Source organism: Lacipirellulaceae bacterium, from assembly GCA_040218535.1.
Taxonomy (GTDB): domain Bacteria; phylum Planctomycetota; class Planctomycetia; order Pirellulales; family Lacipirellulaceae; genus Adhaeretor.
This window is the reverse complement of sequence record JAVJRG010000010.1, coordinates 402470-484631: the sequence shown is the minus strand read 5'-3', so window position 1 is coordinate 484631 and position 82162 is coordinate 402470. Positions and strand designations below refer to the sequence as shown.

The window sequence follows — 82162 nt, the reverse complement described above, 5'->3', positions numbered from 1 at the left end:
AGCTCCACATCCGCTCGACGGAGCATCGGAATAATCTGCTCCTGCTGATAACGCTTCTTAGCCATCTGAAAATCCTTTCCGGGATTCGCCCGAAATAGATTCTCTCACAGATGACTGGCACTGTTTATGGGGGGAAGGTCAGTCTCTCCCACTCCAGTCCTTTTCGTTTCAATGACGCCGCATCGCAACGAGACCAGTATCTGAACTTGCTACGACGTAACTACGAACAACAGTTGCCCAGTTCCGAAATACCAACGCGCAAAATTCGCAAAAACACAAACTATTTTTTCTTTCTTGAAACTCGAAGAAATCAGGTTATTTTCGCAGTCAGAGATGATCTCGGTGACTGCGGGCGGTTCGAATTCCGTGAGTAGTTGCCCCCTCATTATAACCAATCGCTCGACCGGTTTGCGGAGACTTCAGATGGGGATTGTCAGGCGTGAATGGCTACTCTTCGTGTGGGTCGTATGCCTTGCCGGATCGGTCAGTGTCGTCAGTGGTGCTGAACGACGAGCGAGTAAGAAGAAGGGATTCTGCGTTACCACGAAGAAGGGAAGCGATTGGCAGAAGAAGATCAGTGCACTTGATGCCAAGTGGTTCTATTCTTGGGGTGCGCAGAAACCCAAACAGGTTCCTAGGAATGTCGAATTCACTCCAATGATCTGGGGCCGCTACGCCCTCAACAGCCCGAAGACTCTTGCCAATCTAAAAGCCCAAGGCAATCGCAAGGAGGTTCGTTTCTTACTGGGCTTCAACGAACCGGATCAGCCAAAGCAGAGCAATCTGTCCGTCGAAGAGGTTATCGCGTTGTGGCCTCAGCTTGAAGCCATCGGGTTGCCACTCGGCAGTCCCGGCTGCGTCCATCCAGATCGTGACTGGATGAACCGTTTCATGGCCGAAGTCGAAGCGAAGAATCTACGAGTTGACTTCATCTGCGTTCACTCCTACGGGGGGCCGAGCGCCAAAGCCTTCGTGAAGCGCTTGCGAGATATTCACGAGAATTTTCAACGCCCGATCTGGATCACCGAGTTTGCCGTCGGCGACTGGACCGCGAAAACGGCCAACGAGAACAAGCACTCCCCGAAGCGCGTCGCTCAATTCATGCGAGAACTCTTGCCCATGCTTGAGAACCTCGACTTTGTTCATCGGTACGCCTGGTTCTCTGCCTCGACTGAAAGTGCAGCACTTGGCACTTCAGCACTCTTTCATAAAGACGGTTCATTAACCGAACTTGGCAGAATCTACCGCGACTTCTAGAACAAGAGGATTTCACGCGTGGCTTTGGATCGAATCATGAAGTACTTGTTCCTTATCGGTGTTGGGCTCTTCACTGGCCTTTCTCGTTCTGCTGCAAGAGACGACCGCCCGAATCTGATCGTGATTCTCACGGACGACCAAGGTTATGCTGACGTTGGTTTCAACGGCTGCCAAGACATTCCGACACCCAACCTCGATCGCATCGCCAACGAGGGGGTTCGTTGCACCAACGGCTACGTCACACATTCCGTCTGCGGACCAAGTCGAGCCGGTTTGATGACGGGGCGCTATCAGGGGCGCTTTGGAGCTGCACGAAACCCGACGGTCAATCCATCCGTCGAAAATAACGGAATCCCCCAAACTGAACGCAATATCGCCGAGCTGCTCAAGCCCTTCGGCTACATGAACATGGCGGTCGGAAAATGGCACCTAGGAACGCACCCTAATCTGCGACCTCGTGTGCGCGGTTTTGATGAGTTCTTCGGATTCCTTTCCGGCGGGCATAACTATTTCCCCGAACAACTGAGGCTCGAAGACCTTTCCGAGGTCAAGCGGTCTTGGGACTGGTATCGCACGAAGCTGCTGCGCAATGAAACACCTGTTGAGATCGACCAGTATCTCACTGATGAACTAAGCCATGCAGCCGTCGAGTTCATCAATTGCAATCATCAAAAGCCCTTCTTTCTCTACGTAGCATACAACGCCCCACATATGCCGCTCCAAGCAACGCCCAAGTATCTTGATCGCTTCGCACATATCAAAAACAAAAAGAGAAGAACCTACGCCGCAATGGTGTCAGCCGTGGACGATGGGGTAGGAAAGATACTGGACGCGGTCGCGAAGTACGATTTGGACGAGCAGACGATCGTCTTTTTCCTCTCGGATAACGGTGGTCCACCTCACAACGGTTCCAGTAACGAACCTCTGAGAGGATTTAAAGGGAGTCCGTTCGAGGGAGGTGTCCGTGTTCCGTTTGCCGTGCGGTGGACCGACACCCTGCCCGCTGGAACCGACTATGAACTACCTGTAAGTGCCCTGGACATTGCGGCTACGATTGTCGCTCACTCAGGTGCGAAAGTCCCCAAAGAAAAGCCCTTGGATGGCGTCGACTTGGTCCCCTACCTGACAGGCGCGAAAACGAGTGCACCGCACGAAACGCTATATTGGCGTTGGTACGACAAGGGCCGATACGCGGTTCGCGATGGCAACAGTAAGCTCATCTTGGCCAACCGAGAGAAAGGCAAGGAAGCGATCGAGTCACCGCTACTTTTTGATCTCCAGGCCGATATTGGCGAGCAGAAGAACCTCCATGAGCTTGAACCGGAAGTAATGTCAGACGCAAAACAAAAGCTAGAAGTCTGGAAGCAGCACCTCGTTCCTCCGATTGCCCCTGGTCTGGGGAGTTGGAAGAAATGACTGGTGTTTCAAGCTGGCTGTTATCGATACGAATCCTTCCATGTTCTCTCTTCATGTTTTCGAGCAGCTTGCTGGGACATGTGACCAGCCTCTATTCACAGGAATCGCAAGCGGCAGCAGTCATTCTGACTCAAGAAGATGTCGAACGGTACCAGCTCGTCTGGTCTGATGAATTCAACCGGGATGGCCCGCCGAATCCAAAGCATTGGACGTTCGAGCGGGGTTTCGTCCGCAATCAAGAATTGCAATGGTACAAACTAGATAATGCGAGGTGCGAAGCCGGATTGCTAGTCATCGAAGCGAAACGCGAACGTGTAGAAAACCCGCATTACGATCAGCACGCCAAAGGCTGGAAGGAGAAGCGTCGCTATGCGGAATACTGCTCTGCCAGCGTTACCACTCGAGGCCTGCATAGTTGGAAGTTTGCGCGAATCGAAGTACGTGCACGGATCGATGCCCGCTCCGGCCTTTGGCCAGCCATTTGGACCGTAGGAGACAAAGGCAGATGGCCGGACTGCGGCGAGATTGACATCATGGAGTATTACCAGGGAGACATCCTTGCAAACGCGTGCTGGTCAAGCGGCAAGAAGTGGAAGCCCATTTGGGATGCTGTCAAGAAACCCGTGCGTGAATTCGCAGATCCCGAGTGGGCATCGAAATTCCACGTGTGGCGAATGGACTGGGATGAAAACCAGATCAGTTTGTACGTCGACGATACCCTACTCAATGAAATTGATCTAGACCAGGTTGCCAAGAGCACCACGACCCAGCGACACCCGTTTCATCAGCCACACCACTTGCTACTTAATCTTGCTGTGGGAGGAAACCACGGCGGTGATCCCAGCAAGACCAAATTCCCAGGAAAGTTCGAGGTGGATTACGTGAGAGTTTACCAAGACAGAGCAGGTGAAGACCGTCGCTGAGTTGATTTATCGACTCGACCGAAACGCTTTGTTGGCTCATCGATTCGAGGAGACTTGTGGGCTAAACAACAATGAGAACCATTTCGCTTCGCCCATCTTTTCGAGCGACTTCCAAACCTCGGCTGAGGCGAGTGCTCTTCTCAGTAGGCCTCTAGCCGGGCACGGCATGCTCCGTAGCCTAGGCCGGGTGTCGGACGACACCCAGACGACACCCGAACTATGTCGCGCCTTCGTAGCTACCGAAGGGTTGCAAATAATGCAGTGACAAGGGTTTAAAATCAGTGGAGCCGAGGGGGATCGAACCCCTAACCTCCGGCTTGCAAAGCCGGCGCTCTCCCAGTTGAGCTACGGCCCCGGGAGAATCTGTGAGGAGTGAGTAGAAAAGAGAAAGTCGAGCAATTGATTGCTCTCCTCACTACTTTCAACTTTCTCCCCGCTTCTAGTGGGTGTGCCAGGATTCGAACCTGGGACCTCAGCCTTATCAGGGCTGCGCTCTAACCAACTGAGCTACACACCCGTGATGGCGGCCCATACATACTCGTCCGGGCTCCTTCACGAAGCCCCACATTGTAAACACAGGTCTGCCTCTGTCCAAGGCCTCTTCGGACGCGGATGTCCCCCGTTAGAGCCCTTCATTCCTCGTCCCAAGATCAGACACCGCCAAGGCGAGTCAGGATCGCCCAAATTCGGGGAATGGCAATCGGGCTAGCTTTGGTCGGCGATTGCTCGTTATAAGTGCATTGTGGGCTCCGAGGAGTCTTCTCCGCATTTATTGAACTCGATCGGTCTCGAAGGATACAGAGATTATGAAGATCAAAGGCCTTGCCCCTGTTTTCGCTGGGTATGTGCGGCTGAGTGGGCTCATTGCCCTGAGCGTGCTGACTGTTTCAATCGGTCAAAAATCTCACGCAGCGAAGCCCTCGGTTGCTGATGCCTTGAAGCTCAAGCCCGTTCAGCGGCAAGTTGAGTTCGATACGCCGGAAGCTGACGGCTGCGAGATCAAGGCCGAAAAAATTAACGGGATGACCGCTTGGGTTGTCCGCAGCCCTGGTGGGTCCGTGTTACGTCAGTTCTCCGATACTAACGGAGACAACGTGGTTGATACTTGGAGCTATTTTCACAATGGCTTGGAGGTCTATCGCGACATCGACGGTGACTACAATGGCAAGGCGGATCAGTATCGCTGGTTCCAAACCGCCGGCTCACGGTGGGGCAAAGATAAGAATGAAGATGGGCGGATTGATTCCTGGCAGCTCATTGCTCCTGAAGAAGTCGCTGAAGAGGCAATCGAGGCGGTTCGTACTTCTGACTCAGCCCGCATGGCACGTCTGCTCGTCACTGAGGAAGACATGAAGCAGCTAGGTTTGTCGAAGGAAGTGGCAGGGCGAATTCGTGAACGTGCTAGCAAGGCCCCCACAGCGTTTAAATCGTTGGCAAAAAGCAAGAAGATCCCCTCGAACAGCGAGTTCAGTGATTTCGGGGGTCTGCGTCCAGGCATGGTTCCTGCGGGTTCTTCAGGGTTAGAAAAGGACCTGCTCGTTTATGAGAACGTGTGGGCGATGGTCTACGACGGCAAGGCTCACAAACAGGTACAACTTGGCACCATGCTGAAAGTCGGCGATGCGTGGAAGCTGATCGATGCTCCTTCGATTGGAGAAGCAGGCGAGATGGCAGTCGGATTCTTCTACGATGCCGCAGGCGCAGCTCCGGTGACGATGGCTGACGCAGGCGTGAGTCCGCCCAGTGATGCCATGCAGGAAACCCTGTCTGCAATCGAAAAACTTGATGAGCAACTCGTCAGTGCTTCTCGCAAGGATCTCCCGAGACTGAACGCTCGACGAGCGGATCTCCTGGAAAAACTGGCCAGCCAAGCTCCTGCCGGTGAAGAACGCGAGCAGTGGTTGCGACAGTTGGCTGACATGATCAGCGCCGCGGTCCAAGATGGTGCCTATCCCAAAGGGGCCGAAAGACTGGAAGCACTTGCTGGTAAGTTGGCCAAGGCGAAAGCCTCCAAAGACCTGCAAATGCACATTGTCTTTAGACGGATGCAGGCCGATTACGGCCTTAAAATCGCTGATCCCAAGGCAGATTACAACAAAGTTCACAATGATTGGCTGAAGCAGCTTGAAGCGTTTGTGAGTAAGTACAGCAGTAGTGAGCACGCTGCTGAAGCCATGCTTCAGCTTGCTAACGCGAGTGAGTATGCAGGAGAACCCAAAGAGGCACTCAAGTGGTACGGGCAATTGGCGAAGAGTTTCCCCAGGAGCCCCCAGGCCGCGAAGGCGAAGGGAGCGATCACGCGTCTTACTAGTGAGGGACGGAAGATTTCGCTCGCAGGAAAAACCATCGAAGGCAAATCGGTTGACCTATCACGCTATCGTGGCAAGCCGGTTGTGATTCAATACTGGATCAGTTCCTACAAGTCGTGCAAGGCGGAGCACGCCGTGTTGAAGGATCTCTACTCCAAGTACGGTGGAAAGAAGTTCGAAGTCATCGGCGTCAACCTCGACTACACGCGTCAGGAAGCAGCCGAGTACCTCAAGAGCAATCCACTCCGCTGGCCACAGATCTACGAGCCGGGCGGGTTCGACAGTCGGCTCGCAAACGAGATGGGCGTCAACATCTTGCCGCTGATGGTTGTTGTTGATGCCGACGGCAAAGTATCCAACCGCAGCGTGCAAGCGGCGGAGTTGGAAGAAGAACTTAAGAAGGTGATGTAGAGATTCTACTCGCGGGCTACTGGTTCGACTGCTCTATGCTGCCGCGCGGTTTTTGCGTAAGCTCCGCGCCCCCGCTCTCATCCCGCATCGAACCGCAGAAGACCCGCTATGGATTCCTGTATCTACCTGCAGTCCTTATGGATTGCGATCCACTTCCTAGGATTGGTTGCCGCTTGGGGAGTGCGTGCTTGCAGTGGCTCCAGGTTCGAAGCGATTGTGCAAGCATTCTTTCTCTTTCAGCTTGCTGTCATTTCGCTGGCGGCACTCGCGGGGCACATTTTCTGCTGGCCCCTATGGACGCTTTCCGCTGGCACGCTGGGGATTATGGTTGTGACCGTGCTTGTTGAGTTCAGCAAGGCGGACAGCCAAACGGAAAGCTCCTAGCGGCCCCGCTTAAGCCTGTTCACACTGCAAAGCTGTTTCTTCTTGTGCCTAGCTTACCTAGCTTCTGGCTGCGCTCAGAATGATCGGCAAAATCGGAAAAAAGCTCCCTGTCCGAGCCGTCCCGTGCCGAAACAGTTCTTCAGAGTAGCTTCCACTTTGGATGGGTTGCTCCATTGTGCGTTGAATAACAGCGTTAGACATTCGAGACAGGCTTCTGGGAATTGATTCACCAGCGACGCCTAGGTTTCGACTTTTCTCAGGAGGGGATGATGCGAAAACTAATTACATGCTTTGCACTTGTTGCAACGCTCAGTTGCGTTGCTTCGCCAGTGTTAGCGGACGCAGAAACGGACCGCAATGCGGCCCAGAAAATTGCAGAAACCATCAAAGGCAGCGGCCAATTGCAGGACTTCCGCGTTGGTGTGAAGTATCAAGATGGGGTCGCCTGGTTGCTAGGTTCAGTGACCAGCCCAGAACAGAGTCGCAAGGCTGAGCAGCTCGCCAAGCAATGCTCTGGCGTTGAAAAAGTCGTCAATCGACTTGAAATCGCTGGCGGCAACCGTGTTGCAGCCCAAACGCAAGCGGACACCTCGGTTCAGCCTGCCGCTTTGCAACAGGCTCGTCAGATGCCAGTTCGCACCGCAGCAACCAATCAAATGCCTCGCCCTTTTGCTAGCCGTGCTGGCAATGGCGTGCAGCCTGCTCAGTACAGCCCTGCCGGACCGGGGATGGTTCCTCAACCCGCAGGTCCGATGCCTGGTGGAGCTGGTCAGGTGAACTACGAGAATCCACAGATGCCTGGCTACGCTTGGCCAAGCTACGCTGCGAACCCGAACTACGCAGCCCTGACTTACCCCAAGCAGTATTCGGCAGCCGCTTGGCCTTACATCGGCCCGTTCTACCCTTACCCACAAGTTCCTCTGGGATGGCGTAAGGTCACTTTGGAATGGGACGACGGCTGGTGGTTCCTTGACTTCAAAGACTGCAAGGACTGCCACTAGGCAATCGCCAGTCCCAGGAATTCGCATCACCATCCCTCGCAAGCATTTCGCTTGCGAGGGATTTTTGTGTTGATGGCAGCGAGGTTCAACCGCGTTGCTTGCACCGTGATCAGCACTGCGTTCTGAGCGATGCTAGCAACTGCTTGGCGGAATATTCGGAATAATCCGAATATCCCGCAAGTTTTGCCCAGACTATCTCGATAACTAATCACAGTGGCAGGGCTCAGTTTAGAGTTCGGCCCTTGTAAAGAGTAGTCAGAGACTACAAAGCCAAGACTCACAAGAATCGTAGGTTGTTTGATGGACAGCACCAACCGCTCTACTCTCGTTGCTCGTAAGTTCGCTCAAAGGGGCCTGGCCGCCGCGATGGTCTTCGTCTGCTTGAGCAATACGGGATGCTTTTGGGGACTCACTTCGGCCGGGCCAAGCTTGGGCATCTTTGCGATCCCAACGCCGGTAAGTGTCTACAAGCAGAAGCAGCGGGAAGACGCCTTCTGGGAGCATGAACGCTACGAACGTGCTCCGATCCTCGGGCCTCTGACCTCGGGCGACATTGTTGCCTTGGACCCACCGTCCGATGACGAGGTCATCCGAGCACTCGAAAAGGCTCAGCCAGTTGAGGGTGGCATCCCCTTCCTTTGGGAGCGTCAGCGAAATGATGTTCGCATCGTGAAAGAAAAAATCGCCGACTACATTGATCCGCCACGCGTCTACCCAATGATTGGTCCTGCACAACAGCACCACGCTCATTACAAGTGCACGATCTACTACGAAGACGTTCGCCGAATTGGCTGGCCAGTCCCTCATACGTTGCGAGACGAAGACGCGCGAGAGGTGATCTATGTGGATCATAACCACCTCCACATGGTCGGGAACGTGGACACGGGCAACCCCGTCTACTAAAGATCGCGTCAGCGAGCGAGCTTGATAACCGATACGAAAGAAACTCACAGCGGCTTGCTGAATCTTCCCAGTTAGGAAGGTTCAGCAAGTCTGTTTGCATAAGCAACCTGCCGATCAACAGCAGCGGCTAGGACGAAGCGTAATGAGAACTCAGTCCCAAAAACGATGCTTGCTGTTTTTGCTGCATGTTTCGTGCGCGGTGAATGGGGTACTTGCCGATTCGTTTACGCCGAACTCTAACTCTTTTGCCGCGGCAACCTCTCACTACGCCGCTCGCGAATGGACTGAGGCTTTGGCGGCTTTTGAATTCTGCTTGACGAAGCCCTTGGGTCCGAGCGAAAGAGCAGCCGCGCAATTCTATGCCGGGGAGTGTGAAGTCCAGCTTGGGAAGCCCGATGCGGCGTCCATTCGCTACAGTAAGTTGGTGAGTGAGGACTCCTCGGAGCCGTATAGGAGCTATGCGCACTTTCGAATTGGAGAGGCCGCTTCGCGGGCCGGTGATACTGAAGTCGCCGAGCGAGAACTTGCTGCGTTCTTGCAGTGGCAAGAAGAGTCCGTTTACAGGCCCTACGCCTACTTGATTGTCGGAGAGTCCGCCGCAGCTCGCGGGGACTGGAGCAAGGCTCGTCTCGCTCTTAGTAAGCTCCTCGAAGAGTATCCCGAACACGAAATCGCGTCACAGACAAGGCTTGCCTTAGCGCAGTCGCTTCTTGAGCTAGGCCAAGGTGAAGGAGCAATCGCAGTGGTTGCGCCGCTGGCTAAAATGAGGGAGCACCCTCTGGCAAGTGCCGCTCTGGTAACCATCGCGCGAGCGCAGTTCGCCAGGCAAGACTTCTCGTTGGCGATCGCGACGGTCGATCAACTAAAGAGCCAATTCCCTGACGCAATGGAGTGTCAGCAGGCGAAGGTGATCGCTGGATGGTCTCATTGGAAGCTCGCTGAATACAAGCCGATCCTGGCGCTCACTGCCGATCTCGATTCGGGCGAACCCTATTACGCCGAATTGCTGACCCTCCGCGGGCTGACGGACTACGCGCTAGAAAACTGGGCAGCGGCAGCCGAGGAGTTGTCCGAAGCTACCAAGCTCCTGCCAGGTCGAATCCATCTCAGCTACTATGCCGGCGAATCGTATCGCAGAGCTGGGCAGAAGGATGAAGCACAGCGCCTCTTCGAGAGCATCCTCGCGAGTCCTGCCACCGAACTCGCTGATACCCGAACCGATTCATGGCACGATGATGCTCTCTGGGCGCTAGCACAGATGGCGGCCTCCGAGGGCGATCTGATTGGCTCAGGCAAAATGATCGAGCGCATTCGAAAGGAATACCCCGGCAGTCCATACGCTGATTCTAAGGTGGCGGACCAGGCTTCGACTCAAGCGCGACTCCTCGTCGAGGCGATCAACCATCAACGTGATGCGCGTTATGACGCGGCACTGGCATCCTACTGGCAACTCATTGAGTATTGCCAAGAGATTGATCAACCCGTCGGTGAAGCACTTTTTCAACAAGCGAAGCTATTCACCTTGCTCGACCAAGTTGAAGCGGCACGCAAGTGCTTTGGGCAATGCGTCGCCCAAGGTCCTGCCAACCCGCAGTATCTGCCGGCGAGTCTCGCCCTCGGGCAGCTTGATCAAAGCACGGGACGTCACAGGCAGGCGAGTGAGCATTACCAGAACATCATTACCGAGTCACCACAGACTCTGCCTGCTCAAGAGGCTCGCTTTCGTCTAGCGAAGATGCATACTTCACAACAAGATTCCACGCTCGCGCTGAAGCTTTTGAGAGAGATCCTCGAAACAGAGGTCACCGAAGCGAACCTGCTCGACCGTCAACGCACTCGCCTGACTGAGTTGCGGCAGCATGCGCGTGAAGGCTTGATCCACGGCCACGCAAAACGAAAGGAATGGGCCGCTGTTCGAGATCATGCAGCAGGCCAGATCGCAAGTGTCGCTGAGGGCCCTCTACGGCTCTCCGCTGAGTTCTGGCTGGCGGAATCGGAGTATCGCTTGGGAAATGATGCCGAGGCCAAAGAGGCGTTCTCGAAAGTAGACCGACGCTCTCACAGTTCTCAGGCTGTGTGGACTGCGATGGCTCCTTTGAGGCTCGCACAAATCGCAGCTCGGCAGTCGAACTGGCAAGAAGTGCTGAGTATGCTCGCAGGATTCCGAGCGGAGCACCCGCAGTTTCCTTTACTGCACGAGGCAGATTATTTGGTCGGCCGCGCGCTAGCTGGGCGAGGTCGAATGAGTGAGGCACGGTCGTCCTATCAAGCGGTGCTTGATAACGCTCTGGCCGACGATACGGAGACCGCCGCGAGATCACAATGGATGATTGGCGAAACGTTCTTTCACCAAGAGAAGTATGATCTGGCTCGTGACGCTTACCAAAAAGTGATCGCTCAGTACGACTTTCCCGAGTGGCGAGTTCGGGCCGCGTTGCAGGCCGGCAAGTGTTCAGAATTGCTCGGAGAGTGGAATCAGGCCCAAAGGTTCTACAAGACGACGCTAGAGCAGGATTCCGAGATCGAAGCAAGCAGTGAATTAGCAGCGAGGCTTCGCTGGACTCAGCAGCAGATGGCTTCAAGAAAACAGAGAATCGAATAACAAAGGCGGAGGCACGCACCATGCGTTTGCCAACTACAAAAACATTCAGCCGTTACGCTTTCGGTTTCGCCGCAATCGTACTCCTCAACTCAAATCGCGCCGTCGCCCAAGAAGCGGCGACCGAAGCGGCAGAAGCGATTCCAACGACAAGCCTTTGGGAGATGCTTCTCGCCGGAGGTCCGTTGCTTGCGCCAATTGCCGCCTGTTCGTTCGTGCTGATGCTGGCCGTCTTCGAACGGACACTCAGCTTACGGCGCAGTCGGGTTTCCCCCCGATTGTTTGTTGAGCGTTTCCTGCTGCAAATCGAAGAGGACGCACTCGGTCGTGAGGAAGCCCTTCGTCGCTGTCGCGAGAACCACAGCCTTACCGCCGAAGTTTTCGAAGCCGCGGTACGCAAGTGGGGCAAGCCCGCCGTCGAGGTGGAGCAGGCCGTGATCGACGAAGGGGAACGTGCCACGAATCAGATGCGAAAGTTCCTCCGTGTGATCAACGGCGTGGCGACTGTCTGTCCCCTAATGGGACTGTTGGGTACCGTTTGGGGAATGATGGAAGCTTTCAACGCTATCGCAGGCAGTTCTGCTATGGGTCGGCCCGAGCTGTTGGCCGGCGGAATCAGTGGTGCCCTCCTCTCGACAGCCGCGGGACTGTTCGTTGCCATCCCAGCTTTGATTCTCTATTTGTTCTTCGTCGGTCGGGTGGACATGTTGACGATGGAGATCGATCGTAACGGTCAGCAGTTGGTGAATCTTATTTCTGCGGAAGGTCTGGAGGACCGCAAGAGCAGGCCATCGCGCGGGAAGGCCACGAAGAAGAGAGCTGCTTAGCAGGTAAGCCACCTAGCAGCTAAGCCGCAAGCGGGGAGTTGAGTTTCAATCAAATTGCAGAATACCGATGCCCTTAAAGACACAACACGACGAGCAGCCTCAGCTAAACCTCACGCCGATGATCGACGTGGTGTTCTTGCTGATTGTGTTCTTTATGGTGGCGACGAAATTCACCGAGCTGGAACGCGACATCGAGCTGCAACTCCCCGAGGTGAGTCAAGCGAAGACCTTGACTGCGAAGCCGGAAGCTCGGCAGGTGGTTGTGCTCGCTAGCGGCCAAATCCTCCTTGATGGCGAAGAGGTCGATGCCGGCCAACTGACTAGACAATTGGCCGCAGCGAGAGAAGAGTACCCGGCTTTGAGTGTTGTCATACGTGGTGCCGGAGACGGTCTCTATCAGAATGTTGCCGAGGCACTTGCCGCTTGCAAAGAAGCGCGGATTACGAATGTGAATCTCAGCGTCAAGCTGGCCTCCAATGCCAGTGCTCCTAGGTGATCGTTTGAAGCCACCACGATGAGTTTGCCTTCATGCTCTCACACTTTACAGCTTGGATCGCGCTTTGGAGCGTGCTTGCGGCAATCACGGTCGCTTTAGTCGTGCTGTTTCGTACGCGCTGGCGCGAGGTTCGCGCGTGGAAAAAATGTGCCGTGCTGTCGCTCTGGGTGCATGTTCTTCTCGCTTGTTTTGCGATGACGGTGCGGATTGTCTCGGGCTCGGCCGGATCGGGACCCGAAGAACCAATTCGGGTTGCGATCGCCATCGAGTGCCCGAATCGTCCGACCGAAAGCCACGAGGAGACGCTCGACCCGCCGCTCGCCTGCGAAGAGTCCGCCGACCCGCCTCTTGTGGCTCCTCCGGAAACGCCCCTCCCCGAGCCGGTTGAAGAGCCGGAAGAGTCGCCGATGGACGAACTCATCGAGCAAATGGTGGAAGAAGTCTTCAATTCGCCTGAAGTGTCTCCGCCCTCACCCACAGCAACTGCGGCGGAACCACTTGAGCCACCTCCGCTGCTCGCTCCTCCCGAGCCGTTGCCGCAAGAAATCCTACTCGCGCAAGAACCAGCGCCAGTCGAAGAACCAGTCGGACCAGTCGAATCTGTCGAGCCAATGAGGGAAAGTGCGGAGCCCAAAGTTCAGCAAAGGGAGACGAAGCAAGCGAGCGTTGTTCGTCGCTCTTTGCCCTCAGAGTATCGTCATCGGAGCGAAGAGAATCGTCAGCAGGCGCTCGCCCGCGGTGGCGGGAACGAGGCCAGCGAGCGGGCTGTCAGGTCAGCGCTCGCTTGGCTAGCGGGTGCGCAAGCTCAACATGGCGGCTGGGACGCCTCACGGCATGGCGGCGGCGTCGAGCGTGTTGTTTTAGGGCACAACCGTCAGGGAGCAGGTAGCCGCGGCGATACCGGGGTCACCGGATTGGCGTTATTGGCGTTCTTGGGCTCAGGGCATACCCACCAACAGGGGCCGTATGCTGATCGCATCGGGAAGGGCCTCGTTTACCTCCGCCGTGAACAGTCACCTGATGGCGCGCTCTACGGCGATGCCAAGATATTTGCTCGCACTTATTGCCACGCGATGGCCACCTTTGCATTGAGCGAAGCACTCGTAATGACCGACGATCCCGATCTGTTGCCAGCAACGAGCAATGCCGTGAGCTACACGCTGGCTGCCCAACATCCGGTGGATGGGGGTTGGCGTTATCGCCCTGGCGATGCGGGAGACACCAGCCAACTGGGCTGGCAATTGATGGCACTCAAGAGCGCTGAACTTGCGGGGATCGACATTCCCGAAACCACCTGGACACGGATTGAACGTTTTCTACGACGTGTTCGTAGGGGGCCTGCCGGCGGGCTTGCCGCTTATACACCGTTCAGTCGGCCTTCACGGACAATGACCGCGGAGGCCTATTTCTGCCGTCAGTCGATCGCAGCTCGCTACCGCGGACAAGTTGCCAGCCAAGCTGCTACCGAAGCGACGGAGTCGTTAATGAGAAGCGTGCCGGGACGAGGCAAACAGAACTTGTATTTTTGGTACTACGCAACGCTCGCTCTGCATCATGCCCAGGCCGCTGTCGAACTGCCAGACGATCACCCGCAGCGTCAAGCTTGGATCGAGTGGAACAACGCCTTGGTGGCCGAATTGCTCACCTCACAAAACGACGATGGCAGTTGGTCTGCCGATACCGTCTGGGGCGGCTACGGCGGCCGAGTGTACACGACCGCAATGGCGGCCCTTTGCCTTGAAGTCTACTACAGGTACGCACCGGTAGAGCCAGCGGCAGTAGCTCGTGGTTGGAGGGTCGGCGGTCGACGGTGACGATCCCTGGTAGCCACCGTCGCCAGACGGTGGATGCACTGATTGCCGGATCAATCCACGTTCTGGTGAACATCGCTACGGAATATTCGTGTTATTTGCCCAATTCGTGGTTCAAAACGCTTTTCCGTAAGACGTTGTCAGCATGAGGCCCGTTTGACTTGCCCCTTGGCCACAGTAAAATTGAAGCTGATCGAGAGAAATTCTCGAAACCATTACCACCGCGGGATTTATGACTGTTTCGCACCTGCCTGTTTGTCAGGGCTGCCCGCTCGCCGCAAGGTCTAGCTGCGTCATCGCTAGGCGAATGAGAGGTTGCTATGTTTGGAGTTAGCCCTGCACAGATGTTGATCGTTGGTCTCGTGGTTCTCCTGCTCTTCGGCAACCGCCTTCCCTCGGTGATGCGTTCGCTTGGCGAAGGGATTACTGAATTCAAGAAGGGTGTCAGCGGGGGTGACGAAAGCAAGAAGATCGAAGACAAGGATGAAGATCCCCCCGCTTCGTAGTGCACCTCTTGCTCCAACACCCCTGACCCTCTGTAGCTCTGAATGATTCTTGTTGAACCAGCCCTGCCACTTTTGGCGTTCTGGAGTCCCAGTCCAGGCGAGATGCTTCTCGTTTGCGTCATTGCCTTGCTTCTTTACGGTGGCCGACTGCCTGAAGTTGCCAAAGAATGGGGAAAGACATTCAGCGAGTTGCGACGCAATCTCACGGGCGTTCAGAACGAATTCAAAGATGCGTTCAATGCCGAGCCCGATTCACCACGGCTTGAATATCATCCCGATTTTCGCGAAGAGCCGTTCGACGAAAACTCTCTTTACGAGGATGCCGCTGCGGACGAGCCAGAAGTCGATGCTGTCGATTCGGCTGAAGTGGTGAAGGAAGACTCCGAAGTCCGCGATGCGAATGTCTAGCGATAGTGTTCTAGGAAAGTTCTGGATCTAGAAAAGCCCCGCTGACTGTGTGTGGAATCTCCTTATCCGAGGCTTTCTGCAAGCCCCGGCATTGTCTAAGCTAAAACACCTCCTCTCTCTTTCTTTTTTGCTTTGGGATAAAGGACCTCGAGCGTGAGCAATACGTTTGTAGAAGACTTGTCTGAGCGACACGAGCTGGTCAGTGATCTGTTCCGTATCCCTCAAGAGCCCAAGGAATGGGAAGAGTTCCGCCTCTCCGACGAGCAGGTCGAATTCTTTCACGAGAACGGGTACGTGCAAGGAATTCGGCTTTTAGATGACACGCAGGTCGAAGCACTTCGAGAAGAACTCGAAGAGTTTTTCACGCCCGGTCATGCGGGCCACGAGCTTTGGTATGAGTACCACACGAACGAGTCGTCTGACCCCGATCAGGTGCTCTTTCATGCGTTGGGTTCTTGGCGGATTCGTCCAGGTTTTCACGATGTGCTCTGGAATCCCCGCTTCACGATGGCCGCGAGCCAACTACTCGAGGGAGCGGTTCGGTTCTGGCACGATCAATTGTTTTGCAAGCCAGCAAAGCACGGGGGCGTTGTCGCCTGGCATCAAGACTACTCGTACTGGACGCGCACCGCGCCGATGGCACATCTGACCTGTTGGATTGGGCTTGATGATAGCAATGCGGAGAACGGCAGCGTGCATTACATTCCAGGGAGTCACCGCTGGGAGCTGCTACCCACAACCGACTTGGCGGGCGATATGGATGGTCTAAAAAATGTGCTGAGTGCCGAGCAATGGGAGCAGTTCCAGAACCCGATCGCCACCAACTTAAAGGCAGGCGAGTGCTGCTTCCACCACCCGTTGATGGTTCACGGTTCATTCGCCAACAAGACCGATCGCCCGCGTCGTGCCGTCGTCATGAACGTTGTGCGCGATGGCGTGGAGTGTCAAGTTGAGGAGCCACTACTCAACGGTACGCCTGCCCTTGGAAAGGGGACGCCGTTGGGCGGGCAGTTCTTTCCGCTGCTGTTCGATCCTGCGACCGTTCAGGTGGGTGCTTAGGAACGAAGGAAAAATAACTTCCGTATTTTCTTACCCCCTCACCCTGCCCTCTCCCCAAAGGGGCGAGGGGACTATGGAGAAGTTATTTTTCCTTCGTTCCTTAAAGCACATTCGAAGAACGACTACTTGGCTTTCTCGCCCTTGGCGACATGGTTTCTGACGGCACGTGAGGAGAAGCGTCGGATGTGCTGGTAATCCCACGAACGGTACTGATGGGTCAGCCCCCAGCCCAGAATTGCCGTCGGGTCATCATTCTTGGCCAACTGGCGATTTAGGCCGATGGCGTGAGGGGCGCTCTTGATGTGAGCTTGGATCTCGAAGTTGATCCCCTCGGGGGACCATTGCAGGGTGTTCCGCTCAGGACCATCAGTTGTGATGAGCGATGCGATGCCACCCTTGTACGGCCAGACGACGACTTCGTGTCCACTGTTACTGATCGGATTGTAGGGCGACTTCACGTAGGGACCTTCAGGTTTGTCCGCTATCGCGACGCCGTGACGGATCTGGCGACCACCGAAGGTGATCTTCTCGCCCATCTGCTCGCCTTTGTAGTACAGGTAGAATTTGCCATTGTAGGGCAGGATGCAAGGGTCGTGCACTTTGTGGCTGTCGAAGTCGCCCTTCTTGACGACGTTGAATCGGTTCTGCTCCTCGCCTTTCCAGATGCCGTTGTCGGCAGGGCTAAGGATCGGCTCCTCGCTCTTGGTCCATGGGCCGTGAATCGAATCTGCCCAGGAGAGCCCGACTTGGTTTTTTACGCGGACGCTGTAGGGAGACTTCACCGTTTGGTAACACAGATAGTACTTGCCTCCGTGCTTCATTACTTCGACGGTGAAAACCGACCGATCATCGTAGCTCCCTTTCTCGCCGCGTAGGACCGCCGGTCCTTCTTCTTTCCAGGTCCAACCATCTTCTGAGCTGGCGTACCAGATATCGCAGCGATCCCAAGGGAAGACCTTGTCGACTTCGATGTTGCCCCCGAAACCTTGGCTTGGGCCAGTGCTTCGCGAGTACCAAACGTAATACTTTCCATCTTCGAAAAGGACAGCACTGGGGTCGCGTCGCACGACGCCTTCTTCATACGCCAGATCTCCCTTGAGGTCGTGTACCTGTCCAAATTCGATGTACCAATCATTTCCCAGCTTCGGCCATTTGATTGCCCGCTTCGAGGCAGCGCTCAGTTTCTCTGGGTTGGAGATCCCAAGGTCGTCAATCACCTCGTCGGTGAGCTCCATTGAGGTTTCGTGGCTACTATCCACTTGCGCAAAACCTTGATCAGAGAAGGTTAGGAGAAAAGAGAGCGAGATGCCTAAAGGGATAACAATACGACACAAGAGCGAGTCTTTCACTGCTTGTTTCTCCTAGAGGGGGAGTTGATGACTGGCCTGCCGACGGGATGAAGAGCCCTCCAAGGCATTGGGCAATCACGAAGGCTGACTAGGTCGACATAATCTTGGGGAGGCTATGAATATCCACGCGGTGGATGTCGAGCTTTTCCCAATCAAAATCAACGCCGTGCCCTGGACGATCTGGGGCGGTTGCCCAGCCATCTTCGATCTTTACCGGCTCATGCAAGAAACCTTCGAGCCCAAACCCGTGGGCCTCAAGCAAAGAAGCATTAGGGACGGCAGCCAGAAGGTGAACGTGCAATTCGTGGACGCCGTGGGTTGTTACTGGAAGATTGTGAGCCTCAGCCAGCTTGGCAACCTTCAGCCAAGGGGTGATACCACCGATGTTCGAGACGTCAGGTTCAGGGAAGGAGACTCCCCCGCCGGCGATCATCTTCTCAAACTCGTAGATGGTGTGCAGGTTCTCACCTGTGGCCACTGGTAGCGAGCCTTCGGTAAGTACGCGGCGATGCCCGGCGATATCATCCGGGATCACAGGCTCCTCCAGCCAATAGACGTTGTGCTCGGCAAATGCGTGCGAAGCCCTGATCGCTTCTTCAGCGGTCCACTTCATGTTGGCATCCACCATGAGCGGCAGGTCTGGGCCCAATAACTTCCGCATGGCAGCGACACGCTCGACATCTTCGGAGAGCCGTTCGCGGCCGACCTTCATCTTGATGGCACGGAATCCACGGTCCAGATTCTCGTCCGTTTGACGAGCAAGCTGGTCCATGGTGAGTAGAAGGTCGATGCCCCCAGCATAGACCCGTGCCTTGTTGTCGTGTCCACCAAGCAGTCGCCAGAGCGGCTCTCCAGAGAGCTTGCCTTTAAGGTCCCACAGGGCGATATCGACAGCCGACATCGCAAACGAAGCAATGCCGCCGCGACCGACGTAGTGGAGATGCCACTGCATCTTTTCCCAGAGCAACTCATTCCGCCGAGGGTCGTGTCCCTCGAGCAGCGGTGCCAAGTCATCCCGGATCATCGCTAGCACAGCAGTGCCGCCCTGCTTGCCGACAGTATAGGTGTAGCCAACGCCTACTTCACCAGAATCTGTCTTGATCCGTACAGCAATCAGGGAGAAGTATTTCATCTCACCATGCATGGCATCGGTGAGTACTTCTGGCAGAGGAATATAATAGAGCTCAGTTTGTACTAACGAAATCTTCATGAATTTTCGGACCGTCGTGTCTCATAGATCGAGGGTGAAGAGCATCGGTGTCACGGTAGGAGTCGTTCAAGTGCACGAGGGCGGGTTTTCCGGGAGGGAGCGGCTGACCTCGGTATTGAATTCATCACCCCCAGATGGGCTAGAAAACAATATCGGTCACCTGAACCAGGAGAACTCGAATAATGCTGGGTTTAATCCTTCAAGACTCCAACGCGATTCCAAGTGGGTGCAGTAGTAATCTAACTCGCCGCTGCCCATCTGTATATTGTAGCCAATATGGGCTCTACGTCAATTTTCTATTTTTCAGGGTGAAATAGAGCTAATAATGCTCCGTTCACCAACCTCGCCCACCAACCAATCCTGCGTTGCCAATCGAAATGTCGTCTTTTTCTTCTGCCATGAAGCAATTCATTCCTGCGGGAATAGTAGCTGCCTTGAGTATAGCTCTCTCTGCCGGAGCATCCGCTGACCCAATAAATGAGTCTCAACGACTCGCAAGGCCGTCGGCAAAGCAGATCGCCTTCGCCGATTGGGAGGTCGGGGCGTTCTTTCACTACGGTCTCAACCCGTTCACTGGCCAAGAACATGGGGATGGGCAAGAGCCGCCTTCGAAGTTTAATCCCACTGAACTGAATATCGAACAATGGATCCTGACCGCCAAAGCGATGGGGGCCAGGTATGCCGTTCTAACCGCCCGCCATGAAGGGGGGTTCTGCCTTTGGCCTTCAAAGACAACCGATTACACGATCGCCAACAGCCCTTATCAGCATGGCCAGGGCGACCTTGTCCGTGAGTTCACGGAGGAGTGTCGGAAGCATGGCCTGAAGGTCGGACTCTACCACACTGCCGGTTTCAACGCGCATGAGGCATTGAAAGACTATCAGGGAGAGATCAACTCGCCACTCGATTGGACGACCACTTGGGGAGCAACGATCGGGAAAGCGTTTCGGGCAGATCCAACTCTGCGGAAGCGCTTCAACAAGATTCAAGTCGAGCAATTTCGCGAGCTACTGACTAACTACGGACAGATCGACTTCATGTGGTCTGATCACTGGAACGCACAGGATCCCGATGGCGTCTGGCGAGCGGTGACGGACCTCGCAGAAGAGCTCCAACCAAACATGGTCATGATGGGGCCTGATACCTGGGTCCCGGGAAACGAAACGGGGCATGTAGTTTACCCGATGTGGAACGCCGTGAAGACCATCGACGGGACGAAATATACAAGGCCGGCAGCGGCGCAGACCGATGTTTCTGTGAAGAACAATTACGGACTCTTGGAAACCGATGTCCTCGCCGGTCATCCCTTCGGCACCCACTGGCGAGTGAGGGAGTGCACGACACATTCAGCATTCCATTACGGAGGCTGGTTCTGGCATCCTGATGACGTGAAGAAAACCTACCCACGCAAAACCTGGGAACATGTCGATCTTTATTATCGCACGGTAGGTTTGGGAGCGAATACGATTATCAACTTGCCACCCGACACACGCGGTCTAATTCCCAATGACATTGAAGCGGCTGCGAAGGCGCTGGGCGATGAGATTCGAAATCGTTTCTCCTCTCCCATCGCAGAATTGGAGGCACCACCGCAGAGCGAGATCGTCGAGTTGCGTTGGGAAAAGCCAACGAAGATCAACACGATCGTAACGATGGAAAACATTGCCAACGGGCAAAAGATCGTGAAGTACTCGCTTGAAGCTTACGTCGACGATCAGTGGCATCCGCTAGAGCCGCGTAACAAAGTCGTCGCTTGGCCTCCGTACAATGGCAATCCTAGCTATCAAACGATTGGCCATAAAAAAATCGATCGCGTGAAGACCATCGTGACCAACCGCCTCCGATTTCGCTGCCTGGAGTCTGTCGCAGATCCGGTGGAGTTGCGAAGCTTTCAGGTATTTCATTGTCCACCAATCAAGCGTGAGTATTCCGCTGCTTACCCCTACTTGAGTGGTGTCGACACGATTGCCGAGACGGCGCACAACGGCGTGTTTCGCGATACGAATTATCGAGGGCGAGAGATCTCGATTCGCGAGAAGAAATTCGATCGGGGGCTCATGATTTGCCCGGTGAAGTCGACGAAGCAAGCCTTTGCGGATTTCGATCTGACAGAGTTCCCTAATGCTAAGGGCCTGACAGCGATCATAGGAATCGACGATCTCACTGCGGGCAAGGGTTCCGCTGAGTTCAAAGTGCAGGGTTTCGTTGGAGGAGAGTGGCAACCGCTCTACGAAAGCCCGCGTCTGACGGGAAGATCAGCCGGGCTTCCTATCAAGGTCGACTTTCTTCCTGGTCTCGAGAAAATCCGACTGCTTACCACCGACGGTGGCGACGGTGTGAACTCTGACCACGCGGTTTGGGCGGACGTTCAGTTCGTTGAGTAAGCTCAGCCCAGCACGGTTCACGACTCGGCAGGCCTTGTCTGGAGCTCTACCATTTCACGATAGCGGCCCCCGGACTGCACCAGCGAGGCGTGATTTCCTATTTCGACGATGCGGCCACCTTCCAAAACGACAATTCGGTCCGCGTGAGCGACCGTGCTTAGCCGGTGAGCAATGATAAAACAGGTGCGGTCACGGGTGACTGTTTGCAAGCTTCTTTGGATCATTCGTTCGCTCTCCGTATCCAAATTGCTTGTCGCCTCGTCCATGATGAGAATGCAAGGGTCAGCAAGCACTGCGCGGGCGATGGCCAGCCGTTGCCGTTGTCCTCCACTTAGCTTGACGCCGCGTTCGCCGATAATTGAAGCGAATCCTTCTGGTAAATCTTCGATATACTCAAGGGCGTTCGCAATCTCCGCTGCCCGGCGAATCTCTGACTCCCCAGCATTGCGATTTGCGTAACCGATATTCGCCGCGATCGTGCCATCGAAGAGAAAAACATCCTGCTCGACGATGCCGATCAGCGAGCGATAACTTTCGACGTCGAGTTCGCGCAAGTCGCGTCCATCGAGCCTCAAGAGACCTGCTGTCGGGTCGTAGAAGCGAGCGACCAAGTTGCATAACGTGGTCTTTCCGGCACCGCTCGGTCCGACCAAGGCAATTGTCTCGCCTGGGGTTACCTCCAATGAGACGTCTTGCACAGCAAAAGACTCCGAGTTGGGGTATCGGAAGCTCACATTCTCAAGGGCTAGGTACCCTACAAACTCCTTGCGTCGGATCTTTCTCCCTTCTGCCAAATTTTCTGTAGCCACTGGCTGCATTTCTCGTGGTTCGTCGAGCAGGTCGAGCACTCGGTCAAAACCTGAGAGACTATTCTGGAAAGCGGCCGCACTTTGCGCTAGCACGGCAAGTGGGCCAAGCAGCATCAGCAGGTAAACCAGAAACATCATCAGATCGCCAAGGCTGAGTTCGCCTTGAAGCACCCGATACCCGCCATAGAGCAACAGGGCTCCGGAAGCGATGGGCACGAGTGCTTCCCAAACGATTTCTACGGCACGCATCCACCACCAAGCGAACAGTTCCTGCCTACCCAGTAAGTGATTGCCTCGCATGATGCGATTTGTTTCAGCCCGCTGACGACTGAACGCCCGCACCACGCGCATACCGCCGAAGGACTCCGTCGCGAGCGCATCGACTTCCTCGCGCTGAGCACGCACGCCGCGGAATTGGGGACGAATTCGGCTGATCCAGGTGCGATGCGAGTAGTAAACCAGCGGCACAAGAACCAGCGCTCCCAGCAACAATCGCCAATCGACAAAGGCAAGAATCAACATGCTCCCCAAGAGCTGGATGATCGCCCGCCAGGGGTTGTAGATCATCCCGAAGATCAGCTCACCGACACTCCCAGCGTCTTGGCGAAGCACGCTGGCTGCTCCGCCGGACTTCAATTCTTGAACCCTGTGGAGCGGAAGCCTTAACGCCTGATCGAAAACTTGCTTACGGACGGTCAGCTGGGTGAGCTTCGTGATCCGCGTCGCATGCCAACGCCCCCAAATGTGGAGGACGATCTTGAGCAGGGAAATCACAATCACGCTCACGATTATCGTCACCAGCAGCGGCCAAGGGTCGCGTGGCACCCAAGTCGGAAAATACTCAGGCAGCGGCTTCTCTCCGAGCACATTATCCACAACAAACTTGGTGGCAGCCGGGGGAATTAAAGCCAGGATGGTGGCGGCTGTTAGCGTCGCTAAGGCGAATGCCAAACTGCCCCAATGATCGCGGATGATTAAGAGAAATCGACGGAGTAACTCGAAGGCAGAACGCTCGCGTTTCTTCTTCTTGCTGTGATGACCGTTGGAATGGCCGTGCTCACTAGTCTGTTGAGGATCGTTGGCGGAGAAACTTGCTCGATAGTCTTCGAACCGCTGGCGGCTAGAGAGAGGCTGGCCACTCGCCTGTGAGGTGCTTCCGTTTTCTGCGTGCATATCCTCAGAGTAGTACTCCGCGGATGCACAATCTAGCCTCAGCGACGATAACTGCTCTGTACCAGCAGTTCAGGCGAGCAAGCCGAAGGGTCACTTTCTGATCAGGCCAGCAATGTGGCGATGATCGAATCAAGCGATTCGCCTTCGTCTTCCTCGGCCAACTCTTCCACAGCAGCGGCCAACTCGGCAAAGGCTTCGTCAACCGGTGAGCTGACAGCCGCGGCGAGAGTTGGAGCGGCTGCAGCGAAGCTACTCTCCATATTCACCGTGGCGAAGGCGGCCTCGGTGATTTCGCTGGCATCGCCGGAGAAGTTCACTCCAGTGACCGAAAGCCCGGTGACACCCGTCAGGTCGAGTGTCGAACTACCTGCCGTGGCTGCGCTCACGGTTGAAGTGGAAGGAGTCGCATCACGCTGCCATGTGAGGAAGAAATCGCCCTCCTGGTTGCCTTGCTGGAACTCGCCGTCCCATTGGCTCAGGTCCCCGCCATCGACGGTGCCATCGCCATTCAAGTCAGAACCCGACGTTACGAGAGTTGCGGGCGCGCCTTGGCCAAACTCTTGCTGCCACATGGAGGTGTCTTCGCTATTGGCAATGCCATCGCCGTTTGCGTCACCTTGTGAGGCAGAAGCTTCCGATTGTCCCATACCACGTTGGAGGGCAAGGAAATCGAAGCCGTCAGTCATTCCATCGCCGTTGAAGTCGGCGGACTCGTTTGAGCCTTGCGTTCCAGGGTTACCGCCAGTGTTGTCGTCGGCCGTGACTGGTGGGTCGAAGTTGCCGACGATTGGGAGAGCCAACTCATCACCGAACTCCGCGTAGAGATCGCTTCCGAAAGGTACGGGCTCGAAGGGATGGTTCAGCGTATTGATCGTTCCAGCTATACGATTGAACGCAAGCGGATCATTCGAGATCAGAAAGTACCACTCAGCAATCGGACGGTTGTCCTGTGCCGTATTACCTGGAACCCACAAGCCGATATCGTCGATGCCGTCTTGATCCATGTCGGCGGCGACGGGGCGATCAAGTACGCCGGGGTACCCCCAGTTGAGCGTCTGGTCGGCATTGGCGTTTCCATTGAAGTTGGCGAATCCGTTGGATGCCATGTCGAAGAAGAATTGGTTGTTGTTGAAAACCCCAGCATCGTCGAGGCCATCACCGTCAAAATCACCAATGATCGGCTGCCCAAGTAAGCCGTTATTGACGAGAACTTCACCCGCTGAAATGACAAAGTCGCGATTTACATCAAACGCCCATTGTCCAGCGTTGTAGAGCCCAATCTCATCGCCATTGGCTGCGTTACCATCGAAGTTGCCTGCCACGGGAATTGCTGTTGCAATGTTGAAGCCGGGAATGACTGGCTGCGTGCTGATGACATCACCTGCAGCGCCAAGAACATTGATGCCGTCAGGATCGGTCACGACACCGTCGCTGTCGGTGTCGATTAGCCAACGCTTCCCGTCTAGCTCCTCCGACCAGCCGAATACTGCGAGTTGGTCGAACGAATCGCCTGACGCCTGGGCGTTACCATTAGTGAATTGGCCAGCAAAGACCAGATCGTGCAATCCGTAGCCTCCCGGTGCAACCGCACCGGTAACGGGATCGGCGACGTTCATCACGAACTTGAGATCGGTATTTGTTGCATCACCACCCAGCGGACTTGCCGGGTCCCAGATGAAGTTGCCGTTGGTGTCGATGTTGATGTTCTGAGCGACGAATGAGCCGATCTCTGGGCGGCTATCTACGGTAAACCGGCCCACGAAATTCCCTCCAGGAATGTCATTGCCACTGCGGACCGCATCGCCGACAACACCCACATCAGGGTTATCGGTTGGTTCAATCGCATTAGATTCTCCATCGAGCCGATTGCCGGCTAGATCAACGATTTGATCCAGTATGCTGAATGTATAGCGATCGTCAGGAAGCGGGGCTGCAAAAGATACCGTGACGATTGCCGAAGCAGGTAATCCGTTGGCGGGAGCAATATTGTTGACAAAGACCCGATCAATCACGACCGGACCGACGTGATCTCCCACAACTTGGAAGATGCCGTTTTGTTCTGCCGAGTTTGAGTCGATCGCGTTATAGAGGAAGTCGGCAGCAAAGCGATTTGGCAAATCATCAATGTAGACGTTCAACGAGTTTATCAATGGGCTATGGCCGTTAACCGACGGCTTCGGGTCAAACAAGTCATAACCGGGGAAACCTGCTACGGTGACCGCATCAATCTGTGGGCCTTGCGTGTCGAGGAAAATCGTTAGCGCGTCAGAATTCGTCGCTGTTGGGGGCAGCGTGTTTCCAGCAACATCGACTCCCACAGCCAACAGGTTCACTCGACCGTCGCCGCCGTTGAGGAGTTTCAGGTCGAGAGCTGATTCGATCTGCCAGTATCCCGCGGGTAAGGCAAGATTACCGTCCAAAGGATTGGCCACGGTTTGGCCAAGGAAAGTATCGTCCGCAGAGAAACCATTTCCGGTCGTGTCGTGATAGAGCATGACCGTTGAATTTGCCTCAGCGATGCCCCACAACGTGGGTGTTGTATCGCTAGTAATGCGGTCACCAAAAGTCGCTGGGTTGCTAACGACGCCCGTATCACTGCCGTCGAATAGGCCATCACCTATCACTGCCGGCTGCCCAAAGTCGACCGGAGGCCTCGTCGTGTCGACGGTAATTTCTAAGAGGAAGTCTTGAGAAATGTTTCCTGCACGATCTTCGACCTCTAGTTTGAAGTCATGGACGCCATCTGGAAACGGCGTGCCAGCGGGGTTGTTCAGATTGAGAGAAACCGTGTGCGTGAAGAAACCGCCCGAGGTAAACGCTCCCAGATTGAGGAACGAATCGACAATCAAGATTTCCGGCTGACCGATGTTGCCATCAGGACGAACATAGAGCCGATACTTGAGGTCATTCGGGAATGGATTTGACGGGAAGCTGTTTCCTGGCGTGTCGTCGGCTGTGATCGTGAATGTCGGCAGAGTCACGTTGGTGACTTCGTCGGCGTCGCTCCGTCCCGAGTCAGTCGTCAGATCGAGAAACGGCGTGTTCGGCTGAGCCGTGTCAATCCACACATCGGTCACGCTGCCCACATTCAGTTGTGGGTCCACGGTGGTGACATTGCCGGCAGTGTCTTCGACCTCGACGGTGATGTCATACGCTCCATCAGCAAGCGGCTCGCTTGTGATCTCCCAGCGCCCTCGCCCATCGGTTGCGGTGCTACCCGGCAGGGCCAGATCGGAACTGTCGCTTCCTGCAACTGTGCTGCCAACCAATATGCCGTTCGCGAGAAGTCGGACCGTGCTCCCTGCAGTAGCAACGCCCTCGAACGCAGGCTGATTGATCTTAGTTACGTTGTCGTTGGTGAGCATGCCCGTATCGCTCGAAGGCAATAGATCTGCCGTAACGATAGGAGCCGTGTTTGCGTTAATGGTGACGAAGATGGGCACCGAAAGCTGCGAGAAGCCAACAGGATTACCTACTGGATCAATGACTTGCGTGCGAGCGGAAACGAGGTATTCACCATCAGCCAAAGGCGCTACGGCTTGGGCTGACCATGTGGCACTTAAGCCCAACCTCGTCGCCGGAATAGCAGTCGTGGTCCCCGTGGCCAAGTTCGTTGCAAGCAACTCCGTGTCGTAGCCTGTTGCACTGTTACTATCAATGGCTCCGATAATTGTACCACCGGAAGTGCTTAAGAACGTTTCTAAGTCATTCTGAATAAAGAAGCGTGGTGTGTTATCGCTGGTCACATTATCAGAATTCGAAACGCCGGTGTCAGAAGACGGGTCGAGCGAGACGCTAGCTGGAGTGGGAGCGTCAGTGGCAATCAACTCCACATTGTAGAACCCACCGGTACCGTTAGCGATCGTGTCGGTAGCGACTACCCAGTACTGTGATCCCTCTTCGATGGGAAGGATAACTCGATTGTTTGCAAGGGCTGCACCACCTAGCAGAGAAGCGCCCGTACTATCCTGAACATCGATCGCGAATTCGTTGGCGACGAAGTTGCTGGCAACAGCGTTAATCAGCAGTTTACCTGTGACTGGAGCAGTATAGCGAAAAGTGTCTCGCGTATCCCCCGCCCCGTCATTCAAGGCAAAGTCCTGTATGGTAATGGCAGGTTCACCTGCGAGGACTTGCCCACCCGGAGGTGCTTGATCGTTTCTCGCTTCGAAATCATCACCAGGCCCAATCAGCACCGCCAGCATCCGGCGGTCTTCCAACTGCTCAACCCCCAACTTGGTCGTGTCGGGCTGACGAACAGCGCGACCGGCCTTGCGGCGAGGTCCTTTTGCTAGCTCACGAGAATTTGAACGACCCAACCAACCACGACCAAAAGCGGACATGCCAACATACCCCGAGCAAAGTAGGTGAACTCACAGAATGAACCCTCCCCGTGAGCGACCCCAGTGGCGACGCGCGCGGGTGGCTCTCCTCGTGCTGGCAGACCCAAGAATCAGGTCTACGGCTGCCCGCAGAGAACCGGCGATGAGTTTACCTTAGGTAAGATAGGCAATACAAGTGTTTTGTCGTGATTGTCCTAATAAATCTAGTTGTATGGGGAGGCGAACGAGCCAGCGCAAACGAAAAGAGGGGCCGCACTTAGGTAGTGCGGACCCTCTGGGAAATCATGGACTGGCTGGGATTTCAACCGGCGGCCTCACAGCTTGCGGCTCGGGAAGCCCCTTGCCGGCTTCGCCGCTTAGAAGCGGTACTCGACCCGCGTGCTTAGGCCGCTGAAGCTCAAGGGGCCGTCGATATCAACGTAGTTGTTCCCCTGAACCCCGTTGATGAACGAGTCGGTCGTTACGGCATTGAACCAGTGAGCCGAGTTCCAGCCGGCGGAGACACGGAAGTGCTCTTTGGCACTAGTCCAAGCGATACCCGCTTCATAGTCGAGTGTGGTGATGAAGCGATCGTCCTTCCACACAGCTAGAGCAAGCAGTTGGTCGGTCGTGACATTTCGCATCGTGTAGTCAGCTTGGACGGTACCGATCATTGGCGAAACGTTGACGTTGCCGTAAAGTGAGAAGCCATGGCACCCAAAGCGATACTCGCCATCGAGGCCCGCACGGACGCCACCGCCATCGAAGTCGACATTGCTAATGGTGTCGACCTGTCCTGTCACACCAGCGGCATAAATTCCAGACTGATAGAAACCCTGTTCTAGGTGACCATAGCGACCGCCAAGGCTCCAGTTGATGGCGAAGTCACAACCACACTTCCAAAGGCGTCGCACACCAAAGTCAGCCAGTTGGAAATCGATGTCGTATGTAGCAACCAAAGGACCGGCCGAAGCAGTCGTCAGGGCACCTGGATGATGGATCAGCGAGAGCGTGCCATTGCCTGGAACTGGGGATAGGCTGCCCAAAGCGGCACTCTCGTACTGCGTATACGAGACGAAAACGCTTGAACGATCGGAGTACTTGAAGTCAGCACCAACGCGAAATCCTGGTTCGAAGTCCGGGTCGACGCGGCCGATCGTTCCGAAAGGTACGGTACCAGCACCGCCAAGTCCATTCTGCTGTTGAGCATGGCTCACATCAGCATCGCCAGGTTGGAGGTAGAGAAACTCGCCCCAAACGCGGGTACGGTGTTTCCAAGCCTTGGCGCCTGGAGGACAGCACTCCGGAATGCATCCACAGCAAGCGCTATCGCAGCATCCCGTATCGCAGCAGGCGTCATCGCAGCACGGTTCACAGCAACCGGTGTCGCAGCCACAGCTACTGTTCATGTCGCAATAGCCGCTGCTGCAGCTACCGCCGTTGCAGTCACTCACGTTGCAGTCTGAAGGCGAGTAGTATTGCGAGAGAGCTAGGTTATCAGAGTAAATCGTCTGTTCGGCTTCGAACTCCGACGACGGTGAATTTACCGCCTCGGAACCCGAGTCGGTAGCAAAGACGACATCCGAGGCTTCGCCATAGCTATCTTGGTTGCTTGTCTGCTGTTTCTCTTCTAGCCGCTTGGCTGGGCTAGCCTTCGTGCGGTTGGTTGATAGCAGTCCGCTGTGATAGCCGCGGTTCTGGGCTTCTGCTGTGATGCCGCTAGCGAACACGGCAAGCAATGCGACTGACGTCACCGCCAGCCTTCTGAGTCGAGTCCTCATGATTTCCCCTTCGTAGGTTCACAGACGCAGGCTGCCGCACGTGTTGCGGGGCGAGGCACAGGCCTCTCGACAGCCCGCTAGAAAAGTTGCGGGTATGTGAACCTATTCGGGTTATCCGGCTGGCAAGGATCAATCCGGTTATGCTGGGGTGTCAGAGGCGACTCAAATTCACCATTTTACCACCGCCTCTTGTGGCTTAGCTGCGTGCCATTTACTTGCTCTTTGATCTCAAATGCCAGCGAGTCGCCAACTTTCGATAAGTAAACATCAGATAGAGGTTGGGCTTGGCAAACAGTATGCGTGTGACAAGTCCCCAAAAACCGCCGTCATGTTCGTACTCAACATGCTCGCTAATTCGAGTGGTCTGTTCGGAAATGGGCTCGAAAGTGTGCGTGTGCTCCCACCGTTTTGCCGGCCCTTCGGCCTGCACGTCGGTAAAACCATGCGGGCCCACATCGCGGTGAACGGCCTTCCATCGTAGTGGCAACGGCCCGACCCACAGCGTAAACCGCGAGACAGACCCTTCGCCAAGTGGCTCGATTTCGCCCAGCTGGACGATCGTGGGCGGCGGGGTGAGCTTCTTGAGGGTGCTCGTGTCACGATGGAAATCGTGCACGGCTGCCACGGGAGCATTCACCGTGAATTGATAGTCAAAAGTGGGCATGATGCTTCTCTTGTTGGGCTCGCGGTTCAAGATCGGTCAGCTTTTCTTGCTTGCTATTCATCGTTTATAGTTGCATGTTCTTCGTAGCTGACGCTCGCTACTGAGTTCGCACCAGGATAAGAATGTCGCAACTGCCAATACAAGACGGAGAGTATCGTACCCAGCCGAGGCGCGTCTCATTCCTCTCACGTTGGTTTCCCTCGACGGTGTTCTTTCTCAAACTGGCATGGATTATCTGGAAGGCGGGCAGAAAAGCCAAAGCTGGTAAATACGACGGTGGAGAATGGGCCAAGAGCAGCTTGGCCGTGATGCGTGCCCTGGAAAGCGTTGGCGTGAAGTTCGAGATTACAGGTTTTGAGCATTTCGATTCGATTGAGGGACCCTGCTTGGTGGTTGGCAACCACATGAGCACGCTTGAAACAACCGTTCTGCCGGGGCTGATTCAACCGATTAAGGAGTCAACATTCGTCATCAAGCAATCTTTGCTTGAGTATCCCGTCTTTAAGCATGTGATGCGATCCCGGGACCCGATCGCGGTAAGTCAAAGTGATGTGCGGGCTGATTTCAAGACGATGCTTACCGGAGCTGCAGAGCGGCTAGCACGCGGCGTCAGCGTCATTGTGTTTCCCGAAGGTGAACGGGCGGCAGAGTTTGTGCCCGCCAAGTTCAACACGATTGGCGTGAAAATCGCCCAACGCAACGAAGTGCCGATCGTCCCTTTGGCCCTCGACAGTTGGGCTTGGCCGTTAGGTGCGGTTGTTTCCGATGTGGCTCGACTGGATACTGATCGAAAAGTTCGTTTCGCCTTCGGACCGCCCCTGGAAGTTTCAGGCCGCGGTGCTGAAGAGCAACAAGCGATCATCGATTTTATCCAAGCGAAACGAAGTGAGTGGGGACTGTAGCCCTGTCGCTCCGCGACAGGAACCGCGGAAGCTGTGGTAAGCCATGAATGCTAGGTTGAATGATGTGTGACTTTTGAATGTTTCTGCTTTCCTACCGCGGAGCGGTAGGGCTACTATGTGAACCCTCCGGCTCATTGCCCCTTGAACAGAGAAGTTGCCAGTTAGGAATGACGATGCCCTTGCTCCCCACGGGACCTGCCTACTGCCGCCCCGAGGCCTACGCGCACTTCGAGAAAGTACTGGAAGGTCGCGAGTTAGACGAACCGGCAGTGGCTGACAAGCTTCAATGGCTTTTCGAAGCGGCTTGGGCTCTGGCGAGGCACGACATGCCTCAAGCGGACTTTGCGGCTGGCGAAACGGCTGTCGAGAATCTGGCCGAAGCCGTCCGCAAGCGAATTCGGTCGACGGGCTTCGAAGCGCGGATAGCCCATTTGCATGACCTGCTCTTCGAGGTCATCGGACTAAGTGGCAACACCGACGACTATTACAATCCGTCCAACAGCTATCTACCTGCCGTACTCCAGAGTCGCCAGGGAATCCCCATCACGCTTGCCTTGGTCTACGGTCGGGTTGCGGCCGAACTGGAACTGGAAGTCTACGGGGTTAACGCTCCCGGCCATTTCCTCGTTGAAGTTGTTTCGCCTGACGAGGGCAGCATGTATGTCGATCCTTTCTACGGCGGAGGCATTGTGACCTCGGCCGAAGCGCTTGCCCGAATTGCCCAAGCCACTGGGAGGAGCGAAGTCGCCGTACCCGGTTGCCTCGTGCGGGCGAGCGCCCGGCAATGGCTTTCGCGGATGCTGTTCAATCTGCAAGCAGTTTTCGCTGCCACGGGTCGCGAGCGTGATGTCTACGCTATGCAAGAGCTGCAGGACTGCCTCGGGCGGTTCTAGCCCAGCATTTCTCCGCAGTTCGGGAACTCTGTCCTCGTCGTTGCTGGATTCAGCACCTATGATAGGGGTATGCGGCTTGCTCAATTGTTGGTTCTCCTCTTGGCTCATGCTGTTCACGCCTCCACCGCGTGCGCAGACGTGGCCGTTCTATCGAATCGAACGAAGGATCCGATCCGCCTAACAACGATTCCTGCGGGGGGAGACCTTCGCATGGTGACGATCGAGCCGCAAGAATCGAGACCGATCTATTTCGACGTTGCGACGAAGGTCCGAGTCCGAGAAGGACGCGAAGTTTACGATTTCGAGATTGAGCACGGGGCCGCCTACTACTTCGCTCGCGATTTGGAGAACGACCAGCTCGCGCTGCAAGAGCTTGGACTAGGTCGCCGTGGTATCCGACGACAGACGCAGGGCGATGCTCTCCCCCTGCTGCCCAACGCGGGAGTCATCCCCGTGAAGCTGCTTGTCGACGACGACGAACGAACGCACCGTACCGTATGGGAGCCGCTCTTGAAGGCTCGCCTGGCAGAAGCTTCGAAGGTACTTTCGGCTCACTGTGGTATCCGATTCAAAGTCGTTGCGATTGAAACGTGGGACTCTTCTCCTGAACAAAAAGACTTTAATCGCACACTCAAGGAGTTTGAGCGTGAAGTCGATCCGGCTCCAGGGCGAGTGGCCATCGGATTCACGAGCCAATACCGCATTGAAAAGGGGCGGTATCACCTGGGCGGCACACGTGGACCTTTACATCCCCACATTCTGCTCAAAGAGCGTGCGGCAAACGTCCTAGAGTCAGAGCGTCTCGAATTACTCGTGCACGAACTGGGCCATCACTTGGGTGCCGCCCACAGTCCTGAACCGAACAGTGTCATGCGACCTGTTCTTACTGGGGGTAAGTCGCGAGCGGCAGAGGCGACCATCAAGTTCGATCCCGTTAACGCATTGGGGATGTCTTTGTTGGGCGAAGAGATTCGCCGGAAACGAGTCACGAAGATTTCGGATGTCTCGATGGAGACCCGTCGCCGACTGGATGCGATTTATGCGGCACTTGAGCCTGCTCTTCCGAACGACTCCGCTGCCACGGGACTGCGTCGTATCGTCCGCTCGGCTGGTACAACGCCGTTGGTGAACGACGTACGCAAGGTACTCGATCACTTGGTTAGGGTCGGCGAGCTTAATCAACGGCTTGCTCGCGAGCAAGCAGCGGGAACTCTAAAAGGAAAACGTGAACCGGTCTCTGGTGACCAGTTACTAGAACTCTATGTGCGTCAAGCAGCTCTAGCGGCTAAGCGAGTCCGCCGCGAACGCTCGCAACAGGCTTTCCTACTTGCCCTGGGTATTGCACTTGATGAGACGGATACCTTGTCGATCCTGCCCGTGTCAGGCCAGTTGCTTAGCCGCGTTGAGGATACGCAGCAGAAACGCCGACGCCGTGCCGCCATTGGCCAGCCCACGATGCACGAGAGGGCCGATCTTACCAAGCACTTTTTCGTCTCTGCCCATCTCGTTACCGTTGTGGGATCTCAGGCTGCTAGGAGTGCCGGTTTGGCGAAGGAACTGCTTGATGCCCAGGGCGGGACGGGGTTTAGTTTTGCCGACATGGCTGCAAATCGTGCTGGGATTGTGTTTGCTGCCGCGATTCTTAGTAAACGCATCTCCCTGGATGAGGTTGCACGCTCATTTTCAGTGGAGCGGTTTCTGCCCGAGATCGACGACTTAAGTGAAGGTCTCGCAGAGAAAGACTTTACGGAGAAGTTCGGCGGCGTGAACGACCCACGTTTCGCCGCGGAAATGAATCGGATTGAACGGCGAATAACCTCATTAGTCGCCAACTGGTCGAAAGAGCCCACAAACAATTAGCCCATAGAACTTGATTACTATGCCTCTGGAAAACTACAAACCGCAGAAGCCCTTTCTCGTCGGAATCGATTCGGACGGGTGCGTGTTCGACACGATGGAGTTGAAGCACAAGGAATGCTTCATCCCCGCGTTCATCCGACACTTTAGCCTGCAAAGCGTTGGCAAATATGCTCGCGAAGTGTCAGAGTTTGTAAACCTCTATTCCAAGAGTCGAGGATCGAATCGGTTTCTTGCACTGTTGGAACAGCTCGACTGGCTGCGCGGTCGTCCCGAAGTCATTGAACGTGGTACTTCCGTGCCGAAGCTCGAGGGACTACGGAACTGGGTCGAGCAAGCCAAGACACTTGGCAATCCCTCTCTGGCCGAAATCGCGGACGCTACTGGTGATCCTGATCTGAAGAGAGTTCTCGCTTGGTCTGAAGACGTAAACGACGCGATCACCGCAATGATTCGCAACATCGCGCCGTTTCCGTCCGTGAAAAAATGCCTGCACCGTTTCGACGAGGCAGCCGACATGCTGGTCGTTTCCGGAACACCGATAAAAGCTCTTGAGTACGAGTGGGAAGAGAACGGGGTCGCCCGTTATGTGCGGGCTCTTTACGGCCAAGAGACGGGACCGAAGCGAGAAACGCTTTCCCTCGCAAGTCATTACGATGCAAACCACGCCCTGATGATCGGCGACTCCCCCGGCGACTACAAAGCGGCCATTGCCAACAAGTGCCTATTCTTCCCGATCAACCCCGGCAATGAAGACGCAAGCTGGCAACGCCTGCACGACGAGGGAATCGACCGCTTCCTATTCGGCACGTTCAGCGGGGATTATCAGAAGCAGTTGCTAGAGGAGTTCGAGACGTTTCTGCCGGCGGAGCCGGAGTGGAACGTGGTGGAGGGCTGATGTAACTCGCCTTACCGCTGCACCCGCGCCGACCCGCCCTCGGCCAATGCTTCCACTTCGCTGAGTGTCGCCTGCGAGACATCCCCCGGATAGGTCGTCAGCAGCGCCCCGTGGGCCCAGCCGAGTCGCAGGCACTGCTCGGGCTTCTCTCCGGCGAGCATCCCGTAAATCATGCCGCTGCAGAAACCGTCGCCGCCACCGATGCGGTCGATCACGTCGAGCTTCATCGTGGGGCAAGTGAACTTCTCGCCGTCGACCCACAGCACGGCACTCCAGTTGTGACGGCTCGTACTTTCAACTTCGCGAAGCGTGGTGGCCACGACTTTGATGTTCGGGAACTCGGCCTTCACCTTTTCGATCATGCTGAAGAACGCTTCGGGGTCGAGCTTCGATTTCTTTTCGACATCTTGCCCGGTGAATCCGAGACCCTTCTGCAAGTCTTCCTCGTTGCCGATCAGACAGTCGAGGTGGCTGGCGATCTGGCGATTCATGTCGATCCCTTTCGTCTCGCCCCCTTCGAGCGTTGCCCATAGCTTAGCCCGGTAGTTGAGATCGAAAGAAGTGATCGCACCGCTTGCCTTGGCGGCTTGCATCCCCTCGGCAATCAAGTCGGAAGTCTTCTCGCCTAGCGCCGCGTAGATGCCACCCGAGTGAAACCAGCGGACGCCCTGATCGAAGATGCAATTCCAATCAATGTCGCCCGGCTTGAGCATCGCGGCCGCTTCGTTAGCCCGGTTGTAGAACACCACGGGTGCCCGCGCACCATGGCCGCGGTCGCTGTAAACGGTGGCGATGTTCGGTCCACGGACGCCATCATGCTCGAAGTGTTTGAAGAAAGGCCGCACGCCTAGCTCGCGGATGCGGGTTTGGACGAGTTCGCCGATGCCGTTATTGACCATCGCCGTGACGATTCCAGTCCGCTGGCCGAAGCAACTGGCGAGGTTCGCCGCACAGTTGTATTCACCTCCAGAGACATGCACCGCGAACTCCCTCGCCCGGCGGAACGGCGTAATCCCCGGATCGAGCCGGTGGACCATCGCCCCCAGTGAGAGAAAGTCAACTTGGCAGTCATCGGCAGATTTCAGCGGCAGTGCAGCCATCGCGGCAGGTCCTCTGTGGGCAATGTGTTAGGTGGGGGCAATTTGCAGTGGGCGAATCCCACACCCTATCCAAGGGTCAGTTCACTGTCAAAGCCCCCGCGAATCATCAAGCGAAAAGCGTTCAAGCTTGCAGGAAATACGGAATATCAAGTGAAGAAATCAGGCATCAATACGTCGCAGACAACATAACCGCTTTGCGTCGCCTCACACTTGACCAAAGTTACTTCGCAGCCGATCATCATACGCTTACCTCGAACCGAATGACGCCGACCTACGCTCGCCATCCCTTCGACGAGTTCCGCTGTCGACAACACCTGCCATTAGCCCACCCCGGAAAGGTTGCCTGCTGTGAGTGATTGTGATTTTGGCCTGATTGGCCTCGCCGTGATGGGCGAAAACTTGGCCCTCAACGTCGAAAGCCGTGGCTACAAGGTGGCCGTGAACAACCGCACGACCAGCGTCGTGGACGACTTCATCAATGGTCGTGCCGCGGGCAAGCAGTTCGTCGGCTGTCACACGATCGAAGACTTGGTCAAGAATCTCAAGCGGCCGCGCAAGGTGATGATGCTCATCAAAGCGGGGCCGGCGGTTGATGCGGTCATTGAGACGCTCATTCCGCTGCTCGAGTCCGGCGACATCATCATTGACGGCGGTAATACCTACTACGCGGACACCGAACGCCGCACGAAGTATGTCGAAGAGAAGGGCCTTTTGTTCTGCGGCACGGGCGTTTCCGGTGGTGAAGAGGGCGCTCTCAAAGGCCCCAGCATGATGCCCGGTGGCAGTCCTGACTCGTGGGAACACGTGAAGCCGATCTTCCAGGCGATCGCTGCAAAGGTTGGGCCGAATAACGACATCCCCTGTTGCGAGTGGGTCGGCCCCCGGGGTGCCGGTCACTACGTGAAGATGGTCCACAACGGCATCGAGTACGGCGACATGCAGCTCATCTGCGAAGCCTACTCGATGATGAAGGAGGGCCTCGGCCTCTCCAACGACGAGCTGTACGACGTGTTCGCCGAATGGAACAAAGGCGAACTCGACAGCTACCTCATCGAAATCACCCGCGACATCTTCAGCGTGAAGGACGACGATGGCAGCCACTTGGTCGACAAGGTTCTCGACCGTGCTGGTGCCAAGGGAACCGGCAAGTGGATGAGCCAGTTGGCCCTCGACCTCGGCGTGCCCAGCACCCTTGTCACCGAAGCCGTTTACGCCCGCGGGCTTTCCTCGTTCAAGGACGAACGTGTCCGAGCGAGCAAAGTTCTCACCGGTCCCTCGCCAACGTACTCGGGCGACAAGCAAGAGTTCATCGACCAAATTCGACAGGCACTCTACGCCTCGAAGATCGTCAGCTACGCCCAAGGCTTCGTCCAACTTCAGGCCGCCGCCAAGGAACACGATTGGCCGCTGAACTACGGCGATTGTGCCCTACTCTGGCGTGGCGGCTGCATCATCCGTGCGGTCTTCCTCGATACGATCAAGGAAGCCTTCGACAAGGAGCCCAACCTGGAGAATCTGCTCCTCGCCCCGTACTTCCAGGAAGCGATCGAGGGGGCCCAAGCCGCCTGGCGGCATGTTGTCTCGCAAGCCGCGCTGCTAGGCATCCCGGTGCCCGCCTTCGCGACCGCGCTGGCGTATTATGACGGCTACCGCCGAGCCGACCTGCCGGCGAACTTGCTGCAAGCCCAACGCGACTACTTCGGCGCTCATACTTTTGAGCGTGTTGATAAGCCACGCGGTGAAATGTTCCACGCGGAGTGGCTGCAAGAGCGGCGTGAGCCTAGCTGAGTTGGCGGCTCCGGTTTTTTGAACCACGGAGGGCACGGAGGTTCACAGAGAAAGATATGCGAGAATCATCTCTATTGGAGAGTCTTTGCACATGTCCTCCTCTAGGTTTTCGTTTGGAAGAAGAATTGTTCAATTTGGACTAGCAGTTCTGTGCATCTTTCTGGTTTCGTTCATCGTCATCTATGTCCGTTTTACTTGGGAAACTCTGACCTTTTCTCAATTACAAGAAAGGCAATTACACGTCCTGGAATCAATATTTGAGAACAGCCAAACCAGTTACCTTCAAGAGCACTGGCAGGATGACTTAGCTATTCGCAACGTTTGGGGTAACGTCACCTATTTTCATACCAAGACTTCAAACGATGAGATGAGAGTTTTACTTGCTGAACTTGAGTCACGTTTGGAAAGTAATAAGGTGATGTCTGACTCACAACGTATCAATGACATCTATGATTTGATGCTAACGACAAATTCTACCCCTGAGTTTATCAATAAATATAGGAAGGCAGACTTGGAGAGATTTTTACACTTTACCCAAATTGATAAAAACGATTTGGATGCCGAGTGACTACTGTTCTAGTAACCCTCCGTGTTCTCCGTGCCCTCTGTGGTTCAAAAAACTAACGACTAACCAACCCAACAACCCATGTCCTACCTAGAAAAACTTTTCAGCTTTCAAGATCAAGTCGCCGTGGTGATCGGCGGTACCGGTGTCCTTTGCGGAGAGATGGCCGAGGGGCTGGGCCAGGCGGGGGCGCACGTGGTTGTCGCGGGTCGCAGTGAGGAACGCGGGAGCCAACGCGTCGAGTCGATCAAAGCGAAGGGGGGCTCCGCTTCGTTTGCTGCGGTCGATGCGATGAGCAAGGCGTCGATTCAGGAGCTCTGTGATAAGACGATCGCCGAGTATGGCCGCGTGGATGCGGTGATCAACGGTGCCGGGGTGAACTCAGCAACGCCCTACTTCGAAATCGAAGAGGACGAATTCAACAAAATCATCCAGTCGAATCTCAACGGCACGCACTACGCCTGTCAGGTGTTCGGCAAGGCAATGATTGACGCGGGTGGCGGGTCAATCCTGAACATCGGGAGCGTCACCAGCTTCTTGCCGCTGTCAAAAGTCTATACCTATGCCGCTAGCAAAGCGGCGATCCTCAACCTCACCAAGAATGTCGCCCGCGAGTTCGCCACCAAGGGCGTCCGCGTGAATTGCCTCTGCCCCGGGTTCTTCCCCGCGGAGCAGAATCGCAAGATCCTCAGCGAAGAACGCGTCGCCGACATCATGCGGCACACTCCGATGGACCGCTTCGGAGAAGCAGAGGAACTAATCGGAGCAACATTGTTGCTCCTCTCAAAAACAGCCGGCAGCTTCATCACCGGCGAGGCAATTTACGTCGACGGCGGGTTTACGTCGATGACTATTTAGGCGCTCGTTATCGGGCGCTAGGCGCTAGTTGTTCGTGTGAATCCCGTTAAACTTTGGGTTGAGGCGGTTTTCTGCGTTTGCCAACAGTTTCGATCTTAATCTAGCGCTCAGCGCCCAACAACTCGCGCCCCACCATGCCTCCCACCTTCGTCATCTTCGGCGCTTCCGGCGACCTCACCAGCCGCAAGCTCATTCCGGCACTCTACAAGCTGTTCGTGAAGAAGCGACTCCCCAGCGGTGTGCGGGTGGTCGGTTTCTCGCGTAGCAAGTTCTCGCACGAACAGTGGCGGGAAAGCCTCACGGAAACGACCCAGAAATTTGTCGGCGAGGAATTCAATCAAGAGAAGTGGGCGGAGTTTGCCCAGCACATTTTCTATCACCCCGGCGACATCGGCAAAGCGGAAGATTTCGAAACCCTCAAGGCGTTCCTCAGCGAAGTCGAAAAAGGCGAGCCCTGCCCGCGGGTCTACTACCTTTCGACAGCCCCACGCTTCTACGAGCCGGCCATCCAGCAACTCGGCGCCAGTGGCTTAGCCGACGATTGCGTTTGCCCCCGCCGCGTGGTGATCGAAAAGCCCTTCGGCACGGATCTGGCAACGGCTCAACAGCTCAATGAATCCGTGCATGAAGTGTTCAAGGAAAATCAGGTTTACCGTATCGATCATTACTTGGGCAAGGAAACCGTTCAGAACTTGATGGTCCTGCGGTTCGCCAATACGATCTTCGAGCCGATCTGGAACCGCAACTACGTCGACCACGTGCAAATCACCGTGGCCGAAGAAGTGGAAGTCGGCAGCCGTGCGGGCTACTACGATTCGGCCGGCGTGATGCGCGACATGGTGCAGAACCACTTGCTGCAACTGCTGATGATCTCCGCGATGGAGGCTCCCGTTCGCTATGATGCGGACGCGATTCGTAATGAAAAAGTAAAGGTGTTGCACGCTATTCGCCCTGTCGATGAGAAAGCGATCAAGCAAGATACTTTCCGTGCCCAGTACCGCGGTTACACGGCTTGCGAGGGAGTCGAGAACACAAGCCGCACGGCGACGTTTTCAGCGATCAAACTGTGGGTCGACAACTGGCGTTGGCAGGGCGTGCCGTTTTACTTACGAAGCGGCAAGGCGATGTCGTGTCGCACGACACAGATTGTCATTCAATTTCGAGAGCCGCCCCACAAGCTGTTTGCCGACAGCCCGAAGAGCCTCGGCGAGTCGAACCGTTTGGTTGTGCAGGTCCAACCAGACGAAGGGATCCAGATGCACTTTCAAACCAAAGTGCCTGACGCTGGAATGAAAATGCGACAGACGGACCTCGACTTCAACTATCAGCAAGAGTTTAGGAGCAAGATGCCGGAAGCGTACGAGCGATTGTTGCTCGATGCACTCGAAGGCGACGCCAGCCTCTTTGCACGCGCCGATGAGGTCGAAGCCGCCTGGAAGGTGATCGACCCGATCCTCGAAGGCTGGGCTGCAAGCGACAAACCGACGCTCTACATGTACGACCCGGGCTTCTGGGGCCCCGAGGAATGCACCGAATGGATGCAAGGGCAGAACCGTGAGTGGTTTGATACGTGTCCGGTTTTGTAACTCTTGTGATTCGCGCAGAGTCGCGGAGACGCAGAGAATAAGTTTTGTAACGTCAAGAGAATTCTTAGTATCTCCTCTCTATTCAAGCACAACTGTGGAAACAAGAATTGAAGAGAACAAGTTTAGAAACTGTTGAGTGTTCGACATTCCTCCTCTGCGTCTCCGCGTCTCTGCGCGAGACAAGAAAAGTGCTTTAAGTGAACCAGCTCCCCGAAAACATCAACAGCGTGCAGCCCGGTGGCGGCAAATGCTACTCGCTGGAATTGCTCTGGGGACGCTGGCGGCGCTGGTGGCTGAAGACCTTTCGCAAAGGCTACGTCGCGCGGATGGCGGAACTGCGGCACGGTGACACCGATGGTGCGCCACACGAAATTCTCGATCCCCGCGACTTGAAGTACTGCTCGAACCTCTGCACTGCCCACTGGAAGCCACAGGACGATCCGTTCCGCTGGCGGGAGTCGATTCCCTTCGCTCGGTGGGGCTTGGCCGAACTGCAGTTGATGGGTTACCCCTTGCTGGCGGCAGGGATTCTTCTGCTGACGTGCTGTGGGTTCTGGAAATGGTTAGCGATCATTCCCATCGTTGTACTTGGACTGGTCGTTTACTTCTTTCGCGACCCGCGCCGAGTGATCCCGGACGATCCCGAGGTCATCGTCTCACCCGCGGATGGGACGATTGCCGAAGTGACCGAGCTGGACCATTACGAATTCTTCGATGGCCCGGCGTTGAGAATTGGCATTTTTCTCTCGATCTTCAATATCCACATCAATCGTTCGCCCCGCAACGGTACAGTCGTCGACATGCACTACAAGCCGGGCGAATTCCTCAATGCCATGAACCCGGAGAGCGCCATTCGCAACGAATACATGTGGATTGGCTTCCAAGATGAACGCCGTCCTGAAGTGAAGTTCGCCGTTCGCCAGATTTCCGGACTCATCGCCCGGCGAATTGTCTGTGCGCTCAAGCCAGGCCAGGCGGTCCAGCGGGGCGAGAAATTTGGTATGATTAAGCTTGGTTCCCGTACCGAACTAATACTCCCCCGGGATGCTGTTCAATCTGAAGTCGAAGTGGGACAGAAAATCAAAGCGGGCTCAACTATCTTAGCGAGGTTTACTGCTTAGTTTTTGAACCACAGAGGGCACGGAGAACACGGAGGCTTGTTGGTGGAAGCGATCGTGTTCCAGTTATACCCCAGGTAACTGTTTTTATTTGAGTAGAATAATTGATCGCTACGCGCAAAGCTGCCTGTTCCATTTGAAAATACACTTACCATTGAGTGATGCCCAGAGTGTAGAGGAAGAGCATTCGAGCGAGTCTCCACCAAACCTCCGTGTTCTCCGTGCCCTCTGTGGTAAAACCCTAATTGTCTCCAAATGCGTAGAATCCGCGCTGTTGCTGTCCTGCCCACCCTGTTCACGTTGGGAAACCTCGTGTGCGGTTTCTTTGCGATCGTGGTGGCGTCGCGGATCGACAAAGCGGGCTCGGTGATCGCTGAGCCGGCACCGACGATAGGTGTTATTCGAGAGTTTCCCGCGCTCTTGGGCAGCCAAGATCCGACCCACAATCTGATGCTGTGCGGCATGCTGATCTTCCTGGCGATGTTGTTCGATATGTTCGATGGCCAAGTCGCCCGCATGACGCGGACCACTAGCGATTTCGGCGGGCAGCTAGACAGCCTCTGCGATCTAGTTTCTTTCGGAGTCGCCCCGGCAATCTTGCTTGTGAAGATGTGCCCGCAATTCACTGAACTCCATAGGCAAACGATTTGGTGCATAGCCGCGCTATTTGCCTGCTGTGCCGCGTTGCGGCTCGCGCGGTTCAATGTGGAAACCGACGAGGACGACGACCACACGGCATTCGAGGGTCTTCCTACGCCCGCCGCCGCTGCCGTGATTGCCAGTTGTGCAATGTTTTCCTACACGCTTCGGAACGAACTGAATTTCGAGAACTTTAACGACTACGACGCTTGGCTCCAGTGGTTGCTTCCACCCTATGCGATGGTAATCGCCCTGCTGATGGTCAGCCGCGTGCCCTATCCGCACATCGTGACGATAGCTCTAAGGGGACAGAAGAGCTTTTCACAACTCGTCGTGATCGTGTTTGCGATACTCGCACTTGTCGCTGTACGTTGGTATGCCGTTCCGCTGCTTTGCGGCGTTTATGCGGTTGCCCCAGCATTACTCCATATTTGGAAAAACAAGCTGCGAGGCAGTGGGCAGAAGGAATTTGAAACAGACGCGGAAGAAAGCGAGCCGAATGTTCACCGGATTGGTTGAAGAACTTGGCGAGGTGGTCGAGTTTCGCCGTGAGGGACCAGGGGCTCGCCTTGTGATCGAGTCACCGACGTTGTCCCCCGAGGCGGAAATCGGTGCGAGTATTGCCGTGAACGGTTGTTGCTTAACGGTCGTCGAACGGGACGGTGCCAAACTTGCCTTCGAAGCGGGTGAGGAAACGCTCAGTCGCACGAATTTGGGAGAATTAGCCGCTGGATCGAGGGTAAATCTTGAGGGTTCCTTGAAGGTCGGGGACCAACTTGGTGGGCATTATGTGACTGGACACATTGATGGGCTCGGCTCGGTGAAATCGCGCGACGATGATGGACAGTGGTGCACGATGTGGTTTAACGCCCCCGCCTCGCTCACGAAGCAAATGGCTAGCAAGGGCTCGATTGCGGTCGATGGCATCAGCCTGACGCTGGTCGATGTGACCGATGAGGCATTTAGCGTTGCTTTGATTCCCCATACGTTAAGCGTGACGACCCTTGGCAAGCGAAGAGTTGGCGATTCGGTGAACCTCGAAACCGATGTCCTCGCCAAGTACGTCGAACGTCAACTCAGCGGCTTCCAAGTCGCTACTAAAAACTGAACACTGAACACTGCCAACTGATAACTTCCTGTGCCCAATCAACCCTCGCCAACCCGATCCTCAGCGACTCGTCAGACGAAGTCGTTCCTGATGCAGCGCTTCCGCGAAATGGGTATCCAACCCGCCACGCGGCACGGACAGAACTTTCTGATTGATCTCAATTTGCAGCAGATGATCGTCGATACGGCCGAACTCGACGAGCGGGATGTGGTGCTCGAGGTTGGCACGGGTACGGGGGCGCTGACGGAACTTATGGCCCAAAAAGCGGCCTCGGTGATCACCGTCGAAATCGACGGCCACTTGTTTGAGTTGGCTAGTGAGTTGCTTTTGCCGTACGACAACGTCGTGATGCTCAAACAGGACGCCTTGCGGAATAAGAACTCCTTTGCCCCGGAAGTCCTCGCGCATATCGAAAAACAACTAAGCGTTTCTCCCGAGCGACGTTTAAAGCTGGTGGCCAACTTGCCCTACAACGTAGCGACGCCGGTGATCAGCAACTTATTGTCGTGTAACTTTGTTCCTCACAGCATGTCGGTCACGATCCAGAAGGAACTGGGTGAGCGAATCATCGCCCAGCCCTGGACGAAGGATTACAGCGCGTTAAGCGTCTGGATTCAATGCCAAGCCGCTGCGGAGATTGTCCGCGTCATGCCGCCAGGTGTTTTCTGGCCCCCGCCGAAAGTTCAGTCCGCCATCGTCAAGATCGTCGTCGATTCGGAACGTCGAGCATTCGTGCCCGACCTCAAGTACTTTCATCAGTTTACGAAGGCCATCTTTATCCACCGCCGGAAGTTCTTGCGGGCGAATGTCGTGGCGGCGATGAAGAAGCATCTGAGCAAGACTGAAGTGGATGAAATTCTCGCTGAGATGGAGTTCTCCGACGATGTTCGCACGGAGCAACTCGACGTGCCGACCTTACTAAGGCTCACCGAGTTGATTCGTGCCAAGGCGCCTGACTGGTCACTCTAGCCAGAGTTAAGAGGCTGAGAGCCAATTCTTTTCGTGCGTGGCTATCGCTTCGCAAGGGATGCGAATCTTGCCGGCGATTTGGACGAAGGGGAGTTCTCCCTCCGACAGCAACTGCCGAGCTTCGTGGTGGGTAAGGTGCCACCGTTTGGCGAGGGTGGCTATCGAGATCGTATCTTCTCGATCTTCCAGATAGGGCTTGGTTGCGGGGCGTTTCATCGGGGCCATCGGAGGTGCTCCTCAAGCATAGGTGAACGAGCTGAATTCGACGACAAAAGGGCTGCCTACCGTCGGATTATAGCGATCTGGCCGATTGAAGCTCTATCAATCCCTGAAACTCCCTCACTGAGGTACGGTGAACACGTCGCCCCGATTCCGTGTCCGTGATACGATTAATTGCCGGATTTCCTCAAACCCCTGTAAATCAAGCATCTCAATGGCCCGTACTGGTAAGATCGATCGTAAGACGAACGAAACGAAGATCTCGGTCGAGATCAATCTCGACGGGTCGGGGGTTGCCGATATTCAGACCGGCGTAGGCTTCTTCGACCATATGCTGGAGTTGTTCACCAAGCACGGGGCGTTCGATTTAACAGTAAAAGCTGAGGGTGATCTCCACGTCGATCAGCATCATACGGTCGAGGACACGGGCATCGCCCTAGGCCAAGCCGTCAAGCAAGCCCTTGGCGATAAGGCGGGGATTCGCCGCTACGGGCACTTCACACTTCCGATGGAAGAGACGCTGGTCACGACGGCGCTCGACCTCAGTGGCCGGTATGCCTTGGCCTATAACGCTCCGACTCCATCAGAAAAAATTGGTGAGTTCGATAGCGAACTACTTGAGGATTTCTGGCAGGCGTTTGCTGCGAACGCGCTTTGCAACTTCCACGTGATGCTTCACTACGGACGGAACAGTCATCACATTGCCGAGGCGGTATTCAAGTGCTCGGCTCGTGCTTTGCGAATGGCGGTGGAAAGCGATCCGCGGATGCCGGGTGTGCCGAGTACGAAGGGGACGCTGGACGGTTGAGTTGGCGGTTGGGCCGACAGGCGGCTCACTCCCCAAATTGATCTTCGTAATCAGCCACTGCGGCTTGGATGACCTTGGCGGCTTGCTCTCGGCCGTAAGGTGCGCCGATGGGCACTTTCTCTTGGTCGGGTGAGACCATCTTGTAGGTGCTGAAGTAGTGCCGCAGCCGATCGACGAGTACCGTCGGTAACTGATCGATATCGTTGATCCCTTCCCACATGTAGTCGTTTTCAAGGACGGCGATGATTTTGTGGTCCGCTTCGCCATCGTCGAGCATCGGCAAGCCGCCGACGACACGTGCCTTGAGGATGATCTCGGACTTGGTAATCGGGCGTTCGCTCAGGACGCAGATGTCCAAAGGGTCAGCGTCACCGCGGTCGGCTTCGTCCATGAGTGCCGTGACTTTCTCACCACAGTAGGTCCGTGGGATAAAGCCGTAGAGCGTTGGGCAGAACGAGGATGTCCTGTTAGGCCGATCAACGATCAGGTAGCCCGTTTTCTTCGACAGTTCGTACTTAATACGATCAAACGGTGTCAATTCGATATACGCATGGACGATAATCGGCGCCTCGGGGCCGAGCTTTTCGGGATCAGGCCCGACGTTTAGTCCATGCCAAGGGTGAGGCCGCCAGCGGTAGAACGGAGTAGGAAATGCCATTTTCTCTTTATCAGTTCCGTGTTTGAGATAGCTTTAACAGAAGAACGAACTCTTAGACGATGTCTCCCTCGTTGACGTAGGTCTCCAGGAATCGGGTCAGCTTCTGGAAGTCGCTGTCCTGCTCAATGTAGCGGACGACGGTTACGAGCGTTTCCGGATCGACCAAGTCTTCAAACGGCACGTACTCCAATTGCAACTGGCCAGACACGGAAACCATCACGCCATTGAGCCTTTGTTCGACAAGTGCTCGGTAAGCACCCACGCCGAGCTGGCTACCTAGCATCACGTCGAAGGCGTGCGGCTTGGCACAACGGGCCTCGTACCCGAGTTGTACGGCGTTCACTTTCCTGCTCTTGCCGGTTTGCCGTTTGTATTCCTTGGCAATGAGATCAGAGAATAAGTCGTGCAGGTTGATTGCCGAGATGTTGATGTGACCGTGGTCATCACGGCCAACACCTTCGAGGTAGCTATTGGGTAGAAACTCTGCGAGTCCTTCGGCAACGACGATCACGCCGTACTCTTTGCCTTCGCGCTCGCGAGTGGTCATCGTGGCGACGATGCGGGGAATGACCTCGTCGAGGTTCATGATCGTGCGAGTTGTCTTTTCGCCGGTCTTCGGGTTGATTGACTCCTCTTGAGCGCGGTACTTGCCGATGATGTCCTCAACGCTCACCACGAGGCTGGCTTCGCCGGCGATCGCCGCTCCATAGGCGAGCCAGCCGGCACTGCGGCCCATCGACTCTGCGAGGAAGTAGCTGCGGTTGGCTTCCGCATCAGCCAACATGTTGCGGATTTCTTCGGCAATGAAGTTCACCGCCGTGAAGTAGCCGAAGGTGAAGTCAATGCCGCGGTAATCGTTGTCGATCGTCTTGGGTAGATGCACCACGGGAATGCGATGGGCATCCAGTGGCAAACGATCTTGGTACATCTTGAACTTGTTGGCCGTTTTGAGCGTGTCGTCACCGCCGATCGAGATAAGGGCGTCGACGCCGATCGAGCGGAGTGCCTCGTAAACGGTTTTCAGCGGCCCTGACTTCTCTTCGTCCGCCAAGTGTGAGGGATGCGAAACCATCTTACCGGGGTTCGCCCGTGCGGTGCCGATCATGATGCCCTGAGAGTTCCGCGTGCGGCGGAGCATCTTGTGGTTCATCATCACATAGTCGCGGTCCTCTTCCAGCGGACGGCTGGAGCTAAACTCCATCAGGCCAGAGTAGCCATGCTTCACGCCAACGACTTCGACGTCGTTACGGAGAAAGGAAGTGGCGGCCGCGGAAATGACGGCATTAGCCCCAGGGGCGGGACCACCGGCGAAAAGTATGGCAACTTTACCAAAGTTGTGAGTCGTGCGGGGAGGTCGAGAGAGAGTTTCAGCCATCGAAAGGATCCAAGATAGGTGGTTTCAGAAGCGTGGCTCGAAGCATTGCTGAGCGACGCGAGCTAGGTAGGTTAATTGTGAGGGCGTATTTTAGGGCAGTTTGAGTCAGGTGAAAATGGGCCGGTTTTTCTCCTGTTGAGGGAAAAACCCTCACATTTCGCCACGGGGCTCGCCCCGTGCATTTCATCAGAAGTCCCGAGCGACTTTTGCACTTTTGCACGAAAGCTCGATATCACTGTGCAATAGTCAGCTCGCCATTTCGCATTTGATTCTCCTAACCTCCTGCTACTGCGCTGCTTCGGTCGATTGCCCAAGGCAGCCGTTGGCGACTTTTGCTCCGCGCGGCCTCACGAGACGTGCAAAACTCGGTCAGTATCCATGAGCCTTCCAAGGTGAACTCCGCTTACGAGACTTGCGAATCGGTGCGGTGCTGAGCAGCGGGCATGCCTATTCTAGTTGATCGCTCAGAGGGAAGCGGCAGCGATTCTTGGCCGCGCTGGTCGAGGAAGAAATTCGGTGCGGCGAACAGCCACGTAATGTCGAAAGTTCGTAGCCAGAGGCGTGAGCCCTAGGGACTGTCTAGAGCAGCGAAGCTGCGTACGGCACGTAGCCCCGAGCGCAGCTCGGGGAAACGTGCCTGATCTTTGCCGAAGCCGCGAAGCGGTGGCAGCGTCTGAGAAGCCCCCAGACGCTGTCACCGCTTCGCGGCTTGGGTTTGGTGGAGCTAATCACCATTGGCTCACGCCAATGGCTACGGGCTTTCGTCGCTTCGCGACTGGGTGACAGTACATAAATTCACTGAAAGCTTATGGTCTGGAACAGCGCGAAACCTCGACCTATTACAGGTGTTTCATAGGTGAATTCGTAAGGACGTCATCCAAACAACAAGCAATCGAGACCTCACTGTCATGCATCCATTTCTGCACCGGACGCTGTTGGTGGTTGGGGCTATGCAATGCTGGTGTGTGCCTCAACTCCTACTAGCCCAGGACCTGTCAGCTCTGACAGAACTTGCTGAAGGTGCGATCCTCGGCGAGAACGTCGCCGACCCAGTCCCCGGTTTTGATATTCGCATTCTCAAAGATGGCCAGCCGATCTTTCATCAGGCATTTGGCAACTGGACGATCGATCAGCCTGCGCGGGCCGATAGCAGCACAAAGACGCTTAGCGGTGCGCTTATGATGTCGCTCGCGGAATCTGCTGAAGGTGGTTTTTCGCTCGAGAGTCACCTCAGTGATTTTCTCCCCGAGTATGACAAAGAGGGCTATCGCGACATCACGATTCGGCAGGCGTTCTCGCATACCAGCGGGTTGCCTTCCGAAGGCGGGACCTCTCCGATTCTCATTCGCACGGACATCACGCTTCGGCAAGCAGCGTGGTTGATTAGTTTTCGGCCTCTGGAGAACGGCCCGCCGGGAAGCACTTTCGGCTACGGTGGTATTTCAATGCATGCCGCCGGGGCCGCGGCTGAGGTAGCGACCGGTGAGAGCTTCGTTGATCTGATGGCGGAGCGAATTACGGGACCGCTGGAGATGGCCAACACACGCTTCGTGACGGCTAGCGATGCGAATCCACGAGTCGCGGGTGGGATGGAGTCGACAGCGTCTGAGTTTTCACGCTTCATGGACATGCTACTCAACGGCGGCGAGGATCGCGTGACTGGGACGCGGATCCTCTCCGAAGACTCCGTCGAGGAAATGTTCACCCGGGTGACCGAAGACACCACACCGATTGACTTTTCCCCGGTCGAGAACAACCGCTACGGCATCGGCGTTTGGCTGGACCAACTCGACCAAGCAGGCCCGCCGGTTGATGTGCTGGCAGCGGGTGGCCGTGGTTTTCACAGTTGGATTGACCAGTCGCACGGGCTAGTTTTCACATTAGCTACCGATACGACGCGGATTACCAACATTGAGGAACTCTCTTCGCAGATGCATTTGGCGATTCTCGAAGCAGTCGCTGATCCCGGAGATTTGAATCTCGATGGAAGCGTCGACAGGGCGGACTTGAGTTTGTGGGCTAGTCAGTATGGGGTGAGCGAAGACGGGGATGGTTTTCTGGCATGGCAGCGCGGGGTGGAGGCGGATGCGAGCGTTGCGAATGTGCCGGAGCCTAGAGGTGGACTAGCGTTATTTCTTTTCCTCTTACTCAAGAGCCTATCTTTAAGGACACGAAATTCGCCAGTCGCCTAGCCACGAAGTGGCGCAAGTACGTAGTCGTCGGCAAGAACCCCTGGGATCTGAGATAACGAAAGGTAAGCCTCGGAGGGACGACATTGGTTCAGCGATAGCGAACTACTGTCGCCCCTTCGGGGCTTGATTGATTTGGCGTGCTGCATCCAGGGGCTCACGCCCCTGGCTACGGGCTGCCGTCGCTTCGCGACTGAGATTGAGGCAAAGCTCTCCGAGAGCCTGACACTGCTGGCACGTCGAATGGTTTGTATCAGGCACCAGACGAGCGCTGCAAGTTTTTCGAGTATGACTCTCTAGGCTTATCGCACTCGAAGTCGCCTTAGGCAAGCACTGAGTGCGGACAAGGATAGCAATGCGAAACTCGTTGGCTCAGGTACTTCGATAGCCAACTCGAAGAAGTCTGTCGTTGAATCATCACCACTCAAAATATCGAGAAAGCCGTTCGAGTTTAATAAGGGGATGAGGTCAAGAGTTCCGCCTCCTGCCAACGGGAGTGCAGACAAATCGAGAATTCCTGCCTCATTGGAAGTCCCCGACCAGATACCACTGGTGAGCAAGCCTGGATCGTTGTCTACGAAAAGTGCGCCGTTGCTGCCTGTACTGCCGAACGTGCGAGACCACACCAAATCGTCAGCGAGATCGTCAGAATCAGAATCCGAGAAAGCTAGAATGATGCCATCGCCACCGTTGCCGGTAGCATTGACGCTCGGGTTGCCCTGCACTCGAAATCTCAGAGTAGCGGAGACAATGCCAGCAGGGAGGCCGTCGAATGTGTGAAGTGTATTGCGATTGGCAGACACTTCGTCGAAATCGCCTGCGTTCACACCGGGAGTAGCGGGCACCGTTGCTAGAAAGTTGGCGCTGGGATTTGCAGCCTCAGTTGGAGCCGCAAAACCATCTTCAATACCAGCGGTGAGAAGAGTCGACGCGTTGCTTGGAGAGGAAAATACAAAGAATGCAAGCGTGGATAGAATGATTGAAAACTTCGTAGCGGTCATGAGTCAGTCCAATGGTGAGAATTTATTGACAGGATCCGAAATTGTTCAGGCCCCGAACGTCCGCTCGACGAACGTCGTATCGATCCGCCCTTCGGCGAACGCACTGTGGCTCAAGATTTCTTGATGAAGCGGCGCGGTGGTTTTGATGCCGTCGACTTTGAGTTCCGCGAGGGCGCGAAGCATGCAGGCGATGGCTTCGGTGCGGGTCGGCTGGTGGACTAAGAGTTTGCCGATCATTGAGTCGTAGTAGGGTGGTACGACATATCCGCTGTGGGTGTGGGATTCCCAACGAACGCCGAAACCGCCGGGGGCGACCAGGCGTTCGATCTTGCCGGGGGACGGCTGGAAGTTGCGGGCAGGGTCTTCCGCGTTGATGCGGCATTCGATGGCCGCGCCCTTGGCAACGATATCCTCTTGGCTGAAGGAAAGTTTTTCGCCGCCAGCAACAAGCAGTTGCTGCTTAATCAAATCAACGCCGGAGATCAGTTCGGTGACTGGGTGCTCGACCTGGATTCTGGCGTTTACTTCGATGAAGTAGTAGTTGCCATCCTTATCGACGATGAACTCGACGGTGGCGGCGTTCGTGTAATCGGCTTCAAGGATGAGCCGTTTGGCCGCTTCGCACATCGCGTTACGAGTCGTGTCGTCAACACTGAGGCTCGGGCTCTCTTCGATGAGCTTTTGGTGGCGACGCTGGACGGAGCAGTCGCGTTCCCAGAGGTGAACGGCGTTGCCGTGGTGGTCGGCAATGACTTGGACCTCAACATGGTGCGGTTGCTCGACGTACTTCTCGAGATAGACGGCCCCGTTGCCGAAAGCGGCTTCGGCCTCTTGCTTGGCTTGTTGAAGAGCGGTTTTGAGGGCCAAATCGTTGGCAGCGACTCGCATGCCGCGGCCACCACCACCGGCGACCGCTTTGATCAAGACAGGGAAACCGACCTCGTGGGCAAACTTGAGGGCCTGGTCTTCGGTTTCAATGAGCCCTTCGCTCCCGGGAACAACCGGCACGTTGGCTTTGCGGGCCAGTTCGCGGGCGGCGTTCTTGTCGCCGAGCTTGGCCATCGCGTCAGGGCTGGGGCCGATGAAGTCGATGTTGCAGCTACGGCAAATCTCGTTGAAGTGGGCATTCTCTGAAAGGAAGCCATATCCGGGGTGGATCGCTTGGACGTTGCCAACTTCGGCCGCGCTGATGACGTTGGCGATTTTTAGGTAGCTGTCGACGGGCTTCGGGGGGCCGACGCAGTAGGCTTCGTCAGCGAGGTCGAGATAGTTCGAGCCGCGATCCGCTTCGCTATAAATGGCGACCGTCTCAATGCCTAACTCGCGGCAGGCACGCATGATGCGGAGGGCGATTTCTCCACGGTTGGCGATGAGGATACGTTGGTACATAGAAGTTCAAGAGTCGGGCGGCGACGGGGGAGTACGAGTAGTTGGGCGAACAGAAGTTATTCGAGTTGAAAGAGGTTCTGTCCGTATTCGACCGGGTCGCCGTTTTCGACCAGGATGGCGGCAATTTTGCCCGATGTCTCGGCGGGGATTTCGTTGAAGACCTTCATCGCTTCGATAATGCAAACGACCGTGTCGTTGCCAACCTGATCTCCGACCTTGACGAGTGGCGGGGCGTCAGGGCTCGATGAGGTGTAGAACGTGCCGACCATTGGGCTGGTGATGTAGGTGGCATTAGCGGCTGCAGCCGGGGCCGCCTCGGTAGCTCCGCCACTGGCAGCGGGAGTTTGCGGAGCTGCTGCAGCAGGAGCCGGTGTTGCAGCTGCTGGAGCGGCAACAATCGTCGGCTGATCGCCATCCTTACGGAGCCGGATTCTCTGGTCCCCCTGCTTGAGATCAATCTCGCCGAGTTCATGCTCATTCATCAATTCGACGAGACGACGGACTCGGCGCACATCAAAAACGTCGTTGGAATCTTTGCCGCCGGTGGCCATTGATAATTACTCCGGTGATTCGGTTCAGCTTTTTGGCAGTGATTAGCGCGGTGCAAGCAGCGCCGCGAAACCTCTATGCTGGGCTAAATATAGCGGGAAATTAGCCGACTGCACACTGGTCTAGGTCTTTGGGGACGTCGCTGAGTACCTCGTGGCCGTTCTTTGTGACCAGGATGTCATCCTCGATGCGGATGCCACCCCACTCGGGGAAGTAAATCCCAGGCTCGACGGTGACGATCATTCCTGGCTTCAGCTCGGTCTGCTGGTTTTTCGCAAGTCTTGGCGCCTCGTGGATTTCCAACCCGGTGCCATGCCCCAGCCCGTGTCCAAAGTACTTACCGTACCCGGCCTTTTCAATCACTTTGCGTGCCGCGGCGTCGACATCCTGGCAGATGGCTCCCGGCTTGATGGCGGCGATTCCAGCCAGTTGGGCCTTCAAGACGATGTTGTAGAGCTTGCGGAGTTTGGCGGAAACTTTGCCCGTCGTGAGGATACGCGTGAGGTCGCTCATGTAGAGCCCCTCGTTGACGCCCCAATCGATGAGCAGGAACTCGGCATCCTCGATACGCCGTTCAGTGGGCGTGCCGTGCGGGAGGGCCGCTCGTTCTTCGACGCCCACGATGGGCGTGAAGCTCAACCCCTTGCCGCCGAAACGCCGGGCCTGAAACTCCAGGTCCGCCGCGATGTCAGATTCTTTTGTCTCGGGAGTGATCTTCGCTCGGACGACTTCCATCGCTCGGCGGGCCATCTCGCAGGCCCTGCGGGTAGCGTTGATTTCGTCTCGGTCTTTGATCATCCGCAGTTCTTCGACCCAGCCCTCGGTCGGTTCGAGAGAAACCTTAGGCAAAGCTTTTTCGATCGCCGCATGCGTTGCGATTGTTAGTGAAGAGGCCTCGAAGCCGAGTTTCGCGGCCTTGTGCTTTTTCACGATTTTGGCCAGATCGTCGAGGATTTTCTCGCCGGGCTGGCGGATTTGGAGCTCGACGTCGGGGCACTCGGTTTCGAGTTGCTGGGTGTACCGTGGGTCGCTAATGACAATGTCGTGGTCGGAAGTGACCAGCAGGTAGCTGTCGTCACCGGTGAAACCCGTGAGGTAGGTTACGTTAACGAAGTTGGTAATCAGCAGTGCGTCGAGGCCTTCTTTTTTCAGGCGACGACGAAGTTTATTTCTGCGGGGAGCGTGGTTCATGTGGGCAGTGGGCAGTGGGCAGTGGGGATTCGCTGAGCAAAGATTGCAACGTCCCTAGTATCTGATTGGTCTCATGCACTTGCAACCGGCCTGTACCCTGAGAGAATAATCCTTGAAGCGACTGCCCCCTGCCCCCTGCCGACTGCCCACTAATGTTCCGAGTCACCCGCGAGATTGAATTCTGCTACGGCCACCGTTTGCTCAACTACGATGGCAAGTGCCGCCATCTGCATGGGCACAATGGCAAGGCGGTGATTGCTATTGAGGGTCCCGAGCTTGACGACCGAGGGATGGTCGTAGATTTTGCGGACATCAAGAAAGCTGTGAGCACGTGGATCGACGAGAATCTCGACCATCGCATGCTGCTTAATCGGGCCGATCCAGTGGTTCCGATCCTGGAAGAGATGGGCGAGCCGCTCTATCTGGTGGATGAAAACCCAACGGCGGAAAATATCGCCAAGCTGATCTACACCGAAACGAAGAGCTTGGACCTTGCCGTGCCGATCGTTGAGGTTCGGCTGTGGGAAACGCCCAAGTGCTTTGCGACTTACATTCCCGGTTAGCGGGGCGAGCCCTGCGGCTTAACACTCTTGTGCAAAAACAAAAGCAGCCCGATCAACCGAAGCTGATTGCGGGCTGCTATCCCCCCTGGGATGTTTCGTTATCGCGACGGCCGTTGTCGCTGCCACGATGAGTTGGCTTTGTAAGAAACGGTATCGTCGCTCGACGGCTTCTAGCTTTGGCAATCTTTGCCGGTTGGGGAAGGAATTCCGGAACTTGCTGCTGTTGTTTGTCCCACGCAGAGACGCGGAGAGCGTAGAGAATCGCGGCCCAGTGTTTGGCCACGGATGAACACTGATCACCGGGATTTGTAGTTTGCAGCAGTATGCCCTGCTGAAAAACTTCATTCTGCCTTTGTGCACTTCTCTTTTATTCCCGAAGACATCCGTGAGATCCGTGTCATCCGTGGCCAACGTCAGGTATCAAGACTGGCCAGTGCTAGCATTTCGCTTGGCCCTTTTCGCCGATTTCGGCTCAGTAAGCTTTGCCGGTTGTGCCGATTCTAGGGGAGAAGGTTCCCGTCTGCGCGTCTGATTGCGCCGGGATAGCAGACTTCGCAAGTCGGTGTTGTGGCGAGGAAATCGCCGCCGGGAAGGACCCCTAGGAAAGGACAGGTCGTCGTGTCGCGTATTTCGAACATTTCCGAATGGTTGCTCAAGCAGGCGGTTGTCTGGGGTGGGCTAGCTTATCTAGCCATCTATGCGATCGTTGTGCGTCCAGCGGCCGAGGGGAGCTTCATTCAGCGGTATCTCAATAACCACTGGATTGAGAATGTCACGGTGGCGCTGTTCTGCGTGGGTACCGCGGCTTTGTTGATCAAACTGTTAGGTTTGTTGCTGCAATTTGGTTCTCTTGAAAAGCTGAACTTGCCACTGCTTGTGCCTGACGGTGGTGAACGAGTGGAAGAGGCCGCCTCTATCTTGAGTCAGCTTAAGCAACGGAATCCTAGTCTTTGTGACACATACCTAGCGAGACGCCTTACGAATGCTCTGCAATACGTTGACAAACGCAAATCGGCGGACGCCTTGGAAGATCATCTACGGCACCTGCAAGATTCCGACTTGGGGCGTATGCATCACAGCTATGCGTCAGTCAGGATCATCGCTTCGACGATCCCGATCCTTGGATTCTTGGGGACCGTCATTGGCATTACCTTAGCGATTGCCAAACTCTCCGGGAGTGAAATGGAGCAGTCGCTGCCGGTGGTCATTGCCGGTTTGAGCGTGGCGTTTGATACCACCGCGTTAGCGTTGACGTTGTCGATGATTCTGCTGTTCGCAAAGTTTATTGTCGAGCGCGTCGAGGTGGCGCTCCTGACCACGGTCGATCAGAAAGCTGACGAACAACTCGTTGGACGTTTCCGCCAGTATGGTGCAGCGCACGATCCTCACATGGCGTCCGTGCAGCGTGCCTCCGAACAGTTGCTGGCGACCGTTGAGAACTCTTGCCGTCAGCAAACCGACTTGCTGAGCGACTCGTTGAAAGCTACTAACGAAAAGTGGGCCAGTCTCGCGGACTCGACGGCAGAGACAATTAGCTCGACTTTAGCGAACGGACTATCACGCGGGTTGAAAACCCACGCTGTCGGCCTGAATGAGGGGGTTGGCCGCTTCGCTGAGCAACTTGAGCAGACGCTCATTCGTCATGCGGAAATCCTGAACGAGGGGCTTGAGCAACATTCCACCGTGATGAACGAAGGGATTCACCAGCATGCCGACGTGCTGAACTCAGGCACGATGAAACTTACGGAAGTGCTTGAGCAAGGGGCTGTCCAATATGTTTCCGCTCTCGCTGAAGCCTATGAACAACACACGGAGACGCTGGTCGCTTCGGAAACGAAACTGGCCGACGAAAACCGCCAACATCTTTCTGATGTGGAAGGAGCACTCGGCGAAGCCGTGCTAGTGGCGGCAGAACGGCAAGAGACGCTCATTGCCCGCAGCGAGCAAGTCCTCAAGGACATGCAAGCGGCACTGGTTGAGGCTGCCGGAACGACCGTTTCTCAGCAGCAGCAGTTGATCAAGCAGGGCGAAGTGCTGCTGCAAGTGGTCGAAGCGACCGGGCAGGTTCGCAAGTTGGAAGAGGCACTCAACAGCAATCTCTCCTCTCTGGCCGGGGCTCATCACTTCGAGCAGACCGTGGCGAGCCTTTCGGCGACACTGCAGTTACTGAACACACGGTTAGGCCAACCGGTGACCAGCGCTCCCGAGATCACGTTGAGCGATCTCGGCGAGCCCTCCGACGGTGAGGAGCCTCAGAGCTACGCTGCATGAGCCGCGCGGTCCGGGATAATTCGAAAGCCGTCAGTCTGTTTCCTTTCTTGGCGGTGTTGCTTTGCACGATGGGGGCGCTGTTAGTGCTGCTGGTGGTGCTGGCGGAGCAGGCCTCGCGGGTGGTGGTGGTGGCCGATGAGCAGCCTGCGGCTAAACCACAAGTGGCGGTCAAAGCCAAACCGGTTGAGAGGACTACGACTCAGCCCCAGCAGGTACAGCCCAGGGATGAAAAGCCCGTGGGGCCGCCCGCAAGGAGCGAATTGGAGCAGTTGCGGGCGCGGCGGGAGCAGCAACTTCGCGATCAAAAAGCGATCGAGAAACGCTTGTCCGAAGAAAGAGAGAAACTGGCTCATCTCGAAGAGCATGCCCGCAGACTCGAGCATGCGGTTTCTGAACTCTATCTCAACAATCTGCAATTGGAAGCCACCGAAGAAGACCAAGAGGTCGACAACGAGCAGGCGAAGCGAGAACTCTTGCGGCTGCAGGAACTGGTTGAGGATACCAAAGAGCAAGTCGAAGAAATGCAGCAGGAGGCAACAAGGCCGAAGAGTTACGCGATCGTTCCTTATCGCGGACCGAACGGCACTTTTCGGCCACCTGTATTTATTGAGTGTACCGAGAATGCTGTCGTCATTCAGCCGGGTGGAACGCGGCTTACCGAGAAGGACTTCGTTCGTCCGATCCGTTCGGGCAATGCCTTGGCCGCTGCGATTCGTGCTACGGAAAATCACTACGAGAAGCAGGCGGTGCAAACCGGTGATGAACCGCTGGAGCCTTATCCGTTGATTATTGTTCGTCCCTCGGGGCGTGAATTCTATGTCAAGGTTTTGGCAGCGCTGAAGGTTGCAGATGTCTCGTACGGTTATGAATTCTTGAGTGAAGAGAAACGAGTCGTGTTTCCTACAGCTAATCCGATCTTGGCGAGCCAGCAAGATCATGCGGTCCAGTTCGCCAGATTGCAGCAGGAGCGACTAGCTCAGGCTGCCCCACGGCGCTACATGACGCACGCAAAAATTGGTGCCCGAATGGGATATGGCGGAAGAGGCAATGGCTACGGTGGCGGATACGGTGCGGGATCCGGCAGCGATTTTTCTGGCGGCGGTTCGGACCGCTATAGTGCCACTGCTGGCGGTGGCGACCGGTACGGTAGCGGCTCACTAGGGACTAGCAGTAATTCAAGCGAAGGTTTAGGCCAACTGGGTGAGTCTCGCCAGGGCGCGAGCGGCGAATTCTCCGCAGGCGCCGGGGATGGAGGTCCTGACTCCGCGGCAGGCGGAAACGGTGCTGCGACTTCGACATGGAACCAATCGGGCTCGGAAGGCGATGCTCTGGGGCAAGGCACGGCGGGCAGCGATTCGAGTGCAGCGAATTCTAGCGGCGGCGATTCGAGTGGCTCCGTAGGAAAAGGTGTACCTGGCGGCGCGCAAGCCGAAGATTCGACAGCGGGTGGTGCATCGAGTGGGTCTGCCGGTTCGGGATCCTCGAGTTCGGGGAGTGCCTCGTCGCAGGCCTCAGCAACCTCAAGTGGTGCCATTCAAGCGGGTAACACGAATTCGCAATCACAGAGCGTGAGCGCAACCTTTTCTAGTACGACCGAAGTTCAAAGTGCTGCCGCGGGGCGCGGCTCCGATTGGGCGTTGCAGAAATCGCGTAATCAGTCCGTGCCAATGCGCCGTCCCATCTCGGTCTACGTTCGCAAGGACGGACTCGATATCCTACCCTCTCCCGACAAGCAGAGCTTTGGATCAACCAAGTTTATCAGCTTCGATCAACCGACGAACAAGCTCATAAATGACTTCGCGGGCAGCATTCGGCAACGCACGCAAGATTGGGGCTTTGCTGGCCGCAGCATGCACTGGAAGCCCGTATTGCGTGTGAAGGTTGCTCCTGGTGCGGACCGTGAGGCGATGAAGCTGGCGAAGCTGCTTGAAGGGAGCGGTGTGGATGTCGAGATGCCACTGACAGCCGTGCGCTCTCCGGGAGGTCAATCGAATGTCACGCGCTAGTCGTGCCAACCACGAATCTGATGACGGCATGCCAGGTGAAGATTCGTTCCTGGACATTGTGGCGAACATTGTCGGAATCCTCATCATTCTGGTGATGGTCGTCGGTGTGCGGGCTTCGCAAGGTTCGTTGATGGCTTCGCCCGAGGAAGAGACGCCCGAAGAACAGACACAACTCCATGAGGTTACCTACGAACCTACGCCCCCGCCGCAAGAAATCCAGCCGAAGGCAGAACCCGAACCGGACGAGACGCAGAGCGAAGCTGAAGAACTGGCTCAAATACGCCGAGAGATCGCTTTCGCAAGCCGCAAGAATGCCGAACAAGCGCGGCGAACCATCGCAGTCGCTCGGGAACGAAAGCTCTTGGAGGCTGAAAGACAGAAGCTCGTGGAGATGCAGTCCTTACACGAGCAAGACCTGGCAGCCCGTCGCGCACGACTTGACGAGAAATCCCAGGAGGAGTTCGACGTTCAGCGGGAGCTTCTCAAGGCCAAGATTGAGCTAAAAAAACTAACTGAACAGCAGTATTCATTAGTCGGTCAGACCGAAGAGTCTGAAGAGATTGTTTGCATGCCGACGCCTCTAGCACGCGAAGTGAAAGAAGCGATCATAGTGCGGTTGCGTCATGGTAAGCTGGGGGTGATTCCATATGATGAATTGAAGCAAGAGATGCAACGACTGAGAAAGCCGTACCTCACGCAAGGAGTAATGCAAAGAGGGCACGCTGTCGATACTGTTGGGCCGATTGACGGTTTTCGCTTTAGACTTTATCTAGAACGAAAAGTAGAAGTACCGATTACCGTGTCTCCTGTACTAGCTGGGAACAACGTGAAGGTCCAAATGGTTGGTGCTATCCTTCCCGTCAACGAGGAAGTTGGACAGCCAATTGAACAAGCACTGCTACCTAACTCCAAGTTTAAGAAACGATTGCGAAATCGGAGTTCTAATCACGAGTCCGTACTCGCTTTTATCTATCCCGATGCCTACAACGATGTTCGGCTACTTAAAGAAGCTCTGTGGAAAGAAGGGATTCCTCTAGCCATCTTCCCACTAGAAGAACACCAAAGAATCGAATTCAGTTCAGATGGAAACAGTATTTCTGCGCAGTAGCTTATTTCCTCCTTATTCCAAGACTTGCGTGTTGCTAGGCTAGGGTTTCATGCGTATTTCTTGTTCGTCGATTATGTACACTTACCCAGGCTGCAGGTGTCCGAGCGTTACCTTCGCGAGCGCCTGTTTCTGATTATCAACGACTTCGCCAAACACGGCTTTCAGAGTTTCCTGAGAGGCTGTGTTGAGTGCCTCAATGCTCCCGTTTTGATTTGCGTGCAAGGGTCCGTCGGCGGCTTCGACAATTTCGAGCAGGGTGATGTCGTCCTTGTTACGAGCCAAGCGATACCCACCTTCAACGCCTCGCGTCGAACTCAGAACGCCATGATTGACGAGCTGCCTCAACACCTGGAGGAGAAACCGCTCTGGCATATCGCCGAGCTTGGCGAGCTGCCGGCAGGAAACGGGTCGTGATCCTTCGGGATCTTCAAGTTGGCAGAGGGCAAGAATCGCGTAGCGAACGGATTGAGATAATTTCATCGTGGCGTCCTCATAGGTTGCAATCAAGATTCATGTAGTTCCATCACATCCGCCTAGTTTCTTTTGCTTATTGGCAACGTCCTCGCGAGCCGCTTCGCAGGCATTGCAGTCGCACCACGTCGTCAGATTAAATGACTGCAAGCGCTCTCACAATTAGCCCGGGGAAGCTTCGGGACGATGTCCTTGTTTGGAAGTCAGAGCATCTTTCGTGAGGAGGCACCAAGAATTACACCCCTCACGAGGGGATAGTAACCGCCAAATAGCTTTCCAAAACACAGCGATTCGACATCCCGCAGCTATTTTGCGGAAAGCCGCTCAGGTTTCTGGCTTTTCGGAAGCGGCTTCAGTTTCGGGCGCCGCGCTGAAAACAGAAATCAAGAAGAGAGAGGCCGCTCCGCAGACGAGCAACACATCGGCGATGTTGAAGTTCGGCCACACCCACTGATCGTTCCACTGGAGCAGGATCCAATCACGGACGGCATAGACGGCCCCTTCACGGTCGTGCCGAAATCTTTCCCACTGGAGGTCGTGAAGTCCCAGGCGATCGTAAAGATTGCCGAAAACCCCGCCCATAATTGCCCCCAGTGCAAAGGTGAGCTTTGCATCCGTAGCCGCTCCAAACCTGAACAGCCAGACGGGAATGGCGATGCCTGCAAGTACCGAGCAAGCCGTAAAGAACCACACCTTCCCCTGCCCCATCCCAAAGAGTGCGCCTTCATTCAAGCTGAGTTGGATTCCCGCGTGCTCCTCCCAAAGCCACCAGTGCTGAGCACCCTGAAACAGCTCGGGCTGTGCGAACGTCCATGACTTCGTCCACAGATCAGCCGCCAAGCCCAGAACGGCCGGGACAAAAAAAAGAGCATAACGTGAACTTGGGTAGTCCACTGATTGGGCAGTTGAGTTTGTCATCTAGCCCATTCTTACGCTGATGATCGCGAACTGAAAAGGTCAGTCCGTTTCAACTGCGGAACTTCTAGTCTTCCAGTTCTAGCTTTCCCTCGCTACGCAATTCGGCACATTTGATGCAAAGCGGCGTGTAGGGAATTGCGTTGAGCCTCATTTTCGGGACGACCTTCGAGCAGTGAACACATTGGCCGTAGGTGCCTGCTTCGATCCGATCGAGTGCCGACTCGACCATTTCTAGCCGATCGCCTTCGGTGGCGAGCAGGCTGAGGGTGAATTCTTGCTCGTAGTTCTCACTGCCGAGTTCGGCCATGTGAATGGGCATGCTCGCGGCTTGGTCGCCGTTGGTGCCTGATTTACGAAGCGCCGAGTCAGCCATGGAATTCACATCGCCACGCAATCGCGCACGAAGGTCCATGAGTCTTTCACGGTAGACTTTCATATCAGCTTTTTTCATGTCGCTCTTCGTTCCCCCTCGGTTCCTCGTGGCAATGGAAATATCCGATCGCTGAGATGAATCGTCAGAATCAGGTGATAGTGATTGTTGGAATTGAGCTCAATCGAGCCCCTTATTCTAAGCGGTTTCGTGTGAATCGTCAAACCATCTGGATCGCAGGGTTTGCTTCCTAAGGCGTTTGTTAGCAGAGGCTTGCGCCGCATATTGGTCGCCATCTCGTGAGTTTCTCCTTGCATCGAAGGCGAGGAGAACCCTGAGTAGATTGCTGAGGTCTAACTCAGAGTAAGGTTCGCAGAGAGCCGTAAGGCTATCGAGAAGAGATGGAGTAGAAATCTCTCCGGGGAGATCGGTCGCATTTCCGCATTCGGTAGCTGTCCCTTTGTGGAAAACCAAGCGACTGCCTTCGCGTTGCGGCAAGTGGGATCGCGAAGTAGAATTTCATACAAGTTGTTTATTCGTCATAGTTTAGAACCCAGAAGATTCCGCTTTACATGCCGTGCAAGCGTGCCAGCGGAAGCGATGGTTTTCAGGAGCTGCGATTCTGGTGGCAAGTTCTGTCGATATTGATACCACTCACGCATACCAGCAGTGCATTTCGCCTGGGTGTGCTGCAACCTATGAGGTAGGTGAGGTACGCACGTCCTGTGATGCTTGCGGCAACCTTCTGGACGTGACTTACGAGTGGGACCAGTTGCCAGTACCCGACTCGCTCAAGTGGTTTGAGAAGAAGTGGGCGCGTCGCAATGAGCCTCTGTGCAAAAGCGGAGTTTGGCGTTTTCACGAGTTGCTGCCATTTGCCAAGCCTCAGCAGATTGTCACGATTGGCGAAGGGCAAACTCCGCTGATCGCGACCGATGGCGTTGGCAAGTACATCGGCATGGACCAAGGTCGGCTCTACTTGGAGTACGAGGGGATGAATCCTTCGGGCAGCTTCAAGGACAATGGCATGACAGCCGCCTTCACCCACGCCCACACGATCGGAGCGAAGAAAGCCGCCTGTGCGTCAACGGGCAATACAAGCGCTTCTTTAGCACTGTATTGCTGTTCGAGCAAATTGATGCAGGCGGTGATCTTTATCGGGTCGGGCAAGATTTCTTACGGAAAGCTTTCTCAGGCTCTCGATTATGGAGCGCTGACCGTGCAGATCGCCGGCGACTTCGACGATGCGATGCATCGTGTGAGGCAAGTCAGCGAGAAGCTTGGCATTTACCTCGTCAACAGCGTGAATCCCTTCCGCTTGGAAGGGCAGAAAACCATCATGATGAGGGTGCTGGAGAGCCTCAACTGGGAAGTGCCCGACTGGATCGTTGTTCCTGGCGGCAACTTGGGAAACAGCAGTTCGTTCGGCAAAGCGTTTCACGAACTTCACCAGTTGGGCCTGATCGATCGCATTCCGCGGCTTGCTGTCATTAACGCACTCGGTGCCAATACCCTGCACGAACTCTACGAGAAGCGAGGCCTGCGTTGGAATAAGGGGAAACCTGACGTGTCGATCATTGACAAATACTACGGCGAACTCGACGCGGCTGCAGGAAAAGCGGATACGATTGCTAGTGCCATCGAAATCAATCGCCCTGTGAACTTAATGAAGTGTCTGCGTGCCCTGGAATGTTGCGAAGGTGTCGTCCGCGAGGTGACCGATCAGCAAATCCTCGACGCCAAGAGCCAGGTGGGTGCCAACGGCATGGGTTGCGAACCGGCTAGCGCGGCGAGTGTCGCTGGCGCGAAATTGCTGAGAGAGCAAGGAATCATCGCGCCCAGCGATCGCGTGGTGTGCGTGCTTACGGGGCATCAACTCAAGGACCCCACCGCGACGGTCGCCTATCACACCGCCGACCAAGATGAGTTTGAACGCGTCCTGGGTAGCCGCGGCGTCAGCCGAGCCCAATTTGCGAATCGTGCGGTGAAGGTTGAGAACGACTTGGATGAAATCGTTCAGGCGATTCAGTTGAATAGCTGAGCCCCAATAATCTGCTCTGCTACTTCTTTATTCTTTGAAGGACCTATCTCTAGGATGTCAATCGATTTAGCTATTCATGGCGCAGCAGGACGTATGGGGCAACGCGTGGTTGCCTGTGCCGCCGCTGACAACGGTTTTGAGATCGTCACTGCGTTCGAGTCAGTCGATCATCCTCAGCTTGAAGCGGATGCCGGACTGCTAGCCGGGATTGCCGGGTTGGGAGTTCCGCTAAAGCCTGTTGGTCCGACCGCGGCTGCAATCGTAATCGACTTTTCAGTTCCCGATGCGGCAATGGCGATGATTGAACATTGTTTGGCCGAGAAGAAACCGGTCGTAATCGCCACGACTGGCTTCAGCGATGCTCAGATTGCGGCCATCCATGAAGCCGCGAAGGCGATCCCGGTAGTGTTCGCTCCGAGTATGAGCCCTGCTGTGAATCTGGTGATGAAGTTGACTGAGATTGCCGGAGGTGCGCTCAAGGATTTGCCGTCAGGCGTGGATGTGGAAATCATCGAGCGGCATCATCGTTTCAAAGAAGACGCACCCAGCGGAACGGCGTTGAAGTTTGGTGAGATTGTCGCTAAGGCGATGGACAAACCGGCTGTGGCGCACGGTCGTGAAGGCCGCCCCGGTCAACGTCCGAGTAATGAGATCGGCTACCACGCGGTGCGTACGGGTGACAACCCAGGCGAGCATACGATCGTCTTTGGGATGTTGGGCGAGACCATCGAGCTGAATGTTGCCGCAAGTAATCGTGATTGTTATGCGCAGGGAGCGCTCATGGCCGCGAAGTGGCTGATCGACAAGCCGCCGGGCCTGTACGGCATGGCCGAAGTCCTCGGGTTGTAGGGTCTTAATTTCGCGAGTGGCTATGAAGTGTGACGAAGGCTATCTCTGTGACGTGTGTGGTGAGGATGTCGCCAATCTGACCGATAGCGATCTGTACCTTCGCTTCGTTGTGGGAATGCTCGATCCTGAAGTCCTGCATACGACCCCAGAGCGACATTTACGCTGCAACCCAACCCTAGCCCAGTACATTGTGGCGGATGAATTCGAGCCGGTTTCCGTCGATGGGGACTTTGACAAGCGATTGCTTGATACCGCTTTCGTTGCCCAGCGCGAAGCACTGATCACCCGTGGCTGGCAGCGTCTGCAGGAGTTGTCGGGTCAAGAGCTTAAGATCATCGACTACCCACTGCCGGAAGTTCGGGAGCGAATTCAAGAGCGATCGCTGACAGAGTGAACTACCTGAGAACACTTCTCTTGTGAGTTGGAGCAATCGGGCTCATAATCTTCCGCATGAGCACCTCGGAAGAAGCAAGCCATGAGGCCACGGAAGCCCCAGCAGACACGCAAATTGCTGATAAATCGGCCTTGCCTTCGCTCTACGCGGATCGTTCTTTCTGGGGAATGACCGTCACGCAGTTTCTGGGGGCGTTCAATGATAATCTGTTCAAGCAGCTCATCTTGTTGCTTTCGATTTCGACGGTTGGCGCTTCTGCTCTAGGGGAACAACCGGGGACGGTCCTGCTGTGGTTTGGGGTGCCCTTGTTGGTCGCCTCCTCGGTGGCCACGGTGGCGCCGATGTTCTTTATGGTTGCGTTTGCCGCGATTGAACAAGGAGCTGTCTCCGATGGTCAAGCGACCGTGATGTTCGTGTTCGCGGCTCCCTTCTTAGCGTTTACCGGATACGCCGGTTACCTCTCCGACAAGATTGGTAAACGGGGGATTGTGATCTCGTGCAAATTTGCCGAAATCGCCATCATGGCTTTAGGCGGGTTGGCGTTTGTTGCCTATTCTCGCGAGAGTACTTTGTGGCCATTGCTTGCCGTGCTGTTTCTGATGGGGGCGCAAAGCGCCTTTTTCGGTCCCGCCAAGTACGGCATTCTGCCAGAGATGCTACGCGAGCGAGATTTGCCGCGAGCCAACGGTTTTATGCTAATGACCACGTTTCTGGCAATCATTTTTGGGACGGTGGTCGCTGGCAAACTGCTGGAGTCCTCCGGTGAAGAGCTTTGGCGGTCTTCGATCGCCTGCGTCGTCATCGCTGTCGTAGGGACGGTGTCGTCACTGCTCGTTCGAAAAGTTCCAGCCGCGAATCCCGATTTGAAATTCGATACCGACGCTGTGACGGTGCCTCAAGATATGAGGAGCTTGTTGGCCGGTGACCGTCCCTTGCTGATGGCGCTGCTGGTTTCAAGTGTCTTTTGGCTGCTTGCGGGTATGGTGCCCTCGGCTGTCAACGCACTCGGGAAAATCGAGATGCGTATCGGTGACGACCACACAAGCGAGCTCGCTGGGATCATTGGCGTTGGAATCGCCGTCGGGTGTGTGATTGGTGGTCTTGTTTCTGGCGGGAAAGTGGACTTTCGCTTGTTGCGGATCGGCAGCGTGGGAATGTTCGTCTGCTTGATCTTGATGGCCGTTCCAGCAAAGGGTGACATGAGCTTGCTGAGAGATGAAAACGGGGAGCTGTCTCGATTGCCGGGCCTAGGAGAAGGCCCACAGTGGCTAGGATACTGGGGCAGCCTACCGACGTTGCTCATGCTGGGAGTCTGCACGGGGCTGTTTGCCGTGCCGTTGCAGGTCTTTATGCAATCGCGTCCGCCGGATGATAAGAAGGGGCGGATGATTGCCGTGATGAACCAAGCCAACTGGGTTGGGATCCTGATTTCGGCGGGGCTCTATTGGATACTTTCCAGACTGATCGAGAGTTTCCAGTGGCCCAGGAGTACGATGTTCCTTTTCATCGCCTTTCTCATGCTGCCGATTGTTCTTTTTTATCGTCCCAAAGAGGGCGCATAAGAAAAGCCGCTTCCTCTTGGGGATGCGGCTTTCTCCAACGGTAGGAGTTTGCCGTTGCCTAGGACTTTTCGTCCGCGGTGGTTGACTTTGCAAGGTCCCCATCGTTGACGATTTTCGAATCGACAAACTGAATGTCGACCAACGCAGCAACAGCCGCTTCCGCGTCGAAGAGATCCTCTTCTACGGAGACAACAGCGGTCTTCGTCGCTAGGTCAACCTTCACGTCTTTGACGCCTGGCTGCTTCGCGAGTGTTTCTTTGACTGCTGGAGCGCAGGAAAACTCGCAGTGCATGCTTGGTACGCTGAATTCAACCGTGGGGGCGCCCTCAGCGTTAAATGTGGAAACCTCGGTGACTTCCGTTGTCTCGGATTCTTTCTCCGCGGAAGTCTGCGACTGGCAACCGATCATCACCAATGCGGTGAATACAAGTAGATACTTCATCGTGAACTCCAGAAAGGTGGGCCAAATTCTATGAAACTGGTATTCGGAGCGGAACACAGGAGGAACGCTCGCGGGGAGTGATTCGTCTCGTTCGTATCATAGCACGGACATGGGATTTACGCAAAACCCCGCAGCCACTTGTGACTTCCCGACACTCTAATTGCTGGCTTCCGTGGTTTCTGGCACGGTCAACTCAACGAGTTCGCCTTGCTCCGCCATCTCGCGGATGTCTTGGGTGATCTTCATCGAGCAGTATTTCGGTCCACACATACTGCAGAAGTGGGCACTCTTGAAGGTGTCTTGCGGAAGCGTTTCGTCGTGATATCGCTGGGCTGTCTCAGGGTCGAGAGCGAGGCGGAATTGTTCGTTCCAGTCAAACTCGAAGCGTGCTTTTGAAAGCGCATCATCGCGATCTCGAGCACCGGGACGTTGGCGCGCGATGTCGGCTGAGTGGGCCGCGATTTTATAGGCGATCAGGCCTTGTTTCACGTCTTCGCGTTCAGGAAGGCCAAGGTGTTCCTTCGGCGTCACATAACAGAGCATGGCAGCTCCTGCCCAGCCGGCTAGCGAGGCGCCAATACAACTGGTGATGTGGTCGTAACCCGGGGCGAAGTCCGTGACCAACGGGCCTAGCACATAAAATGGTGCGCCGTTGCAAACTTCGATTTGACGATCAACGTTCATCTTGATCTGGTCCATCGGTACGTGACCAGGACCTTCGACCATGACCTGGGTTCCGCGTTCTTGGCCGCGGGCGGTGAGTTCGCCGAGGACATCAAGTTCAGCAAACTGTGCTTCGTCGCTCGCATCAGCAAGCGAACCAGGACGGAGGCCGTCACCAAGGCTCCATGTCACGTCGTATTGACGCATGATGTCACAGAGATCGTCGAAGGCTTCGTAAAGCGGATTCTGCTTGCGATGGCTCATCATCCACTTGGCGATCAGCGAACCGCCACGGCTAACAATTCCGGTCACGCGGTCAGTTGTCAGGTGCAGATGCTCGTACATGATGCCGCAGTGGATCGTCATGTAATCGACACCCTGTTTGGCCTGGTGCTCAACCATGTCGAGGAAATGCTGGGGTCGCATCTCCTCGATTTCACCGCCGAGTTCTTCGAGCATCTGATAAATCGGAACTGTACCGATTGGCACCGGCGAGGCTTCGATAATCGCTTTGCGGATCGCATCGATGTTGCTGCCGGTTGAAAGGTCCATCACCGTGTCGGCACCAAAGTGAACCGCGGTGTGGAGCTTTTCGAGCTCGCCGTCAAGATCGCTGGTAACTGCGGAGTTCCCGATGTTGGCGTTGACTTTGCACTTGGTGGCAATGCCGATTCCCATTGGTTCAAGCCGGCCCGCCGCGTGGACGGTATTGGCTGGAATTACTAATCGACCCGCTGCCACTTCGTCACGAATCAGCTCGGGTGAAAGCTGCTCACGCTCCGCGACATAGTTCATTTCCTTGGTAACTTCGCCAGCGCGGGCAAACTCAAGCTGCGTGATGGGTTCTGACATCGAGATACTGAATCCTTATTCTGCTACGAAGTGATTCTGCTACGGGGTGCGAAAGTCTAATCCTAGGCAAGACTTCCGTCATTTTGAATGGGCGTTGATCGATTCATCCTATCGCTCGGGCAAACCGTGTCAATGAAGCTTGGCTGCCGGCGAGGAGTCATAGGGTTTTGAGATACTCCAACACCGCCTTCCGCTGGCGTTCATCGAGCACGCTAGGGAAATCATGGCCGCCTGCACTCTTGCCAAACTTTCGGGTGTCAAAGTAGTAGCGGGTTTCCGCTTTCGGAAGTTCTTTCGCAGGCAGGTGTTCGAGTGCTTCAACAGCAAGGCCGATCTTTTCGAAGTCGTAGTCGGTTTTCGGGCCCTGCAATGGTGAGCGGCATCTGCGTACCCAAACCATAGACCGCTTCTCGGGATTAAGCAGGTGCCACAGAGTCGGAACACTGCCGTTGTGGAGGTAAGGTGCGGATGCCCAAACGCCGGTTAGCGGCGGGGCAAGATATCCTTGGGGATCGGCGATCACCTCGCCAGCTTCGCCGTACTCATTGATCCAATTGCGACCATAACCTGCACGGTGCTCAACGGTAAGCGAGCCGAGACGAACCGGGTCGGTTTTGACAACAGACCAGTCGATGATTCGTTCGGGATACTGCTCGCTAAGCTCGATTTTTGGGTCGTAGGTCCCGTGGCAGGAGGCGCAATTCTCGTTGAATACTCCCCTCCCCTGCTCTGCGAGGGGTTGATCAATTTCAACAGGATACTTCGGTGGTTCGAGGGATTCGATATAGGCTTGGATGTGTCGGAAGTCGTCTTCCCACTCGCGAAACTTTTCCGGCCCATTCTCTTTCGACGCGATGAACTGCATCAGCGCGCGATGCCCGCGGGGCGCGAAGTTGTCGCAGTAAAGACGCTCTTTTATCGCCGTGTTCCACCAAGCTGGCGCATCGTGATCGTGGTGCGTTAGTTTGGGTGGGAGCCGATTACTTAAAACATTCAGGTCCTCATCGCGATAGTGCATGAGTGCGACGCCGAACATGATGGCGTTGGTGGTGCCGACGGTTGTTCCAAGCGGAAAGAAACTCGAGCCGATGTCGAGGCCCGAGAGCGGTTTTCGCAAACGAAGTTTTGTGGTGCGAATGTCTTCAACCAGTGTTTGCAATGCGAACTGCGTATTGGCGGCTCCAGGGATGAGTTCTCCTGCGACAGTTCCCTGGTGGCAGGCGAGACAGTTCATCGACCATTTGCCTTGGTCATCGACAACATACTGAATGGGACGATGCCCGGGATCGTCGGGTCGTTCCACAAATCCGTACCGGCGATAGGCCATGCGACGACGGTCGTCAGGCGAGGCAGTCGCGGCTTTCGAGCGGAGCGGCTCTTCCCACGACTGCCAAACTTCGTCAAAAGTCTCCTGATCGAAAGCGGATTCGACATACGGCTTATTGAGCAGGAGCTCATACCCCTTCTGCGCGGAGGCTTCCTCAGCGAGGACATTGTCGCTCGATGTAACAATAAGAACGGCGAGGGGTCCGTAGCACAGAAGGCTCAGCAGATGCAATTGTGAGGACATCTTTTCGAGTCGAGATTTCACTGAGAGACCACTAGAGCAGCTGAATTCAACCTATTGCAGACATTGAAACGTACGGGCAAACCGCAACAATTGATAATCGTTCACCTGACGCTCCAAGTACAGTGACCGTCATGTATCTGCATCGTAGATTATTAGTAATTTTCGTTGACTAAGTTCCGATGGATGATTCTGAAGAGCCCGAGCCGCGAGTGATCGCAATTGGTGACATTCACGGGTGTCTGACGGCATTTCGCTCATTAGTTGAAGCGATAGGTATTTGTTCCGGTGATACCCTCGTCATTTTAGGGGATGTCATTGATCGTGGGCCAGACAGTCGGGGTGTGCTTGACGTACTCCTAGAGCTGAAGGATCAATGTCAGTTGGTGTGTTTGCTTGGCAATCACGAGCAGATGTTGATCGACGTGGTTGAAAGCCGTATGCCGCTAAGTCTTTGGTTGGGATTCGGCGGGGAAGAAACGCTCGATTCCTACCTGGAAGGTGGAACGCTCAGTTCTTTCGACGCCAATCATCTTGAGTTCATCCAGTCTTGGGGCGACTACTTCGAGACGGCGAGCCACTTCTTCGCTCATGGAAATTTTGAAGCGGGCATCGCCTTGGCAAAGCAACCGTGGCATGAGATGCGTTGGATTTCCCTGCGGGAGAGCATCCCTTTACCGCATCTCACAGGAAAGACGGCCGTGGTTGGCCACACCTCGAACAAGCAAGGCAAAGTCGTCAACCTGGGACACCTCATCTGTCTGGATACCTATTGCTACGGTGGCGGATGGCTGACTGCGTTGGACGTCACGAGTGGTGTGATATGGCAGGCTGACCAGCAAGGCCAAGTCGACTTGAAGACTATCAACACAGTCGAGCAATCAACGCACCCGTGACAGCAACTCTTCTTGAACTTGGCGAACTGGGTCTGATGTGGCTGCGTCGGTTACCGAAAGATGACCGAATGGAAGGACGATCACATCGTCGACCCCAGCAAGCTTGCCTCGTTCAACGGAGACGATTCCGTCGCCCCTACCTTCGACAACTTCATCCATCTCTTCGAGAAGTTTCTCCAGGCGATTGGCGGATCCGCGGATTCCCGGGAGTTTGCTTCCGGTCTTGCGAATGGCTTTGCGGATCCAACGCATTTCTTCGTTGGACATCGTAGCCGCTGTGCCTAAAAAGATCGTGTATCGAACGTCAGGGTTGCGCGGTCGGGAATTCAACTCGGTAAGGAATGGGGAACCAGGGACTAAATCGTCGGCAGCTTCGCCAAGTCCGTCTACTACTGAGTCACGCCAGCGAGCCCAAGCCCCACCTTGCGAGCGGCTAAGCCAATGCTCCCAGACGTCCGTAGCGACAGCAAAGTGTGCAACCAACGTGCCCTGTGATGGCGGGGCGATCATTAGCAATTGGTCAACGTTTCGCGGCGCGAGTGCCGGATCTTCGAGACAGCCGCGTGCAACCAAACCTCCCATCGAGTGGGTCACCAGGGCGACCCGCCTCTTGGGATGTTTTTCTTCAAGTTGCTTGAGTTCCCGGGAAAGTCGCTCTGCTGATTCACGAAGGCTGTAGTCGTTCGGGTAGGTGAATCCGCCACACGGGTAGCCGCGTTCGGCGAACGGCTCCATTACCGCAGCATTGCGTTCGCAGTTGGAGTTGTAGCCGTGGACCTGAACAACCAGTGGCAACGCGGGGTCAGCTTGCGTCAAGTCATCTCGTATGACGAGGCCAAACTTCGCCTCGTCTTCTTCGCGAAGAACGCGTTTGCGCAGCCAAGTCTTGAAGCCGTAGTCAGCAGCTTCGCGAACGACCGGCTTGGCGACGGTCAGCCAGCGAGATTCACTGTCGATCAGCTTGGCGGGTTCGTCTGCTCTGGCTGAGATCGATAAGGCTGTCAATAACGTAGCCGCAATACCAAGTGTCGCAGCGAGTGACCAACGTGTTGCGTACATACCGGCAAGCCTCCGAGAGACATCCGTGAGTAGGGGAACCAACCGGCGGTATTCTACCGGTTGGGTGCCTATATGCAAAACTTAGGTGTAATGTTCGGAAGCGGCTAATCTAAGCCTCTTCTGAGTCTGCTTCACCGTTATTGGTCGGGGCGGTTAGCAGATCGTTAAATCCACCCGCGGCCAGGACTTTCTGACGGATCTCTTCGGCGATCTCGGGATTCTCCTTAAGGAAGATGCGGGCCTTTTCTTTCCCTTGCCCCAACTGCATCTCTCCGTAGCGAAACCAAGCGCCGCTTCGCTGGACAACCTTCTGTTCGGCACCGAGATCAAGAATGTCCCCCTCATAGCTGATGCCGTTGGTATGCATCATGTCGAACTCAGCGACGCGGAATGGTGGAGCAACCTTATTCTTGACAATTTTCGCTCGCACGCGTTGGCCGACCACGTCTTCGCCATCCTTGAGTGCACCAATGCGACGGACATCAATGCGGCAAGAACAGTAGAACTTGAGGGCCCGACCACCAGGAGTGGTTTCAGGACTGCCGAACATCACGCCGATCTTCTCGCGGATTTGGTTAATGAAGATCACCGAGGTCTTACTCTTGGCGATCGCACCGGTGAGCTTCCGCATTGACTGGCTCATCAGTCGAGCTTGCAGGCCGACGTGCGAGTCGCCGATTTCACCATCGAGTTCTTTCTTGGGAACGAGCGCCGCAACCGAGTCAACGATGATGATGTCTACGGCGTTGCTCTTCACCAGCATCTCGGTGATGTGCATTGCTTCTTCGCCGTGGCTCGGTTGGCTCACGAGCAAGGTCTCGAGGTCAACACCAAGCTTTTTCGCCCAGGTCGGATCGAGTGCGTGTTCTGCGTCAATGAACGCCGCAATGCCGCCCGCCTTTTGGGCTTCCGAAACGACATGCAAGGCGAGCGTCGTTTTACCGCTGGATTCCGGACCGTAGACTTCGATGATTCGTCCCCGTGGAATCCCCTGCCCGCCGAGGGCAATGTCGAGCGACAGACTGCCGGTGGGGATGCCCTCAATGCGGCGGACCTTGTCGGCCCCAAGCGGCATGATCGAGCCTTCGCCAAACTGCTTTTCAATCGCGGCGACAGTGTTCTTCAACTCGGGGCTACCCGCCATCAGGGCCTGAACGGCAGTTTTTTTGTCAGTGCCTTTGCCCTTCTTCTCGGTCTTCTTTTTGGCCACGGAATTACCTGCGCGTTTAGATTGGTCGTTGGGTTTTGTGCTGTTGTTGGACGATTTCGAGGCGGTAGCAACCATCGATAAGCTCCTGTTTTTAGCAGACTGGGCGTAATAGAAAAGGCTGGGTGTAGAATTGTTTGGCGGTCAGTTCCCGGAATCGCATACTGAACACACGAATACTATAAGAATGTACACATCTTGTGGCAAGAGCCTTTTCCGCAGGTTTTTTGCGAGCAAGAATAGAATGGTGCCGTATTCTGTTTCGAAGCAACGGTTTAGAGGCTTTCTAGCTTCCAGTTGAAAGCCTAGCGTCAGACGAAGCCCACAAGAGAGAGGCGAGAGATTGGCAAGCCGGAGGAAACTGGCCATCGCATTCAGCCAATCAGTGAGAATATGCCAACCCGTTCAAAAGCCCTTGCCGCCACCATCTTTCTGCTCGCCCTGGTGGCGACTGGAGTCGCGGGGTATTTGACGTGGACGACTTGGAACTCCACCGCAGTCGTCGGTTGCACGGGGGATGCCGGGCTGGATTGTGACTCAGTGTTGAGTAGCCAGTGGGCGAAGTGGCTCGGCGTGCCGGTCAGCTTGTTTGGGTGTTTTACCTATTTGCTTATCGCGATGACTTCTTGGCCTGCTGCGATGCGAAAACCGCGATTGGCGCCGACGCTGCTGTTTGCGCTCAGCTTACTCGCTGCCGGCTCGGGGCTGTGGTTCATTGGACTGCAAGTTTTGGTTGTGAAGAGCTTTTGCGTGTACTGCTTGGCGGTTCACTCTTGTGGTTTAGTGATTGTGGTTCTCACTCTGCTGCTGGTCGTTGGAACTCAGGAAGAGCGGGAACTCGGCTACTGGATGACCGGCGATGGCGAGTTAATGGACGAAGGCCTGGGCCTCGCACGCACTTTCCTCACCGCTTGCGGTTTCGCCGCAACCGGCCTAGCGACGTTGATGCTCGGGCAAGTCCTCGCTCCGCCACCGGCGATGACCTTGGAAACGGATTTCGAATTCGCCGAGCTGGACGAGCTGGACGAGCCGGACGATGTTGTTGAGCCAGAAGAAACACCAGAAACAACTGCTGCCGAAGAGCCACAGCAGGAATCGTTGTCGGAATCTCCCGATGACTCGCGTGAGGAAGCAGAGCCGGAGATCGTCCCCGACGTGGTTGTTACCGATGAGGAGCCGGCGGCTCTCGAGAATTCAGACTTCGGAGACGACGAGGATGACGATCTGTTCGCGGAGTTTGGCGATGCCGAGCTTGACGGCACCGGTGAAAGTGACAACTCAGAGAGCGATCAAGAGAGCGAAGCGTCCGCGGACAGCAATTATATCCGTCCTAGGCAGCCAAAACGGCTGATGAAGTTCCGCGGCTTGCGGGCGTTGCTCGACGTGCGAGACATGCCGGTGGTCGGCGATGGCGAGGGGAAGTTTATTGTTGTCGAGATGCTCGACTACACGTGTAAGCACTGCCGCCATTTGCACGAGTTTGTGCACGCCTCGCTCGATCGATACGACAATTTGGGCTTCGTGATCTACCACACGCCGCTCAACAAAGCGTGCAATTCTCACGTCACCAAGGTGAGTGAAAAGACGAAACACGCCTGTGACTACGCCCAACTTGCCATCGGCGTCTGGCTGCTGGAGCCTGAGAAATTCCCCGAGTTCCACGAGTACCTGATGACCGGCGAGAAGCCCCCGACCATAATCGAGGCCCGCCGCAGGGCGCGTGATTTAGTGGGTGACGAAGTGTTTCTCGACGAGTCGCTGCAAGAAGAAATCAGTCGCCGCCTCCGCCGCCAAGGCAACGGCCTGTTCGCCATCAAGACGGGGCTGCCCGTGATCATGCTCGACCGCGGCTACATCCGCGGTACACCGAAGACGAAGGAGCAGTGGTTTGGGTTTTTGGAGGAGAATGTGGGGGTGGAGCGTGATGCGAAATAGCCAACTGACAACAGTACGAAAAAAGAGATCACTGCTGTCGAAGGTTCCGGCACAATATGCAAAACCAAGTCGGATTGGTCCTGTAAGATAAAACGCAGAGGTTCGCTTTTTTGTCCGTTCAGCAGCAACCCTTCGACAACAACACTTCGAGGGTTAGTGCCAGAAAGAGAGCCGCTTATTACTTGCAGTTCCGGGCCGTACAGATGAGCTACGCTTTGCTCTGCTAGTGAAATGCTGTAATAGCGAAAGTCACCTCCGTAGAGGTGCATTACCGATTGACCAGTTGCATACAGCATGACGGTATAAGAGCTTGTTTCGCATTCTGCAGTACATCCAATCGAACCATTGAGTACTGTCAGGCGCGCGTTGTCTGTGAGATCGACGAAGAACTCAGTCCTTCCTCCATCAATCAACAAGTGTGCATCATCGCGCACGACAGTCGAGCCACCGGTGAATCGTCTACCAGGTCTTTGCAAGAGGCCATCGACTCCTATTACCCCTCCATCAAGCAACTGCACCAATGGGGGACCCTGCGGGCCGTTGATGATTTCGACTGCGCTGTCTGAGAAGGAATTATTAGCATCGATGACGGTGTCTTGATCAAGAACAGTGATGCTGGCGTGACAATTATTGCTAACTGTGAGCGTTAGAATTGCTACTCCAAGCAGCAAACAGGTCTTCGCTGGTTTGCTAAATCGCTGATCTGTCATTGGTAACTCCAAGTCGCCCTTGATCATACGAATGTCACTGTAGGGCAACGGAACAGCGGCGCACATTGACTACTAAAGCCTTCGGGATGAAGGAGTCATCATTCCGCGTTATCGAAAGTGCTCCTGATTCGATACCAAACTTTAGAGCGTGTTACATCTATTCGTAGCGGTACCCACAATGTCGAAAGTAGTTTCGGATCTCGGTTTCGGTGAAGAGTTCGAGGACTTGTCCGCAGAGTTCAACGAGCCTTTCTTGGGTTCTTCGTGCGCCGTCTCGTAGCCGACGTTTGAATTTGCTGAACGCCAGCTCAATCGGGTTGAGGTCGGGAGAATACGGCGGCAAGTAACGCACCTCGGCGCCGGTGGCTTCGATCGCCTGGACAACGCCGCTCACCTTGTGACTAGAGAGGTTGTCCATCACTACCACGTCTCCCTCACGAAGTTCACCTGCCAGGTGCTGTTCCACCCAAGCCTTAAAGAGCCGACCGTTGATCGCCCCCTCGACGCACAGCGGAGCCACGAAACCGCTAGCGCGGATCGCCCCGAGGAAGGTCGTTGTTTCCCATCGACCGCAGGGCGTCTTCTCGACCAAACGCGAACCTTGCTCACTCCGACCATAGGTCCGCGTCATATTGGTCTTGGCCCACGTCTCGTCGAGAAACACCACACGATCAGGATCCAGAGAGTCTTGTGAAGCGAACCACTGTCGACGTTTTAACGCGACATCTTCGCGGTCTTGTTCTTGGGCGATGAGCGTCTTTTTTTTCGAGTCAGACGCAGGGCCTGCAAGGCCCGGCAAATCGTGGCGTCGGAAGTCTGCCAGGACCGCTCCTGGGAGGCCAATGCGACCAGTTCCAGGAGCGTGGCGTCAGGTTGCTCAGCGATTTTCTCGCGCAGCCAATCAGCATGAGCGGTCCACGCCGGGTTGCGATCACGGGTCAGTTTCGGGGCAACCTTCCCCAGCTCACGACGCTCTTGTTTCACGCGGCGTACCCAAGACTCGCTTACATTGAACAACAAAGCGACTTCCCTCGTCCCCTTGCCGGCATCACAAGCAGCAAGCACTTCCCCGCGACGTTCCTTCGAATAAACCATCGGGCTCCTCCTTAAGGTGAAGTTACCAAGTCTACTCGAATTTCCTAAAGGGCGCTATGGTCTCGGGAAGTACGCTCTAAGGCGCCAGCAGATTCACCAACTCCGCCGCCCGCCGATGCCACCCCGCCCATTCGTGCGGCGTGTTCCCATTTACATCGACAGCCGTCCGGTCGGCCCCCGCTTCGAGCAGCAGCTTGACGATTTCCAGCGAAGCATAAGCCGCCGCCCGGTGCAGCGGCGTTTCACCCCGCGTGGGCGTGTTGCCGTTGAAGTTGTAGCTGTAAAGCCCCGGCTTGGTCTTCGCATTGACGTCGGCCCCGTGCTGAATCAACAGCCCGATCAACTCGGCACCCGCATCATTAGAAAGTGCATGATGCAACGGCGTTTCTGCCGTCTCCACACGACCAAGATTCACGTCCGCCCCATGTTCCAGCAACAGCCTGACGCACTCCGTCTGGTTCACATAACAGAGCCCCGCCAACACCGAAGCCCCAAACTCATTCGTCTGCGTATCCGGTGTCGCTCCACTGGCCAGCAGAAAAGCGGTGACCTCCGGATGAAAGTTCAACAACGTCCCCGAGCCGTACTCGTCCACCGAATTAGGATTCGCCCCCGACTCAATGAGCGCCCGCACGACGTCGAGCTCGCCTGCGAAGGCGGCGTGTTTGAGTTCGAGCGAGTTGGTGGGCATGAACAACACCTTTGAGTGCATGTCAAAACGAACAGGCCCGAAGGGCCGACAGCTCATAGCCAGGGCGTAAGCCCAGTTTGTCTGTTTGAATATGTTCTAACAACTAGGTTATGATTGTGCTGAAGGTCTAGTTGGATTACTAGCTACTATTCAAGCTAAGGGCTATTCGTGACAAAATTTCCGTTATTGAATCGAATTGCAAGCCTACTTTGTCTGGCGTTCTGTTTGCTTGTCCTATTCGAAGGTGAGGCCAATTCTACGACTTTCTCTGAGCAAGGCTCGACGTTACTGGCAGGAGCCAATCACAACTCCATCAGTGCCTCTATGGCTGACTATGACGATGACGGTGATCTAGACATTATGTTTCAGGGCTTCTCGGATACGCAGAAACTCTACCGAAATAATCTTGTCGAGAATGGCTCGCTCTCATTTACCGATATTTCTTCATCGCTGCCGGAAGGTTTAGAGCGTTCATGGAGTGCTGCTTGGGCTGACTACAACAGGGATGGAATAGTCGATGTTTTCATCGGTCAATCGAACCTAGCCTCGACTGCCAGTGGTGATGTCCTGCAAGGCGATGGATTGGGTGGATTCACGAATGCAAGTTCCTCAGTAGGATTAGACGATCCTGGCTTTCATCAAAATGTTGCGTGGGCGGATATTGATAACGATCGCGACCTGGATCTCATCCTGGCAATGGAGGGACCTGAGAAGCACGAAATCTATCTTCAGGCTTCCAATGGCACTTTTGCGCCAGCGGGTGCGACCGTCGGTTTTCAAGAAGACTTTGGGACGAAAGCTTACGGCATGGCCATAGGCGATACCGATGGGGACGGTGATCTCGACATCTATATCTCCACGTGCCGCTTCGGTGGCAACATACGCAATAACTTTTATGAGAATCAGCTAGCCCAGACAGGGTCGCTCAGTTTTGTCGATATCGCGGACACCAATGGGACGCAATACCTCGATAACAGCTACGGCTCTGAGTTCCACGACTTCGATAACGACGGTGATCTCGACCTCTTCATGGTCGGAGCGGATGGCCAGGATAGCAAAATATTTCGTAACGATGGCGGAAATCAATTCACCGACGTCGACACCATTACCGGCAACGCCTTGCTGATCGACAACGCGGGTGATCTCAACGGTGGCAAGGCCATTGACTATGACAACGATGGTGATCTCGATCTCTTTTTTCACGATCACCGTTCAGCTGTGGATAGCAACGTAGCGAGGAAGCTCTATCGTAATGATGGCAACTGGGTCTTTACCGACGTAACGGACGCGGTCGGCTTGAATGAGACGAATCAAGGAGCCTATGACAGCACGTGGGCCGACCTCGACCTCGACGGTGACCAAGACCTCATTGCCCCAACATCATCCTCAAGCACGGAGCGCATTTACCTAAGCGACGCTTCTACGAATGGTAATCATTGGCTTTACGTCCACCTTTCCGGTCCAGCGGACAATACGACAGGCGTCGGTGCCATAGCCTTTGCAACGCTCAACCAAGGCACCTTAGATGAAGTGACTTTACGTCGCGAGGCGAACACGAACGCGGGGACCTTCAACCAGAGCGATGTTCCGATTCACTTCGGTCTGGGCGACAATTCAATCGTCGACGAGCTGAGAATCGTGTGGCCTGATGGCACGGAGCAGATAATCTTGGGGGTTGCCGCGAATCAGCTTCTTGACGTTACGACACCAGGAGACTTCGATGGTAGTTTTGTTGTTGACGGGACCGACCTTCTCCAATGGAAGGCAGATTTCGGAATTAGTGCCGAAAGCGATTCTAACTTAGACGGTCAAAGCGATGGGCACGACTTCCTCGCATGGCAACGACAATTCGGCAATGGCGAAACGACACCGTCGACCGCTCGTGCCGTTCCTGAGCCTAAAAGCCAACTGATTGTCTCGGCTTTGGCAGTAATAGCCAGCTTGTTTTCTCGAACTAATAGAAGTCGAGGATTAGATTCACGCTGAGTTACCTGGCCGCAATCAGCCACCCAACCCGCTAAAATAGTCGAGCCCCAGCTCTTAATCGTTACGTGACAGGGAATTCACCCCAACAAGCCGGGACAACCCTTGCAAGACTCGCACGTTCGCCTGGGTGACTTTTGCACGCTCCACTTACGTGCAAAAAGCAAAAGTCGTGAGGGGATGTCTGTGTCGATCGTCGTAAGTCGTTAACTGGCAACAAGTGTGGGAGAGCGGGGCAGAAAAGCGGTCGAGACTTTTGCACGCTACAATGCGACTGCTGTGCAAAAGTGCGAAACGACCGAACAAACCAAATCAAATGCGAAAACTTGGAACGAAACCGATCATGACACTCAGCCCTCGACCAATTCTCTCCTCACTAAGTCTCATCATTGCTTTGCTCCTCTCGGGAATAGGCACGGCGGCGAGTGCAGCCACGCGACCCAACTTCATCTTCGTCCTCAGCGACGACATCGCTCAGGGCGATCTTGGCTGCTACGGCCAAGAACTTATCCAAACGCCGCGGCTTGATGAAATGGCTGCGCAGGGGACGCGCTTCTTGCAAGCTTACTGCGGCACGTCGGTTTGCGCGCCGAGTCGGGCGTCGTTCTTCACGGGCTTGCACATCGGGCATTGTCCGATTCGCGGCAACTACGCGATGTCGCCCGAGGGACAGTACCCGTTGCCTGACGAGACGGTCACCATTGCCGAGGTCGCCAAAGCCGCCGGTTACACGACGGCCACGTTTGGGAAATGGGGCATGGGCAATTTCGCCAGCACGGGCAATCCGCTCAAGCAAGGCGTCGATCACTTCTTCGGCTACAACTGCCAACGTCAGGCCCACAGTTATTTCCCCACGTTTCTTTACGATGATGACAAGCCGTTCCTGCTGCCGGGTAACAACGGCCGCGACATCGGTGAAACTTACGCGCAAGAACTCATTCAGAACGACATGATTCGCTGGCTAAAGGCGAACGCGGACGAACCCTTTTTCATGTTCTACGCAATCACCCTGCCCCACGGACATCACGAGATCGACGATCTGGGCGTCTACGCCGACAAGCCTTGGAGCGACAAGCAAAAGTCGTACGCAGCCCAGGTCACCCGTATCGACACGGACATGGGCGAGCTGATCGACACGCTGCGAGAACTGGGCATCGCCGAGAACACGCTCATCATTTTCACCGGCGATAATGGCTCTTCGTTTTCTCCGGAGTCAGAGATCGGCAAGCGTTTCAACCAAGCCCGCAACGGCCTTCGCGGTTATAAACGCGGAATGTACGAAGGTGCCCTCCGGCAGGCCGCGCTCGCTTGGTGGCCGGGCACCGTACCCGCGAGTCGCGTGGATGATCAGCCTTGGGCGTTCTGGGATCTGCTACCCACCTTTGTCGAACTGAGCGGTGCAACGCCGCCCCAAGGTTACGAGACAGACGGCTATTCGTTAGTGGAGTATCTGAAGGGGGGAGAAGCTCCCGAGCGAGACTACTTCTACTGGGAACTCCAAGACAACCGTCCGATTCAAGCCGCCCGCTTTGGTAACTGGAAAGCCGTCCGTAATGGAATCAACAAGCCAGTGGAGATTTATGATTTGGCTAGCGACCCTGGCGAGTCGAAGGACTTGGCAAGTGAGCAACCTGAGGTCGTTGCCAGGGCGAAGCAGATCTTTCAAGAAGCCCACCGCCCCCACCCCAACTGGTCGCTCAAAGGGAGGACCGCGGAGCAAAGAAGAAACAACAAAGCTGCGTGGGATATCACGCACGAAAGGAGAGCAACAAGTTGGGCTCCTGAGAATGCGAAGTCGTTGGAAGACTTGTATTGAAGGAAGCATTCAAGAATCAGGGAAAGTGAGAGAAGAGGCTCCGGGCGAGGCGTAGCTCGACGGCTAGGGATTTAGGCGAGCCGCGAGCGTCAGCGACCGGAGCATCGAAAACTCAAACAAGGTGAACCATGGGACCACTCAAAACAGAAATGGATTCCGACGAACGCATGTTCGGCAGCGGTTGGATCAGCGGCATGTTGAGCCTGGTGCTGGCAGTCGTCGGGCTAGCCACGGTCCTTTGCTTGCTTTATCCACAACTGCTGACCGTTGCCGATGTGCGCGGCTATTACAACGTGGCACTTGTGCGAGTGGCGTTGCACATGGTACTGATTGCGGCGTTCTTATTCGGAGCGCTCAGCGTGACTTTGCGGCAAAGCAAAGTGCTGGGCTTTGCGGGGATGACGCTCGTGCTGGTGGCGACGCTCATGGGCGGGTCGCGGGCGAGTAGCCGTATGGAGGGCGAGAGCGACATCTACTTCGGTCTCGATTTTTTTCTGCTCAACCTGATTTTGCTCGGAACGCTGTTCATTCCGATTGAACGACTGTTCAAGAAACGCGACCAACCGATCTTCCGCGCGGAATGGCGCGAAGACATGTTTTACTTCTTCATCAGCAGTCTGATGGTGCAGTCGCTCACGTACCTGTCGCTCGCCCCGTCGATGACGATCCTCGCCAAAACCGAGTGGGCCAGCGGCATCCGCGCGGCTATTGCGAGCCAACCGGTGCTGCTTCAATTCGTCGAGATCATGTTCTTCACGGACTTGGTGCAGTACTGGTTTCACCGTGCGTTTCACGAGGTCCCCTGGCTCTGGCGATTCCACGCAGTGCACCACTCGGCCAGACACATGGACTGGATCGCCGGCTCGCGGATGCACTTGTTTGAGATCATCCTTTTGCGTGCCTTCACGACGATCCCGATGTACGCCCTCGGCTTCAGCGAGGCGGCTCTGTACGGCTACATTTTCTTTGTCTACTTGCTGTCGGTCTTCGTGCACTCGAACTTGAGTTTCCACTTTGGCCCGTTGCAGTAC

69 protein-coding genes and 2 tRNA genes (1 of these 71 only partly in view) are annotated in these 82162 nt (G+C 55.5%); 42 read left to right on the top strand and 29 right to left on the bottom strand.

Going from position 1 to position 82162, the window contains the following annotated elements; translation table 11 throughout:
- The first annotated feature begins 423 nt into the window (after positions 1 to 423).
- Genes RIB44_13990 through RIB44_13980 form a run of 3 tightly spaced genes read left to right on the top strand, consistent with a single transcriptional unit; the run spans position 424 to position 3596 of the window.
- On the top strand, positions 424 to 1257 hold the full coding sequence (locus RIB44_13990; GenBank protein ID MEQ8617679.1) for a glycosyl hydrolase: 834 nt from the start codon (positions 424 to 426) through the stop codon (positions 1255 to 1257).
- 18 nt (positions 1258 to 1275) lie between these two features.
- A complete protein-coding gene (locus RIB44_13985; GenBank protein MEQ8617678.1) occupies positions 1276 to 2673 on the top strand; it encodes a sulfatase-like hydrolase/transferase in 1398 nt (465 codons plus the stop codon).
- 53 nt (positions 2674 to 2726) lie between these two features.
- Positions 2727 to 3596 carry a glycoside hydrolase family 16 protein gene (locus tag RIB44_13980; protein MEQ8617677.1) on the top strand — a complete coding sequence of 290 codons (870 nt, stop codon included), beginning with the start codon at positions 2727 to 2729 and terminating at the stop codon, positions 3594 to 3596.
- 282 nt (positions 3597 to 3878) lie between these two features.
- Here the strand turns inward: RIB44_13980 and RIB44_13975 are convergent.
- Together RIB44_13975 and RIB44_13970 are read right to left on the bottom strand one after the other, a co-directional pair.
- Positions 3879 to 3951 (bottom strand) — tRNA-Ala (locus RIB44_13975).
- A gap of 88 nt (positions 3952 to 4039) precedes the next feature.
- A tRNA-Ile gene (locus RIB44_13970) sits at positions 4040 to 4113 on the bottom strand.
- A gap of 289 nt (positions 4114 to 4402) precedes the next feature.
- Here RIB44_13970 and RIB44_13965 point away from each other — a divergent pair.
- The 11 genes from RIB44_13965 (at position 4403) to RIB44_13915 (ending at position 16310) form a co-directional block, all read left to right on the top strand.
- Entirely contained in the window at positions 4403 to 6316 is a 1914-nt protein-coding gene (locus RIB44_13965; protein MEQ8617676.1) for a TlpA disulfide reductase family protein, read from the top strand.
- A gap of 108 nt (positions 6317 to 6424) precedes the next feature.
- Positions 6425 to 6700 (top strand): hypothetical protein, encoded by a 276-nt coding sequence (locus RIB44_13960; GenBank protein ID MEQ8617675.1) that lies wholly within the window; start codon positions 6425 to 6427, stop codon positions 6698 to 6700.
- A 269-nt stretch (positions 6701 to 6969) separates the two neighbouring features.
- The gene (locus tag RIB44_13955) at positions 6970 to 7701 is read left to right on the top strand and encodes a BON domain-containing protein (protein ID MEQ8617674.1); all 732 of its coding nucleotides are present in this window, start codon (positions 6970 to 6972) and stop codon (positions 7699 to 7701) included.
- A 300-nt stretch (positions 7702 to 8001) separates the two neighbouring features.
- Positions 8002 to 8604, top strand: a complete 603-nt coding sequence (locus RIB44_13950; protein ID MEQ8617673.1) for a hypothetical protein — start codon at positions 8002 to 8004, stop codon at positions 8602 to 8604.
- A 142-nt stretch (positions 8605 to 8746) separates the two neighbouring features.
- Positions 8747 to 11206: a tetratricopeptide repeat protein gene (locus tag RIB44_13945; protein MEQ8617672.1), complete on the top strand. Its 2460-nt coding sequence runs from the start codon at positions 8747 to 8749 to the stop codon at positions 11204 to 11206.
- A gap of 20 nt (positions 11207 to 11226) precedes the next feature.
- Complete coding sequence (locus RIB44_13940) at positions 11227 to 12030, top strand: MotA/TolQ/ExbB proton channel family protein (protein MEQ8617671.1); 804 nt, start codon at positions 11227 to 11229, stop codon at positions 12028 to 12030.
- A 67-nt stretch (positions 12031 to 12097) separates the two neighbouring features.
- Positions 12098 to 12526: a biopolymer transporter ExbD gene (locus RIB44_13935; GenBank protein MEQ8617670.1), complete on the top strand. Its 429-nt coding sequence runs from the start codon at positions 12098 to 12100 to the stop codon at positions 12524 to 12526.
- 32 nt (positions 12527 to 12558) lie between these two features.
- Complete coding sequence (locus RIB44_13930) at positions 12559 to 14340, top strand: hypothetical protein (protein MEQ8617669.1); 1782 nt, start codon at positions 12559 to 12561, stop codon at positions 14338 to 14340.
- Positions 14341 to 14657: 317 nt separating this feature from the next.
- The gene (locus tag RIB44_13925) at positions 14658 to 14843 is read left to right on the top strand and encodes a twin-arginine translocase TatA/TatE family subunit (protein MEQ8617668.1); all 186 of its coding nucleotides are present in this window, start codon (positions 14658 to 14660) and stop codon (positions 14841 to 14843) included.
- A 42-nt stretch (positions 14844 to 14885) separates the two neighbouring features.
- The gene (locus RIB44_13920; GenBank protein ID MEQ8617667.1) at positions 14886 to 15251 is read left to right on the top strand and encodes a twin-arginine translocase TatA/TatE family subunit; all 366 of its coding nucleotides are present in this window, start codon (positions 14886 to 14888) and stop codon (positions 15249 to 15251) included.
- Positions 15252 to 15404: 153 nt separating this feature from the next.
- Positions 15405 to 16310, top strand: a complete 906-nt coding sequence (locus RIB44_13915) for a phytanoyl-CoA dioxygenase family protein (GenBank protein ID MEQ8617666.1) — start codon at positions 15405 to 15407, stop codon at positions 16308 to 16310.
- Positions 16311 to 16432: 122 nt separating this feature from the next.
- Here RIB44_13915 and RIB44_13910 read toward each other — a convergent pair whose 3' ends face one another.
- Positions 16433 to 17659: a family 43 glycosylhydrolase gene (locus tag RIB44_13910; GenBank protein MEQ8617665.1), complete on the bottom strand. Its 1227-nt coding sequence runs from the start codon at positions 17657 to 17659 to the stop codon at positions 16433 to 16435.
- A gap of 88 nt (positions 17660 to 17747) precedes the next feature.
- On the bottom strand, positions 17748 to 18869 hold the full coding sequence (locus tag RIB44_13905; GenBank protein ID MEQ8617664.1) for a mandelate racemase/muconate lactonizing enzyme family protein: 1122 nt from the start codon (positions 18867 to 18869) through the stop codon (positions 17748 to 17750).
- A 434-nt stretch (positions 18870 to 19303) separates the two neighbouring features.
- On the opposite strand from RIB44_13905, the gene RIB44_13900 reads away from it, so the two are divergent.
- Complete coding sequence (locus RIB44_13900; GenBank protein ID MEQ8617663.1) at positions 19304 to 21253, top strand: alpha-L-fucosidase; 1950 nt, start codon at positions 19304 to 19306, stop codon at positions 21251 to 21253.
- A 17-nt stretch (positions 21254 to 21270) separates the two neighbouring features.
- On the opposite strand, the gene RIB44_13895 is transcribed toward RIB44_13900, so the two are convergent.
- The 4 genes from RIB44_13895 to RIB44_13880 all read right to left on the bottom strand — a co-directional run bounded on the left by RIB44_13895 (position 21271) and on the right by RIB44_13880 (position 30002).
- Positions 21271 to 23235, bottom strand: a complete 1965-nt coding sequence (locus RIB44_13895) for an ABC transporter ATP-binding protein (GenBank protein ID MEQ8617662.1) — start codon at positions 23233 to 23235, stop codon at positions 21271 to 21273.
- A 101-nt stretch (positions 23236 to 23336) separates the two neighbouring features.
- Positions 23337 to 27578 carry an Ig-like domain-containing protein gene (locus RIB44_13890; protein ID MEQ8617661.1) on the bottom strand — a complete coding sequence of 1414 codons (4242 nt, stop codon included), beginning with the start codon at positions 27576 to 27578 and terminating at the stop codon, positions 23337 to 23339.
- A 356-nt stretch (positions 27579 to 27934) separates the two neighbouring features.
- Positions 27935 to 29338 carry an Lpg1974 family pore-forming outer membrane protein gene (locus RIB44_13885; GenBank protein MEQ8617660.1) on the bottom strand — a complete coding sequence of 468 codons (1404 nt, stop codon included), beginning with the start codon at positions 29336 to 29338 and terminating at the stop codon, positions 27935 to 27937.
- A 211-nt stretch (positions 29339 to 29549) separates the two neighbouring features.
- Positions 29550 to 30002 carry a hypothetical protein gene (locus RIB44_13880; GenBank protein ID MEQ8617659.1) on the bottom strand — a complete coding sequence of 151 codons (453 nt, stop codon included), beginning with the start codon at positions 30000 to 30002 and terminating at the stop codon, positions 29550 to 29552.
- Between the two features lie 122 nt (positions 30003 to 30124).
- Here RIB44_13880 and RIB44_13875 point away from each other — a divergent pair, with 122 nt between their 5' ends.
- The 4 genes from RIB44_13875 to RIB44_13860 all read left to right on the top strand — a co-directional run bounded on the left by RIB44_13875 (position 30125) and on the right by RIB44_13860 (position 34552).
- Positions 30125 to 30904 (top strand): lysophospholipid acyltransferase family protein, encoded by a 780-nt coding sequence (locus RIB44_13875; protein MEQ8617658.1) that lies wholly within the window; start codon positions 30125 to 30127, stop codon positions 30902 to 30904.
- Between the two features lie 173 nt (positions 30905 to 31077).
- Positions 31078 to 31797 carry a transglutaminase-like domain-containing protein gene (locus tag RIB44_13870; protein ID MEQ8617657.1) on the top strand — a complete coding sequence of 240 codons (720 nt, stop codon included), beginning with the start codon at positions 31078 to 31080 and terminating at the stop codon, positions 31795 to 31797.
- Positions 31798 to 31866: 69 nt separating this feature from the next.
- Positions 31867 to 33657, top strand: a complete 1791-nt coding sequence (locus tag RIB44_13865) for a hypothetical protein (GenBank protein ID MEQ8617656.1) — start codon at positions 31867 to 31869, stop codon at positions 33655 to 33657.
- 19 nt (positions 33658 to 33676) lie between these two features.
- The gene (locus RIB44_13860) at positions 33677 to 34552 is read left to right on the top strand and encodes an HAD family hydrolase (GenBank protein ID MEQ8617655.1); all 876 of its coding nucleotides are present in this window, start codon (positions 33677 to 33679) and stop codon (positions 34550 to 34552) included.
- A gap of 11 nt (positions 34553 to 34563) precedes the next feature.
- Here RIB44_13860 and RIB44_13855 read toward each other — a convergent pair whose 3' ends face one another.
- Positions 34564 to 35652: a sugar kinase gene (locus RIB44_13855; protein ID MEQ8617654.1), complete on the bottom strand. Its 1089-nt coding sequence runs from the start codon at positions 35650 to 35652 to the stop codon at positions 34564 to 34566.
- A 348-nt stretch (positions 35653 to 36000) separates the two neighbouring features.
- Here RIB44_13855 and gnd point away from each other — a divergent pair, with 348 nt between their 5' ends.
- The 8 genes from gnd (at position 36001) to rsmA (ending at position 44283) form a co-directional block, all read left to right on the top strand.
- A complete protein-coding gene (gene gnd, locus RIB44_13850; protein MEQ8617653.1) occupies positions 36001 to 37440 on the top strand; it encodes a decarboxylating NADP(+)-dependent phosphogluconate dehydrogenase in 1440 nt (479 codons plus the stop codon).
- A 91-nt stretch (positions 37441 to 37531) separates the two neighbouring features.
- Positions 37532 to 38008, top strand: coding sequence for a hypothetical protein (locus RIB44_13845; GenBank protein ID MEQ8617652.1), 477 nt, complete (start codon positions 37532 to 37534; stop codon positions 38006 to 38008).
- A gap of 78 nt (positions 38009 to 38086) precedes the next feature.
- Positions 38087 to 38863, top strand: coding sequence for an SDR family oxidoreductase (locus RIB44_13840; GenBank protein ID MEQ8617651.1), 777 nt, complete (start codon positions 38087 to 38089; stop codon positions 38861 to 38863).
- 134 nt (positions 38864 to 38997) lie between these two features.
- Positions 38998 to 40449, top strand: a complete 1452-nt coding sequence (gene zwf, locus RIB44_13835) for a glucose-6-phosphate dehydrogenase (protein MEQ8617650.1) — start codon at positions 38998 to 39000, stop codon at positions 40447 to 40449.
- A 197-nt stretch (positions 40450 to 40646) separates the two neighbouring features.
- On the top strand, positions 40647 to 41570 hold the full coding sequence (locus RIB44_13830; GenBank protein MEQ8617649.1) for a phosphatidylserine decarboxylase family protein: 924 nt from the start codon (positions 40647 to 40649) through the stop codon (positions 41568 to 41570).
- Positions 41571 to 41822: 252 nt separating this feature from the next.
- Positions 41823 to 42725, top strand: a complete 903-nt coding sequence (pssA, locus tag RIB44_13825) for a CDP-diacylglycerol--serine O-phosphatidyltransferase (protein MEQ8617648.1) — start codon at positions 41823 to 41825, stop codon at positions 42723 to 42725.
- Positions 42706 to 43314 carry a riboflavin synthase gene (locus RIB44_13820; GenBank protein MEQ8617647.1) on the top strand — a complete coding sequence of 203 codons (609 nt, stop codon included), beginning with the start codon at positions 42706 to 42708 and terminating at the stop codon, positions 43312 to 43314. The genes pssA and RIB44_13820 overlap by 20 nt, the downstream gene beginning before the upstream one ends.
- A 30-nt stretch (positions 43315 to 43344) precedes the next feature.
- Positions 43345 to 44283 carry a 16S rRNA (adenine(1518)-N(6)/adenine(1519)-N(6))-dimethyltransferase RsmA gene (rsmA, locus tag RIB44_13815; protein ID MEQ8617646.1) on the top strand — a complete coding sequence of 313 codons (939 nt, stop codon included), beginning with the start codon at positions 43345 to 43347 and terminating at the stop codon, positions 44281 to 44283.
- Positions 44284 to 44289: 6 nt separating this feature from the next.
- On the opposite strand, the gene RIB44_13810 is transcribed toward rsmA, so the two are convergent.
- Positions 44290 to 44508, bottom strand: a complete 219-nt coding sequence (locus tag RIB44_13810; GenBank protein ID MEQ8617645.1) for a hypothetical protein — start codon at positions 44506 to 44508, stop codon at positions 44290 to 44292.
- A 208-nt stretch (positions 44509 to 44716) separates the two neighbouring features.
- Here RIB44_13810 and hisB point away from each other — a divergent pair, with 208 nt between their 5' ends.
- Entirely contained in the window at positions 44717 to 45310 is a 594-nt protein-coding gene (hisB, locus tag RIB44_13805; protein ID MEQ8617644.1) for an imidazoleglycerol-phosphate dehydratase HisB, read from the top strand.
- A 25-nt stretch (positions 45311 to 45335) separates the two neighbouring features.
- On the opposite strand, the gene RIB44_13800 is transcribed toward hisB, so the two are convergent.
- Positions 45336 to 45968, bottom strand: a complete 633-nt coding sequence (locus RIB44_13800; GenBank protein MEQ8617643.1) for an inorganic pyrophosphatase — start codon at positions 45966 to 45968, stop codon at positions 45336 to 45338.
- A 52-nt stretch (positions 45969 to 46020) separates the two neighbouring features.
- The gene (locus RIB44_13795) at positions 46021 to 47343 is read right to left on the bottom strand and encodes a 6-phosphofructokinase (protein MEQ8617642.1); all 1323 of its coding nucleotides are present in this window, start codon (positions 47341 to 47343) and stop codon (positions 46021 to 46023) included.
- A gap of 908 nt (positions 47344 to 48251) precedes the next feature.
- On the opposite strand from RIB44_13795, the gene RIB44_13790 reads away from it, so the two are divergent.
- Positions 48252 to 49535, top strand: coding sequence for a serine hydrolase domain-containing protein (locus RIB44_13790; protein ID MEQ8617641.1), 1284 nt, complete (start codon positions 48252 to 48254; stop codon positions 49533 to 49535).
- 299 nt (positions 49536 to 49834) lie between these two features.
- On the opposite strand, the gene RIB44_13785 is transcribed toward RIB44_13790, so the two are convergent.
- The 4 genes from RIB44_13785 to RIB44_13770 form a co-directional block, all read right to left on the bottom strand.
- On the bottom strand, positions 49835 to 50533 hold the full coding sequence (locus RIB44_13785) for a hypothetical protein (GenBank protein MEQ8617640.1): 699 nt from the start codon (positions 50531 to 50533) through the stop codon (positions 49835 to 49837).
- A 45-nt stretch (positions 50534 to 50578) separates the two neighbouring features.
- Positions 50579 to 51922, bottom strand: a complete 1344-nt coding sequence (accC, locus tag RIB44_13780) for an acetyl-CoA carboxylase biotin carboxylase subunit (protein ID MEQ8617639.1) — start codon at positions 51920 to 51922, stop codon at positions 50579 to 50581.
- 56 nt (positions 51923 to 51978) lie between these two features.
- Complete coding sequence (accB, locus tag RIB44_13775) at positions 51979 to 52473, bottom strand: acetyl-CoA carboxylase biotin carboxyl carrier protein (GenBank protein ID MEQ8617638.1); 495 nt, start codon at positions 52471 to 52473, stop codon at positions 51979 to 51981.
- Positions 52474 to 52573: 100 nt separating this feature from the next.
- A complete protein-coding gene (locus tag RIB44_13770) occupies positions 52574 to 53662 on the bottom strand; it encodes a Xaa-Pro peptidase family protein (GenBank protein MEQ8617637.1) in 1089 nt (362 codons plus the stop codon).
- A gap of 152 nt (positions 53663 to 53814) precedes the next feature.
- On the opposite strand from RIB44_13770, the gene RIB44_13765 reads away from it, so the two are divergent.
- The gene (locus RIB44_13765) at positions 53815 to 54225 is read left to right on the top strand and encodes a 6-carboxytetrahydropterin synthase (protein ID MEQ8617636.1); all 411 of its coding nucleotides are present in this window, start codon (positions 53815 to 53817) and stop codon (positions 54223 to 54225) included.
- A gap of 76 nt (positions 54226 to 54301) precedes the next feature.
- Here the strand turns inward: RIB44_13765 and RIB44_13760 are convergent, their stop codons facing one another.
- Positions 54302 to 54508, bottom strand: a complete 207-nt coding sequence (locus tag RIB44_13760; GenBank protein ID MEQ8617635.1) for a hypothetical protein — start codon at positions 54506 to 54508, stop codon at positions 54302 to 54304.
- A gap of 335 nt (positions 54509 to 54843) precedes the next feature.
- Here RIB44_13760 and RIB44_13755 point away from each other — a divergent pair, with 335 nt between their 5' ends.
- Genes RIB44_13755 through RIB44_13745 form a run of 3 tightly spaced genes read left to right on the top strand, consistent with a single transcriptional unit; the run spans position 54844 to position 59610 of the window.
- Entirely contained in the window at positions 54844 to 56496 is a 1653-nt protein-coding gene (locus RIB44_13755) for a MotA/TolQ/ExbB proton channel family protein (protein ID MEQ8617634.1), read from the top strand.
- Positions 56493 to 58502, top strand: a complete 2010-nt coding sequence (locus RIB44_13750; GenBank protein ID MEQ8617633.1) for a hypothetical protein — start codon at positions 56493 to 56495, stop codon at positions 58500 to 58502. Before RIB44_13755 ends, RIB44_13750 begins: the two co-directional genes overlap by 4 nt.
- The gene (locus RIB44_13745) at positions 58489 to 59610 is read left to right on the top strand and encodes a hypothetical protein (protein MEQ8617632.1); all 1122 of its coding nucleotides are present in this window, start codon (positions 58489 to 58491) and stop codon (positions 59608 to 59610) included. The genes RIB44_13750 and RIB44_13745 overlap by 14 nt, the downstream gene beginning before the upstream one ends.
- Positions 59611 to 59691: 81 nt before the next feature.
- On the opposite strand, the gene RIB44_13740 is transcribed toward RIB44_13745, so the two are convergent.
- From RIB44_13740 to RIB44_13730, 3 genes are all read right to left on the bottom strand, one after another.
- Entirely contained in the window at positions 59692 to 60090 is a 399-nt protein-coding gene (locus RIB44_13740; GenBank protein ID MEQ8617631.1) for an Rrf2 family transcriptional regulator, read from the bottom strand.
- Positions 60091 to 60405: 315 nt separating this feature from the next.
- A complete protein-coding gene (locus tag RIB44_13735) occupies positions 60406 to 60999 on the bottom strand; it encodes a signal peptidase II (GenBank protein MEQ8617630.1) in 594 nt (197 codons plus the stop codon).
- Positions 61000 to 61063: 64 nt separating this feature from the next.
- A complete protein-coding gene (locus RIB44_13730; protein MEQ8617629.1) occupies positions 61064 to 61450 on the bottom strand; it encodes a TraR/DksA family transcriptional regulator in 387 nt (128 codons plus the stop codon).
- Between the two features lie 544 nt (positions 61451 to 61994).
- Between RIB44_13730 and thrC the strand changes: the two genes are divergently transcribed.
- From thrC to RIB44_13710, 4 genes are read left to right on the top strand one after another with little or no spacing between them, the layout of a single operon-like run.
- Entirely contained in the window at positions 61995 to 63410 is a 1416-nt protein-coding gene (gene thrC, locus RIB44_13725; protein ID MEQ8617628.1) for a threonine synthase, read from the top strand.
- Positions 63411 to 63464: 54 nt separating this feature from the next.
- Positions 63465 to 64259, top strand: a complete 795-nt coding sequence (gene dapB, locus RIB44_13720; GenBank protein MEQ8617627.1) for a 4-hydroxy-tetrahydrodipicolinate reductase — start codon at positions 63465 to 63467, stop codon at positions 64257 to 64259.
- Positions 64260 to 64281: 22 nt separating this feature from the next.
- Positions 64282 to 64653, top strand: coding sequence for a hypothetical protein (locus RIB44_13715; protein ID MEQ8617626.1), 372 nt, complete (start codon positions 64282 to 64284; stop codon positions 64651 to 64653).
- Between the two features lie 56 nt (positions 64654 to 64709).
- Positions 64710 to 66215, top strand: coding sequence for an MFS transporter (locus RIB44_13710; protein ID MEQ8617625.1), 1506 nt, complete (start codon positions 64710 to 64712; stop codon positions 66213 to 66215).
- Positions 66216 to 66273: 58 nt separating this feature from the next.
- On the opposite strand, the gene RIB44_13705 is transcribed toward RIB44_13710, so the two are convergent.
- The 3 genes from RIB44_13705 to RIB44_13695 all read right to left on the bottom strand — a co-directional run bounded on the left by RIB44_13705 (position 66274) and on the right by RIB44_13695 (position 69742).
- A complete protein-coding gene (locus tag RIB44_13705) occupies positions 66274 to 66657 on the bottom strand; it encodes a heavy-metal-associated domain-containing protein (GenBank protein ID MEQ8617624.1) in 384 nt (127 codons plus the stop codon).
- A gap of 156 nt (positions 66658 to 66813) precedes the next feature.
- Positions 66814 to 68160, bottom strand: a complete 1347-nt coding sequence (gene thiC / locus RIB44_13700) for a phosphomethylpyrimidine synthase ThiC (GenBank protein MEQ8617623.1) — start codon at positions 68158 to 68160, stop codon at positions 66814 to 66816.
- A gap of 169 nt (positions 68161 to 68329) precedes the next feature.
- Positions 68330 to 69742: a cytochrome c gene (locus tag RIB44_13695; GenBank protein ID MEQ8617622.1), complete on the bottom strand. Its 1413-nt coding sequence runs from the start codon at positions 69740 to 69742 to the stop codon at positions 68330 to 68332.
- Positions 69743 to 69921: 179 nt separating this feature from the next.
- Here RIB44_13695 and RIB44_13690 point away from each other — a divergent pair, with 179 nt between their 5' ends.
- Positions 69922 to 70635, top strand: coding sequence for a metallophosphoesterase family protein (locus RIB44_13690; protein MEQ8617621.1), 714 nt, complete (start codon positions 69922 to 69924; stop codon positions 70633 to 70635).
- On the opposite strand, the gene RIB44_13685 is transcribed toward RIB44_13690, so the two are convergent.
- Entirely contained in the window at positions 70621 to 71694 is a 1074-nt protein-coding gene (locus tag RIB44_13685) for an alpha/beta fold hydrolase (protein MEQ8617620.1), read from the bottom strand. The two genes, RIB44_13690 and RIB44_13685, sit on opposite strands and share 15 nt — an antisense overlap.
- Before the next feature lie 109 nt (positions 71695 to 71803).
- Positions 71804 to 72838 carry a recombinase RecA gene (gene recA, locus RIB44_13680; GenBank protein ID MEQ8617619.1) on the bottom strand — a complete coding sequence of 345 codons (1035 nt, stop codon included), beginning with the start codon at positions 72836 to 72838 and terminating at the stop codon, positions 71804 to 71806.
- Between the two features lie 456 nt (positions 72839 to 73294).
- On the opposite strand from recA, the gene RIB44_13675 reads away from it, so the two are divergent.
- A complete protein-coding gene (locus tag RIB44_13675; protein ID MEQ8617618.1) occupies positions 73295 to 74836 on the top strand; it encodes a vitamin K epoxide reductase family protein in 1542 nt (513 codons plus the stop codon).
- Here the strand turns inward: RIB44_13675 and RIB44_13670 are convergent.
- The 4 genes from RIB44_13670 to RIB44_13655 all read right to left on the bottom strand — a co-directional run bounded on the left by RIB44_13670 (position 74752) and on the right by RIB44_13655 (position 77332).
- Positions 74752 to 75573, bottom strand: coding sequence for a hypothetical protein (locus tag RIB44_13670; GenBank protein MEQ8617617.1), 822 nt, complete (start codon positions 75571 to 75573; stop codon positions 74752 to 74754). The genes RIB44_13675 and RIB44_13670 overlap by 85 nt on opposite strands.
- Positions 75574 to 75703: 130 nt before the next feature.
- Positions 75704 to 76345, bottom strand: a complete 642-nt coding sequence (locus RIB44_13665) for an IS630 family transposase (protein MEQ8617616.1) — start codon at positions 76343 to 76345, stop codon at positions 75704 to 75706.
- Positions 76261 to 76641 carry an IS630 transposase-related protein gene (locus RIB44_13660; protein MEQ8617615.1) on the bottom strand — a complete coding sequence of 127 codons (381 nt, stop codon included), beginning with the start codon at positions 76639 to 76641 and terminating at the stop codon, positions 76261 to 76263. The genes RIB44_13665 and RIB44_13660 overlap by 85 nt, the downstream gene beginning before the upstream one ends.
- Before the next feature lie 76 nt (positions 76642 to 76717).
- Positions 76718 to 77332, bottom strand: coding sequence for an ankyrin repeat domain-containing protein (locus RIB44_13655; protein MEQ8617614.1), 615 nt, complete (start codon positions 77330 to 77332; stop codon positions 76718 to 76720).
- Positions 77333 to 77656: 324 nt separating this feature from the next.
- Between RIB44_13655 and RIB44_13650 the strand changes: the two genes are divergently transcribed.
- From RIB44_13650 to RIB44_13640, 3 genes are all read left to right on the top strand, one after another.
- Complete coding sequence (locus RIB44_13650) at positions 77657 to 79318, top strand: CRTAC1 family protein (GenBank protein ID MEQ8617613.1); 1662 nt, start codon at positions 77657 to 77659, stop codon at positions 79316 to 79318.
- A 340-nt stretch (positions 79319 to 79658) separates the two neighbouring features.
- Positions 79659 to 81131 carry an arylsulfatase gene (locus RIB44_13645; GenBank protein ID MEQ8617612.1) on the top strand — a complete coding sequence of 491 codons (1473 nt, stop codon included), beginning with the start codon at positions 79659 to 79661 and terminating at the stop codon, positions 81129 to 81131.
- 128 nt (positions 81132 to 81259) lie between these two features.
- Positions 81260 to 82162, top strand: the 5' portion of a protein-coding gene (locus tag RIB44_13640; protein ID MEQ8617611.1) for a sterol desaturase family protein. Its footprint extends 246 nt past the window's final position; the window shows 903 of its 1149 coding nt (coding positions 1–903); its start codon is at positions 81260 to 81262; its stop codon lies off the right edge, out of view.

Excerpts from the sequence above, each read along its gene's own strand:
- RIB44_13990 (MEQ8617679.1), top strand. The coding sequence starts at position 424 with ATGGGGATTGTCAGGCGTGAATGGCTACTCTTCGTGTGGGTCGTATGC.
- RIB44_13980 (MEQ8617677.1), top strand. The coding sequence starts at position 2,727 with ATGTTTTCGAGCAGCTTGCTGGGACATGTGACCAGCCTCTATTCACAG.
- RIB44_13965 (MEQ8617676.1), top strand. The coding sequence starts at position 4,403 with ATGAAGATCAAAGGCCTTGCCCCTGTTTTCGCTGGGTATGTGCGGCTG.
- RIB44_13960 (MEQ8617675.1), top strand. The coding sequence starts at position 6,425 with ATGGATTCCTGTATCTACCTGCAGTCCTTATGGATTGCGATCCACTTC.
- RIB44_13955 (MEQ8617674.1), top strand. The coding sequence starts at position 6,970 with ATGCGAAAACTAATTACATGCTTTGCACTTGTTGCAACGCTCAGTTGC.
- RIB44_13950 (MEQ8617673.1), top strand. The coding sequence starts at position 8,002 with ATGGACAGCACCAACCGCTCTACTCTCGTTGCTCGTAAGTTCGCTCAA.
- RIB44_13945 (MEQ8617672.1), top strand. The coding sequence starts at position 8,747 with ATGAGAACTCAGTCCCAAAAACGATGCTTGCTGTTTTTGCTGCATGTT.
- RIB44_13940 (MEQ8617671.1), top strand. The coding sequence starts at position 11,227 with ATGCGTTTGCCAACTACAAAAACATTCAGCCGTTACGCTTTCGGTTTC.
- RIB44_13935 (MEQ8617670.1), top strand. The coding sequence starts at position 12,098 with ATGCCCTTAAAGACACAACACGACGAGCAGCCTCAGCTAAACCTCACG.
- RIB44_13930 (MEQ8617669.1), top strand. The coding sequence starts at position 12,559 with ATGCTCTCACACTTTACAGCTTGGATCGCGCTTTGGAGCGTGCTTGCG.
- RIB44_13925 (MEQ8617668.1), top strand. The coding sequence starts at position 14,658 with ATGTTTGGAGTTAGCCCTGCACAGATGTTGATCGTTGGTCTCGTGGTT.
- RIB44_13920 (MEQ8617667.1), top strand. The coding sequence starts at position 14,886 with ATGATTCTTGTTGAACCAGCCCTGCCACTTTTGGCGTTCTGGAGTCCC.
- RIB44_13905 (MEQ8617664.1), bottom strand. The coding sequence starts at position 18,869 with ATGAAGATTTCGTTAGTACAAACTGAGCTCTATTATATTCCTCTGCCA.
- RIB44_13895 (MEQ8617662.1), bottom strand. The coding sequence starts at position 23,235 with ATGCACGCAGAAAACGGAAGCACCTCACAGGCGAGTGGCCAGCCTCTC.
- RIB44_13890 (MEQ8617661.1), bottom strand. The coding sequence starts at position 27,578 with ATGTCCGCTTTTGGTCGTGGTTGGTTGGGTCGTTCAAATTCTCGTGAG.
- RIB44_13885 (MEQ8617660.1), bottom strand. The coding sequence starts at position 29,338 with ATGAGGACTCGACTCAGAAGGCTGGCGGTGACGTCAGTCGCATTGCTT.
- RIB44_13880 (MEQ8617659.1), bottom strand. The coding sequence starts at position 30,002 with ATGCCCACTTTTGACTATCAATTCACGGTGAATGCTCCCGTGGCAGCC.
- RIB44_13875 (MEQ8617658.1), top strand. The coding sequence starts at position 30,125 with ATGTCGCAACTGCCAATACAAGACGGAGAGTATCGTACCCAGCCGAGG.
- RIB44_13870 (MEQ8617657.1), top strand. The coding sequence starts at position 31,078 with ATGCCCTTGCTCCCCACGGGACCTGCCTACTGCCGCCCCGAGGCCTAC.
- RIB44_13865 (MEQ8617656.1), top strand. The coding sequence starts at position 31,867 with ATGCGGCTTGCTCAATTGTTGGTTCTCCTCTTGGCTCATGCTGTTCAC.
- RIB44_13860 (MEQ8617655.1), top strand. The coding sequence starts at position 33,677 with ATGCCTCTGGAAAACTACAAACCGCAGAAGCCCTTTCTCGTCGGAATC.
- RIB44_13855 (MEQ8617654.1), bottom strand. The coding sequence starts at position 35,652 with ATGGCTGCACTGCCGCTGAAATCTGCCGATGACTGCCAAGTTGACTTT.
- RIB44_13845 (MEQ8617652.1), top strand. The coding sequence starts at position 37,532 with ATGTCCTCCTCTAGGTTTTCGTTTGGAAGAAGAATTGTTCAATTTGGA.
- RIB44_13840 (MEQ8617651.1), top strand. The coding sequence starts at position 38,087 with ATGTCCTACCTAGAAAAACTTTTCAGCTTTCAAGATCAAGTCGCCGTG.
- zwf (MEQ8617650.1), top strand. The coding sequence starts at position 38,998 with ATGCCTCCCACCTTCGTCATCTTCGGCGCTTCCGGCGACCTCACCAGC.
- pssA (MEQ8617648.1), top strand. The coding sequence starts at position 41,823 with ATGCGTAGAATCCGCGCTGTTGCTGTCCTGCCCACCCTGTTCACGTTG.
- RIB44_13820 (MEQ8617647.1), top strand. The coding sequence starts at position 42,706 with ATGTTCACCGGATTGGTTGAAGAACTTGGCGAGGTGGTCGAGTTTCGC.
- RIB44_13810 (MEQ8617645.1), bottom strand. The coding sequence starts at position 44,508 with ATGGCCCCGATGAAACGCCCCGCAACCAAGCCCTATCTGGAAGATCGA.
- hisB (MEQ8617644.1), top strand. The coding sequence starts at position 44,717 with ATGGCCCGTACTGGTAAGATCGATCGTAAGACGAACGAAACGAAGATC.
- RIB44_13800 (MEQ8617643.1), bottom strand. The coding sequence starts at position 45,968 with ATGGCATTTCCTACTCCGTTCTACCGCTGGCGGCCTCACCCTTGGCAT.
- RIB44_13795 (MEQ8617642.1), bottom strand. The coding sequence starts at position 47,343 with ATGGCTGAAACTCTCTCTCGACCTCCCCGCACGACTCACAACTTTGGT.
- RIB44_13790 (MEQ8617641.1), top strand. The coding sequence starts at position 48,252 with ATGCATCCATTTCTGCACCGGACGCTGTTGGTGGTTGGGGCTATGCAA.
- RIB44_13785 (MEQ8617640.1), bottom strand. The coding sequence starts at position 50,533 with ATGACCGCTACGAAGTTTTCAATCATTCTATCCACGCTTGCATTCTTT.
- accC (MEQ8617639.1), bottom strand. The coding sequence starts at position 51,922 with ATGTACCAACGTATCCTCATCGCCAACCGTGGAGAAATCGCCCTCCGC.
- accB (MEQ8617638.1), bottom strand. The coding sequence starts at position 52,473 with ATGGCCACCGGCGGCAAAGATTCCAACGACGTTTTTGATGTGCGCCGA.
- RIB44_13770 (MEQ8617637.1), bottom strand. The coding sequence starts at position 53,662 with ATGAACCACGCTCCCCGCAGAAATAAACTTCGTCGTCGCCTGAAAAAA.
- RIB44_13765 (MEQ8617636.1), top strand. The coding sequence starts at position 53,815 with ATGTTCCGAGTCACCCGCGAGATTGAATTCTGCTACGGCCACCGTTTG.
- RIB44_13750 (MEQ8617633.1), top strand. The coding sequence starts at position 56,493 with ATGAGCCGCGCGGTCCGGGATAATTCGAAAGCCGTCAGTCTGTTTCCT.
- RIB44_13745 (MEQ8617632.1), top strand. The coding sequence starts at position 58,489 with ATGTCACGCGCTAGTCGTGCCAACCACGAATCTGATGACGGCATGCCA.
- RIB44_13740 (MEQ8617631.1), bottom strand. The coding sequence starts at position 60,090 with ATGAAATTATCTCAATCCGTTCGCTACGCGATTCTTGCCCTCTGCCAA.
- RIB44_13735 (MEQ8617630.1), bottom strand. The coding sequence starts at position 60,999 with ATGACAAACTCAACTGCCCAATCAGTGGACTACCCAAGTTCACGTTAT.
- RIB44_13730 (MEQ8617629.1), bottom strand. The coding sequence starts at position 61,450 with ATGAAAAAAGCTGATATGAAAGTCTACCGTGAAAGACTCATGGACCTT.
- dapB (MEQ8617627.1), top strand. The coding sequence starts at position 63,465 with ATGTCAATCGATTTAGCTATTCATGGCGCAGCAGGACGTATGGGGCAA.
- RIB44_13715 (MEQ8617626.1), top strand. The coding sequence starts at position 64,282 with ATGAAGTGTGACGAAGGCTATCTCTGTGACGTGTGTGGTGAGGATGTC.
- RIB44_13710 (MEQ8617625.1), top strand. The coding sequence starts at position 64,710 with ATGAGCACCTCGGAAGAAGCAAGCCATGAGGCCACGGAAGCCCCAGCA.
- RIB44_13705 (MEQ8617624.1), bottom strand. The coding sequence starts at position 66,657 with ATGAAGTATCTACTTGTATTCACCGCATTGGTGATGATCGGTTGCCAG.
- RIB44_13695 (MEQ8617622.1), bottom strand. The coding sequence starts at position 69,742 with ATGTCCTCACAATTGCATCTGCTGAGCCTTCTGTGCTACGGACCCCTC.
- RIB44_13690 (MEQ8617621.1), top strand. The coding sequence starts at position 69,922 with ATGGATGATTCTGAAGAGCCCGAGCCGCGAGTGATCGCAATTGGTGAC.
- RIB44_13685 (MEQ8617620.1), bottom strand. The coding sequence starts at position 71,694 with ATGTACGCAACACGTTGGTCACTCGCTGCGACACTTGGTATTGCGGCT.
- recA (MEQ8617619.1), bottom strand. The coding sequence starts at position 72,838 with ATGGCGGGTAGCCCCGAGTTGAAGAACACTGTCGCCGCGATTGAAAAG.
- RIB44_13675 (MEQ8617618.1), top strand. The coding sequence starts at position 73,295 with ATGCCAACCCGTTCAAAAGCCCTTGCCGCCACCATCTTTCTGCTCGCC.
- RIB44_13670 (MEQ8617617.1), bottom strand. The coding sequence starts at position 75,573 with ATGATCAAGGGCGACTTGGAGTTACCAATGACAGATCAGCGATTTAGC.
- RIB44_13660 (MEQ8617615.1), bottom strand. The coding sequence starts at position 76,641 with ATGGTTTATTCGAAGGAACGTCGCGGGGAAGTGCTTGCTGCTTGTGAT.
- RIB44_13655 (MEQ8617614.1), bottom strand. The coding sequence starts at position 77,332 with ATGCCCACCAACTCGCTCGAACTCAAACACGCCGCCTTCGCAGGCGAG.
- RIB44_13650 (MEQ8617613.1), top strand. The coding sequence starts at position 77,657 with ATGGCTGACTATGACGATGACGGTGATCTAGACATTATGTTTCAGGGC.
- RIB44_13645 (MEQ8617612.1), top strand. The coding sequence starts at position 79,659 with ATGACACTCAGCCCTCGACCAATTCTCTCCTCACTAAGTCTCATCATT.